The organism is Vibrio anguillarum (assembly GCF_003390515.1).
Taxonomy (GTDB): Bacteria; Pseudomonadota; Gammaproteobacteria; order Enterobacterales; family Vibrionaceae; genus Vibrio; species Vibrio anguillarum.
Genome location: NZ_CP031478.1, coordinates 76,048 through 191,390, shown reverse-complemented (window position 1 = coordinate 191,390; position 115,343 = coordinate 76,048). Strand labels below are relative to the sequence as shown.

The following is a 115,343-nucleotide window of genomic DNA, read 5'->3' as shown; positions in this document are numbered from 1 at the left end:
TTCTGAGAGTGACCGAAATGGTTTAGATATACGAGTACGTCAAGGTCAAAAAGGAATTGGCCGCTTATCATGTGCAGCTCTAGGCTCTCTTACCCTTCTAATTTCGAAGAAAAAAAATGAACCTTTCGTAGCTTGTTTACTCGACTGGCGATTATTTGAAAATCCTTACTTAATGCTACACGATATAAAACTACCAGTAGCAGATTTTACAATCCACTCAGAACTCAACTCTATGCTTCCTGATATGTTTGACGCATTGATGGGTAATATATGGGGCGATGGAGAAGACAAGGCAAGAGACGCCAGAATCAAGGCTGCTTGGGATACATTTGAACTGTTAGAGTTAGAAGATAAGAAAGACTCCACCAAGCTTTTAATAGAAAAAACAGTCATAGGGACTTGTTTTACAGATAAGCATTTTGAAACTTGGGACGTTTGGAATAAACGTTCGGAGCATGGCACGGCAATGTTTATTGGTAACATTCATGATGATCTTATAGCTCAACTATCTTTTGACTCTGGTTCAGAAGCTGACGGTACCGAGGTGAGAGCAAAAGAGCGCTTTGTTCAAACTCTAAATAGCTTTGTTAACCCTTTTGTACGAGATGAGAAAGATCTAATAACGGATTTCTCTACAAGCGTTATTGCTTGGAATGGAAGCTTGCAAAGATTTGTTATTGATAAAGTAAGGAACTTTGATATTTCAAATTTTGACCAGTTGGAACATATCGTTGAAGGAAATATCAACGAAAATGGATTGTTTGAAGGTAGAGTGAAAGCATTTGGAGAATGGCACGAAGATGTCATCATCAGGCCTAAATCAAAATATAAAACTAGAAAAGATAGCCGATTTGGTCCTTTTTCTTTGCGATTAGGTACCTTTGAAGTGATGAAGAAGAATACCTCTCTCTCTGAAGAGTTGTATGAAAAATTTTACACGGCAAGGGAGACCATTGGCGGTGTTATGGTGTTTAGAGACAATCTACGTGTTATGCCATATGGACGCGAAGATAACGACTTCTTTGAAATGGAGAAAAGACGCTCAAATAATGCTGGTAGATATGTTTTTTCTAATAGAGCTTGTTTTGGTGGTGTTCAAATTACAAAGGAAAATAATCCTAATTTGAAGGACAAAGCTGGTCGAGAAGGAATTATAGATAATAAAGCTTCAAAACTATTTCGAGAAATTGTCGAACATATACTCGTTGAAGTCGCATTGAAGTTTATCGGCCGAGAGTCATCTATTCGTACTGAAAAGTTGGAAGAGTTGAATGCTATACATGCTGCTAATAAAGTAGAGGAAGATAGAAAGAAGATTCTGAGAAAAGAACAAAAACGAATAAAAAGTTCAATAACAAAGAATAAACCATTTTTAGATGATCTGCTAGATGAATTAGAATCTACAGCTGAAATTCTAAAAAATGAAGAAGACATAAATGACCAAGAAAGGTTATTGAATTTAAAGAGAAGCATCAATGAACTTGATGGGAAATTAAAAGGATTTTCTCTTTCACCAATACCAAGAACATTAGGAAGTGTTGAAAGCCAATATAGAGAATATCGAGATATTGAGCTAACTTCAAAGCAAATCTTAAAAAACATAAATGACTCAATTAACAGCGCTCTAAATAAGCTCATCATCAAAGAAGATACCGAGATAGCAGAAAAGGAATTACAAAGTAAGGCTGGCATTTTACATTCAAAAATAAAAAACCTTGCAAATGAGGGGCGTAAGTTACTTAAACAAGAGCAAGAGTCTTTCGAGCAAGAAATAGATTACCTAAACAAAAGTTTTCATAACAAGTTAAAAACTCATATTGATCAGTTAGCAGCTAAAAGAACCAGTTTAGATGAAGTTCTTAAGACTATTGATATTGAATACCAACTCCATGATATTGAAATATCTCAAAAGCTCTCACCGCATATAAAAGCGATAGAGAGTTTAAAAGAAAGAATTGATATGGAAGGTCTAACTATCCAATCAATCAATGAAAACTTCGCACTGAAAAAACAAGTCGAACAAGTCAACTCCCTAGCTCAGCTTGGCATAACAGTTGAAATCATAGGTCATGAAATTGAAGGGTTTGATATGACAATCGAAAGAGGACTTAATAACCTTAAGAGCTCAGGCTTAAATCAAACTCAAGAAAAGTATCTCGATAATGCCATTCAAGCACACCAATCACTAAGTGACTCCTGGCGATTCTTAAGCCCATTAAAGCTATCTGGAGAAAAAGTTAGAACTCTTATTTCTGGAGATGATATTTATAACTATGTTTGTAACTTCTTTAAGAACAAACTTGAGATGAATAAAATTTCATTTATCCAATCTGAGTCATTTAAATCCATATCCCTCTATGAGCAGCCATCGAAAATATTTCCTGTTTTTATTAATCTAGTGAACAACTCTAGATATTGGGTAAAGGAGACAGAAGTAGACCGAACAATTAGATTTGATTTTGTTGATGGGCTTGTCTATGTAAGTGATAACGGACCAGGTGTAGATATAGATGATATAGACAGTTTGTTTTCAATATTCTTCACTAAAAAACAACGAGGTGGTAGAGGAGTAGGTTTATACCTATGTAAGCAAAATTTATCTTCTGGCGGACATCAGATTTTCTACGAAAAAGAATCTAATAAAAAGATACTAAGTGGTGCTAACTTTGGAATTATGTTTAAGGGAATAAAACATGTTGGCTGATTTTGATTATACCCCCTTCTTAAAAAAGGCATATATAGATCCAATTCGCACTGTAACAGTGATAGATGATGAGTACCCAACATTAGATGAGCTCGTTATATCAGGAAATGCAGGCTTCCACGATGACGATCTTGTAAGGCTTTCAGATATAATAGATGTTAGTCGAAAGAATGAGTTTAATTGGTTATTAGATGTATATAATGGAAAAGAAGAAAGCATCAATTCTGGTAGTATTACATCTCGATTAAATCATAGCGATCTTCTGATTCTAGATTATCATCTAGATGGTAATGATGATGGCTACTGCAAGAAGTCAATTGATATTGTAAAGAATCTCTCATCTAACAGACACTTCAATCTTGTAGCAGTGCACACAAAGGGTTATGACAATAGTAAAGGAGCTGTAAACGATGTTTTTATCGATATCATTATTTCTTTGCAAGCTAAACCTAAGTTCCTAAATATATCACCAGAAAAGATAGCTTCTATTGAAGAACAGCTAGATGATTGGAATTTTGAGCATGATGATATATCTCAAGAAATTGTAGACTCGATAAGTACAATTCATCTCCTTATGCTCATTAGAGATTATTCTAATAACATATTAAAACCAGATTTCTATCATGATGTTTGGAATCATTTTTCCTCTATTTATGAAGACAAACCTTTAGAAATAGAAATATCAAAACCAGACCTAGTAAAATGGCTCTGTAATAAAAAGTTTGAAATGTATAAAGGTTGTTTTAAAGATAAGCCAACTGAGTTCTTCGACTGGGGAGTAGATGAAGATGTAAACTGGGTAAAAACTGAAGATCTATTTCTAACAGTAATTGGAAAAAAGCAAACGCCAGTATCTGAGATCCCAACCAAAATCTTGCATGCAATCAACCGATGTAATCCCCATCCGCATGAACTAATTTTGTCAAAACTAAGATGTGAAGTTGAATCAAACGGAATATCTGCATCGAGTAAAATTCTTCAAAGAAAGTTTCTTCAGGCTGCTTGGCTGACAGAGCTTCTCAAAGAAGAGACTGATCAGGGCATCATGACAGTCTCATGGTCTGTGATTTCTAAACTATGGGAAGAGCTAGCACAGGAGATTCGCCCACAGATAGGAGAATTCACGGTAGAGCTGGTTAAAGGGTTAAAGACTCTAGATGACCCCCTCGCTTTGTTTGTAGAAGAGCACACCCGTGAGAACAAGAATGAGATAGTTAAGCATGCAAATTGCTTTAGCTGTTCAAGAAAAATTAGCTACCATCATCTAATTACTGGCCATGTGGTTTTCTTTAAAAACAACTATTGGCTTTGTTTGACTCCGATGTGCGATTTGGTTCCTGGGCAGAAATCTGAAAGTTCACTAATGCCTGTTACGCTCGTACAAATGTATGACGCAAAAAGCGCTCATAAAGTCACGCGAAAAAACATGATAAAATCACTAGGGATTGACCTTCAAGATCTTCCTGATCTTAAAGAAGCTGAAATTATCAACCAAATAATAGAATACTCTACAGAGAATAATCTTCTATTTATCGCCCCTAAAGATGATAAACCTGATATAACGATATTGAGCTTTACATATGGTTTAGATGGGAAATCAACCCCTAAGGCCAAAGACTATTTTGTTGAAAATCATGGCGTCTTTGATTATCAAACTAAAGAGTTAAAACTCCAGTACGTTGAGCCATCAAGAGAACACGATAAGAATGACCTACAGAAATTATCAGACAAAGCAGTTGTTGTTGCAGAGCTAAGGTATGAGTATGCGCTGAATTTACTTCGTAGACTCGGTGTAGCCAGATCTAGAGTTGGCCTAGACTTTATTCGCTGATAAATCAATTTGTTAAATGAAATATGGGCTCAGTAGCTAGAGCCCATATTTTCCTTTATCTATTGGTTTTATGGTTAGCAAACCGCACCAATCATCATAAATAGAATACCTAATACTCACGAAATTAATTCCCTCCTCCTAAAAGAGGAGGAACAGCGCCGTGATGATCTTCCACTCTAAAGCATAATAGGGCAGCGTGTTTACGTTGCGTATATAACTTCTGCCAAGTGCTTTGACAGAGGAAAACTGACAAATTTTGTTGTAAATGACCAGGTTTGATTAGAAGCGATCATACTATATTAATTATTTTCCTATACCTGTCGGCCCTTAGTATTCACGGTAAGGTGTTTATTTCTCTCTGATATTCCTCTTTATGGCTACCTCTTTAGGGTAGTTTGAGTTTGTAATTGATTTACATCAGTAATTCATTTTCTTTCATAATTAAAAATCTCGCTCAATGAAACGTTACCATAATTAGGAACCCATATGAGCAGGATAAAGCTGGTTGTCATCGGTAATGGCATGGTTGGCCATCGCTATATCGAAGATTTGGTCGAAAAAATGGAGGCATCAGCTGTTGATGTCACGGTTTTTTGTGAGGAACCGCGTGTTGCCTACGATCGCGTCCATCTTTCTTCCTACTTTTCGCACCATACCGCTGAAGAGCTTTCGCTTGTTAAGCCGGGTTTCTATCAAAAGCATGCGATTAATGTCTTGATGGGCGAGCGGGCGGTTAACATTAATCGCGAAAAGCGCGTGGTCTATTCAAATACTGGCCGTGAAGTGAGCTATGACAAATTAGTCTTGGCGACGGGCTCTTATCCTTTTGTACCGCCGATCAAAGGCAATGAAAGTAAAGACTGCTTTGTCTATCGCACCATTGAAGATCTAAAGGCCATCGAAACGTGCGCGAAAAAGAGCAAAAGTGGTGTAGTGATAGGCGGTGGTTTACTTGGCCTTGAAGCGGCTGGCGCGCTGAAAGCGTTGGGCGTACAAACCCATGTGATTGAGTTTGCTCCGGTATTAATGGCTGAGCAACTTGACTTGCAAGGTGGTTTACAACTGCGTAATAAAATTGAGCGGATGGGGGTGCAAGTTCACACTAGCAAAAATACGCTAGAGATCGTTGCTCAAGGCGAGACCGCTCGTAATACCATGAAGTTTGCCGACGGTTCGGATTTGGAAGTTGATTTCATCGTATTTTCCGCAGGGATACGTCCTCAGGACAAATTAGCTCGTGATATGGGCCTAGACATCGCGCCGCGTGGTGGGGTTGCCATTAACGATCACTGCCAAACATCCGATCCTGATATTTACGCGATTGGCGAATGTGCTTCTTGGAATCAAACTTTCTTCGGTCTGGTCGCTCCTGGTTACAAAATGGCAACGGTTGCGGTTGATCATCTTGTGGGCAATGAGAGCCAATTTAGTGGTGCAGACATGAGCGCCAAGCTCAAACTGCTGGGTGTGAAGGTGGGATCGATTGGCGATGCCAATGGGCGAACTCCGGGTTGTAAAAGCTACGTCTATCAAAATGAAGAAGATGAAGTTTATAAGCGCATTATCGTTTCTGAAGATGGTAAAAAACTGCTTGGTGCAGTTTTAGTCGGCGACACGTCAGATTACGGCGATTTATTGCAACTCAAACTCAATGATATTGAGCTGCCCAAACACCCAGATACCTTGATTCTACCCGCGCATGCTGGCGCTGAAAAACCGGCATTAGGCGCGGATGCACTACCTGATAATGCGGTGATCTGCTCTTGTTTTGATGTGACTAAAGCGAAAATTGCCCAAGCCGTGGCCGATGGTCATCATACGCTCGGCGCGATTAAAGCGGTGACAGGGGCAGGAACAGGTTGTGGTGGTTGCGTGCCTTTAGTGACGTCGGTTCTGAATGCGGAACTGGCTAAATCGGGTGTGGAAGTCAAAAACGATATTTGTGAGCACTTTGCGTATTCACGCCAAGAGCTGTTCCATTTGATCCGCATTAACGGTATCAAACGTTTTGATGAGATGTTGGCAAAACATGGTCGCGGCTATGGGTGCGAAGTCTGTAAGCCAACAATTGGTTCGATTCTGGCCTCGTGTTGGGGGGATCATGTGCTCTCGCCATCGCTGGTCAGTTTGCAAGACACCAATGATAACTTCTTGGGTAACATGCAAAAAGACGGTACTTATTCGGTGATCCCACGCATGGCGGGTGGCGAAGTCACACCACAAGCGCTTGCGGTGCTAGCGAATGTCGCTCAAGAATACAAACTTTACACCAAAGTGACGGGCGCGCAGCGCATTGGTCTGTTTGGTGCTCAAAAAGACGATTTACCTGAGATTTGGCGCAAACTGATTGATGCTGGATACGAGACAGGCCAAGCCTATGCCAAAGCTCTGCGCATGGCAAAAACGTGTGTCGGTAGTACGTGGTGTCGTTTTGGTGTGCAAGACAGCGTCGGTTTGGGTGTGTTGATTGAAAACCGCTACAAAGGTATCCGTACACCACACAAGATGAAGTTTGGTGTCTCAGGTTGCACCCGCGAATGTGCCGAAGCGCAAGGGAAAGATTTAGGCTTGATTGCGACCGATGCGGGTTGGAATATGTATGTCTGCGGTAATGGTGGTATGAAGCCTCGACATGCGGATCTGCTGGCCTCTGATTTAGATGAAGCAACACTACTGAAATACATCGACCGTTTCATGATGTTCTACATTCGCACAGCCGATAAATTACAACGCACCTCAGTGTGGCTAGACAACCTAGAAGGTGGCGTTGATTACCTGCGTGAAGTGATTGTGGACGATAAGTTGGGCATTAACGATCAACTCGAAGCGGATGTGGCGAAGCTTATTGTTGATTATCGCTGTGAATGGACAGAAACGCTTAATCATCCTGAGCAATTAACTCGTTTTACTCACTTCATTAATTCTGATTTACGAGATGAGAACGTCGTGTTCGTCAGCGCTCGTGAGCAGCACCGTCCTGCGACTTATAGCGAAAAACACCCAGAAGCGAAAGGCGATATATTCCACATTGCGCTTGCTGATTCGGCAATCTCTACCCCTGCCTTGGAGAAATAACTATGGCCAATAACACAGTATTTCAAGCCATCTGTGACATTAATGACATTGTTCCCGGAACGGGTGTGTGTGCACTGGTGAATGGTGAGCAAGTGGCTCTCTTCCGTCCGACTGAGGCGCAAGAAGTGATGGCGATAAGCAATATGGATCCCTTTGCTCGAGCCAATGTGTTGTCACGCGGTTTTATTTGCCAACATCAAGAGCAGTTCTGGGTAGCAAGCCCGCTTAAAAAGCAGCGTTTCAATCTCATAACAGGCCAATGTATGGAAGATGAACGCTTTAGCGTGAAAGCTTATGTCGTGCGAGTCACTGACGGTGTGGTCGAAGTCGCGGCTTAACAGCCGCTTTTGAGACAATGAGATTCAATAGCAAAAAGGTTTCTTGTTCATCGAGTTCTCTTGGTGAAGCATCGATGGCTGGGAGCCTTTATCTATTCAATTTCCCTTTTTAATTTTAACTTTGGTGACAATAAGGACCATTATGTCTTATGTAAAACCTGCCGATTTTGTGCAAACAATGATTGACGCTGGCGAAAGCAAAATCTTCATGTCAACGCGCGATACCCTGATTCGCGGCATTATGGCGGGGGCGATTCTTGCTATCGCCGTCGCTGTGGCCATTACTGCGGCTGTGCAAACCGGAGTGCCTATTGTTGGCGCTCTGGTCTTCCCTGTGGGGTTTTGTATTTTGAACCTAATGGGCTTTGATTTATTAACGGGTGTTTTTGCTTTAGCGCCTTTAGCTTTGTTTGAAAAACGCGCCGGAGTAACCAAAGCGGGCGTTCTACGGAATTGGGGCTTGGTTGGGCTAGGTAACTTAATCGGTGCCGTTGCCGTCGCCTTTTTAGTGGCGCTAACCTTCACCATGAATTTCAGTATCGAGCCGAGCGCTGTTGGGCAAGCGTTTATCAAAGCATCTACTGCTCGCACACTTGGCTTTGCCGAACACGGTATTAATGGCTGGATCACCGTGTTTGTGAAAGGCATCTTGTGTAACTGGATGGTGTGCCTAGGTGTTGTCGGCGCCATGACATCAACTACAGTGAGCGGCAAAGTGGTCGCGATGTGGCTACCTATTTTTATTTTCTTCGGTTTGGTTTTTGAACACGCTGTAGTGAACATGTATCTGTTCCCACTTGGCATGATGTTGGGCGCTAAATTCACCATCGTCGATTGGTTAGTATGGAACCAAATTCCGGCCACATTGGGTAACTTAGTGGGCGGCTTGTTATTTACCGGGTTAAGCCTTTACATGACTCACGGTAAAACCTTGCCACAACGCAACCTTGGCTAACCATTGTTAAGTGAGGTTTAACCTCGCTTAATGACGATATCCTTTTGTCGATAAGGTAGAGAGTAATCATGGTAAGCAGTGTAACGAGTCGCGGTTTTGTCTCTTTAGTGGGCGCAGGGCCGGGCGATCCCGATCTACTGACGGTTAAGGGGCTACGCGTGATCAGCCAAGCGCAAGTGGTGGTGTATGATCGTTTAGTTTCGCAAGCGATTTTAGATCTGGCGCCAAGCAGCGCGGAGATGATCTACGTTGGCAAACAGTTGGATTTTCATTGTGTGCCGCAAGATCAGATCAACCAAATTCTGGTCGATAAAGCCAAAGAAGGTAAAAAAGTTGTCCGTTTGAAAGGCGGTGATTCCTTTATTTTTGGCCGAGGTGGTGAAGAGCTCGAAACGCTAGCTGAACATCATATCGCTTATGAAGTGGTTCCGGGGATCACGGCGGCGGCAGGCTGCACGGCTTACGCGGGGATTCCGCTGACGCACCGTGATTACGCGCAAAGTGTGCAGTTCATTACGGGTCACTTACAAAAAGAAGGTAAAGCGATCAATTGGCGATGTTTAGCGCAAGATAATCAAACCTTGGTTTTTTATATGGGGTTAAAGCAGTGCCCGAATATCACACGAAACTTGTTGGATGCTGGCCTGAGCGCAGAAACGCCTTGCGCGATTATCGAACGCGGCACTACAGATAAACAGAGAGTATTGACGGGCTCGCTCGACGATTTACCCCTTTTAGCGCAACAAGCACAAAGCCCAGCCTTGATTGTGGTCGGCAGTGTGACTCGCTTGCACGACAAATTGAAGTGGTTTGGCGTATACTAAGCGCAATTTGCAAAGCAGCGGCGAACAAGCCGCTGTTTTTGTTTCTATTTGAGAAGAGAGCTCATGGAAAAAGTTGCCATTCTTGTCGACGTTCAAAACGTCTATTACACCTGTAAAGAGAAGTACCGCCAGCATTTTGATTACAACCAATTTTGGTATGTAGCCACTCAAGGGCGTGAGGTGATTAAAGCCAATGCCTATGCGATTGCTAGCCAAGATCCTAAGCAGCGCCAGTTCCACCATATTTTGCGCGGTATTGGTTTTGAAGTTCAGCTTAAGCCCTTCATTCAGCGTCGTGATGGTAGTGCAAAAGGGGATTGGGATGTCGGTATTACTCTCGATGCGATTGAGCTGGCAGAGCAAGCGGATGTGATTGTTCTGGTATCAGGAGATGGTGATTTCGAGCTATTGGTCGAACGGATTAAACAGCGTTTTAACAAAAAAGTAGAAGTGTACGGAGTACCAAGGCTGACGGCTCAAAGCCTTATTGATGTCGCCAGCCAGTTTGTTCCAATCGAGCAAGACTTACTGTTGTAGCTCACCTTCAGCAGGCACAATCTCACTATGTTGGGTATCTACCGTGCTGGTTGAAGCGGCTTGCTCTGCGTCTAATTTTTCACGTTCAGCTTTTGAAATATAACGAGGCTTATTGCTGCCGTGCAGCTTGGCATGCTTCTTTTTAAGATGCTTTTGCAGTGTTTGGTTAATTTTCTTTTTGCGGTTCATAGTCGTCTGCTCTTTGACACAAAGTCTTGGGTACATGAGGAACAAGGTGGCGCAGGATACTTGTTTTTATCTGCGATCTCAATGGGAGTTATTGGCAATGGAAAAAATGCATAGCGATCTTTTAACGGGAGAGCTGCTCAGTGAGTTTCGCACCGTAGAGGCGATGGTGAACATTTATTGTCAGCGCCATCATCGCTGTCAATCTGGACTCTGTACGTGTTGCAAAACCTTGTTGGAATATGCGCAAGTACGTTTAGATCGCTGTCCTTATGGCCAACATAAACCCACCTGTAACCGTTGCCCAATTCATTGCTATAAGCCTGAGCCGAAAGAACAAATGAGATTGGTGATGCGTTACGCAGGGCCAAGAATGTTGCTCTCTCACCCTATATTGGCGATCCGCCATCTACTGCATGAAAAACGTGCACTACCAGAAAAACCAAAGGCGCATGCATCAAATCGCCATCAACGATTGAACCGTGCGCCTTGCGATAAAATATGATCCGCTTTGCTGCGACTTATTTCCCCGCCACCCACTGGCGTTTGGTTTTGAGGCTTGAAGCCAACATATAAATACAAGTCGCCAGTAAAGCAATGAAGAGATAGCCCATTAAGCCTTGCGATCTTTGCATAAACCAATCAGCGATCACGGGGCCAACCACAGAGCCGATACTGTAGCTAAACAGCATAACTTGTGTCGCTGAGACAATGTAATTGGCATCGAGCTTATCACAACCTAAGTTGATGGCGATTGGGTAAAGGGCAAACGTCGCCATGCCTAAAAAAAACAAGCTGGCAGCTAATATCATCATCGTTGAATCGAACAAGGTTATGGTAATCGCCGCAGAGCCAATCAAGCAAAACAGCGCCATTAATAGTGTTCGGCCCAAAAACTTTGATAGCCAAGGCACCATAGGTTGCACCGCCATGCCACCCAAAACTACAAGCGCCATTAAGCTGCCAATATCGGTATGGCTGATACCACGTTGTTCTAATTCAACAGGCATTAGACCGTAGATAGCCCCCAAAGTGAGCCCTGAAACTCCGCAACCGAGCAAGGCGGCATGGTTTAGTTTGAGTGCCTGTTTCAGTGATAGGCTGACGGCATGCTGAGTTGACGGTTGGTCAGATTCGCCATAAATCAGCACCATACTGGCGATTAATAGCAAGGTAATGATGGCAATGAAAGGCACGCCGCCTGATACGCCTAAATAACCAATCCCTAATTGGCCCAATGCCGTGCCGCCGTAAAGCGCCGCCATATAAATACCAAGGCGTTTTGCTCGGCCTTTTTCATCACCATGCAATAGCCAAGACTCGACGACTACAAAGACACCAGCCACCGCAATACCAGCAACAAAACGTGCCACTAACCAAGCACTGGCATAGCGCAGAGCAGGTAAGGCAAAAATGGTTAACATGAGTAGCGCTAAGCACCATACAAAAGCGTTTCGGTGGCCAACGCGGTTGACAACAGGTTCAACGACTAATGCGCCGATCAATAAGCCAGCGTAAAAGGCACTGGCAAGCCAGCTTGCCAATGAGCTCTCAAGCCCGTAGTGCGGCAACATCAATGGGATCAGGCTCATTAAATAGCCTGAGGCAATCGCATAAAGCGATAGCGCAATGACCGGAACGGAAATGCGAGGTGAAGACGCGTTCACAGTAATGTTGTCCATTGACTTTGCCTCAAAACCAGAATTGATGGGATATTTTGCGGCGAATATGGAGCTGATATTGAGAAAGGTAAAACGAAAAATTATGTTCTTAACGATTAATTTTATTAATCGAAAATAAAGCAAGAGAAATGAGCAGTAAAGTTGGCATAAATCGATAAAAAATGCCAACTTTATTATTGGTTATAATGATGGATTATTTCAATATGGCTTGGTTTAACCATTGATTAAATTGACTTTTTGGTAAAGCGCCATTGATCATATCGACTCGTTGACCATTTTTAAACACCATAATGGTTGGAATGCTGCGAATTTGAAATTTTGTGGCGAGGCTTTGTTCACTTTCAGTATCAATTTTTATAAAGCGAATGTTTCCTTTTCGTTCCGTCGCAGCATCACTGAATACCGGAGCAAAACCCACACACGGATTACACCAAGGTGCCCAGAAATCGACGACAACGGGTTGGCGACTATTAAGTAGTGCTTCGAAATTGGCTTCCGTTCCTTCAATGGGCGCTCCATCAAATAGGGGAGCTTGGCATTTACCGCAATTTGGGCTTTCTGTCACTCGTTCTATCGGAACTCGGTTCATTGCGTGACACGAAGGGCAACGAGTATTGAATGTTGACATGGTTTCCTCTCTTTATTTTTGTGTTTTGCTCCAGTCGCATTTAACGCACTAGACTTAACGTCGGAGCAAAAGCGCGTATACTGACTGACATCAAAAGGACCTTTTGAGTCTCATTTCTCTTTCATACGATGAGTTTTTAATTTTAGGTCTTTGGATTGCATTAGAAAATACAACAAAAACAGGTTAACAATGACAAAATTCTATGCCGAAATTACAGGTTGGGGTAAATGCCTACCACCTGCAACGCTCTCAAACCATGATCTTAGCACCTTTATTGAAACTTCCGATGAGTGGATTAAAACTCGCACCGGGATTGAACAGCGCCGCATTAGCCATGTGAATACCTCGGATTTAGCTACGGTGGCCGCCCAACACGCCATTGCTTGTGCTGGGATTGATGCAACTGAGATTGATCTCATCATCATCGCAACCTGTTCGCCAGATTCTCTTATCCCAAATATTGCCTCGAAAGTGCAGCAGAATCTTGGGATTAAAAATGCAGCCGCTTTTGACTTAAATGCAGCCTGTACCGGTTTTGTTTATGGATTAGAAACAGCGACGCGTTTAATGCAAGCAAGCCATTACCGCCATGCGTTAGTGGTGGGTGCTGAGCGTCTCTCTTTTTACATTGATTGGACCAAACGTGATACCGCCGTGTTGTTTGGTGACGGTGCTGGCGCTGTTGTCTTGAGTAAAACCGATAAAGTAGTGGGTTTGCAAGATGCACAAATCGGCTGTGATGCAGAAGGGCGTGATATTTTGGCGGTGCCTAGATTTGGCTCATCGATGGATCGTTTTGCCGCTGACAATGGGTATTGGGATTTTGATTTTGTTGGGAAAGAGATTTTTAAACGTGCGGTTCGAGGCATGGGCGCAGCGGCGCAAACTGTGCTGGCGCGTTCCGGTCTTTCAACCGAGCAAGTTGATGTGGTGATCCCGCATCAAGCGAATATTCGTATCATTCAAACCTTGTGTGACTTATCAGGTATTAGCCAAGATAAAGCATTCGTTAACATTCAACACTATGGTAATACGTCTGCCGCGACCGTACCTATTGCATTGTGTGAAGCGGTTGAACAAGGGAAAATCAAACCGAATGATAACCTGCTGGTGGCCGCTTTCGGGGCGGGCTTAACTTGGGGGGCTGGGCACATCAAATGGGGCGAGCGTGTTACCGCGATTAGCCGTAGCCAAGCGCAGTTACCAGAGTGTCAGTCCAGTGCGTTAGAATTATTGGCCAATGCAATTGAGCACTGCCAGCAGCGCCCGCTATCTAAATAACGTTTAGAAAACGAATGTTCACACAGTACAAGCAGTATGAGAACAGGCCACAATGTGGCCTGTTTTACTCTCAATGCTAGGTGTGTAAACTAGGCAATCGCCATGGCGAGCAGGCTAATTGGATGAATGGTTTCTAACGCGGTATTTTCTTCAATTTGCCATTTACAGGTTTCACAATCGGTAATCGCATAGTCAGCTTGCGATGTTTTGATTGCATCAAACAGGTGTGCGCCAATTTTCATTGAAACGTCATAGTTCTCTTCTTTAAAACCGTAGGTTCCCGCTAAGCCGCAGCATTCGCTGTCTAAGACCACTAACTCCAATCCTGGGATCATTTTTAATAATTCAATGGTAAAAATGACATTACCGCTGCGTTCAAGGTGGCAAGGGGTGTGGTAAACCACTTTCAAGTTAACGGGTTTCATTTTAGGCGCATTACCGCTCATGAACTCTTTGAGTAGAAAGCGCGTGACGTACTCGATTTGTTTGACCACCTTACTATTATCAACCCCTAAAACATGAGGATATTCTTGTTGCAAGGTAAACGAACACGTTGATGAAGTGGAGAGGAGCGTCGTTTGACGATCAACTACCGCGGCTTCGATATTTTTCACATTCAATAGCGCATTTTTACGTGCTTTATCGTGAAAACCATTGGCAATCAGCGGTACACCACAGCATTTCTCGTTATCCAGTAACCGTACGCCGATATTCATCGCATTCATCACAGAGACAAAATCTTTACCCAACTGCGGGTGGTTATAGTTAACGTAGCAGCCGTGGAAATAGGTCACTTGCCGGTTATACAGGGGTTGGCGTGTGCAGTTCTGCTTAAACCAACGACGAAACGTGCCGTGTGAGTATTTGGGAAGTGATTTATGATCGTGCACACCAATGGTCTTGTGCATCAGTTTTTTTACCATCGGCATAGCCGTAGCAGCGTTCACTATCGGTGCAAATGGTGTGGCGATCGTGCCAAAAAGATCGGTATGGCTCAGCACGTAATCACGCACCAGCTTTGGACTCAGCGTTTTTTTACCATGTTTGCCACGTGCCACAGCAATGATATCGCCAATTTTCACTCCGGAAGGACAGGCGGTTTCACACCGTTTGCAGTTGGTGCAGAGCTTGAGTAGGTCGTCATAATACTCTGCGCTTTTAATCCTCAAGCGTTCGCCATCCGGTCCGCACTGTTTTGGCCCCGGATAGAGTGGGTTTGCTTTAGCAACCGGGCAATAAACGGTACAAACAGTGCATTTGATGCATTGATCAAAAGAGGTATTTTTGGGTGCGGCTTCAACAAAAGAGGTGCTCATGCTAATACCTCCTGAATGACGGGTCGAGATTGAGTTTGAGCCATAATTTGAGAGGTCGCGTGGTAAGCGCTGGCAATAGCAACGCCTCCACCGCTGCCTTCAAAGACAGGATCATAACCCGCGAGCATCGAACCACAGCAGTATAAATTGGTAATGATATTACCTTGATGAGTTGGGTTCAGTGACGTGTTGGTCAGCACACCAAAGGTCATGAAAGGGTGAGAGTTTGCTGAGAAAAAGGCATGGTTTCGCCATAGAGCGCGATCATGACAGCTCTCCGTCTCTAATTGGAACACGGGTTCGCTAATACCGTGATGAGAAGCCTGTAAACCTTGGCTGAAATAGCTCCCTGTAGCCATCACGAAATGGTCAGCTTGAATCGGCATATCATTGAGATTTTGAGTATGAATGGCGGTCAAACGGTTACCATCAAATTCACCACTGATGACTTTATCGCCTTTTAAATGGGTACCACCCATAGTTAAAAAAGCTCGGCTGAGTGTCTCTTCAATGCGGATGCCCATTAATGATGGCGGCATGGTCGGGACTTCATGCAACTGCAAGTTGGTTTCCAATTTAAGTTTGTTCAGTAAGGTTAACCCATCACCATTGCCCATGATGGCAGGTAGGATCACTAGATCTTGCACAGTGGCATGACGGATCAGTTGATCACAAAAACTGCGCCATGCATGTGGTTGTTTGAGCAAACGAGCAATATCGATGGAGCGCAGTTCGTTGGGGTTATGGCGAAGTGCTTCGAAACCCGGAATCGTGATATTGATGATCTCACTTGGGATAGCCGAAAATGCAGGTAGAGCGCGTAAGTTATCTTGCAGCATGTGTGGTTGAAAATCTCGGTAACCATCGATGGCGAGTAGCACAATACGCTTGAAATCAGCATTCGCTTTATGTTGATAAACATAAGGTTGTGATAACCAAGTGGCTTTCAATGTCCCCATCGGAGTAATGCGATAGTGGTTACTGTTGTCCGCTTGGTGTGTCAGCGGCATGCCGCGCTGCTGCAGCGTTTTTTGAAACCACATTAACCCTTGCGAAATAGTGTCAGTGCCAATTTTACTGTAAGGGTGATTCGGGGCTTGTTGACGTAATGCTTCCATGGCGAGCAAAGGGGATTCAACCGCTTCGCCGCTAGGCAGTTTACCCAGAACATCGATGGAACCGGATGAAAAATGCAGAGCACTTTGGCCTTGACTGATCAGTGCTGTTTTTAGGCCCGCTTGTAAGCAGCGAAGACCTGCACTGTAACCTGCAATTCCACCACCGATAATTGTGACGTCGTATTTCATCATAACGTCTCCTCACTTTCATTTTGCTTGTGTTGCGTTGGAATGTCATTGGCTCCGAACAAGCCTTCGTAAATCCAGTAACTGAATTCAGCCTCGCGCAGTGCATCTCCCCAGAAAATCGGTTTAATGCCTTTCCAGCGCTCTTCTAAAAACTCAACCAACAGTTGGCTCGATTGGTTTCCCGAAACGTGACCATATTCTTGAAATAAGCTGGCGGCGCGATAGCTGCAAAGCTCTCCTTGGCACGGCCCCATACCTAAACGAGTGCGGCGACGTAAATCGACCAAGTTATTTACATCGAGTTGTTTAATTGCGTATTCAATTTCGCCCGCGGTCACCATTTCACATTCACAAATAACCGCTTGGCTCTTTGCATCATCAGATAAGAAATTTTGTGCGCGCTCACCATGGCGATAAATAGCCGATTCATAGACGGGCTTGGCAATGCTGGCGGTTTTTTTCACCTGTTTTGGGGTTTCGTTGGAGCCGGGTAGGGCGCGAGTATGAGTTTCGCAAGGGGTATTGTTGCCCAGTTTTTTAGCGACTAAATCGGTCGCCCATTCTGCCATTAGGCGGTAAGTCATTAATTTACCGCCTGTAATCGTGGTGAGGCCTTTCAATCCATCGCGTTGTTCGTGGTCAAGTAATACGATGCCGCGACTGATGTTTCGGCCGCTGCCATCATCATTAATAGAGACCAATGGACGCACACCCGCATAAGCGCGTAATACACGAGTATTCGCCATGATGGGGGCCAGTTTTGCGCCTTCGGCCAGGAGTATATCAACCTCTTTTTCAGTCACGTGCAGGTTGTCAATTTGGTCGTAGTCAATGTGTTCAGAGGTAGTACCGATCAGTGAAATGGTATCACCAGGGACAAGAATATCGGCATCAGAAGGCTTGCGACAGCGGTTGATCACAAGGTTGTTGATACGATAATCAAGGATCAACAATGAGCCTTTCGCGGGGAACATTTTGATGTTGAGATCGGCGTATTCACAGATGTTTTGTCCCCATATTCCAGCTGCGTTAATCACTTCTTTGGCGAAAATCTCATATTGTTGATGAGTGTTGAGCTGTAAACAGCGCACGCCTAATACTGTGTCACCTTGGCGGATCAGCGACGTCACAATGGTTTTGTTCATGATCCGCGCACCATGCTCTTTGGCGTCTAGCACATTGGAAGCGCATAAACGAAAAGGATCGAGTGTGCCATCGGGTACTTTGATCGCGCCAACAAGGTTTGGATTAACGTGAGGTTCTAAACGCAGTGCTTCTTTGGCAGAAAGCGGCTCGGTTGTAATCCCAGCTTGAGCGCACGCGTCGATAAACGTGCTCTGAAAAGCAAGATCGTCTTCAGGCAGAGTAATGAACAGGCCGTCGGTTTTCTCTACACAATGTCTGGCGATATTTTTTAAAATTTGATTCTCTTGGATGCACTCTTTGGCCGATTCAGGATCGGTAACTGCGTAACGTGCCCCTGAGTGTAATAAACCGTGATTTCGCCCGGTGGTACCAGAAGCAATATCATCCTTTTCTAGCAAAATACACGCAATGCCGCGCAGTGCGCAGTCGCGCATGATCCCAGTACCGGTTGCTCCGCCACCAATGATAACAACATCGGTTTCAAATCGTGTGGTTGTGGTCATGGTGAAACCTTATTCGATGAAAAACTTATATTTAGTGTGGCATTTTCAATAGAAAATGTTCGATATGTTGCTCACAAAAGCGCGAATGAGCGAAATTGTGTTTCATTTTGGCGGTAATTTTATCTTTGTATGTTATTTCATATCAAAATGATGAACGGTTTAACAATTTAGGTTGTGTTAATTTAACAACTGGAGTGGATTTTAGAGAACAAATGCGCTTACGAGCTGATCCGATGACTTCATCATCATGCCTCTCTTAGCAGTATGAAATCATATCTCTATCCGTTATTGCACTTGATTATGTCGTTGTTTATAGAGACACCCTTAGTTTCCTATCATTTGTTAAGCTCTGCGTTAATGAGCAGAAGATCAAAATAATGAGTTAATTAACAAAAAACGATATTGCAAGTAACAAAATTGTGTTCGAACGCTCATAAATGCTGTTTTTTAATTTTCGTGGGAAGAAAAATGTGCAAAATTTGCCACACACAAACATTGTGTACACAAAAAATAAACAAGGACACTTACTATGACTCGAACAAAACAACATACTCTTCTCGGAGAGTGTATCGCGGAGTTTATCGGCACCGGATTGCTGATTTTTTTCGGTGTAGGCTGTGTTGCTGCCTTAGTTCTTACTGGCGCACAATTTGGTCAGTGGGAAATCAGCATCATGTGGGGCTTAGGTGTGGCAATTGCCATCTATTGCACTGCGGGTGTTTCTGGAGCTCACATTAATCCGGCGGTGACCATTGCACTGGCCGCCTTCCACGGCTTCAACAAAGCAAAAGTACTTCCCTATATTGCGGCGCAAATGCTCGGTGCATTCTGCTCTGCTGCTCTGGTTTACGGCTTGTACAGCAACCTTTTTACTGATTATGAAATCGCACACAATTTTGTACGTAGCAGTCAAGAAGCGTTAGCCACAGCGGGTATTTTTTCTACCTACCCTAATGCTTCATTATCATTTGTTGGTGCATTGGCGGTCGAATTTGTAATCACAGCAGTATTAATGTTCGCTATTTTGGCACTAGGTGATGAAAATAACGGCGCACATCGCAATGCAATGAACCCATTGCTGATTGGTATTCTGATTGCGGTTATCGGCGGTTCACTTGGCCCATTGACTGGCTTTGCGATGAACCCTGCGCGTGATTTTGGCCCTAAATTGTTTGCCTACTTAGCTGGCTGGGACTACGCACTAACAGGTGCAAAAGATATCCCATACTTCATCGTACCTATCATTGCTCCTATTGCTGGTGCCTGTTTTGGGGCATGGGCTTACCCTAAATTTATTGGCGCGTACCTACCCACTGTCGGCGTAGGCTGCACCATTCCAAACCAGTGTGATGACGTAGAAGAAAGTGAGCAAGCTCACGTCTAAAATAACGACAACACTTTATAAAACGATTAACGTGAAAGATAAGGAAAAGACCATGACTGAGCAGAAATATATTGTTGCCCTTGACCAAGGAACAACAAGCTCACGTGCTGTAGTGTTAGATCATGATGCTAACATTGTCAGTGTTTCTCAGCGTGAATTTACCCAGATCTACCCTCAAGCTGGCTGGGTTGAACATGATCCACTGGAAATTTATGCGACGCAAAGTTCGACGCTAGTAGAAGCACTTGGCAAAGCTGGTATTCGCAGTGATGAAATTGCGGCGATTGGTATTACCAACCAACGTGAAACTACGGTGGTGTGGAACAAAGAAACGGGTAAACCAGTCTACAATGCGATTGTATGGCAATGTCGACGTACCGCATCCATTTGTGAAGAATTGAAAGCCCGCCCAGGGCTAGAAGAGTACATTCGTGAGAATACAGGCCTAGTGCTTGACCCTTACTTCTCTGGCACCAAAATCAAATGGATTTTGGATAATGTCGAAGGGGCTCGTGAAGACGCCGAGGCTGGAAAACTGCTGTTTGGTACAATTGACTCGTGGCTCGTTTGGAACATGACACAAGGCCGTGTTCACGTTACGGATTATACCAATGCCTCTCGCACTATGCTTTTCAATATCAACAACTTGCATTGGGATGAGAAAATCCTAAAAGAGTTTGATATTCCTTTGTCTATGATGCCTGAAGTGAAGAAATCTTCCGAAGTTTACGGCCAAACCAACATTGGTGGTAAAGGCGGGACACGTATTCCTATTGCTGGAATTGCGGGTGACCAGCAAGCTGCGCTTTATGGGCAGATGTGTGTTGAGGCGGGCCAAGCAAAAAATACTTACGGCACTGGCTGTTTCTTATTGATGAACACAGGTAAAGAGAAAGTCACCTCACATAATGGCTTGCTAACAACTCTAGCTTGTGGCCCTGCTGGTGAACCTCACTACGCGCTTGAAGGTGCAGTCTTTATGGGCGGTGCATCGATTCAATGGTTGCGTGATGAATTGAAACTGATTTCAGATGCGCATGACTCAGAATATTTCGCTACGAAAGTTGATACGGCCAACGGCGTTTATGTTGTGCCAGCGTTTACTGGTTTAGGCGCACCGTATTGGGATGCTTATGCCCGTGGTACGATTGTTGGTTTAACGCGTGGCGTGAATTCGAACCATATTATTCGTGCGACCTTGGAAAGTGTTGCTTACCAAACACGTGATGTACTTGATGCAATGCAAGCTGATTCTGGCATCAAACTGTCAGCATTACGCGTAGACGGTGGCGCGGTAGCCAATAATTTCTTAATGCAATTCCAATCAGATGTGCTTGATACCGAAGTACACCGTCCTAAAGTGACGGAAGTGACCGCGCTAGGAGCAGCCTATTTAGCTGGTCTTGCGGTTGGCTTTTGGGGAAGCTTGGATGAGCTTGCTGATAAAGCCGTGATCGATAAAACATTCGTTCCTCATCAAGATGAAGAGAAGCGCGATCGTCGCTATAAAGGTTGGAAACGTGCGGTGAAATGTGCTCAAGCTTGGGCAACTATGCACGATGACGAAGAGTAATACTTAGCCTTATGGCCTCTATGTATCCCCCTGCTAGAGGCTTTTTGCTTGGCTATTTATGCTTTTGCTCTCTGATTTATCGATAAAAAATGCTCTGTCATCGTGGCAGAGCATTTTTTTACACGTCAATTTTCATTATTTAGGGTTTATCATGCAGCGCTTTTGGCGTCAGCCGTTTTTTTTCTCGTTGCATCTTTGCTAAAAAGTAGATGTTTACGCAGGCGATAAAACCGTTGGTGAGCACTACAGGCCATGAATCAATCATTAGTCCGTAGGCGGTAAACAGTGCACAACCAACAAAATTAAGAATACGCAGTTTAACGATATCTTTCATTGTCAGCGAGATTGCCACCATGATCGAAGCTGCATAGCCCAAAATTTCAACCACATTCATTTCCATAATTTGACCCTCTTAATATATGCCGAACGATGTCGGTACCAATCTTCTCGCCGTGAGATAAGTGAGGAAGCTCCGTGCCTCGAATGGTCATAATTGATTTACTGTGTATAAATATAACAATAGCTAATATGTGATAAAAGACTCAAAACTAGGTTCGGTGAAGGTTAGCGATTACGCAAACGTTTAATGTCTATCACATAAAATTTATCGCACTTTTTGTTGATAGAAATATTGATTTGTTTTGTGAATGTTTTGGCCATAAAAAAACCCGTCTTATTAGACGGGTTTCGAAGATAGTCGGCATCAATTTTACTTTTTGCCTTGAGTCATTTGTTTATCTTTATCGGTCAGTTCGCGGATACGACGGCTAATATCACGGCGCTCTTTTGAAATTTCTGCGCTTTTGATGATGTGATCATCGACGCGATCTTCGTAATCGGCTTTCATGTTATTGATGATCGCCATGACTTCTTCGTGGGTCATATCCGGTTTCATGTAATCGAGTAAGTTTTCAAGCAGTTCAACTCTTTTACGGTTATCACGAACTTTTTTCTCGTTATCTAGCAGTTCACGTTTCAGTTTATTTTTACGGCGAGCTTGGTTAACAATTTCAAATACGATACTCATAGGTTCCTTTTCCCAACTTGAATGTCAATGCCATTGATTAAATCATATCGAGCTGATTCATAACAGCCTTTAGATCAATCCTGACTCACTCTTGATTAAGAAATAATCACTCTAGTCATGAGTGATTGTATTGGTACGGATAGGCGCTATATCATGTACCTTTCAAATCGCTATCTTATGGTATTTAGAGATGCAACTTTCAGAAATTTTAGTACCTAAAAGAAAGGATGTACCTGCAAACGCTGAACTGCATCACAGTGTTAAATTGCGTGAAGCTTATATTAGCGAACGTGAGAAGCTGGAGATGACCGAGTTAGAGTTAAACCGTGCAAAGATTGTGATGATTGATAGCAATGGGAAAATCATCCGAATTTCACTGTTGTTAGAACACTAATGCAACATCGATTGTGGCCTCGATTAGGAAACTCCGCTTAGAAAAAAGGAAATTATAATGAACATTGAGCTCTCTCCCCTAGAAGCACGAATTATTGGCTGCTTAATTGAAAAAGAAGTGACCACGCCTGATTACTACCCATTAACGCTCAACAGCTTGACCACCGCATGTAACCAAAAAAGTAACCGTGAGCCAGTGCTGTCATTAACCGAAGCTGAGGTTCAAGATGCCGCTGAGGGCTTGATCGCTCGTCGCCTGATGAGTGATGAAAGTGGTTTTAATAGCCGAGTGAGCAAATATCAGCACCGTTTCTGCAACACCGAATTTGGCGATTTAAAGCTGTCAAATCAAGAGCTTGGTTTGGTGTGCTGCATGCTGCTGCGTGGGCCACAAACGCCGGGAGAGTTGCGCACTCGCACTAACCGATTATGCAGTTTTACCGATGTAAAAGAAGTCGAAACTATTCTAGACGGTTTAGCCAACCGTGAATCAGGCCCGCTGGTGGTGAAGCTGCCGCGTGAACCGGGCAAGCGAGAGTCGCGTTATCAACATCTCTTTTCTGGAGAGGTTGACGTTGAAGATTTAGAGCAAACCTTTGCTCCGGAAGGTGGGGCGACTGCTCGTATTGATCAGCTTGAACATGAGGTTCACGCACTAAAAAATGAAGTCGCCGAGTTACGCGCTTTGGTGGAAAGCTTACTGTAAGTGAATAAGGTTCCCCACAAAGATAGCCCGGACTGGTGGGTTTATTTGGTTCGAACCCGCCATCAAGCACTGTATTGCGGTATTACAACGGATGTTGAACGACGCTTTGTACAACACCAAACAGGTAAAGGTGCAAAAGCGTTACGAGGTAAAGGACCGTTATTATTGGTTTGGTCTCAACGTGTAGAAGGCGGTAAAAGCCTCGCTTTAAAAACTGAGCTAGCGATTAAAAAACTGACCAAATTGCAAAAAGAACAGTTGGTGGCAGCGCAAGAGAATTTTCATTTCTCTGTTAGTGGCATGGATGATTTTGGTGACGATTAGGTTTGGTCAGCGGCATTATTCGCCAATTTCATGTGCAATGTAAAAAATTGTATTAACCTTGTTTAGGGAATAATAACAACAAGGTTGGTTGCAATATGAACAGTTACAACAAATGGTCAGTGGTCTCGTTGCTCTTGTTGGCTTGTGCTTCTGCGCAAGCGGCGAACACGATAGCTGACGCACGTGGTAATGGAATGGGGAATACTGGCGTAACAACGGCCGATTATCTGCTAGCCCCATTCTATAATCCTGCTTTGGTGGCCGTGTATCGGAATAATGACACGTTTGGCGTGCTTTTCCCTGCGGTAGGTGGTGCGGCTAGAGACCCAGACAAAAGCCTAAAATCCATTGATGACCTGCAAGATAGCATCAAAGCGTTTGAAAATTCCGGTACACCCAATCAAAGTGATATTGATAAACTTAATCAGTATTTAGACCAGCTTGCCGATGACAAACCTCTTGCTGCATCGGCGGGCATTGGTATGGCGATAGCAATTCCTCTCGATCTAGTTTCACTTAATATTTTTGCGCGTGGGCACGCGGAGGTGATTGCGCGTTCTGATATTGCGGCAAATACAGGCAGTAGCGGCACCGACGTTGAGAATCGTTATAAAAATTCAACCGTTGATCTGATTGCATTTGGTTACTCAGAATTTGGCCTAGCACTGGCCAAAATATACAACATTCGTGGCCAACAATTTTCATTTGGCATTACGCCTAAAATTCAACAATTAAGAACCTATAAGCAAAATGTTTCGGTAAAAGAATTCGATCTTGCTGATTATGACAAAAGCGAAACGAACGATAATGCCTTCAATCTTGATTTAGGGGCTGTATGGTTAATTAACGATTTTCGAGTGGGTGTTGCGGTAAAGGATCTTTTTGCTCAAGAATTAAAAACCATTGATGGTTTAAGCTCATATGATTTGGATACGCAAGTCACAATCTCGGGTGGATATGTCACTGAGTTTTTCACTGCTGCAATCGATTTAGATGCAACAAAGCAGAGTCGTTTCCAAGACCAAAAAGATGATACACAATACCTACGCTTTGGCTTAGAAGGTAATGCTTGGGGATGGGCACAGCTTCGTGCGGGTTATGAAATCGATTTAGAAGATACTTTGGACAACGCCGTGACGTTTGGCATTGGCATCAGCCCCGGAGATCTTGTTAGTTTCGATCTTGCAGGAAACTATGCTGGAGATAATCAATTTGGCATTTCTGGAAATTTAGCTTTCACCTTTTAAGTATAGGAAAGCATTCTGATGCTTTTGTTTAGTAAATGAGCGGTTATGAGTGCAAGTCAGCTTTTTTAGTGGTTTGCACTATCATTTATGAGGAACATACTTAATAATCAAGATGATATACGGGCTACTTGTTTGATCCTTCATTGGGTAGTCCGAGAATATGATGAGTGCGAAATCAGCCATTGTGTGTCATTAAATCCAGAAGTTAGTGTAACGAGAATGCCATGAGAAAAATCCTGCTCCTTTCATTTGTATTCAGTGTCAGTTTGGCAGCCTCCACTCAGGCTGCAGCGCAAGTTTTAAATGGCTATTGGCGATATCAAGAGTTTTTAGATCTTAATCCTGCGCAACAGGCTCTTACCGACCAGATGATACAGGCAGTGCGTCAACCTCCCGCTGTACTCTCAATAGAGCAAGATAAACCTATTCATATTTCTGTTGTTTATCCAGGTCAACAAGTTTCCGATTATTGGGCGCGCAATATCAAAGCCTTTGAGATGCGTTTAGACGAACTTGGGATTAGATACCAAATTAACCAAGTCTTCACTCGTCCGAATGTCGATATTCGCCAACAAAGTTTATCGTTGATGGAAGCGATCAGAAACAAATCCGATTACTTGGTGTTTACGCTTGATACCATCCGCCACCGTAAATTTATCGAGCAGTTGTTAAGTTCAAATCAAACCAAAATTATTCTGCAAAATATCACTACGCCGGTAAAAAGTTGGGGAGATCGCCAGCCTTTTATGTACGTGGGGTTTGATCATGAAATTGGCACAATGAAACTGGTGGATTACTACAAAAAGTCGGCGCCAAAGAATAGTGCTTATTCCGTACTCTATTATTCTGAAGGCTATGTTAGCGATGCTCGCGGTGATAGTTTTATCCAAGAAATGAGTCGAGACAGCAAATATCACTTGGCCTCTTCGTTTTATACAAAAGCGACACGAGATAGTGCATTTGATGCAACTTTGCGTATTCTTAAACAAACACCAGATATTAATTTTATTTACGCATGCTCTACTGATGTTGCACTCGGTGCCATGGATGCGTTGCAGCAGCAAAATAGAGAAGATATTACGTTAAACGGCTGGGGCGGTGGTGAGGCTGAATTGGACGCGCTGCAAAATAGCACACTTGATGTGACTATCATGCGTGTCAATGATGATGCCGGTGTTGCTATGGCGGAAGCCATTAAGTGGGATCTTGAAGGAAAGCCGGTACCTACGGTTTACTCTGGTGATTTTGAGTTGGTAACCAAAGAGGTCTCTTCAGCGTATATTGAAAAGCTCAAAAAACGAGCATTTCGTTACTCTGACCATTGATATATCGAGTCATTAATGAGTTTAAGGTCAAGCACCGTCAAGAAAAAACAAAAGATAGCTACCGTGATCACCAAATCAATGATTGCGGTGATTGGCGCATTGACGCTCAGCGTTTTATTTCAAAGTTATCAGATCAGTAGCAAAATCATTGCTCAAGAAGTGCAACGTACGGCTTCTCAAACCTCTAGTCTCATCCAGAACCTCTTTAACTTCCGCCTTTCATTACTGCAGATAAACCAAGATAGCAGCGCAAAAAATGCAGGTTTAGTTAAAGCAATTCGTAAGGGCGATAATGACAGTATTGATCAGTTCTTTTTTGGAGTTGACCAGCTAGAAGTAGCCAACACGCCTGACATTCGTTTCATTTCTGATTCTGACAGCCTGATGTGGGAAGATGGCAATGCTCAGTTTTATGGTATTGAACAAAACGAGCTGGTAAACATGTCTCGTAAAGTCGCGTTAAGTAATAACTGGCATATGATCAAATCGCCCTCTCAATTGGGCTATGCCTACCTAATGGTCAGACGTACTCCCGTTATTGACTCGCAGTCCGGAGAGGTGATTGGTTTTTTGCATCTTGCTACCGTACTTAACAACAATTACGTGCTGGCAGAAACATTACGTGAAGGGAGTAACTCAGAAAATCTCGTGATGACGACGGGTGAAAAGGTCTTAGCCTCAACAATTAATGGTGATGAGACCTACACGGAACGTGATGTTTTAGAAGATAATTTTGACGCCTATAGTTTTGCCGATTACATGGTAAGCCGTACCGCGTTAACCATAGAAGGCGTACCAATTTATATTAACGTCCTCAGTGTGCAGAGCAATGAGAACGTATTGCAATTACGTGAAAATTATTTTTTTTGGATGATTTTTGCCCTTTTTGCGATGGTGATAGTCTCTATTTTGACACGTTGGTGGTTACAGCAGCGTGTCAAAAATGAAATCAGTAGCTTGATGAATTACACCCACAAAGCTGCAGAAGCTGGGAGTTATGAGCTTTTTTCTGGTTCTAAAATCTATGAATTTGATCACTTCGGCAGAACGCTAGAACACACATTTCAACGTTTATCTGAGCAAGAAAAACAATTTGAAGATCTGTTCAATTTTTCACTTTCGCCCATCATAGTATGGAGTATCGACGGTGATATCATCAAAATGAACCCATCAGCAAAGAAATATTTCATGCGTCGCAATGATCAACAGCAATGCATTCTTGATGCATTAAAGCAAGAACTGCAGCCAAAGATACGCCTTGCGGTTGAACAAGAAACGTTCCGAGAGATAAACGTTGAAGTTGGCAACAAGGTTTTTCGCTGGAATTTATCGCCCATTATTTTTGAGCAGAGAATTGAGTCAATCATCACTCAAGGACAAGATATTACGACAATCGCTGAGGCGGCCAAACAGAGCCGACTCGCAAGACAAGAAGCGGAAGAGTCGGCGCGTATTCGTGCTGAATTTCTTGCAAAAATGAGCCATGAGCTGAGAACACCATTGAATGGAATTTTAGGGGTTTCTCAATTACTTAAGCGTGAAATCAGTGACCATGAGCAACTTGAACAAGTGAATGTGTTATGCAGTAGTGGTGAACATTTATTGGCGGTGCTGAATGATATCCTTGATTTTTCAAAGATAGAGCAGGGACAGTTTAGAATTCAAGAGTCTGACTTTAAGCTGGTTGAGGTCATCTCTGCCGTGGAAAGTATCTATCGGCCATTATGTGCGGAAAAAGAGATTGAGTTCAGCCTAAAGAGCAATATTCCGCCTGATATGATGATCCATAGCGATCAAGTCCGCCTGAACCAAATTCTGTTTAATTTATTAAATAATGCGACTAAGTTTACCCATAATGGGTTGATTAGCATTGAGTTCCAGCAAAAGAATAACCACCAATTGTTTATTTCGATTAGTGATACAGGTATCGGCATCAGAGAGCAAGATCTCGCGCTTATTTTTGAGCCTTTTACTCAAGTAGAATCAAACACCACACGAGAATACGGCGGTAGTGGTTTGGGGCTTGCGATTGTCAAAAGCTTAATTGAGATGCTTGGTGGTGCCGTAAACGTGAAAAGCCAATTTGGAGTAGGTACTACATTTTCTGTTGAACTCCCGCTGGTTGTCGTGAGTGACTGCGGGAAGGATATATCATCTTATGAGCGTGCGCCGCCACATGAAATGTTTGAAAAACCAATCAAAGTGTTGCTAGTCGAAGATAATCATACCAACGCTTTTATTGCTCAAGCATTTTGCAAAAAATACGGTATGGAAGTGACAAGAGTAGAGGATGGTCTACAGGCGATTGATTATGTGAAAGATCATCCAGTGGATCTTATCTTAATGGATAACCAACTGCCTTACTTAGGTGGGGTTGAAACAACACATTTGATCAAACATGAGTTGATGATGGATGTACCTATTTATGCGTGTACAGCTGATGGTATGCAATCGACTAACGAAGCATTTATGGCCGCAGGTGCAGAGTATGTGATAGTTAAACCTATCAAAGAGAAAGCATTGCATGAGGCTTTTTGTCACTTCCAAAAACGGCAGAAATAAAGCACCGCGCAACATTCTTATACACTACCAGCCATAAAAGCGCGTTCTAATATTTCTTTTTTCAATGCAGCTGTCATTGCAATTGATTCAAGAAATTTAACGCCTACTAACATACCTTTACCTTGTTGACGCACACTGACGATTTGGCAAGCGAGATCTTGTGGTAGAAGTGGGGAGAGTGTGGACTTTATCTCAATAAACATATCTTTTTCTAAATGGTGCAAGCCAGGAATAAATAGCGCGCAGCCAGAAATAGAAAAGTCGATCAATTTCCCTTTAAATTGATGCTCTCCTTCATGCATAACGGCTGGCAAAGAGAGTTTATAGCGCTCGTGCTCACGGATTGGTTTGGTCACAAAGTGCTTAGGAAACTTGATAAACAGTAATCCGAACGGTTTAGAAATACTACGAATAATCGAGGTTTTGAACGCGAGTATATGACCTAATTCAGTGTCACAAATCCCACGCAAAATGATTTGGATATTAACTATTTTTCGCATCACCAAGTCTTCACGAGCTTTAACGGGCATATCGATCAGTACGTATCTTTCACGTTTGCATCCGACAATTGTCGTTGAAAAGCTGTAAGAATCCTCAGGTCCGAATTCAATAGTGACGAGGATTTTCATGCATGGCTTAAGGAGTTTGATGAGATCGTCGCTGTTAGTATTCGGAATTGGCATTGAGTGGCATCGTCGTTACGGAAATATAGCTTTACTATACCCCGTGATTTTTACGTCACCTACTAAGAAAAAGTAAAAAACTCTCAGAAGATCATGTTTCTAAGAGCTTTTCTCAAGTTTAATTCTAGTGGCTACATCTTGTGTTAAGCACTGATGCGTTGACATTCGCAAGTTGATGATTGGTCGATATAATCATTTAACTGATCAATTTGTTCAGTGTTAAATGTTAAGCCGAGTTTACTTCTGCGCCATAGTATATCTTCACATGAAGAAGCAAATTCATAATGTAAGAGATAATCGACTTCGCATTGATAGAGCCCAAACGCAAAATGTTTACCCAGATCAGCACTACTTTGAACATTATCGAGCATCACCGAAACTCGGCTACCATAATTAGTGATCCAGCGGTTAATGGTCGCTTTATCAAGATCTGGGAAGCGCTGCTCAAGCTGCTGTTTGAGCTGTGCTGGATAAAAGGCTTCTCCACCAGGCAGTGGTTTGTTTGCAGTCCAACTGTCAGACATTTGATTAAAAAATGGTTTTAATTGACCCATAGCAGATTCAGCTAACTTGCGATAAGTGGTTAACTTTCCACCAAAAATAGAAAGTAGTGGCGCATTATCAGCTTGTTGATCCAATGAGAGTGTATAGTCCCGAGTAATGGCTTGTGGTGAGTCAGACTCGTCATCACAAAGCGGGCGTACACCGCTGAAGTCAGCCACAATATCATCTAATGTGAGCTGATGGATAAAGTGCTTATTCACCACATCCAATAAGTACTGTTTTTCTTCGACGCTAATTTTCACTTGACGAGGATCACCTCGGTATTCGACATCGGTGGTGCCTATCATTGAATAGTGATCAAGATAGGGGATCACAAAGACGATCCGTTTATCTTCGTTTTGTAAAATATACGCCTGCTCTTCATCGTGAATTTTCGGCACGATAATATGTGATCCTTTGATAAGCCGGATACCGTAGGGAGAAGTAATTTCAATCTGCTCATCAATGAACTGTTTAACCCAGGGACCTGTTGCGTTGACAAGCGCGTGACTGCGGCGAGTAAAACGAGTTTGTGTTTTTTCATCAAACAAAGTCACATGCCATAACTCGTCAACACGACGAGCTGATTCAACGCGGCAATAGTTTTTTACTTCGGAACCGAGTTCACGTGCTTGCATCGCATTCAGTATCACTAAACGAGCATCATCGACCCAGCAGTCTGAGTATTCGAAACCCATTTTCATCTCATTTTTAGTCACCACACCCGCGTTAAGGGCTATTTTTTTGCTGGCAGGTAGTGAGGTGCGTTTGCCTAAATGGTCATAAAGAAAAAGTCCGGCACGAATCATCCAAGCAGGTCTTAGAAAAGGGCGGTGTGGTAGACGAAATCGCATTGGTTTTGCAATGTGAGGCGCTTTGCGCAACAGTACTTCGCGTTCAGCCAATGACTCACCGACTAAACGAAATTCATAATGTTCTAGGTATCTCAACCCACCATGAATTAATTTTGAGCTCGCAGAAGAGGTAGCGCTAGCAAAGTCTTTTGCTTCATACAGGCCAACTTTCAGCCCTCGGCCAGCAGCATCTACGGCGATGCCTGCCCCATTGATACCGCCACCGACAACAATAATGTCGAGCACATTGTTTTCGGCTTCAATCGAGTTGCAAACAGAATGGTTGTTCATTGAGCGTACCTATTTCGTTTTTGTTCTGTAATGTTCGTATGAAACCATTTTTTAGTCGAAATAGTTAGTTTTTTGTTTTTTTATTTTGATCTCGATCATTATTTTCTAATGCATATGCTCACTTAACCAATAAAAAAGGCGTTACGTGAATACGTAGCGCCTTTTTTATTGTGAGAGGCAATACCTTAACGAGCGAGTTTGCGATGGGCGCGTGAAAAATGGCCAGCGCAGAACGCACCGACAATAGAAAGTTCACCAGCCAGACAGAGTGATGCTGCCACTTCGGCTAACGCTTGCGAATGACCAGTACCGTGCAGACCGAGAATATCCAAACATGCTTTTTGACTCGGTAACCCTGTACCGCCACCAACGGTCCCTAACATTAAATTGGGTAAGGTTACACTGGCGTACAAACCACCATTTTTGTCCACTTCCATGCGTGTCATACCAATTGCCGATTCAGCAACGCAAGCGGCGTCTTGCCCACAGGCAATATACAAAGCAGCGAGTGCATTAGCGTAATGCGCGTTAATGCCTATCGCGCCGCTTAATGCTCCACCAACAGTCGTCATTTGGCCAAATTGCATCATAGACTGTGGCGTCGTATGCAGATGTTTATGGATGAGTTCGGCAGATAAATGCACCTCGGCAGTCACTTTTTTTCCTCTCACACTACGCAGTGTTTGGCTAGTGGCTTTTTTATCACCCGATAGGTTGCCATCAAGGAATGCGTATTCAGGCTGCACAGGAGTATTCGCCAGAATGGTTTGGAACACGGCATTGGTGGCAATAGTGACCATGTTTTGCCCTGATGCATCGCCGGTTAAAAACTCAAACACGAGGTAGACATGGTTCCCTTCAATATTGACATTAATGTCTGACAGTTTTCCGTGTGCTGTCGTGTTTTCTGCAACTTGTTTAAAGTGGTCATATTGAGTCACTATCCACGCCACAAACTGCCCAGCTTCGATTAAGTTATAAAATGCAAAGCCTGGCGTGCGAGTAACGCCTTCATTTAACAACATGGCGCTTGCACCTCCTGCCGCAGTAAGCAGTTTTGCACCACGATGATAAGAGGCAACCAAAGCGGCTTCGGTTGTAGCTAGCGGGACGAGATAATCACCTTTGGCAAACAGTCCGTTGACTCGTAATGGCCCTGCGATCCCAACTGGAACTTTGACTGTGCCAATAAAATGCTCAATATTTTTGTGGTAGCTGAGCATATCTTGCTCTGTTGAGTCATCTAAAAGCGCACTTTTGTTCGTTCGCGTGTTAAGTACTTGCCAACGGCGTTCTACATTTTTTGCGGTTAAATACGGACTTGGTGTTAATTTGAGCGTTGGAGAAGTGAGTTTGGGTTGAAGTATTTGCTCTAGCTGCTGGGCTGATATATCACCACCCAAAATAGAAACATAATCTCTTCGATGCAGGTTTAGCTTAGGCATAGCGAATCATGGTAAAGAATTTGCGGGCATTGTACTAACCATGCACATAAACACAATATTTGCTTGTGTTGCAAGTTGTGTGAAGAGTTAGGCTTGGATATCCAATATTGAACCCAGCATGTCTTGATCTCGTTGGATAATATTGGTGCCAATGCGGTTATATTGTGTAGCTTGGTTCAATTTTAGTAGGCTATCAATTTCTTCAGGTTTTTCTTCAGCTTTGGCAACAACTTTATCAAACTCAACTTTATTAAAAGCAAGCGCTTTGTCCGCCTTATCAACAGGAGAGATGTCTTTTTCCATATTGAGCTCACGAGCCGCATCCTCAGCCATTTTATTTGACTGATTGATCAGTTGATAGCCAGAATGAACACCAGATATAGACATAAGCTTACCCTCGTCGATGTCTAAAGTTTAGGCTCCGTTTACTTTTTGCACAAGAAGAAATTCGTGACTAGGAAAAGAGGCTCGAAAGCACATTCAGCTCATCATCAGTGAGCAAATTATTCGATTCATTTTCCAAAGAGTGCTTTATCTCGCCTTGTAATAAACGCAGTTGTTGGGGTGTTAAATGCTGTAATTGTGATTTTAAAGACTCAAATTGATTATGCGTCATCGACTCATGCCTCAGTAAAAAATGCGCTGCCTTCTCACCACGGTAAGTTTGATGTCCTTTCATGGCCTTACACCTGTAAGAAAATACTTAATCTGAGATTATTCTCGACGTGGCGATTTTTTGTCCGAAAAATGTCAAGTTATAACAAGAGAAAGGTGAGAGCAGCCCGAAATTGAGCCGCTCTCATTATTACGACAATTGCTAGTTTACACGGACGGCAAACTTACTGGCGAGAGAGTGAAGCTCAGGTAGCATGCGATAAATAAGGTGCAGCTGTTGTAAGACCATTCTTACCGAGCTTTCATCTTCTTCACGCCATTCGGCTAAGCGTTTCTCTAAGCCTGCATCGTCAATGTCGCTGGTATCGCATTCATCACAATGTTCATAAAGTTGTTTGTGCAACACATCTAGGTGTTGGTGGATCACTCGGTGAGTTTCAAGTACCAGCTGGTGCGTTGCTTCATCTTCGATGCGTGTCCGATGGGCCCCAAGAGCGGAGATATAGCTGAGCAGTGCATGGTTCAGTGTCAGAAAACGGAAACTTTCATCGATTGCCGCGCGATATTTACCCGGTTCTGCCAGCATATTACTGATCGCTGCGGTTAAATTTGCGTCTTGGTTGTGGGCATTGCGCCGTGAGATGCGATAGCTCAAGTTGTCTTTTTTACCGATGCGGTACTGACCAATAATCTGTCCCAAATAGGCTTTGTTGGCATCGATCGCATCCGCCATGACTTTATGTAATCGTTTTGATTGCCAGTCAGGGAGGATCAGCACTACCGCTGCGACGGCCAATGCGCAGCCAATCAGAGTATCGGCAAGCCGAGGTAGTACCACGGCGTAACCTTCACCCAATTGATTAAAGCAAAACAGCACTAAAAGAGTAATAAAGCCAGTCGCATAGCCGTAGTTGTTTAATCTAAAGGCGAAAAACATCACACCTGATAGTACGATAAAGACCAATTGGCTTTCTGGCGATGGGAACAAGGTTAATAGTAGTACGCCTAAAAATAGCCCCGATAACGTGCCAATGATTCGGGCCGTCAGTTTTTGCCGAGTGGCTGAGTAGTTTGGCTGACAAACAAACAGTGTCGTGAGTAAAATCCAATAGCCTCGTTCAATACCAAAACCTTGGATGATTCCGTAACCGATAGTGAGTGCGATAGACATACGCAGCGCATGACGAAATAGCATGGAATCTTTATGCAGATTTGCCTTCACCCGTAACCACATGGCTTTAAGAGTGTGGGCTTCTGTATCATACAACATACCCTCTTCGAGCTTGTTAGCATCAGGGTTGTTAACGTTATTGAGTTGCTTTTCTACTGTTGCTAAGTTATTGAAAAGATAACCTAATTGCGCTAATGACACCCGCCAGTCAGGGCGTTGTTGTTCTTGTAGGTAGTTTAATGAGCTTTGCAATTCATCCAGAGCCATGATTGACTCTGAATGGTGCTGATAGCTTCGCCCTAACTGAATCGATTGGGCTATTTCACGGCAGGCTTTAGCCTGTGTTTCTAATAAATGTTTAAAGCGAAACAGCACATCTGAGCGGCCAAAGTGTTCGGCAAGCTCTTGATAGCGATAATGACTTGAATTGACACGTTCATGGATATCTTGTGCCATAAAATAGATGTTGAGAAATCGGTCGCTGGCACCATCAATATGGCCTCTTTTTGAACGACTCAACAAAGTGGCTTTACATTGATTGAGTGCGGTAACCGTTGCCGCGTTTAAATTGGCTTCAGCAATTCGATATGGCTGAGGGACTAAGTTCGATACGGGATGGAAGAGATGGCTTTTGGACTCAAGATAATTGGCCAATTGCAAAAAAACATTCGCTAAGCTTTGCTGTACTGGTTGCATTGGCCAAAACATATGCCAAATCATCGACATGAAGTAATACCAAGCGGCACCCGTCAGGAGCAAAACGGGTTGAAACCACAAATTCACGCTTTGGTGTGCACCCAACATGGTGTAGATGGCGATAAGTAAGGAGCCAAAGGCGATGCTGGCATAACGTGGGCCAATTGCGCCAAGAATGATAAAACCAAACGAGGAGATAAATAACCCAATCGCAAACAGTGGCGGGGTATGGAAAAGCAGCTCGATGGAAAATGCAGCGATAGCAAAGCAGATAAATGTCAGAGTGAGGGATTTTAACCGTCCACTGAAACTGTCATCACTTTCAGCCAGTGCTGCGGCAATCACGCCAAGGATCAGTGGCGTAATCCAAGTATTGAGGTTGTAGTGCCACGCAGGAATGACCACGCCTAATAGAGTGATCAAAATGAGAATGCTGTAATTGACAGTTTTATTCGCCCAATAAAGGCGAATTTTGCTAGAGAGCGGCACGATACTTCAACATCCAAAAAGAAAACCATAGTGTAGCAGAAGCGTTGATTAACACTCTGATCAAGATAAAGAAAAACGTCTACTTGATTACAAAATCAACAACAGTAATCTTGACATTAATTTTTCAATGCCCACTGTGATTGGTATATCATATTCACATTCTTATAAAAGAGCATAAAACCATGCAGCTGAGCGCAAATAAGCCTGCACAATTTCTCATTCAAGACGAATATAACCAAGTTGAACTTGACCAACAGCGTTTGATTATCTCCTCGGCTGTCAGCGAAGAGCGGATCCCGTTCACGGTTTGGAACGGTAAAGTCCGTGTTAAGCGTGGTTTGTTTTGGGGAGCATTGCAGTTTTTTGCGCATGAAGATGAAGGCGTTCAGCAATCATGGTTGGTGCAAGGTTTGCCTTGGCCCGAGTGCCGACAGTTTGCCCATACGGCGGTAGCGGCTTATCAACAATGGCACAATCGTCAATGTGTGCAGTTAAGTCAGTATCTGCCTCGCTGGGAGCAAGAGCTCAATCGCTTGAAGCGTTTACCCTCTTTTTTGCCACACTCCTTATTAGATGTTTGGGCTTTGCAAGTGGAAGCTGATTTTTCGATGATGGACATGAAATTAGCCGAAGCACGTCAACGGCTACCTGATGCTATTGCTCAGCTCTCGCCTTGGCTTACGGATCGCTCGGCGTCCCTTGCCCAGCGAAATCAACACTGGCTTGAATTGGAACGTCAAAACTGGGAAGTCTTATTCTCTCAAGTTGAAAGTTCTCCACTTAATTTGTCGCAGCAACACGCAGTGCTACTCAATGATGATCACAACCTCATCCTAGCGGGTGCAGGTTCGGGCAAAACCAGCGTTTTGACGGCGCGTGTTGCGTATCTACTCCAAAGTCACCTTGCACAGGCCCACGAAATTCTACTGGTGGCTTTTGGTCGCGATGCGTCGAAAGAGATGGAACAGCGATTAGATAGCAAAATCGGCATGGCGGCGGAACACGTTCGCGTTAATACCTTCCATCAGTTAGGGCTGAAAATTTTAAACGAGGTCGAAGGGCGAGAAGCGATCATTTCGCCAGTGGCTCTAGACAGTAACTTAAAGTTGGCATGGTGCATTGATTGGTTGAAGAAACATTGGATGACGCCGACCAATTTTAAGCGTTGGCAGAAGCATTTATCTAAATGGCCAATTGCTTATTTAGCTGGTGATGATGAACTGGGCAGCCATGTTGAAAACCCAAAGCTGATTGCATGGTTGGAAAAGCAGCTTGAGCAACTGGCTATGCTTGGTCTTGGGAAAAAGGAGTTGCAACAACGTTTGATTGACCATCCAGACTATTCAAGGCTGAACAGTGAGCTCTCTTTGTGCTGGCCATGTTACCAAGCTTGGTTACAAATGCTCAAAGAGCAAAATCAAATCGATTTTAATATGATGATCAGCCGCGCAACGGAATACGTTGAAAAGGGCAAATTTAAATCGAATTGGAAATTCATCATGATCGATGAATACCAAGATATTTCACCACAGCGATTGGCGTTGATCCAATCTTTGTGTGAGCAGCAGCCAGGAGCGTGTAACTTATTTGCAGTGGGTGATGATTGGCAGTCAATCTATCAATTTGCTGGTTCTGACGTTGATCTTACGACTGGGTTTAGTGAACGCTTCCCACACTCGACGGTTCATTATCTGGATACGACTTATCGTTTTAATGATCAGTTGGGTGCGGTGGCTAACCAGTTTATTCAAGCTAATCCGAATCAGTTACCAAAAACACTTAACAGCTTCAAGCAGCAAAAACAAAAATCAGTTTTTATTGCACCAAGCAACAACATTGAAAAGATCTTGGATCAACTCAATCGCCAAGCGAATAGTACACAATCTGTGCTATTGCTTGGACGAAACCATTATCATAAACCAGAGCGGCTTAACGACTGGAAAAAGCATTACCGCTCACTCAATATAGAATTTATGACTTGTCACGCCAGTAAAGGTAAAGAAGCCGATTTTGTTATTGTGCTCGGTGTTGATGAGGGGCAGTTTCCGGCTCGAGTGAAAGCGCTGCATATCGATAGTGCATTGAGCCAATCGAATGATGATTTCCCCTACGCCGAAGAGCGCCGTTTATTCTACGTTGCAATGACCCGCGCTAAAGAGAAAGTGTGGATCACGCACTCGGGCAGTGGCTCGGTTTTTGTTCGCGAATTGCTATCAGGGGATTACCCAGTGGTGAAGCAGAAATAACGCATCCTTTGAAAGGGGATGCGTTCACGCAGGCGATCATGGTGATTTGGATTTTGACTGTGTGTCTCTGTGCGTATGTGAAGGTTATAGGTTACATGCGTTCAGCTAGATAAGCTTGGTAATCAGGGATCTCGATATCGACCTCTTGCTCTATCAACTGTGAAGAGAACAAAAATTTAGCACTGGCGCGGTTTGTGGCAACTGGAATGTTCCAAACGCTGGCAATACGTAGCAGAGCTTTTACATCGGGATCATGCGGTACGGCATTGAGTGGGTCCCAGAAGAAGATCAATACATCAATTTTGCCTTCAGAAATCAACGCGCCAATTTGTTGATCGCCACCCATCGGACCGCTGATCATGCTTTTTATAGCAAGGCCAGTCTCTTTGCTGAGCATGCTGCCAGTGGTTCCTGTCGCGTATAAAAAATGGCGCTGTAGTTTTTCTTTATTTTCTTTTACCCAGCGAAGTAGTTCCGGTTTGCAGTTGTCGTGAGCGACGAGAGCGACATGCTTATGCGCAGGCATAGTCCGAGTCGTTGTTTGCATTGAAGAGTCCCTATGATTCAAATCAGTATGTTAAATAGCGAAATCGCCACTTTTATTCAATCTCTTTTACGCTAAAAGTCGGCCTATATTCAGATGGAGATAACGAATCTGCAATTATCTGCGGATTGAGTGACATAGGCGTTAAGGATTCGATAATCGGTGCGGCTTTTTTTTCATAAGGTTGCTGATTGAAAAAAGCCGCAGCTTGTTGAATGGAAAGCCTGCCTTGCTCGACCATTTTATCCGTTGGCGCAAATTCGACTCGGCCACGCAGCAGCCCGCGGTAGACGCCATGACTTAAATAGGTTGCCACCAAACCGATGTGGTTTGTCATCCCTGAGGTTCTCAATTCGCTGATCGCCGCTTCAATCGCGACGGCGCTGCCCACAATATAGCGAAGGTCAGCTCGCTCCAGCGCTTGTTGTACTAAATTACGCTGCAGTTCTTTATCATTATCTGCCCATAGGCTTTCCACTACGTTGATATCGCTGTCTTGTATTGCGCGATAAAAACCTTGGCTAACGGGTTGAGTACCACCACTGGTTTTCGGGCCAAGTAGCAAGGCTATATTGGTTTTCCCACTGCCTTGTGGGTGCTTATCAGCAAGATATTTTCCCGCGTAGTATCCCATCCAATACCAATCGACACCCACTTGACCTTGTAGCCGTGCAGCCTGCTGCTGATTGAGAATGAGCTGATTAACCGTTGCAAACACAGGCGTAGAAGCGACGTATGTGCTTAAGTCCGTTGTGTAAAGATCCGGCGCAACAGTACCGAGAATGATCGCATCAGCGCCCCAACGAACGCACAATGAAAGCTGTTCTTTTTGTCGTTCATGATTAGGATAACCACCCGATTCTAACACGCGTAAATTCAACTTCTGTTTTCTCGCCTCGTCAACCATTCCATAGTTGACTGATAACCAATAGGAATCTTTGAGGTGAGGGTATAAAGCGCAGACTTTCTTATGGGGTTCGGCGAATGTTGTGCTGCTAACCAAGCTTAAAATCAGCAGTAAAAGCGTTGGGGAAATAAGGTTTAAGATCAATTGCATTCGCTATTCGTTGGCATAACGTGAGTAAACACTGCAAAATATAGCCCATTCCGTGTTGCTTAAGAAGTAATGTTTGAGGTTGGGTGCCATGTTGTTAGCCAAAGCCAGTATTGGCCGAAAATTAATGTTGTCCTTTTCGGCAATGGCCCTGCTCGTTTTGTTATCGGCGTTGATCGGTGTGTTTGGTTTTTCGCTGGTGGCTAAAACCGAACGTAATGTGGTGAATTCTGCCATTCCTTCGATGCTGGAAGCGCGTCAAGTGTCGGAGTTAAGTACACGAATCATTACGTCTGGGCAAATGTTAACCAACTCTAAAACAGAGCAAGAGCGCCAGCAGTATGGCAAAGCGCTTTTCGATCAGCTTCAATCTTTGCTTAATCACATCAAGCAGTTGGGTGCCGATTCCTTTGATTCAGAACTGCTGACGCGCCTAGAAAATGATGTTCAAAGCGTTATCGATACATTGGCTCAGCTTGGTATTACGGTTGAGCGTAAGTTGTATCTGGCACATGATTTAAGTGTTCGAGTGGAAGAGATGCGACAACTGGCGCTGCAATTGGAAGAGCTGACGCGCACTCAAGTGCTCAATACCAGTACCATCGCAGTGGCGAATGTGACGCACATTTATGATTTGTTACAAGCCGATAAAACATCACAAGCGTACAAAGCGTTAGACGCTTTAGTGGAAGTGGACCTCGATCTTTCAGAGCGCTTGCATGAGCTTCATTTGCTGGCGTTCAAAATGCTCAGCCACATCGAAGAGACACGCACGGTTACCGATGTTGAGCGAATCCAACAAATCCAAACAGAGTTTTTGCATAACCTCACCATCATGCAGCGCAGAGTACGCGCGGTAGAAGACCCGACGCGTTCGAAGCAAATGACAGAGCTGCTTAATGAGTTAGAAAAGCGCAAAGTGGTTTTTAGTGTTTTGCAGCAACGTTATGATAACGAACAGGTCTCGAAATCGCTCACACAAAACACCTTAGTACAGTTTTCAGATCTCAATACTACCGTCAGCCGCTTAGTAGATGACTCCAATCGTACAACGACTCACGCTGTTGCGCAGCTCTCTACAACCTTGAATATGGCACAGTATACATTGACCTTATTAACCTTGGTTGGCCTTCTCATTGCAGCTTTCATTATGTGGAAGGTCGTCTATCTGTCGGTGGTAAAACGTTTAGCCGAATATTCATCGGCACTGTTATCCATCGCAAAAGGGCAACTGCAGGTGGAAGTGGCAGTCCAAGGAGAGGATGAACTGGCGCAAATGGGGCAGGCGATCATCACGGCTCGCAATACCGCGCAGTCTCTTAAAGTGGTGGCGGAAAGTGAAGCGCAGGCGAGAGAGGCGTTACAAGAACACAAAGAGCACTTAGAGGAAGTGGTTACCGAGCGAACAGAACAATTACAACACACCAATGAGAAACTCAATATGGAAGTGTTGAATCATGCCAAAGCTCGCAACTTAGCCGAGCAAGCCAACCGTGCTAAATCGGCATTTTTGGCCACCATGAGCCATGAAATCCGCACACCAATGAATGGCGTATTAGGCACGGCTCGTTTATTACAAGAGATGCCATTAACCGTTCAACAGCGCCAGTATGTGGACGTGATTAACCGCAGCGGCCACACCTTGTTGTCCATTTTGAATGATGTGCTGGATTATTCAAAAATTGAGGCCGGACACTTAGAAATTCGCAATGCCAACTTTAATTTGCATCAAATGGTGGACGATGTTTACCAACTGATGAAAGGACGTGCTGAAGAAAAGTCGCTTGAATTTACCAAGCAGATTGAACTGGATGTTGCTTCTTTTTGGGTGGGTGATATGACTCGCTTGGGTCAAGTGCTGACGAACCTTGTGGGTAATGCCATCAAATTTACCGATCAAGGTTATGTGGATATTTATGTCAGTCTTGATGCTGAAATGCCTAATCAAGTGACATTTGAAGTGTCGGATTCCGGTGTTGGAGTCAGTGAACAGGATCAAATCAGGCTGTTTGATGCGTTTACTCAAGCTTCCAGTGAGCAAAGTTACAAAGGCGGTACTGGGCTTGGTTTGGCTATCAGCAAACGGCTTGTTGAAGCCATGGGCGGCGAGCTTAAGCTTGAATCAGATTTAGGCAAAGGAAGCCGTTTTGAGTTTACTGTTCCTTTACAGCGAGGAGAGGCAGTGAATGAAGTGGTTAAAAGGCCGATAGCCGCGACGCGAGAGGCCAACATCTTGCTGGTGGAGGATAACCCTGTTAATTGCATGGTTGCTGAAGGGTTTTTGACCAGTCTCGGCCATAATGTGCTCACCGCGAAAACAGGCGCTGAAGCTCGGGTTCTGTTTAGTGAACACAGGTTTGATATCGCACTGCTCGATATTAATCTACCTGACATTAATGGTGTTGAGCTGTTGGCGCAGCTCAAACTTATCGAACGTGAACAGTATTCGCATCTACGCCCCACACCGATGATTGCTATTTCGGCGCATGTGTTTAATGAAGAGGTGGAAAGCTATTTAGCGGCTGGTTTTGATGGCTATTTGCCCAAACCTTTAGTCAAAGAAGATCTTGCACAACTTGTCCAGCAACGTATTGAACACAATACCTTACCCGTTGAGTTGATTGTGCCTACGCACGTAACCTCTGATAGCCAAAAATCCGCTCGTCCGATTATGGACGAGCGGATCCTACTCGCGGATATTGAAGTGCTAGGGCGTGACAAGATGAATGAAATCATTGAGTTGTTCGCCGATTGCACGCATGAATACCTACACGAGTTTCGTCAATCCAGAGAACAGGCTCAGGTCGTTAAGTCGTTAGCACACAAATTGAAAGGTTCAGCTGGCAGCTTAGGTTTGCATGCCTTGTTTGATCTGTGTTTAGTCATTGAGAAAAGTGCTGACTCTGCGCAAACTTATCAAGAACTACAAGCGGAATTAGAAGCCTTAGCCGATCAATCCATTCATTCACTCAGGTTACTGTTTATATAAATAATTGGCTGTTGGCATCATTAAAAAGGGCCTGCGACAAGCGCAGGCCAAGTTCCCTGTGGAGCAAGGTTTTTTAGGGGGAGGTGTTGAGATCACTGAATAATTTTAATGATCTCATGATTAGCGGCGCAGAACCCTACATTCTACGCGGCTAATTCTTTTATTACTGGCAACGTCAGTAAACGACAGACGTTAATATTACCCACGCCTTCGATCGATTCTAATTGTGTCATCAAAATGGATGAAATATGGCGGTTAGCGGCGTCTTGTGCCAGAGCGTTAAGCACTTGCTGAGACAGTAAATCTGCTTGTGTCGCTAATGATGGAATATAGGTTGGTGTAACGCCGCGCAAAATGGTTAATTTACGCAGCAGTTCAGGCCTGTCGGAGAGTGCCCAAATGGTAGCTTGGCTTTGACAGCGAGACATCAACAGGGGTGTTTCTCCCTGTTGAGTTAAAATGGCGACCCCAAGATCTTTATGAACCTTAGTCGCCGATATCATGGAGGAAAGCGCGAAGCTTTTGCCCGCATCGCTGCACAAATGATGCAGTTTATCCCATGAATTTTGCGCACAGCCTAACTCTTGTTCTGCACCATGAGCGATACGCACCATCGCTTCCACTGCTTCAATGGGATAGCTTCCCGCCGCTGATTCTGCTGACAGCATAATAGCGTCAGTGCCATCAATAATCACGTTCGCTACATCAAGCACTTCTGCGCGTGTTGGCAGCGGGTTGTCAATCATCGACTCCAGCATTTGTGTTGCGGTGATAACGGGTTTGCCTAAATAGTTTGAGCGCGCAATCAACGCTTTTTGTACGCCGGGTAGGCGAGCATCACCGATTTCAACGCCTAAATCACCACGAGCAACCATCACTACGTCGGACGCATTGATGACCGCGTCCATATTTTTTTGATCGCTCACCACTTCGGCTCGCTCTACTTTGGCGACAATGTGTGCATGACATCCGGCTTGTACCGCTAACCGGCGCGCTTCATGTAAATCCTGGGCATTACGTGGAAATGAGACGGCTAGAAAATCGGCTTGGAGTTTCGCGGCAGTGATGATGTCTCGTTTGTCTTTGTCCGTCAGTGCCGGCGCGGAGAGGCCACCACCGAGCAAATTAATGCCTTTGCGATTAGACAGCTTACCGTTGTTTATGACGCGAGTTTTTACCCACTGCTGTGGTTTGTTGAGTTCTTCGACCCGGAGTTGTACTCGGCCATCATCAAGCAGTAAAGTATCACCCAACTTCAAGTCTTGAATCAGCTGCGGGTAATCTAAGCCCACACGTTCTTGGTTACCAGCCATTGTGGGGTGAAGCCCATCGAGAATAAATGAGTCACCCGCTTTTAGAGTGATCGCACCGTCTTCAAAACAGGAAATACGGATCTTAGGTCCTTGTAAATCGACTAATATGCCGACACTGACACCAAGCTTTTGTGAAATGTCACGTACTAACATCGCGCGTTCAATATGCTCGTCAGCGGTGCCGTGAGAAAAGTTTAAACGTACAACGTTAACACCAGCATTAATGAGCTTGGTGATCATCTCACGGCTTTGGCTTGCAGGGCCAAGCGTTGCAACGATTTTTGTTTTACACATAGTGGTATCCTATAACGACACTCGCTATAGCCATTTTACTTGAAGTTATGGTGGTGCTAATTGCACTTGTCCATTGCTCTCGGCCGACATTTAGTCGATTTTTCAAGTGATTTGGATATAGAAAATAAGAATGAAAATAAGAAAATAACAGGGGGGATTATCCCCCTGTATCAAGGGTGTTATAGATTAGAGACTTGGTTTCGTTTCCAGTATCTGGCCCGTAGGAGCATCAATATCCGTTACTTTCTTGGCATTCCATACCGTAGTCGCAAGCAGTAAAGAAACCACGCCAGCGGCCAACCAGAAATATTGTGCTTGAGTAAAGTCATATTTGGTTACGCCATCCACTTCCGTCATTTTAATCAATGATGAAGACACCAGTTCTTGAGCCGAAGCGGCTAAGTAAGAGAACAAACCAATAAAGCCCTTTACGGCACCGACGGCATTTTTAGGCATTAAGTCACAAGCCGTTAGGCCAGCAAGAAATACGACAAGCCCACCAATCGCAAAACCAATTAAGCCTAGAGCAACAGCATCTACCATACGGTTATCGGGGCCGAAGAACATCAAGCACATACCTGCAATGTTGGCAAATCCGTAAAGTAGCGTTGGGATATGACGGTTAGCGTTGAATACTTTATCTGAAATGATACCAGACAAAATAGCGCCCGCGAGGCCTGCAATAGGGTAAGTGGACATTGCAAAACCAGCATCAATCAGTGAATAGCCTTTGGTTTCTTGTAGGTATAACACCGCCCAAGAAGACATCGCATAGCGAGAGATATACATCGCGGCACAAGCAGCGGCAATCAGCCAGACAGTCGGCTGCTTCAAAATGAACAGTTGAGCGCGACGTGTTTCCTTTGGATCGTTGGCTTTTTTGAACTCGGGCTCTTCACCAAATGCTGTTGCAACATCAGGTAAACCATAGGTTTGGGGACGATCTTTCAGTACAAAGAACATAATCAATGCAGCGATGATGGCGGCAATGCCCGCACCGATGAAACCCGCTTGCCAGCCTAAATAACTCACTAGCGTTGCTGTTAGAATCCAAGTGATGCCTTCGCCGATATTTCGAGATCCTCCCCAAATTGAATAACGGCTTCCGCGTTGTTTAGGTGAGAACCATTGGAAAAGCGAGACGCAAGAAGGCGCAGAACCCACCGATTGGAACCAACCATTGACGGCCCAAAGTAACACAAAGAAGAATGCCGTGGTATTCAACCCCATGAATATGGCAGTGGCACCAGAAAGCAGTAGTGAGAACGACATAAATCGGCCGATGTTGGCGTAGTCAGAAAGGAAACCGTTCGAAAACTTACCAAATGCGTAGGTGAAGAAGAAGGCTGATCCCATGATCCCGAGTTCTTCTATCGATACGATGCCCGCATCAAGCATCGGTTTTTTAACGACGCCTAAACTCATACGAACCACATAGAACATGGCGTATCCAAAGACTAAGCCTAAGAATACTTGCCATTGAAAACTTTTGAAACGCGATTGCATTGCGCCCTCAGAGCTATCCGATAGCGGTAGATCTGGGCGAGTTTTAAAAAAGTTAAGCATGGAGCTCTCCATTCATCAAATACTAAATAGGGTTATTACTAAATAGGGTTGTTTCGTTGTCGGAATGCATCTTCAAACAAATGGGTATGGGGCTCAAAAGTGCCAATTTGAGGCAGAAATGACTCAAATTGAGAGTGTGAATGGGTCAAAAATGGGAATTCAGCGAAGGGTAAATTATGTTTTGCTGATAAAATTGAAATTGTAATACGCTGTTTTGCGTCATAACTGACACAAATGTTTAATAATTTATTTTTAGCTAAACGGTAGAGTTTTGAGTGAACGCACAATTTTTAGGGTTTTGTGATTTAAAAGCGGTTTTCCGTTCTTGTACCTTATTACGCTGGTGCAAATGGATGGTGCTACTAGGATCGATAGCGGCGGCTATCAATACCGCTTATGCAAAAGAGAATGAGTTAGTCATACTGACTACATTTTCACGTGAACCCTTGCTATCTCTTATTGAAGAGTTCAGCAAACAGTATCAAGGGGTTGATGTGCAAGTTGTCCACCGTAGAGCACAATCGAGTATTCAACTGCTTAATAAAAGCTATATCCAGAATATTGATGTAGTGCTGAGCTCATCGCCTTTTTTAATGCAGCATTTAGCAAATAGCAATAAGCTCGCAACCTTACCTGCCCATTTGCAACCACCAGAATGGTTAAAACCCTACATGTTACCGCCAACTGATAAAGTCGTGACGATAGGCTATTCTGGCGCTGGTTTGGTATGGAATCGTGACTATCTCAGCTTACATCATTTACCGACGCCTACGTCGTTCACCGATCTGGCTAATTTTATCTATTTTGACCACATCACGATGAGTACCCCAACACGTTCGGGTACTACTCAGTTAATGGTCGAGAGCATTCTTGCTAAATATGGTTGGCAACAAGGGTGGCGGATTTTACTGAACGTGGGGGCAAATTTAGGGACAATTTCCTCACGCAGTTTTGGTGTGAGTGATTATGTAGCCAAAGGGCAATTTGGGATAGGCCCAACGATTGATAGCTATGCCAGCATATTAGAACGAAAATTTGAGCACGCTCAATTTCGCTATGATGAAAGTTTTACCCTAATGCCCACATACGTCGCCCAAGTGAGCCTGCGTGAAAATGATCAATATGCGAAGGCATTCATCGATTTATTGATGTCAAAAGCGGTACAAACGAATATGGATAGCAATGATTTTTCTAAACATGCGATAAACGATAAATCCCTGTTTAATGAGGCATATACACAGTTGTCCATGGCATCCATTACACATCGTGAGGAGTTAGTTAACTTATTGTTTGAAATTGCGATTACCAAACGCTTACCTCAGTTAAAAGACACTTGGCTCGCAATCAATCATGCTAAAACCAAGTACGCACACAATGAACCCGCTCTGAAGCTCATTGAAAATATTGAAACTCGAGTGTTCTCTTTACCTGTGACCGAAACAGAGTTAGCCGTGGTATATCAGTCATGGCAACAAATCAGTGTTGATGATGTGCAGTATGAGACACACTCCGCCGCCATTTCTATGCAAGTAGCGGAACTGACGCATCGTTGGAAGATGCAGTTGGCATTAACCTTAGAAGAAGCTTTGTCCGATCTAAAAAACTTGGACCGGGTCGATACGCCATGATTTTTCCGAAATACAACACGATTGGCGCGAGACTGGTTTTAGCCTTTGCTTGTAGTACCTTGCTGTTGACGATTGTCAGCATCGTCGCATGGGGAACATGGAATAGTTTAGATAATCAAGTGAGCGAGCTGCTTGATAAAAGTGTTCCTAAATATAATGCCAGTTATCTGCTCGAAAGCAGTAGCTCGGAAATTAAAAGACGGATCGAAATCATCTCAAATACGCGTAACAAAGTTGAGTTGGATGAGCAACGGCAACGTTTGGATAACGATTTAACGACGATCAGCAAAATATTAAACGAGATTGAATTGAACAGCGAGCAGCAACGGCTGCTTACTGGGTATCAACGGCTACGTAATCTTAGTGAGCAATTTGGTCTTCTGGTCGGGCAACGGATTGATCAAAGTCGTCAAATTGAGTTACTTCAAGAGCAGATCCAATGGCTACATCAAGATATTGGTTCTGAGTTGACTCCGCTGCGCCAAGAAATACAGTGGCAGCTAGAGCGTAAAATGAAAGGTAATGAAAGCGACATGCTGTTTGCGAGTTTAGGGGCTGTCCAGTCTATCCTAGATGGTGAGGCTCAAACGTTTATGTTCGCAAAAGAGCTCATCCAATCTAAGCATATTAGCCAAGTGAATAATGGCATGAAAGTACTACAGTTCCGCCTTGAAGAACTGTACGCACAGAGTGCGCCGATTTTTTCACAACCTGCAACCATCGCCTATCAACAATTACTCAGTGAGCTAATGGATGTATTGAGTTTGAATGGCTCTTTCCATCAAAACTTACGTTCTATGGTGCGTTTAAATGCCCAGCTTGATGATATGCGAGCTGAAGTTCAGCAGCAGCTTCTCCACCAACATACTGATATTGCGATGTTGGTCGCCAACGCCGATGAGTCGTTTGTTCAAGCGAAAAAAGAGACCACGGAACTGGTTTCTCATGGTAACCGTATTCTGTTTGTCTGCTTTAGCTTATCGATCATTATCAGTTTGTTTTTGACTTACTATTTCATCAATCGTCGGATTGTGGGCCGACTTAACCGCCTTAGCGACAGTTTAGATGCCATCATTCATAATGATCTTTCACACCCTATTGTGGTAGACGGCAGAGATGAAATTGGCCGGATCAGTGAAAAATTGGTTCAGTATGGTAAAAAAGTGGAGGAAATGGACCGAACCAACGCACTGAGTTTGATTAACAATACGCAAGCGAGTTTAATCACTTGTGATTTGGATGGTTATATTGAATCGGCTAACTTAAGCGCTCGTGTTCGCTTGAATATAGACCAGAATGAGGACCCGAAAGCCTTTTGGCTCTGTTTTTCAACGTCAACTCAATCGCAGTTGCAAGCACTGTTTAACCCAGAGGCTAAGTTGATCGAAAATGGTGCAGATGTCATTACGCTATCGTTAGGCGATGTGGATAAACCTTATTACTTGCGCTTGTATTTACGTAAGTATACCCACGGTTTAAGCGATAAAGTTATCATCACGATTACGGATGTTACCGATCAAGAGCACGCTAATCGATTATTAGAAGAGCGAGTTCGAGCAAAAACTCATTCATTACGTGAAAAAAATCATCAGTTACTCGCTGAAATCGAGCAGCACCACCGGACCGAAAACCATCTTAAAAAAACACAAAGTGAGTTAGTACAAGCCGCTAAAATGGCGGTGGTCGGGCAAACGATGACCAGTTTAGCGCACGAATTGAATCAACCATTAAGCGCGATGTCGACTTATCTCTATAGCGTAAACCTTGCTTTAGAGCAGAAGAAAACAGAGCAAATCAGACATTCCATCGATCATATTGAACATTTAACAGAGCGAATGGGCAAAATCATCAATGGGTTACGTCATTTTTCTCGTAAAAGTAGCAGTGATGAAACCCTTACCCCTGTCTTGATTACTGACGTTATCGGTCAGGCTATGTTGTTGGTTGAAACGAAAGCGAAACGTCAACAGATAGTATTGCAAAGCCATATTCATCAACCAATTCAAGTCATTGCAGATCAAATCGGCTTGGAACAGGTATTGATTAATTTGTTGGTAAATGGCTGTGAAGCGGTTGTGGGATGTGAGCACAAAAAAGTTGACGTGATATTGCTGTCGAGTACGCCAACGCATCACGTTGTTGCAGTATGCGATTCAGGGGCTGGATTTGCTCATGATGTCGTTGAAAAACTCTTTACGCCCTTTACCACGACCAAAGAAGTAGGGTTGGGCTTAGGGCTGAATATTTGCCGCTCGCTCATAGGAAAAATAAAGGGTCAAATTTATCTTGCCTCGACAGTCAGTCGAGGTGCAATGGTCGTGCTGGAGTTGCCTTATGAATCATAATTATTCTGTTTTATTGATTGATGATGACCAAGATGTCCTTGACTCATATTCGCATCTTATGTCGATAGCTAATTTGCCGTCAAAAGCACTTCTTAACCCCACCAAAGCGTGTGAGTTTATCCATTCTGATTGGACTGGAGTGATATTGCTTGATGTCTATATGCCACAAATGAACGGCATTGAATTGCTTAAAGCGATTAAATCGATTGATGAGCATATTCCTGTGATTGTCATTACTGGCCACGGAGACATTCCTATGGCGGTAGAGGCGGTCAAAATAGGGGCATGCGATTTTCTTGAAAAGCCAATCAATCCTGCGGAGTTATTGAGCTTAGTGAAGAAAAATCTCGATATTCGTCGTCATTTTGTACAACAAAAAACGGCTATGGCCAACTCAATCAAATGCGAACTCATCGGAAAATCCGCTCAAATGGGGCAAATTCGCCACCATGTTGCTCAGTATTCAATGCTCAACAGTCATGTTGTTATTTGTGGAGAATCGGGTGTTGGGCGGCATACTATTGCATATCTCATCCACCAACTGACACAGGGTAATCATGCTTCATCGCTGGTGGAATTAACCGTTTCATCAGCGACCACGCTCGCACAGATTGAACAAAAATTAGATGCAAGTGAAAACGGTACATTGCTAATAGACCACATCGAATTACTTTCTGAAGAATTGCAGCGTTATTTGACTCAGAGGATGCTTAACCAAGAACGCCTAAGCAAAGCTCGAACGCGCGTGATTGCTATTTTAGGTACGGAACCTGAGGCCTTGATTACGGCTAATCGGTTGCAGCCAGAACTCTATTATTTGCTAAACCAAGGCGTGATAGAGGTGCCTGTACTTCGACATCGTCCCGATGATATCGCTACTTTGTTCCATTATTTTCTCAAGCAGAGCTGTAATAAATTGGCGAAACCTTTGCCAGCGGTAGAACTGAGTTATTTGTCGCTACTGCGTGCACATCAATGGCCGGGAAATGTACGAGAGCTGAGAAATGTAGCTGAATTATATGCGATAGGTATTGTAAAACTGACGGGAAAAGAGCGTTTGTACAATCAGTCTGATCTTTTATCACCGCTTGATGAATTGGTGGATGATTACGAAAAGCAAATTATTGAAGATGCATTATTTCTCCATTCTGGTCGCGTCGCTGATGCCGCAAATTATCTGCAAGTACCGCGTAAAAAGCTCTACTTACGAATGAAAAAACATGGTTTAGAAAAGGATGACTTTAAAAGTCGTTATTAGTTTTTCAATTTTAGGTGGTGGATCAGTTTGATAATGCTGGCATGGTAATGAAAGGCCGCTACATAAAGTATCCAATACAAAAAAAGTACAAAAAAAGCAGCGCTCAATTGCGCTGCTTGATGTAGCTGAATCTATGCTATTGGAATGTGGAAATCACTATTCACTCGTCTAAAAAATGAGGCTAAATGATAGCTTGTTCCAAAATTTCCCGTGATTTTTCAAGCGTGATGGCTTGCTGTTCACCCAAAACAAGCATTCCATGTGCGTTCAGTTGAGCGATAACTGCGTCTATGGCCGCTTGCTTACTGCTATTATGATCCGCAAACTGGGTTGGAACATTCAAGCTGTGGTAGAAGGCTTCAATCGCATCGATTGTGCGTAAGGCAAGATCGCTAGTTTGATTGAGTCCAAAGACATTTTTGCCCATTTGCTCAAGTTTAGCGCGTTTGTTCTCAAGTTGATTGCGCAGTAGGGAAGGCTGCACAATCGCTAGCGAACGGGCGTGATCAACATGCCATAATGCGGTGAACTCGTGACCAATCATATGAGTCGCCCAATCTTGTGGAACGCCAGTACCGATCAGGCCATTTAGTGCTTGGTTCGCTGTCCACATCAGGTTTGCTCGCCATCCATCATTATCACGTTGGTCATATTGCTGACCTAATACCAGCAAGTTTTTAAGTAAAGTTTCGGCATAGCCGTCTTGAACCATCGCATTGGTTGGCAAGGTTAAATATTGCTCACAGACGTGTACCCAAGCATCAACAATACCGTTGATCAACTGGCGCTCAGGCAGTGATTTCATTACATCTGGATCAAGCACTGCGAACTTAGGCTGTACCGCTGGAGCCATAAAGGCCAGTTTGTCTTGTGTTTGTGCTTTGGTAATGACCGCGCCCATGTTGGATTCAGAACCGGTTGCTGGCAGAGTCAGAATTGCACCGATAGGCGTAGCTTCAGTAACTTGATGTTTACCCACCATGATGTCCCAGCCATCCCCATCATACTTAGCCGCCGCGGCAACGTATTTTGAACCATCGATAACCGAACCACCACCCACGGCAAGAATAAAGTCGATGTCCTGTTCTTTGACGATAGCAACCGCTTTATCTAAGGTTTCTTTGGTTGGGTTTGCTTCTACACCTGAAAACTCGACCCATTGGTGGTCAGTGAGTGCACTCACGACTTGGTCATAAACACCATTTTTTTTGATCGAACCGCCACCGTAGATCACCAGTACTTTTTGGTCAGTTGGAATCGCCTGACTGATCGCCGAGATTTGGCCTTGGCCGAAGTGAATTAGAGTAGGGTTAACATAAGTAAATTTCATTATTCTCACCTTTGCTTATAGAAAAGGAGGCGGCGCCTCCAAGGCAGTGTTTTACGATGTGCATATTAGTATTAATTATCCAGTCAATATAGACCAATTTCTCGAAATTAATTGCCTAATTCTCTAATTGTCGTATTCTTCCTTCAGTTTTGATAAGGGGGCATTATGAGTAAACTGGCGCAACTGATGCAGCAATACATTGAAAAACAATCTTTAGATCATTTGGAAGGTATTCACCAAACGGCAGTGCCGGGCGTATTGTTTTATCGCAGCAGCCGCGGTAATGGTAGACAGCCCCTTGTGTATCAATCCGGTATCATATTGTTGGGGCAAGGACATAAACGCATTCATATTGGTAGCCAACCCGTAAATTATGGCCCCAATGATTACTTGGTTGTTGGGGTACCTTTACCACTTGAGTGCGAAGCTTTTGCGTCAGAAAGTGAACCGTTATTGGGCTTGACTATTAATATCGATCACTCACTTCTCCTTAAACAGGTTGATCGACTTGAGGCTTCTGGTTTTTTATCTGATTGCATAGACAAATCAAAATGCGGGCTGAAATCAGTAGAAATGGGCGCAAAGATGCAAGCAAGTGCGATTCGTTTGATGTCTGCATTGGTTGATGATCTTGAAGCTAAAGTGCTTGGCGAAAGCTTAGTCGAGGAGATTGTGTTTCGGGCATTAACCAGCGAGCACGGTTATGTGCTTTTTGATCTCGCTCATCAAGAAGGACACTACGCCCGGATAGCCAAAGCGTTGAGTAAAGTACATCAAGAATATGATCAGTCCATTACCGTTCAGTTACTCGCCGAAGAAGCCAATATGAGTGTTTCGGCGTTTCACCACGCCTTTAGGCTGGTGACGTTAGAATCTCCTTTACAATATTTAAAAAAAGTCAGGCTTAACAGAGCGAAAGAGCTGATTCGTGTGGAAGGCAAGCGTGTGAACGATGCCGCTCGTTTAGTTGGTTATGCCAGCGCATCTCAGTTTAGTCGAGAATATAAGCGACATTTTAATGAAACCCCAAGAGGAGTACAGCGTTAGAAATAGCGCATAAAGTTAAACTCTACATTTTTGTAACAATTAGTGTTGTTGCATATTTTTTGCTCTTTTTGATAGTGTGTAAGTTAAATAACCGGCAGGCAGTCCGTACATTGTTCTGATTTCGGCGCTTTTTTTAGAATCGAAAAATTAACCAATAATTAGTTGTTGATGCAAAATAACGATGCCTCTTTTGCAGAAATAGTGCAACTTGTTGCGAGTGATTTTTGATATTTGAACAAATTGAGGTGCTTATTTATCGCTCTGTCCTACAGTTGTTTCACGTGAGAATTAAAGTCTGGTTTCTTCTTGATACGAGGCTTTTTATAGTGAAACAATAACTTAAGGAATGAGCAGCTATGCATTTAAACAACAGGACAGTGGCAAAGGGTGTTTTTACACTGAGCACTTTAACGGCCTCTTGCTTGATGGCTTTTAACAGCTATGCAGCCGTTGATTGCACGACACTAAGCCCTTGGGAATCGTCAAAAGTTTATACTGGCGGTAACAAGGTTCAGCACAGTGGTACCGCCTACCAAGCTAACTATTGGACTCAAGGTAACGATCCAGCCAACTTTTCTGGTGATTATGCCCAGTGGAAAGTGTTGGATGTTTGCGCCACTTCCGGTGGTGAGAACCAGCTACCGACCGCGAATCTCTCTTCACCTTCCGCAGCAGATGTGATTGCTGTCGGTGATACCGTAATATTAAGTGCGAACGCAACCGATAGTGACGGCAGCGTTGCTCGAGTCGAGTTTTCTGTCGATGGTGCAATTGTGGGTATAGTCACCACGGCACCTTATAAAGCCACGTGGGTCGCAACCGCTGGTCAGCATGAATTCAGTGTTGTAGCCATCGATGATAAAGGTGACGCCAGCGTGAAAAGTGCAACGACCTTAACGGTGAAAGAGGCACAACAACCAGGCAACAAGGCTCCAACCGTTGATATTACGCTTTCTGCGGCTTCCGTTGATGTGGGGGCTTTAGTCACCTTAACCGCAAACGCTGCTGATACTGATGGAAGCGTCGATAAAGTTGATTTCTTCGTTGCGGGAACGCTGGTTGGAACGGCTGTTAGTGCTCCGTATACCTTAGAATACACCGCGACAAAAGCGGGTAACTTGGCGGTGTTTGCACGCGCCACTGATAACCTTGGTGCGACGACAGATTCCACGTTAGCGACTTTAACAGTCAATGGCGCGCCAATAGCTAATAATTGTCGTCCTGATGGTTTATATCAAACCGAAGGTGTGAATGTACCTTATTGCACCGTTTATGATGCGGAAGGTCGTGAGATCATGGGGGCGGATCATCCACGTCGTGTGATCGGTTATTTCACCAGTTGGCGTGCGGGTGATGATCCGCAATCGGCTTACCTTGTAAAAGACATCCCGTGGGAGCAGCTCACGCACATTAACTATGCCTTCGTCAGCATAGGTTCCGATGGCAAAGTGAATGTGGGCGATGTGAACGATCCCAATAATGCGGCAGTGGGCAAAGAGTGGCCAGGGGTTGAGATTGATCCTGCATTAGGCTTTAAAGGTCATTTTGGTGCGTTGGCAACAGCGAAGAAAAAATTTGATGTTAAGACCTTAATTTCTATCGGAGGCTGGGCTGAAACTGGCGGGCACTTTGATACGGCAGGCAACCGTGTCGCCGATGGTGGTTTTTATACGATGACAACCAACGCTGATGGCTCTATTAACCACGTTGGTATTGAAAAATTTGCAACATCGGCTGTTGAAATGATTCGTAAATATCAATTCGATGGTGTCGATATCGACTATGAATATCCAACCTCAATGGCGGGCGCAGGTAATCCAGATGATAAAGCGATTATGGAACCTCGCCGTGCTTATTTATGGGCGTCGTACCAAGAGTTAATGAAGGTACTACGTCAGAAGCTTGATCAAGCATCGGCACAAGATGGTCACCATTACATGCTGACGATTGCAGCACCGTCTTCTGGTTATCTATTGCGTGGTATGGAGACGTTTGATGTCACTCAGTATCTTGATTATGTGAACATCATGTCTTATGACTTACACGGCGCATGGAATGATCACGTGGGTCACAACGCGGCTTTGTATGACACTGGTAAAGATTCAGAGTTAGCACAGTGGAACGTATATGGTACGGCTCAATACGGTGGTATTGGTTATCTCAACACTGACTGGGCTTATCATTATTTCCGCGGTTCTATGCCCGCAGGGCGCATCAACATCGGCGTTCCTTACTACACGCGCGGCTGGCAAGGTGTCACGGGTGGAGAGAATGGTTTATGGGGGCGAGCGGCATTACCTAACCAAGCTGAATGTGCTCCGGGCACTGGTGAGGGTGAGAAAAACAACTGTGGCCACGGCGCGGTGGGTATTGACAACATGTGGCACGACACCGATCCGAAAGGAAACGAGATGGGCGCAGGTTCAAACCCAATGTGGCATGCCAAAAACCTAGAGAAGGGGATTTGGGGCTCTTACGCCCAAGCTTATAACCTTGATCCAGTGAATGAGCCTGCCGATCAACTTGTCGGTCTTTACCAACGTCACTACGACAGCGTTGCCGTCGCGCCTTGGCTGTGGAATGCCGATAAAGGGGTGTTCTTATCAACTGAAGATAAAGAGTCTATCAACACCAAAGCCGATTATGTCATCGATAAAGAGATCGGCGGCATCATGTTTTGGGAGTTAGCAGGCGATTATAACTGTTATGTATTGGATGCTAATGGCCAACGCACTCAAGTGGATTCAACAGAGCAAGCTTGTGCAAGCGGAAATGGCGAATACCACATGGGTAATACCATGACGAAAGCAATTTATGACAAGTTTAAGTCGGCAACGCCTTATGGTAACACGCTTGCAACAGGAACGATTGCCAGTGAAACTGTAGACATCGCGGTCTCCGTTGGTGGATTTAAGGTGGGTGATCAAAACTACCCAATCAATCCGAAAATCAGCTTTACTAACAACACAGGTCAAGAGATCCCAGGTGGTACTGAGTTCCAGTTTGATATCCCCGTATCTGCACCTGATAATGCTAAAGACCAATCTGGTGGTGGTTTGAAGGTGATTGCTTCTGGCCATACTCGCGCCAACAACGTCGGTGGCTTAGACGGTGTCATGCACCGCGTAGCGTTTAGTTTGCCGAACTGGAAAGCTCTGCCCGCAGGCGGCGTGTATGAGTTGGATATGGTTTACTACCTCCCTATTTCTGGGCCTGCAAATTACAGCGTAAACATTAATGGTGTCGATTACGCCTTCAAGTTTGAACAACCGGATCTTCCACTTGCTGACCTATCTTCTGGTGGCAGTGACGGTGGAGATACTGGCGGTGGCGATACCGGTGGTACCACGAATCCTAGCAATGTCATTACTTGGGTTCCCGGATCCACACAGGTGAAAACTGGCGATGTTGTGATTTACAACGGGAAATGTTTTATTGCCAAAAACAACCCCGGCGTTTGGGAGTCACCGACTCAGTCAAATTGGTTTTGGGATGCAACAACGTGCCCATAACCGAGCGTGATTAATCGGTATGTTTTGAACTCAGTGTAAAGTAAGAAGCCTTAGCGTGTGCTAAGGCTTCATTTTAATGAGGGATAAATTGAGTGGGCAAAAAAATCTAGGTTTAGAATTGATAACTTTCGGGTACCACAACAATGCCATTTTCTGAAATACGGAAACGCTGGGCATCTTCAACTGGGTTTAAGCCAATTTGAGTATGTGGAGGGATTTTTACATGTTTATCAATAATACATCTCATGAGCTGACACCCTGCGCCGACTTCAACATCATCAAATAAAATGCTATCGACCACTGTTGCACCATCATCAATTCTGACGTTTGAAGAAATAATGGAGTGTTGTACAGAACCTCCAGAATTAATCACACCGTTTGAAATGATCGAATTAATGAATATACCTTCGTTACCTGTTGCAGAAGAAACCGTGCGCGCAGGTGGGTATTGCGCTTCGTATGTTCGAATGGCCCAGTTTTTTTGGTATAAGTTCATTGGTGGAACGGGTTCGAGTAAATCCATGTTAGCGTTATAAAAAGAATCAAGTGTTCCGACATCTCGCCAGTAACAATCTTTAGCGACTCGCCCCCGGTCACCGCAAAACTCATACGCATAAACAGCATGGCTTTCAATCAATTTGGGAATGATGTCATTGCCAAAATCGTGACTCGAGTTTTCCAGTTCAGCATCATTAATCAAAGCACTTTTTAATACTTCCATATCAAAAATGTAGATCCCCATAGAAACTAAGCTGCGATGCGGATTATTAGGCATGGAGGGTGGGTCACTTGGTTTTTCGATGAATGAGGTGATCTTGAAGTCATTATCCACATTCATCACGCCAAAGGCAGAAGCTTGTTCTCTTGGGACATCCATGCAGGCGATAGTCAGTGCAGCATTTTTTTGCTTATGAGCTTCGAGCATAGAGGCATAGTCCATCCGGTAGATATGATCACCAGATAAAACAACGACGTGTTTGGCATCACTGCGTGAAAGTAGCCACATATTGTGATAGATAGCGTCCGCCGTTCCTTCGTACCATTTTCCGCCTTTTCTCATCTGCGGGGGGATCACAGAAATGAATTCGCCGAGTTCTGGATTGAAAATAGACCAGCCATCACGTAAATGTTTTTGTAATGAATGAGATTTATATTGAGTCAGGACCAAAATCTTTCGCAGCCCTGAGTGTAGGCAGTTGGTGAGTGTAAAATCAATGATTCGATATTTTCCACCAAAGGGTACAGCCGGTTTTGCTCTGTCATCGGTTAGCGGAGATAGCCGCGAACCGACGCCACCGGCTAACACAACGGTTAGTGTTTCTTGCATCTTATTTCTCCCTAAATATGTGCAATCTATTTACCATATTAGAGAGTAGTACAAGTTTTAAGCCAAAAGTAAAAATGATAGCGAACAATACGTTACAAACTAAGTTTGCGATAATTGCACGAAAATAAACCCATTTTATTTCTCGATGCACTTAAATGGTGCTAATTGTTAAGCAAATTCTTCCATCTCGACACTGGTCAATACCGAGACAAGATTACGCCCCGAAGCTTTTGACTCATACAATGCAATATCGGCCCGTTTATACACTTCTTCGGGTTTTTCTGTAATGTCAGTGATGCCACCGCTGATCGACACTTCTAAACGATGATTTAAGTGAACGGCTACTCGTAAACGGTGCATGACCAACTCAGCTTCTGCCAGTGGTGTATGAGGCATAATGATGGCAAACTCTTCGCCTCCGATGCGAGCTAAAAAGTCCGTTTCTCTTAGGTGCTCACTTAATTGTGTTGCGACAGAACGAATGATTTTATCGCCTTCTGCATGGCCTAATTTATCATTAATGCGTTTAAAATGGTCGATATCAATAATCGCTAAGCACGACTGCACTTGAGCTTGGTAACGTTTTACGCGTAAGCATTCTGAACGCATTTCTTGATCAAATTTCCTGCGGTTCCAAATGTTGGTGAGCGCATCTTTCTCGCTGAGCTCACGCAGGCGATTTTCTAGCTCTTTGCGATGACTAATATCAACAAAGGAGGCCACATAAAACTGAATAATTCCGTCTGAATCACGGATGGTTTGAATACGTAAGATCTCGGTTTGCATTGAGCCATCTTTACGCTTATTAATGACTTCACCTTCCCATAACCCTTCGTCTTGCAGCACTTTCCACATATTCATGTAAAAAGCTTGATTGTGCTTACCGGAGGAAAAAACGGAAGGTTGTTTACCTCTTACCTCGGCTAAGGTGTAGCCGCTGATCCGGGTAAACTCATTGTTTACTTTGATAATGCGGTTATTACGATCGGTAATCACCATAGCGGACATACCATTCATCGCCGCCCTAGCCAGTTTGCTCTCAATACTGTTTTTATCGTGGTTTGCGTTCCAACGAATAAAACCGGCCGCAATCGTCATTACTAATAGCGCGATGCCAACCGCTTGAAAGCTAATTTTTAGCTCTGTGGCAGAAAGCAATTTATTGAGGGCATCACCATTTAATGACTGAATTAGGTAAATTGGCTCCATTTCTGGGAATATGGATTGCAAAGGAACTTGAGTAAAACTATACCAGCAGTTGTTATCCCATACCGTGCCAGAAGCTTGCTCTTGCATACTTTTCCATAGTATAGGGGCGACACTGTTAATATTCAGCATGTGGTATTTCGACGGGTTTTCTTGCTGAGATAAGATCTCATTTTCATGATGAATATACTGCCCCTTGAAACTGATGATGTCTGGGCGACTCAGTGAATTTAACCTCTGGTTAAATTTTTTGTACAACTGGGTTAAATTAAGATTTGCTACAAAATAGCCTTGCCTTTTTCCATCAAAATCTATTGGTGCAATAATCCTAAATACTGCGGTTATCTGGGAAGCAGTACCATAATTTTCTTCTTCTCTTTCACTATCAACACCGAAGATCCCAATTTGGTTTGGGGAAAGGTTTTGCGCATACTGAAAATAGTCTCGGTGCAATTTGTTTTTTAGTTGTGATCTTGGCACTGCTTCTGTTGATCCATTACTCTGATTCACGCGAATTAATTCGTTACCCGCTATATCAAAAAGCCTGAGCCGAGAATAAAGGATTTGAATACGAGCTGCTAATAACCAAAACGCCTGTACCGCTTCGATATTTTCGGTGGAGGGAAGACGTAACGCGCTGTACAACATGGTGTTGTTTGACAATATTTGAGTGGAATTGTAAACGTCATTAAACGCAGTAAGCAGTTCGTGCTTATTGTATTCTAGTTGAGAATGGCTTTTTTGTTCGATCATTTGCACAGTTTGTTCGTGAGCTTTGTCGAATTCTTTGACGAAATAAAGAAAGGGCACAACCCCAAGCACGACACTAACAAATAGCCATTGAGCTAAGTATTTATAGAAAGAGCGAAACATAGCGGCACACATAAGTTATTGAGTGCATAGTATATCGCTGATATATGAGAAGTCGCTTCCAAATATCTGATATCGTGGAGTACATCAAATTTGTGGGGTAATTCTGTTGATACAAAGAGTCAAAAGAAGCGCATAAGTAGCGAAGAAGCATCATGCGCTTAAGCCTGAAGGCCGTTTTACGTTTTAGAACTGAAAACGAACATTCATGACGATCTGTGGGCCGTAAACGCCGTTGTTTTTGGTTTCAGCTCCTAACGATAATTGTTCGGTAGAGTGAAAACGTAATCCAGCGCAAAAGACCGAGTGTTCATCGTTCTTACCCAGTTTAATATTGGCTTCAATTTGGCTCGATAACCAGATCCGGCTGCCAATATTAAACTCCAACTGGGTTTCGCTTTTGCCACCCTGTTCATCGGTAGGTCTAATGTGGTGAACAAGCATTTGTCCGTAGACATCAGCAAATTGGTTTATTGGACCGTTAAAGCCAATTCCGCCAGCGGCATCCCAATCTCCGTCAAATCTCGAATCGTAACGAGCGACCAGGTGTGTGTTATCGGTTAAATAAGTACTAAATTCTGCACCTGAGGATTCAGGGCTGATAGCGGTTCTGACTTCAAAGAAGTTATAATTAAAATTGTTAGCTTGCGCAGAGAAAGAAAGAACGCATGACAAACCGACTAGGCCTAGTGAGTACGCTTTTTTATACATGTACGCTTCGTCCTGAAAAGATGAAAATTAAGCTGAATAAGATACAGCAATGGCCTGCAAATTACAGGCCATTTTCACAAAAAAATCCATCTTATTTTTTGTGTTTTACCATCAAGAGAGCAATAAACAGTAATGATTATAGAACTTGGATCTGATCCACTTCGATTTCAGGTGTCAGTCCTCCTTCATATTCGCCATAAAGGCGAACCTTAGTCTCGGCATTGAGTGGTGCTGTGAAGTGGATATCATCATCCAGTTCTACTTGAATCTCACCGTTGCCATCACTGAATACGAATGTGTCTTTTCTGATTTGACGAATCAACTTTCCTTCAACCACAACATGCTTTTCTGTAAACATATTGGTGTCTTTTAGCAACGATTCCACAGACGTAAGTTCGATAGGACCATTGTAATTGATGGTATTACTGTTTTGGTTTTGGTTATGGTTACCTGCAAAAGCGAAAACAGGAGCAATAATCATCGAAGCTGCTAGGGCTAGTGTTGTACGTTTCATTTTTAATTCCTCTATGGGTTTGTTGTTTTGATGAAGCGATTTAAACACTAAGATGTTGAACACACTCTGAGCGGAACATTAATATTCCATTCATTTTATTGAGTGAGTAGTAGCTGTGACGGTATGATTGCCAGCAAACGCCTATCGTAGAGTTAATATGGAATCAACATTAAGGTCATTGATGGTGCAGGGCACCACTTCCGACGCTGGAAAAAGTGTGCTAGTTGCAGGCTTATGCCGAGTGTTAGCACGTCGAGGAATAAAAGTAGCCCCTTTTAAGCCGCAAAACATGGCGCTTAATAGTGCGGTGACGGTCGATGGTGGCGAAATCGGGAGAGCGCAAGCTGTTCAGGCTCAAGCGTGTGGCGTTGAGCCATCGGTACACATGAACCCTGTATTACTCAAGCCAAATTCAGACACGGGTGCGCAGGTTATCCTGCAAGGCAGAGCGCTCTCTAATATGGAAGCAACGGGTTATCACGATTATAAGAAAGTCGCGATGAATACTGTGCTTGATTCCTACGCTCGGTTACAAGCCGAGTATCAAAGTGTCATGATTGAAGGGGCGGGAAGCCCGGCTGAAATCAACCTACGCGAAAATGACATTGCTAACATGGGGTTTGCTGAAGCGGCCGATGTACCTGTGATTATCATTGCCGATATTGATAGAGGCGGTGTATTTGCTCATCTGTATGGCACGTTAGCACTGCTTTCTGAATCGGAACAGCTGCGTGTAAAAGGGTTTGTGATTAACCGCTTTCGAGGTGATATTGCGTTACTGCAATCTGGCCTTGATTGGTTAGAAGCAAAAACGGGTAAACCCGTCATTGGTGTGCTGCCTTATTTACATGGCTTTGATTTAGAAGCTGAAGATGCGATCACTCAAGCGCAAACCCTCAGCAGCAACAGTAAATTGAATATTGTGGTGCCAGTGTTGACTCGCATTAGTAACCATACTGATTTTGATGCGTTGCGTTTAAATCCTGATGTTGACTTACGTTATGTGGGAAAGGGTGAACGGATCGAAAATGCGGATCTGATTCTGCTTCCGGGCAGTAAATCTGTAAGGGACGATCTTGCGTATCTTCGCTCGCAAGGTTGGGATCAGGATATCAAACGTCACTTGCGTTTCGGAGGCAAAGTGATGGGCATTTGTGGTGGTTACCAAATGTTAGGTCGGGTAATTCGCGATCCACTCGGTGTTGAAGGTGAAACGGGCGAAAGTGAAGGACTGGGGTTGTTGAACGTCAGTACAGAACTCACCGCTGAAAAAACGCTCAGGAATGTTCAAGGCGAGCTTATTTTACCGCAAGGTAAAGCGAAGGTCTCAGGCTACGAGATCCACGTTGGACGCACAACGCTCGATGATGCATCATCCTCAGCAATCATCACGTTAGACAATGGCAACCGTGACGGTTTATTAAGTGATTGCCAGCAAGTGTTGGGGACTTACATGCACGGAATTTTTGATAGTTTTCCTGCAACTGAGCTTATCTGTCGCTGGGCTGGTGCCGCTGATATAAGTTATTACGATCATGTGGCGCAAAAAGAACAAGCCATTAACCGCATTGCGGATGCGATTGAAGAGCATTTGAACTTGGCCTTATTATGGCCAGAATTAACGGAGCGTTAACATGAGAAAAATACTGCTCTCTATCGTCGCCATGCTGTGCTGTACGGCGGTTTATGCACAAGAGAAAATCACTGTTTATGCAGCGTCATCCATGACGAATGCGGTTAATGAATTGATTGCGGCTTACCAGCCGAAACAACCGTTAGATATTGTGCCCGTTTATGCGGGTTCATCCGCGCTTGCTCGTCAAATTGAGCAAGGTGCACCAGCGGATATTTTTATTTCAGCCAATGATAACTGGGTTACTCACTTGCTTAACAAGAACATTGTGACGAGCGATAAGGTCACATTGTTGGCTGGAAATCAGCTGGTGCTTATCGCCCCTCAATCGTCGAAGCTCAATTCGCTGGTGGTAAATGATGTTGCGGCATGGCTTGACGCCTTGAACGGTTCACGTTTAGCGATAGGTAACACAATGGCAGTGCCTGTGGGAATGTATGCCAAAGAGGCACTAGAAAAGTTAAAAGTGTGGTCGTCGCTCGCCCCTATGCTGGCTCAAACCAATAACGTACGTTTAGCGCTTGCGCTAGTGGAACGTCAAGAAGCCGCACTTGGTATTGTATATAAGACGGATGCATTGATGAGCCATAAGGTCAAAGTGGTACACGAATTTGATTCAAGCCTACACAGCGCCATCCATTATCCTTTAGTGCAGCTAACTGAGCGTGATACGGTGAATCAATTCATGCTTTTTTTACGCAGCGATCAAGCAAAAAGTATCTTACAGAACTACGGTTTTAGCGTGATGATAGGAACGGATTCCTTTGCTTTCTGAGTACGAATGGGTTGCACTGCAACTGAGCTTAAAAGTCGCGATTTATACCGTGCTTTGGCTCTTCCCGCTGGGAATGTTTTTTGCGTGGCTACTCGCCAGAAAGCAGTTTTGGGGTAAAAGTATACTGGATAGTCTAGTGCATTTGCCGCTCGTATTACCGCCAGTGGTTGTGGGGTATCTTCTGCTGATCACCATGGGTAAACAAGGCGTAATTGGACAGTGGCTTGATAATATGTTTGGCTTGCGTTTCAGCTTCAGTTGGCGTGGAGCCGTGTTGGCGTGTGTCATCATTGCACTGCCCTTGATGGTTCGTGCGATTCGTTTAAGCCTTGAAAGCGTCGATCCTAAGTTAGAGCAAGCGGCTCGAACCTTAGGCGCTTCACCACTCAAAGTTTTTTTAACCATTACATTACCCTTAACGATACCCGGGCTGATCACTGGCGCGATGCTCTCTTTTGCTCGCAGCCTAGGTGAGTTTGGAGCCACCATTAGCTTTGTGTCCAATATTCCCGGTGAAACACAAACGCTTCCTCTTGCGATGTATAACTTTTTAGAAACGCCAGGAGCCGAAATGGAAGCGATGCGTTTGTGTATTATCTCCATCGCGATTGCCTTGGCTTCGTTATTCATTTCTGAAGTGATTAGCCGCCGAATGACGCGGCGCTTAGGGACTCAATGATGAGTGGGTTAAAGATTCAATTTGAAAAACAGTTAGGTGATATCAAGCTTAATGCGGATTTGGTTTTACCAAGCCGTGGTATTTGTGCGGTTTTCGGGCGTTCAGGGGCGGGGAAAACCTCCTTCATCAATATTATCAGTGGATTGGTGAAGCCTGAACTTGGTGAAATCGAGATCAATGGCCGCATCCTATTTAGTCAACAAAAAAAGATTAACTTGCCTGTTGAAAAGCGCAACGTTGGTTACGTTTTTCAAGATGCTCGATTGTTTCCACATTACACCGTTCATGGCAATTTAAACTACGGTGTCAAAAAAAAGGATGCCGACCACTTCGCCGCTATCGTAAAATTATTGGCTTTAGCGCCATTACTTACACGTTATCCGCATGATTTATCGGGTGGGGAGAAACAGCGAGTAGCGATTGGCCGAGCCTTACTATCCAAGCCAGATATTTTATTGATGGATGAGCCGTTGGCATCGCTCGATATGCCGCGCAAACGTGAAGTGATGCCTTTTTTGGAAGAGCTGGCTCATAGCGTACATATTCCCATTCTCTATGTGACGCACAGCATGAATGAAATTTTGCGTCTGGCTAATCATTTAGTTGTGTTAGAGCAGGGCGCTGTGCTGATAAGCGGTGAGCTAGAGCAAGTGTGGTCTTCAAATTATATGCGACCTTGGCAATCATTTGCCGACCAAAGCAGTCTGTTTTCTGCCCACATCTGCCAGCACAACAAAGATTATGCGCTCACACAGGTCTCGCTTGCAGATGATGTCAAACTTTGGGTGCAATATGTGGAAGGCGAGGTAGGCTCTGCACTGCGATTACAGATCCGTGCAAATGATGTTTCGGTGGCGCTTGATAAGCCAAACCGGACGTCAATTCGTAATATTCTGCCTGCGCAGATTTGTCAGATTGAAAAGCAGCCTCAAGGTACTGATAAACAGAGTGTGGGGATAAAACTTAAGTTAGGCGAAGGGTGTTACCTGTGGGCTACGGTAACCAAATGGGCGGCCGATGAGCTACAACTGGATGTTGGTGATTCTCTGTATGTGCAAATTAAAGGCGTGAGCGTGTCGCAGCGTGATATCGTCTTAACGCATTAATATTTTTCATTATTAATGTATTGATTCAATAACCTAAGCCTCTCTTATCCCGAGTTCAGGTTCAATAGAAAAAGCCGTCATATAAAATTGACGGCTTTATGCTCAATGATGTGCGTTTTATTTTGCAAACACGTCTTTAAAATCGCGTTTTAGAATCGGGTCGCGGCGTGCTTTTTTGATCTGTTTAACCATATCTTTCACACAGTTATGCAGCACTTGATCAAGAAGCTCTGCTCGGTACTCTTCTTTATCTTGGTCTGTCATCTCTTTCGGTAAATTCAATGTTGGGAACTCCTCCATGACATTGACACCAGCAAAAGCTTGGCTGACAGAGATCAACGCATGAAACTGTTCAAAATTATCCAACACATTTTGCGCACTGGCTGGTAGAGAGTTCCAAGACTCGCGTACCGCTTCTTCAGAGACTTCATGTATAGACACGACCATGTAGTACATCTCTTGTGGCACTTGATCAAATTCAATTACTTGGCGCAATTCTGGCGAGATGGCGTCTAAGTCCACTACAGGTTGTTCGGTTTGCTTTACTTCAGACATGAAGATATCTCTTTAGGGGAAAAGCTACATGCTAAAAATTTATAGCGAAAAGTCAATATTGTGCGCAAAATTAAACAAAGAAAGTGAATAAATCTATGTTATACGTAAGCATATGATTGAAATTTAAAGGGGTTACAGATGGTAAGTTCGGGCTCTTCTATGAGGATCTTACTGGTCGATGACGTACAACTGGATCGAATGCAACTCACCATTCGTCTTAAGCAGCTCGGTCATCACGTGGAGGCAGTTGCCAGTGGACAAGCGGCATTGGATAGCTATTGCCAATTTGATCCAGAACTGATTCTGATGGATATTTCGATGCCCGGCATGAATGGTTTTGAATTGTCGAAAAAAATACGTCAGCAATACCATGAATGGGTACCTATTATCTTTTTAAGTGGGCATGATGAACCGTCGATGATCGCGCAAGCGATAGAGGCTGGCGGTGATGATTACTTAACCAAGCCAGTCGATAAACTGGTACTCAACTCCAAATTATTAGCCATGCAGCGTATTGCAAGTATGCGTCGAGAGCTTAAACGCGCAACGGTTAAACTTGAAGAGCTAAATCGTGTTTTGCAGCAGCAAGCAAATGAAGATGGCTTAACGCAAGTCTTTAATCGTCGATTTATAGATGACAAGCTTAAAGAGATGATCAGTTGGCATGGGCGGCACAAATTTCCAATGAGCCTCATTTTAATCGATGTGGACTATTTCAAACGGTTTAACGATAACTACGGCCATATAGAAGGAGATAACTGCTTGATTACCATTGCGCAAACAGTGAGTCAGTTATTTGTGCGCACTGGTGAGTATGTAGGGCGATATGGCGGTGAAGAGTTTTTAGTGCTGCTGGGCAATGCTAATTATGAACAGGCACTGATTGCCGCTGAGCGAATCCAACAATCAATGATCAAAGCACACTATCCTCATCAATACAGCGAAATTGCTGATCATGTCACCTTATCTCAAGGTGTGATCTCGTTAACGCCGAATGGCACTGAGTCTATCGCTAATATTTACAATCTGGCCGACGAAGCCTTGTACCAAGCAAAGCATCAAGGTAGAAATTGCTTTATTTCTTACGATGTTACCAATGCAGCATTAAGCTAATACACACACTTCACTCGCTCTTTTTTGTTAGCACATAAGCAATATGGTCTACACTAGTACTAACGCTTTGGATTAGAAGTCAGGATGCATATATCAACTTTTTTGGCTTATGGGTGCACTTTATGGACGGATTGCAGTATTTTTCACCAGATAGGGTGGCGGACATGGTGGGTGAAGAGAATGTGAATGAGATGCTGTGCGGCTATCGAACAAGCCTATTGGAAGCTTTGAATAAACTTAGTAATGCGTTTTGTGGCAACCAAGTTGAGGTGATTCATCACATTTCACACACGATGAAATCGTCATCTCGGTTTGTCGGAGCGGATGTATTAGCATTTGAATTCCAGAAACTTGAAGCCGCAACTGATAATCTAACCAATGTTACTCAAGACACCGAGTTTTCAATCAGTTCGATCAATGATCAAAGTAAGTTGTTGTTGGACGAAATCAACCAATATATGAATAAATAAAACAATGAAGCTAAGTGAGAATCAAATGGAAAAAGTACATTTGAAGGTCATGTGCATAGATGATGATGTTTTTATGCTTAAAGCCATTGCTCGTTTGATCAGGCGTATTCGTCCAGAATGGGAAATTATACTCGTTTCAGAGCCACTAGATTGGTTGTCAGAATGGAATAAGTATAATTGCCAACCGCCAGCCATTATCATTTCAGATTTACTCATGCCGCATAAATGTGGCGATGAGCTGTTAGAAGAGGTAAAGCAGACTTACCCGCAAGTAGTGAGAGCTCTTTTAACTGGGAATACGCAGGAGAATTTGCCTCAAAAAGCGCATGCGTATTCCCACTTCGTTCTGCCTAAGCCATTCACACAAGAGGATTTTGAACGCTTATTTGAATGTACCGAACGTCTTTATCAAATGCCGTTTAACAATGAGTGCCGAACTAAACTCGGAAGTTTGAAAGATCTTCCGGTATTACCCAATTCGATACACCGTTTACAACAAACTATTGCCTCTCCTACTTGTGATCTTCAATCAATCGCAGACACCATTAGCCATGAGCCTGTATTAGTCGCACGAGTGTTTCAAATTGCCAATTCTTCTTACTTGGGTTTTCGTCGAACCACAGATTCATTATCGGAAGCTGTTGGACGTTTAGGTGCGACTTTAGTGGAGAGCATCGCCATATCGTTATTGAGCCATCACGCTAACAGCTTAGTTTCAAAAAAGGCCCACCAAGATATTTCAGAACAGGCGCTGAGGGTGAGCTATATATCCCGTTTACTGGCTAAAAACTTGGGGTACTCCCTACAAGATAAAGATCGGGTGTTTGTCTCAAGCTTGCTTACCGCAATCGGAAAATTGATTTTGATGGAGGAAGGCGCTGATATCCATAATGTTGATTCTTTCTTAGAGCTTCAACAAGAATATGCTGATTACTACATAGTAACGGCATACATGCTGATGATATGGGGATACGGTTCAGAGATTGGAGAGATCGTTCTTAATCAAAGTAAGAGTGATTTTTTTTCAGATGACAAATCTGTTGTACTTGGAAGTATTGTGGGGCTTGCAAATCGCATAGAAGCATGTAGGGAAAATGAGAGCTACCAAACACTGATTGACGGTGTACCGAGTTCCATTGCAAGCGTATTAGTTGAGCTAAAACCCATATTTATTGAGTAATTATATAATTACTTTTTTTGATTAGAGGGAGCGAGCATGGCAATTAAAATTACAATAGCAGACGATTCAAAGATGTCGAGAAAAGCGGTAATGAGGGCGATTCCTGAAGAGTGGGATGTAGAAATCAGCGAAGCCCAAAATGGCAAAGAAGCCCTAGTCAATTACCAAAATGGGTGCGCTGAAGTGATGTTTTTAGATTTGACCATGCCAGAAATGGATGGCTTCCAAGTCCTAGAATATCTGCACAGCGTTGATGCTAAAAGCATTGTCATTGTCATTAGTGCCGATATTCAACCTTTTGCTCAGCAGCGCGTAAGAGAACTCGGTGCAGTCACCTTTTTGCAAAAACCACTTGACCCAGCACAGCTAAAACAAACATTGCACGAGGTAGGACTATTATGACAATGGCACTTTCAGAAGACCATAAAGACGCCCTGCAAGAATTTATGAATATCTCAATGGGCAGAGCAGCAAATAAACTGGCTACCTTACTTAATTTGCACGTCACTATATCTGTACCCAGTATTGGAGTGGCAACGGATGAAGATTTAGCGCAACTGCAATCTTATGAAACCGATTATTACTACACTCGGCAGTCTTTTTTTGGTGGCATGGATGGTGAGTTAGTGACCTTAATGAGCAGAAAAGGCTGTGAACAGATAGTGAGCGATCTAAAACAATCAACAGGTGATGCTCAAGATGTCGTGAGCCTAGAGGAGAGCATTTTAGATATCTCGAATATTTTATCTGGTGCAAGTCTAAAGGGTCTATGTCAGCAAATAGACATAAAAACTAAAATTCAGTCTCCAGTGCTGTTTTATCCGTCAACACAGCCGCTTCCCATTTCTCAGTGGAAGCTATCTTTAATTATGGAAATCTCTTTTTTAGTCGAAAAAGCGTCATTCTCTGCTAAAACCATCATCTGTTTTGCAGACAACGAATTGGACAAGGTACTCATTCACCTCGATGAGTTGATGTAGGAGTTTGGAATGGGAAAAAGCCGCTTACTGCTTTCTGATCTGCTGGATCAACTCTCTTTTGCGTTGTGCATAGTACGACAGGATTACATTATCGTGAAAGCTAATGACTATTTCCAATCCCGAGTCATTTTTGATGGTGATGTGATGCAAGGAAAGAACATACTTGAACTATTTCCTCATTCCGCAGACTACCTTAAACGAAAAATTGATACGGCATTGGTGATTGAAACTTCAAGCTTTAGTAGCTGGGAGCAGAAACCTCACCTATTGCCCTTTAAAAGTTCCCGCCCTGTATCGGGTGAAGAAGAACAGATGTATCAAGATTTGGAGATCATCCCTATTCATAGTGAAGATGGGACTATCGAGCATGTCTGTATATGTGTCTATGACGTAACAATTCAAGCTAGTCAGCAGCAGGAACTTAAGCGCATTTCGCATCAATTAGAGCAAGAACATCAAGCGCAAAAAGTATTGATTAAAAAACTCGAAGATGCACAAGGACAACTACTGCAATCAGAGAAAATGGCCTCTATTGGGCAGCTTTCAGCAGGCATCGCCCATGAGATCAATAATCCAGTGGGGTTTATCACATCCAATATTCAAACACTGAGTGACTATTTTCAAACGCTAGCCGCCGTTTTAGAAGGGATAAAACAGCAGGTTTCACAAGCAAATGATACCGCTCTAGCGGCAAAGTGTGAGTCATTACTACAAGAGAAACAGATTGATTTTATTTTAGAAGATACGGCAGATTTGATTTCAGAATCACTAGAAGGTTCATCTCGAGTAATGGCCATTGTGAAAAATTTGAAAGAGTTTTCACACGTTGATGGTTCTGAATGGAGCTATGCAAATTTGGAAAACTGTATCGAATCAACGCTGAAAATCATCAATAACGAAATCAAATACAACATTACTTTAGAGAAGATATATCAAGAAAACGTACCTGACGTGTATTGCCAGCCAATGCAGATTAACCAAGTTCTTCTTAATATTCTTGTCAATGCAAGTCAGGCGATTGTCGGAGAAGGCACCATCACCATCTCATTAGCTAAGCTAAATGAGAAACAGGTTGAAATTCGCATTAAAGATACGGGAAGCGGTATTCCTGATGCGATTAAAGATCGCATCTTTGAACCCTTCTTTACCACCAAAGCGGTTGGGTCCGGCACAGGATTAGGTTTATCAGTTTCGTACGGGATCATCAATGGTCATAAAGGCACCATTGCAGTTCATAGCGAAGTGAATAAAGGTACTGAATTCATCATTACGTTGCCGATAGACGCAATCGAATTGGCTACACTAGCAATAGAGTGAAAATTATCGTTATTTGATTAGGGAGTATGCATGTGAGTAAAACCCAGCAACAGGAAGAGAATAGACGCTTTCAAGAAGAACACAGCTTGGACTCAACATTTCACTACGTCGTACTTTCTTTGCTAGGAGTTATGTTTTCAAATCAATCACAAGAAGACAAGTTAGATCAGTTTATTACTCATGTTCAGCCTTTATTCCCTAATACACATATCGTGCTATTTTCTTACAATTCTGAGCAGAGGCTCAAGATACTGCGTTCTAGTTTCCCAATCACCGATGCAATGAAGTTAGGCACATACCCGGCCTTAGCCGATACGGAGTTTAGTTACTTCCCTGATTTAGCCAATGATGCGGGGAAATTCTCAGACTATCACAATGACTTTCCTGTTTGGAAAAGTGGCGTTACCTTTTCCGTCTCCTCACTGACGCGGCGCTATAGCCTGTTTCTTGCGCGAACAACGCTGAATGCTTTTGACTTAAGTGAATTAGAGAAAATCCAAGAAGGCATGTTACTGGTTGAGATGGCCTTAAAATTACTGTCGTCTATGCGGGAGAGTAGTAGTGATCTTCAACGAAATGAGCAAGATGCAAAAAGGGTTTCTTTAGGTAAATTGGCCGCCGGTGTTGCGCATGAAATCAATAATCCACTCGGCTTTGTGATGAGTAATTTCAACACGTTAAGTTCCTATCTTGCCCAAGTGAAGGCACACCCAGAGATCCAGCAGATCAACGACCGTCAGTTGGCAGAAATACTTGATGATAGCGAGTCTATCATTGTGGAAAGTTTAGAGGGGCTTTCGCGTATTAAAAACATTGTAGCGAGCTTGAATGTTTATTATCACGAGTCCAAATTATCAGTTGGAATGGTCGATTTAAGAGACGTGGTTAGCTCTGCAACTAATATGGTGTTGGGTGAGATGAAGCTGAAAGCACGCTTAAATTATGAACCTCCTCAAATACCATTTTATGTTCTAGGGCAAACCCATAAGCTCCAACAAGTACTGATTAATTTGTTAGTCAATGCGTTACAGTCATTCTCTCATACTGATGGTGAAGTCACTGTCGCCTTGTATATGGAAAACAGCTTATTAATCGAGAATAAATCGAGTGTCTGTCTATCGGTATGCGATAACGGTAAAGGCATTTGTCCGGAAGATTTAGTGTACGTTTTTGATCCTTTTTTTACCACCAAGCGTATCGGTGATGGCGCAGGACTTGGATTATCTGTTGCGAAAGAAATCATAGAAGAGCACCTCGGGAAAATTGAAATTCAGTCGACGATAGGTCAAGGAACCTGCGTCTATATTCGTTTACCGCTTTATGTTGCACCTCATCATTCGATGAAAGGATTGGGGTAATTGTATGTTTCGATATAAAGAAATTCTGCTTGTAGATGATGAGCCAGCGGTACTTAAAGCTTTAACTCGTGAATTCAAACCGCATTTTTCTGTGGTTCATTGTGCGAGTAGCGGCCTTGAGGCTCTGACTATTTTAGAGCGGCACCCTATCGAAATTGTGATTTCTGATTATCGAATGCCTAATATGGATGGGACAGAGCTGGTCGTCAATATTCGCAATAAGTATCCTCATGTTGTAACCATTATTCTCTCTGGTCAAGCTGACATCAAAGGTTTGTCTCGTGCTTTGAACGAAGGGAAATTGCATCGTTTTCTCCAAAAACCATGGGATAGAGAGGAGCTGATTGAAACCATACGTTTGAGTTTATTGGAGCGTGAAGCATTGCTAGGTAGTGATGTGCTGACGAACTTAAAAAACCGGCGTACGTTAGATGAACAGATTATCGAATTGAAAAAACATGGTGACTCCTCATACGCTTTGGTCATGGTGAATATTGCTAATCTAGACGAAATTAACCATCAATACGGCGGAGCGCTTGGTAATCAATTTATTAAAACGCTGGCGTGGCATCTGAGTGATGGTAATACAGAGCCGGAAACCATATATCGCTACAAAGATAAGCTGTTTATGTGCATTCCATACAGCCCCAAAGGTTATCAAGTTGTGATGCGCCTATGTTCGCGACTCTCTCAGCCTGTTGAAGTCGACACACATCTTATTAAAACCAGATACACGGTTTTGCTCTGTGATGTTAAATCGTTGCATCAAGTCGATGATATATCTATTGCTGACCTTAATGAACGCTCGCGAGTGCGTTTGCACCATCAACTGCCGATTTACTGGCTCGATAGTGATCCTCAATCCCGAGAGTTATTGGCGCTATTTTCCGTATTAAACGATATCGATAGACGCTATTTCTGCGCGTTTTATCAGCCGCAACTGTCGACGGTAACTGGTGATGTTTGTGGATTTGAAGCATTAGCTAGGCGCAAAACAGTTGAGAATGAGTGGCAATATCCAGCCAGCTTCTTACCCATAATTGAGCAGTATGGTTTAACTAAAGTGTTGACCGAAAAAATATTGGAAGACGTACTGATGTTCATCAAACAACATCAGAAACTAATTAAAGATCGAAATATCAGTGTTAATGTGCCTGGGAACATGTTGATAAATGGGCAATTTTACGAATTATTGACTAAGCTAACAACAAAGCTCAGTTGCGGTTTGAATAACTTGTCAATAGAGATAACGGAGCATGACTTTATTGAGGATTTTATTCAGGCGAAACAAGAGCTCAGTAAACTGAAAGGGTTGGGATTGAGCTGTGCACTGGATGATTTTGGAACTGGATATGCGGGCTATGAATATCTGTGCGAAATGCCTTTCGATGTACTTAAAATTGATGGACGATTTGTTCAAGCAATTGGCAAATCAGCGTCCAATGAAGTTATTCTGAGGGCAATGATAGACAGTGCTGAATCACTTGAAATGGGAGTGATCGCCGAATGGGTTGATACTCAGGAGCAAGCGGATAAATTGAAAACCTTGGGCTGTTCCATTATCCAGGGGCATTTGGTGAGTCAGGCATTATCATCAGACGACGTGGTCAGTTATTTGTCTAGAATGGAGGAGGAACGATGGAAAATGTCGCACAAAAAATAGCGATTGGTGGTGATAGACTTAGCCTTCTGCTGCTAGATGATGAGAGCGAAATTCTAAAATCACTAACGAGGGTTTTGCGTACAGATTATGACATAGTTTCTTTTAATAGCGGAAAGGAAGCCTTGGAATATTTAGAGCAACATGAGGTTTCTATTATTATCTCTGATATGCGGATGCCAGAGATGGATGGTGCCGATTTTCTCGCAAAATCAAAAGAATTATATCCTGAGACGATTCGTATCCTGCTTACTGGATATAGTGATATTCAGTCAACCGTCAGGGCAGTAAATTCCGGCGGAATTCATACCTATATTGGCAAACCATGGGATAACGAAAACCTAAAATTGATCGTTTCAAAAGCAGCGGAGTTTTATCGTCTGACAAAAGAGCGAGAACATTTGGCTATCGAGTTAGAAAAACGCAATAGCGAGCTCGAAGTGGTGAATCTAGCCTTGGAAGACAATAATCGTAAGCTGGCTGAATTTAATCAAGATTTAGAGCAGAAGGTAAAAGAGAGAACGTTAGAGCTGCAATCATCTAATAAAAAGTTAGAACATTTATTGATAAGTCGTAACAAGACGTTTAAAGATATACTAGGTATGGTTACTGCGATCATTCAATATCGAACGGGACACCCAGCCGATCACGCAGAGCGTATTGCTAACCAAGCGAAGGTAGTAGCGCAGCGGTTAAAACTACCTGAAAGCCAAGTAAGTCATGTCTACTTGTGTGGTTTGATGCACCAAATAGGATTAATCGGTGCGAAAGATAAAGAACTTGAAAAGTTGATTGTTGATCCAGAAACCTCAATTCCTCAGAGTCCTAACGCCAATTCTGTATTAGGTGCCGAGATTTTAGGCCGAATTAAGCGCTTTGAACCACTAGTTGAGATCATTCGCCACCAAGATGAGTTGTATGACGGTACTGGTAAGCCAGGCCATTTACATGGTGAAGAAATACCTTTGTGTTCACGTATTATTAAAGTGGTTAAAGATTATGACTACTATATTGCATCACCAAATAATCCACGTCGTATGCATACCAAAAGTGCGCAGAGTTATATAAAAGAGCAGGCTGGAACCTTGTATGACCCCACTGTCGTGGATGCTTTTTTAATGGTAGTAACTTCGTTAAAACACTTGGAGGATGGCCTAGAGTTGTGCATTGGTTTGAGTGAAGTGAAACCGGGGATGAAAATTAAGCGTGATTTGTACTTACCCAATGGAAACTTAATGTTGACCGCTGGCAATCAAATTAACTCAGCTTTGTTGGCGAAATTAAAAGAGCTTGAAGAACAGACTAATATGCCAATCGCGGTTTACATCGGTTAATTTAAAAAGAGTGCCGCATCAGCAGCACTCAATTGAATCTTTTATTGTTTTGCAAACAGATAAGTACGGAACCCACCAATCAAGTTACGTGCTTTAAAGCCATTATTGGCCAGTTGGCGGTAGGCTACATTACCGCGTAACCCGACTTGGCAATAAATGATGATCTCTTTGTCTTTGGGCAGTTCATCCATACGTTGACGAAGTTGGTCAACCGGAATATTGATGTCGCCTTTGAGATGATTACCATTTTCACGTTCACTTGGATTACGTACATCCAAAATAATATGCGTGTCACTTAGCGAATCGATTTGATCAAAATGGATGGCTTTTGCATCGCCTTTCATTATATTTGTCGCGACAAAAGCTGCTTGGTTAATCACATCTTTCGCGCTGCCGTATGGTGGCGCGTAAGTCAGCTCTAAGTGTTGTAGTTGTTCTACTGTCATACCTGCACGTTGAGCGACAGCCATCACGTCGATACGCTTGTCGATGCCATCTTTACCAACCGCTTGTGCCCCGAAGATTTTGCCTGATTTTGGATCGAACAGCATTTTGAACGACACCACTTCAGCGCCCGGATAGTAGCTCGCATGGCTGGCTGTGTGAACGTACACTTTTTCGTAATCAACGCCGTCACGTTTTAGTTGCTTCTCATTTTTGCCTGTGGATGCCACGGCTAAGTCGAATATTTTACAGATTGCGGTTCCTTGTGTTCCTTGATAGGTTTCGTTACGACCAAGCATGTTATCAGCTGCCATGCGACCTTGGCGATTGGCAGGACCTGCGAGTGGAACCAGCGTTTGTTTGCCTGTAACAAAATCCTTTTCTTCGATCGCATCGCCGACGGCGTAAATCGCTGGATCGCTGGTCTGCATCTGTTCGTTCACCCAAATGCCACCAAGTTCACCGAGTTGTAAGCCCGCTTCAGCAGCCAGTTTGGTTTCTGGACGCACACCAATCGCCATAATCAGGATGTCAGTGGTGAGTATTTCACCATTGCTGAGCACAAGATCCAGTTCACCTTCGATGTGTTTGTGCTCCAGAGTTTCACCCGATTCTGTGCTAGGTAACGTCGCCGCTGGTTTATATTCGACCGATTTTAAGGCAACACCTAAACGTAAATCGATGCCTTTAGCGCGAATCTCCGCATGAGCAAAGCCCGCCATTTCACTATCGACAGGTGTCATTACCTGATCAGCCATTTCGATCAGCGTGGTTTTGATACCGAGGTGATGGAACGCTTCCATCATTTCCAAACCGATAAAACCACCGCCGACGACAGTTGCATGCTCAGGTTTATTCATTTGCAGCGTCTGGATGATTTTATCCATATCTGGAATGTTGCGCAGCGAATGGGTCAGTGGGTTTTGAATCCCAGGAATCGACGGGACAATAGGACCCGCTCCAGGGGAAAGCAGCAAAAAATCATAGCTTTCTTGGTACTCTGACTGATCGAGCAGATTGCGTACAGTGATGGTTTTCGCTGCACGATTAATGCGCAGCACTTCATTCATAGTGCGCACATCTACATTAAAACGCGCTAAAAAGCTTTCCGGTGTTTGTAGCAGCAAATTGCTGCGCTCTTTGATGTCACCGCCAATGTGATATGGCAAGCCACAGTTAGCAAATGAAACGAAGGGGCCCCGCTCAAACATAATGATTTCAGCTTCTTCGCTGAGTCGACGAGCACGAGCCGCTGCGGATGCACCACCCGCGACACCACCAATAATCACAATCTTAGTCATAAATTACTCCAGTAAAATTAAACAAAAGCGGCATGGTAAGGTAAGTAAATCCTCAGTGCAGGCCAAGCTTTTTCAAGAAAAAGGCCGCTGGACAAATCCCTGTGAAAGCGCTTTGAATTAAGTTCACTCCAACAAATACCGTTAGCCAAATAAAGTTTGAATGGACAAACACAGTTAAAACGATCGACAGCAGTACCATGCTGCCCGCCAATATTCTTACCCCATTTTCAATCGTCATGTTGTTACCCTCCGTTGTAAATTAAAGTCACTATAAATTTATTGATTAGCAATGTCTAATGTTAATTTATCTAATTTTGGATAAGCTAAATAAGCGTTGACTAAATCTCATTCATTAGTATTATCTAATTAAATGCAATGCGAAGGGGGAATGATGGAGATCACATCAGTCAATGTGGAGCAAATGAAAACAAATGCGATAGAGGTTTCAGAGTTGCTTAAAACGATGGCCCACCCTGAGCGTTTGATGGTGCTTTGCCAGTTAATTAATGGTGAGGTGGGCGTTGGAGAATTGCAGCAAAGCTCGATGTTAAGTCAATCAGCCTTTTCGCAACATTTAACCGTGCTTCGTAAGCAAAATATGATCAAAGCAAGAAAGGAGTCACAGCAAGTCTTCTATTCGCTATCGGATCCGCGGGTTGTACAGCTTATTCAAAGTTTGCAGACTGTTTTTTGTAATTAGTTCATTTGTCATAGGTTAAAAGGATAAATAATGTTGTTTTCTATTCCTTGGGAATCGTTGTTAGGTGGTGTTTTACTAGGGATATCAACTTCACTCATGTTGCTGTTTAACGGCAAAATTGCTGGGATAAGTGGGGTATTAACGGGATTGATGACGCCTAAAACGCGTGATTTTGCATGGCGTTTGTTATTTGCACTTGGCATGGTAACTGGTGGTGCTATTGCCGTTTGGTTTTTAAATGCACAAGTGCCGCAAACTTTTAACTTTAATAACGGTGTTTTGGCGCTTGCTGGCCTATTAGTTGGGGTAGGCACTCGATTAGGAAATGGTTGCACCAGTGGCCATGGCATCTGTGGTGTTGGTCGACTATCCACTCGCTCTATTGCGGCGACAGGTACCTTCATGGGCGTTGCTGCCATTACTGTGTTTGTACGCCTTCATCTTCTATAAGTGAGTCAAAATGAATCAGATGTTGTTTAGATTAACCTCGTTAGTGGCAGGTATTTTGTTTGGTGCGGGTATGGTTATCTCAGGAATGGCCAATCCAGCCAAAGTCGTAGGTTTTTTGGATGTGGCTGGTGCTTGGGATCCAAGCTTAATGTTTGTGATGGGAGGCGCATTAGCCGTTTTTATGCCGACCTATTTCATCGTTATTAAAGCAAGACAGCAGCCTATAAACGCAGAAAAATTCTGTTTAGCGACGACTCGCAGTGTTGATACCCGGCTTATCTCTGGTGCTGCGATTTTTGGGTTAGGTTGGGGATTAGTGGGCATCTGTCCAGGGCCAGCACTATCAAGCCTTGCACTGGGTAATATTGAGGTATGGCTATTCTTTGTCTCAATGATGGTTGGGCTTGGTGCAACTAATTTGTTGATCTGCATTAAGAATAATAAACAACAGCAAACGCAAACGGTTTAATCTAACTAGAATTCAATAAGCAAGTGGAATCGTAACGATCAACATGAGGGATGGGTATGAAAAGGCGAATTTGGATTGCGTGTATTGCCTTAATCACGAGCGGTTATTGGGCCGTTGGCTATGCTGATGATCGTTATATCGTGACCTATGAGCAGATACCACATCAGATTGCATTTGAAGGTGTTGTCCAGCCAGTTAACAAAGGGACAGTTGCGGCTCAAACCTCTGGTCGAGTCGTTGGTGTGTATGTCGACGTTAACGATTTTGTTAAAAAGGGCGACGTGCTATTAGAAATCAGCGCTATTCAGCAATCGGCTTCTTTAGACGCATCTCAAGCTCAGTTAACCAGTGCAGAGGCTCGAAATCGTGAAGCTCAAGCTCAACTAAAGCGTTATCGACTGCTGTTTCCTAAAGGTGCGATTTCACAAGACCAAATGGATGGCGCTGAAGCTCAAGCTCGAAGTGCTGCTGCGGCCGTCAAGGCGGCAAAAGCCGCGGTCGTGCAGGCGAAGGAGTCACTTGGATACACCAATATTACCGCCCCTTATGATGGTGTCGTGACGGAGCGACATGTAGAGCTGGGTGAAACGGTGGCTCCGGGTACTGCGCTGCTCAGTGGTTTCTCATTCAATGAGTTGCGTGTTGAAACGGCCATTCCGCAGCGCTATCAGCCTGCAGTCACCAATGTTGCTCAATTCCAAGTCATTATGCCTACGGGCGATAAAATAACCCCAATCGATTACAGCTTATTCAGTTATGCCGACCCTCAATCACATACATTCAAAATCCGTCTTGAACTGCCTCGTGTAGATCAAACTAACAAGCTCGGGCAAGTGATGCCAGGAATGTGGGTCAAGACAGAGTTTAATTATGGTCAACGTGAGGTGATGCTCATTCCTGTTGCCGCTGTGATTCGCCGAGCAGAACTGAGTGCCGTATATCGCATCGTTGATGATAAACGACTGCTAAATCCAGTGCGATTAGGGCAAACCTATGGTGAATATGTGGAAGTATTATCTGGCTTGGAACAAGGCGATACGGTTGCAAGCCGTGTATTTACACAAGTAGGTGAGTGATATGGATAATCGTTTAGGCGTCTCAGGACGTATTGCCAAAGCTTTTCAGACTTCAGCGATGACGCCGTTGCTCGCGATTGTTGGGTTACTGATGGGCGTTTTTGCGGTAATGGTTACTCCTAAAGAAGAAGAGCCGCAAATCGATGTGACCTTTGCCGATGTGTATATTCCTTTTCCCGGAGCTTCTCCGGCGGAAGTGGAAAGTTTAGTGACGAACCCAGCAGAGCAGATCATCTCTGAAATTGAGGGAATTGATAAAATTTACTCTTTTTCACAACCCGATGGTGCGATGATTGTGGCTATTTTTGATGTCGGCGTTCCTAGAAACGACGCCGTGGTTCGTATTTATAATAAACTCTATTCCAATAAAGATTGGATGCCAAAAGGCGTTGGGGTGGGCGAGCCGATCATTAAACCTAAAGGCATTGAAGATGTGCCTATCGTCAGCATTACGTTATCCGATAAAACGGGTACTTTGGACAACCAGCAGTTAACGCAAGTGGCCCATGGTTTAGAAACAGAGCTCAAACGCATTGATGGTACACGAGATATTTATACGATAGGTCGCCACCCTACTATTGTTGATGTACGTTTAGACCCCGTTAAAATGAACAGCTTTGGCATCACGTTAGATCAACTGAATCAGCATCTTCCTGCGGCGAACCACAGCTCTCCAATGTTGAAACTGACGCATGAAAATCAGCAGTTTCCCGTCCAAATTGGTCAGTTTTTAACAAAAGTTGAAGAAGTAAAGCAATTGGTGATTGGGCTGCATAACCAGACACCGATATATTTAGCGGATGTCGCTACGGTTCAATTGGGTGTTGATACATCAACCCAACAAGTTTGGACCAGTGATAAGCAAGGTATTTATCCAGCAGTTACCTTAGCCATCGCTAAAAAAGGAGGCGAAAACGCCGTTCGTGTGGCTGAGATGGTTGAAGCTCGAGTTGCAGAACTTGAAAATCAGTTAATTCCACACGGAATCAGTGTTGAAATCACGCGTGACTACGGGAAAACCGCCGCCGATAAAAGCAATACATTGATCGGTAAATTGATTTTTGCAACCACTGCAGTCGTTATTTTGGTGGTTATTGCGATGGGATGGCGCGAGGCTATCGTGGTCGGTATGGCTATTGTTGTCACCTTGATGATGACACTGTTTGCATCATGGGCATGGGGTTTTACACTCAACCGGGTCTCGCTTTTTGCGTTAATTTTCTCTATTGGCATTTTAGTGGACGATGCCATTGTTGTTGTGGAAAATATTCACCGTCATATGGCGTTAGGTAAGCGCAAACTGGCGGATCTCATTCCTACGGCGGTTGATGAAGTGGGTGGACCCACAATCCTTGCTACCTTAACCGTGATTGCCGCACTGTTGCCAATGGCCTTTGTCTCTGGGCTTATGGGCCCGTATATGAGCCCAATTCCCATCAATGCTTCGATGGGAATGCTGATTTCATTGGCGGTTGCATTTGTCTTTTCACCTTGGTTAGCGGCCAAGTTTCTTAAGCCTTCATCGCATCAAGCACAATCTCAATCAACTCAGGGTATTTTTCACCGAATCATGAATCCTTTCGTGGTCTCGGCTGCACAAAGACGTAACCGCTTTTTCTTGATGCTTGCGGTATTTGCGCTTATTGCTGGCTCCCTATTATTGCCAATCACGAAGGCCGTGGTTTTAAAAATGCTGCCTTTCGATAATAAATCAGAGTTTCAAGTGGTATTGGATATGCCTGAAGGGGCGTCGCTTGAGAAAACGCAACGCGTTTTATTTGAACTTGGCGCGGTGTTAAATAGCGTGCCTGAAGTCAGTGGGTATCAGATTTACGCAGGTACAGCCGCACCGATCAACTTCAATGGCCTTGTGCGTCATTATTTTATGCGCAATCAAGCCAACCAAGGTGATATTCAGGTGAACCTGTTAGGGCGAAAAGAGCGCGATAAAGATAGTCATACGATTGCAAGTGAAGTACGCCCAAAGCTTAATGAGGTTGCCAGCCGATTTGGCGGTAAAGTCAAAGTCGTTGAAGTTCCACCGGGGCCACCCGTTTGGTCACCTATTTTAGCGGAAGTTTATGGTCCGACACATGACATTCGGGCACAAGCGGCAAGGATGCTACGCGGGATCTTCCACGAAACAGCGGATATTGTCGATATCGATATGTATCTACCGGAAGTGCATCAAAAATGGCAAGTAGTGATTGATCGCAGCAAAGCGTCACACTATCAAGTACCTTATGCTTCGATAGTCGATGCTTTGGCGACGGCCGTCGGTGGAAAGCCGATCACCTATTTGCACAGTGAGCACAGCAAGTACCCAATCCCCATTCAAGTGCAAGCTAGTGAAAACGCCAAAGTCCGATTAGATCAAGTGTTGAACATGAAAGTAGCGAGCACTGCGGGCAGTGCATATCCATTGTCTGATTTAGTCACTATTCGCCAAACTCAAATGGATGACTACATTGTGCATAAAAACCTGTTACCAATGGTGATGGTGGTGGCGGATATGACGGGTGAAACAGACAGCCCCTTATACGGAATGTTTGACATGGCGTTCAACATCAATGCACTTGGTCTACCTGTGGAACAGTATTATATCCACCAACCTACAGGGTTAAATGGTGTCGAAATATTCTGGGATGGTGAATGGACGATCACTTATGAAACATTCCGCGACATGGGCATTGCCTACGCGGTTGGGATGATCCTTATTTACTTACTGGTTGTCGCGCAGTTTAAGTCCTACCTTGTTCCGTTGATCATTATGGCTCCAATTCCACTGACGATTATTGGCGTCATGCCCGGCCATGCGTTACTTGGTGCTCAGTTCACCGCCACGTCGATGATTGGGATGATAGCACTCGCGGGGATTATTGTACGTAACTCCATCTTACTGGTTGATTTCATTAATCAGCAGGTTGAAGAAGGTGTGGCATTTTCCGAAGCGGTTATTCAGTCTGCGGCTGTTCGTGCTAAACCCATCATGCTTACCGCTTTAGCGGCCATGATCGGGGCGGTATTTATTTTAGATGATCCCATTTTTAATGGCCTAGCCATTAGCCTGATTTTCGGCATCTTTGTTTCTACCGTCTTAACTTTATTGGTTATTCCTGTTTTGTATTATACGGTTATGCGTCATTGATCTTTCTGTTCTAACTATTCCCTTGTTCTAACTATAAAAAGGGCGCTGAGTAGTCAGCGCCCTTTTTGTCAGCTTTAAAATGTCAGCAGGCAATGGATATTAAAAATGCAGTTTTAAATAGGTAGATTACGGATAAATTCGCTATGATTATAACTAAAGGTGTTTCATAACAAGAAAAGCGGTGCAAGCTTAATCGTGTTTGAGTCAACTAAACTCCCCAGTTAGGAAAACATGAAACTGAAATCTGCGTTATTGATGATATTTTCTCGAGTGATGGCTGTATTGGCGCTGCAGCTTCCAGTCATCGCTTCTACGGCAGAAGTCGGTGAACCGCTCTCCAGCGAGCATGATCTTTCTCAACCTCTGCTTATTACAAGCTCAGCCAAGTGGAAACCGTATTCGTATATTAATAAGCAAGGAGAGCCTGCCGGAATCTTAGTCGATTATTGGAAAGTCGTTGCTGAGCAAAGTGGGTTCGATGTTGAATTTAAACTAGTAAGCTGGAACGAATCACTAGAGCTGGTTAAACATGGGCAAGCCGACGTTCATGCTGGTCTAATTCAATCACCTGAGCGAGATCTGTTCCTCGATTTTGGACCTGAAATTATGGCGATCGAGACGCACGTATTCTTAGATCAACACTTACTCGGTACGGATTTTGACAAAATATTTTCAGGTGAAATCGATATTAAGGTTGGCGTTGTATTGGGTGGCTATGAGGCGTATTACGCAGCTCAATATTTACCTAAATTAAACTTGGTCTACTTTGCCACGAATGAAGATATGTTGTATGCCGCTTCCAGTGCAAAATTAGAAGGGTTTATTAGCGATTATCAAGTCGCTAATCTCTTTATGTTTACAGAAAATAGCCCGAAAAAATATGTGCCAGTTAAGTTTCTCTATTCTGAGCCGTTGCGCTTTGGGGTGAAAGAGGGCAATGACGTTCTTTGGCAGAAGCTCGCAAATGCGACAGATAAGGTATCTGATGCCTCTAAAATGCAGTTATTTAGTCGCTGGATCTACATGGAAACGGTTTACCCAAAATATTTTATCCCGATCATCATTAGCGTAGCTCTGATGGTTCTCTGTATTTACATCTTGATGTTAAGACGCGCAGTCATACATAAAACCATCGATTTAGAGAGAGCAAATCACTTGCTAGAGAAATTGGCGCAAACTGATGAACTAACAAAAATCAGTAATCGCCGACACTTCCAATCAAAGATAGCAGAATTGCAAGGAACTCCCGTCTCCTTCACCTTATTGGTGTTTGACATTGATAACTTTAAGCTAATCAATGATCAGTTTGGTCATGAAGTGGGTGATCAAGCCATTATTCATGTGGTTAGACATGTACAGAGAAAGTTATCCAATAATGACTTTATTGTTCGTTTAGGTGGAGAAGAGTTCGCCATTATTCTTACTCTCTATACCTTTGAAGAGGTCAAATTGAAAGCTCAATATATCTGTCAATCTGTCTATGAAAATCCAATGCGAGTAGCCAATGATACCATCACGCTCAGTATCAGTTTGGGTGGCGCCTATTACGATCTTGTTCCTGATAAAGTCTCACTTACTGTTGCGGACAGTTTAATGTACCAAGCCAAGTCGGCGGGTAAAAATCGTGCTGTAGTTGTTAAAGTTGATCAATGTGCGGATTGATCATTCCAATTAACTTCATTTCGGCCATGTATTATCACTTGGCTCGCCCGAGGGCAGTATTTCAAGAAAAGCCATTCCAAGAAAAGTATGGATGATGTTTTTTGGCAACGAAATGACCTCGATTAATCATGAAATAGTGTGCTGGAATTCGACATTCCATGTCGCTAATGTGAGACTTTGTGCCCTAGTCGCGAAAGAGGGAATAAAGAGTATTGCTGCCGCTAATCGACATACACATTTTGATTTTAACATCGCAATACCTCACTGATCGAATCCGAAGGCTTAGCCTATCAGGTTCGGTGAAATTTCAAGAGGGAAAATCAAAAATTTGCAATTTTCATCGTTTCTTTTCTAAGTGAGATCTACTACTCCAAGATCGCATTGATCTTGTTCAATGCTCTGTTTTTATTGATCCAAATCAATACCCTGAGTTGGGAGTTTTCGTTAAATGCACCACAATATATTGTGTCAGTCGGATAATAAACTGCTCTATATAGTGTATTTGTGGATAACTCTGTGAGTATGCTAGGGGTAAGGAGAAATGGTGAAACCTATCGTAATCAAACGTGACGGATCGAGAGCCCCGTTCAACCGTGATCGCATTCAATCTGCCGTGGAAAGTGCAGCTGAACATATTGATAAAGAGATCGCTATTTACGCACTCAATGTGGCGTTGGCGGTAGAACTGAAGCTCAAAGATTACGATGAAGTCCATATCGCCGAGATTCAAACCTTAGTAGAGAACGAGCTAATGCAAGGGCCCTATAAAGCATTAGCTCGTTCATACATCGAGTACCGACACGATCGTGATATCGCGCGTGAAAAGCAAAGTGCCTTGACGCAAGAGATTGAAGGCCTTATCGAAGAAAGTAATGCCGATCTGCTCAATGAAAATGCGAATAAAGACGGCAAAGTTATCCCAACGCAGCGTGACTTACTGGCTGGTATTGTGGCGAAACACTACGCTAAAACCCGAATTTTACCGCGTGATATTGTGCAAGCGCATGAAGAGGGTGATATCCACTATCATGACTTGGATTACGCTCCCTTTTTCCCAATGTTTAACTGCATGCTGATTGATTTAAAAGGCATGCTCACTCATGGCTTTAAAATGGGTAATGCGGAAATTGATACGCCAAAATCAATTTCAACCGCCACCGCAGTGACCGCGCAAATTATCGCTCAGGTTGCGAGCCATATTTACGGCGGCACCACCATCAACCGTATCGATGAAGTGCTTGAACCTTATGTGACAGCCAGTTACGACAAACATTTAGAAATAGCAAAAGAGTGGGATATTCATCATCCCGAAGCCTTTGCTATGTCTCGTACAGAAAAAGAGTGCTACGACGCATTCCAGTCACTTGAATATGAAGTCAACACTTTGCATACCGCGAATGGGCAAACTCCGTTTGTCACTTTCGGCTTTGGTCTAGGGACCAGTTGGGCCTCTAAATTGATTCAACAGTCAATTTTGAAAAATCGCATTGCTGGCTTAGGCAAAAATCGTAAAACGGCTGTATTCCCTAAATTGGTATTTGCCATCAAAGATGGCTTAAATCATAAAGCGGAAGATCCAAATTATGACATTAAACAACTCGCATTAGAGTGTGCGACCAAACGCATGTACCCGGATATTCTCAACTACGACAAAGTAGTTGAAGTGACGGGTTCATTCAAAACCCCAATGGGTTGCCGCAGCTTCTTAAATACATATGAAGAAGGTGGTGAGCTGATTCACGAAGGGCGGAATAATTTGGGGGTAGTCAGTCTCAATTTACCTCGTATCGCGCTGAAAGCGGGCCGAAATATTGAACAGTTCTACACATTACTCGATAAAAAATTAAAACTGGCTCGCCGTGCTTTAGAAACTCGCATCAGCCGTCTTGAAAAAGTCAAAGCACGCGTCGCACCTATTTTGTATATGGAAGGGGCATGTGGTGTTCGTTTAAAAGCCGATGATTCTATTGCCGATATATTCAAAAATGGCCGAGCATCTATCTCTTTGGGCTACATCGGTGTGCACGAAACCATTACTGCACTCTATGGCAGTGATACACATGTTTATGATGATAGTGAACTGCGAGATCGCGCGTTAGATATCATTAAATACCTGAAAGGGGCCGTTAACCAATGGGCGGAAGAAACCGGTTACGCATTCAGTTTGTACGGTACGCCAAGTGAGAACCTCTGCAGCCGTTTCTGCCGTATTGACACCAAAGAATTTGGTGTGATTGAAGGTGTAACGGATAAAGGTTATTACACCAATAGCTTCCATTTGGATGTGCAAAAGAAAGTTAATCCATACGATAAAATTGATTTTGAGATGCCATATCCAGAGGTTTCAAGTGGTGGCTTTATCTGTTATGGAGAGTTTCCGAATATGCAGAAAAACATAGAAGCTCTTGAAAACGTTTGGGATTACAGTTACAGCCGTGTTCCTTATTATGGGACCAATACGCCAATTGATGAGTGCTATGAATGCGGTTTTACTGGCGAATTTGAGTGTACGAGTAAAGGGTTTACCTGTCCTAAATGTGGTAATCACGACTCATCCAAAGTCTCCGTAACCCGCCGCGTGTGTGGCTACCTTGGTAGCCCAGATGCTCGTCCGTTTAACTTCGGTAAACAAGAAGAAGTTAAACGTCGAGTTAAACACTTGTAAGTGATAGTGAGTAACCTGTTGGCATGAATTATCACCAATATCATCCGATTGATGTTGTGAATGGCCCGGGGACGCGTTGTACGCTGTTCGTCTCCGGCTGTGAACATCAGTGCAAAGGATGTTACAACAAAGGGACTTGGTCGCTGCATTCTGGCCACACTTACAATGAGCAACTAGAGCAGCAGATCATCACCGATTTGAACGACACGCGCATCAAGCGCCGAGGATTATCCTTGTCGGGTGGCGATCCCTTACACCCGCAAAACCTTACTTCTATTTTGCAATTGGTTAAACGAGTAAAGACTGAATGTGTGGGGAAAGATATCTGGTTATGGACGGGATATACCCTAAACGAACTCAGTGATGCTCAAAGACAAGTCATTGAATATGTTGATGTCTTGATTGATGGAAAATTTGAACAGGATAAAGCCGATCCAAGCTTAGAATGGCGAGGCAGTGCCAATCAAATAATCCATCAATTTAAACTGTAAAAATTATGTATCTAGTGCTAACTTGAAGGTCATTACTTGAATTTCAAAGGGTTGTGACCTTCATGTTTTCACATTTACCAACACCAACACTCGATCCAATACTTTCATTATCGGTTGCATACCGCAACGATCCTCGCAGCGAAAAAGTTGACCTAGGCATTGGCGTTTATCGTAATAGCCAAGGAGAGACGCCGATTATGCGCGCCATTGCCAAAGCGCAAGAGCACGTGATTGCCACGCAAACCACTAAATCGTATGTTGGACTTGCTGGGTGTGAAGAGTTTAACCAAAGCATGGTGAACTTATTATTGTCTGGCACTTCAGTGCTTGATCGTGTGGCTGCGATTCAAACGCCCGGAGCAAGCGGTGCGCTGCGTATGCTCGGTGACTTAATGCACGTAGCACAACCAGAAACGACGGTGTGGATTACTGACCCAAGTTACGTCAATCATAAACCTGTGATGGAAGCGGCGGGTTTAAAAGTGAAATATTATTCTTACTTCTGTCGCGAGACTAAGCAAGTCGATACTGCACGGATGCTTGATGATTTATCGCAAGCAGGGCCAAAAGATGTGGTGCTTATCCATGGTTGCTGCCATAACCCAACTGGCGCGGATATTGATTTCGCCGCATGGCAAGCGATCACCAGTCTTGCGCAGAAAAATGGCTTCATCCCTTTTGTTGATGTTGCCTACCAAGGGTTTGGTGAAGGTCTTGAAGAGGATGTGAAAGGGCTGCGTTTTATGGCAAACAACGTCGAAGAGATGTTGATCACCACCTCTTGTTCAAAGAACTTTGGTCTCTACCGAGAACGAACTGGCGCCGCGATTGTTGTCGGTAAAAACGCACAAGATGTAGCGAATGCAAAAGGTAAATTACTAACGTTAGCCCGTTCGACCTACACTATGCCGCCCGATCATGGTGCTGCACTGGTGAAAACTATTTTACAAAATCAAGCATTAACCGCGATTTGGAAGCAAGAGTTAAGTGAAATGCAACAGCGTTTGTTAAACCTGCGTCAAACCTTGTGTAATCATTTGAGAAATCAGCACAATACTTCACAATTCGATTTTATCGAAAGTCACAAAGGGATGTTTACTGTGCTAGGCTTTACTCCAGAACAGATGGCTCAGCTACGTGATCAATATGGAATCTATGGGGTAGGTGATGGCCGAATTAACATTGCAGGCTTATCAGAACAACATATTCCGTATGTTGCTCAAGCCATAGTGAATGTCTCTTAAATATTTATCAGTTTGATTAGGTGGGTCAATGAAACAACACTTGAAACTTATTGCTCTTTTAATGTTGAGTACTGGTTTGATGGCATGCAGTACGCTAAACCAAACCTCAACACAACCAGAGCAAAAGCCAAAAGTTGAAGAGCCAAAACAACAAAATACTGAGGCACAAAAACCGGTTGAAAAACCCTCGAAAGAGCCAGTGGTTGTGGTGAAGGCCAAAAAAACCTCTGATGGTAAGCTTATTTTGGGCGAAAAAGAGTGGGTTTATGTGCCGAGTTTGAACGAAAGCTTCAAAGCGCGTATCGATACCGGGGCGGCCACCTCTTCAATTAGTGCCGTGGATGTTGTTGCTTTTGAACGCGATGGAAATGATTGGGTCAAGTTCAGGATTGAACACGATGACATCAAAAGTGATGAGATAAGTTTACCTGTTGAACGCTGGGTCAGAATTCGGCAATCCAGTGCAGAGGGTACACAAAGACGTGCGGTCGTTGTCGCTTGGATTGAAATTGGTGATCTCAAAGAGAGAACCGAATTTACGCTTGCCGATCGTACACATCTGACTTACCCACTGTTACTTGGTCGTAGTTTCTTTAAAGATGTAGCGCTTGTTGATGTGAGCCGAAAGTACGTGCAGGATAAACGTAAATAGATATACCTTACTTCTTAGCTCAACCTAGCAGCCAGCACTTGTTGCTGGCTTTTTCTTACCTCCAATTCCCTAGTTGTAACAGCAGTCTTCATTCCTCATTACTTTATTCGATATTTGCTCAATAAAATGATGCGCTGTGTTGAATAATGTTTGAAAACCATTATGTTAAGTTTGTTAAAAAGACGATGGCGTCTAAAATGAAAACATACCACCTGCATTGGTAAACCTAAAAGGTGTTAACTCAGGATCTGATATACAAAACACTGCTTAAACCCACGCCGAGCAGTGATATGACTGCTAATAAGGAAATTGTCTATGTCTGAGCATCAACAAGCTGAAAGTAAATTTAGATTAGTGACACGCAGCGATTTTGATGGGCTGGTTTGTGCCGTGTTGCTCAAAAAACTCAACCTAATTGACGAGATCGTGTTTGTTCACCCAAAGGATATGCAAGATGGGAAGGTGACGACAACTGAGCGTGACATTGTCACTAACCTGCCTTACGTCGCTAATGCTCACTTAATTTTTGATCATCACTTATCGGAAACTATTCGCAATCAAGGTGAAAGGCCGAATCATATTATTGATCCAAACGCGCCATCTGCCGCGCATGTAGTATGGCAATATTATGGCGGACTAGATACGTTTCCCACTCAGTGGCAAGAGATGCTGATTGCTGTCGACAAAGGTGACTCCGCGCAGTTTACTCGGGATGAAGTGCTTGATTCTGCGGGATGGAATTTACTGAATTTCCTGATGGATGCAAGAACAGGTTTAGGGCGCTTCCATGAATTTCGTATCTCCAATTATCAGTTAATGATGGATCTTATCGACTACTGTGCGAACCACTCCATTGCCGAGATTCTTGCTCTGCCGGACGTTCAAGAGCGCGTTACTTTGTACCGTGAGCATGAAATTCTATCTAAACAGCAGATTCAACGTTGTGCCAAAGTCTATAAAAACCTTGTCATTCTTGATTTGACGGGCGAAGAAATTATTTACGCGGGGAATCGGTTTATCATTTATGCCTTATTTCCCCAGTGTAATATCTCGATTCACAAAATGTGGGGCTTTCAGAAGCAAAATATCGTGTTTGCTACGGGGAAATCTATTTTTGATCGTGGCTCGAAAACCAATGTGGGCGGATTAATGCTCAAATATGGTGGTGGAGGCCATCAAGCGGCTGGAACGTGCCAAATTGCTCTTGAAATGGCCGAGCAGGTAGAAAAAGAGCTGATCAGCCAAATTACCACAGATGGTTAAAGTCGATGAAGCCCTGCATGGCAGGGCTTTTTATCTCATCGCGGCGTTTTCTATACGTTTCGTTCCTAAAACCACAAAGTTACCAATTCTTATTGCGACGCACCACTTACCAGCAATGCCAAGTTGTTTCGTTATAATTGCAGCTTGGGGTTTCGTAAATCTTATTTTTCTCTATACTTACCCAAGTGACTGAATTATTAATAGTTTACACCGATGGAATGTCGCGAAGTTATCAATAGAAGGATTCTAGTATGAGAAAAATTAAGCCTACGCTGTTAGGTGTGACTGTGCTGCTGATGAGTGCTTTGGCGACTGCGGATGTTGTAGAAACCACAACATTATCCGGCGTTGGGCAAGCCAAATATCCCACCAATTTTTCTCATTTCGATTATGTTAATCCAAGCGCGCCTAAGTACGGAAAAGTAACTTATGGCGAGGTGGGTACTTACGACAATTTTAACCGCTTTGCTTCCCGAGGCGCTCCGGCGGCAGGCAGTGGTGAGCTTTATGATTCACTGATGTTTGCGCCCAGCGACGAAATTGATACCTATTATCCATTGATTGCTTCTAAAGTTCGTTATTCTGATGACTATTCGTGGCTAGAACTAGATATCAACCCGAACGCACGTTTTCAAGACGGTAAACCGATCACCGCGCAAGATGTTGAGTTTACGTTCAACAAGTTCATGACAGAAGGAGTGCCTCAATATCGACTGTTTTACAAAGCGGTTAAATCGGTAACGGCGATCCATCCTTTAACGGTTCGTATTGAGATGTCAGAACCTAATAGAGAAAAGCTTTTTAGTTTGGCTCAATCAACTCAAGTGTTGCCTAAGCACTATTGGCAGGATAAAAACTTAGCAGAACCATTAAATGAACCGCCAGTCGGCAGCGGTCCTTACAAAGTCGTACGTTATCAAACTGGGCAGAGTGTCACTTATGAGTTGCAGAAAGATTATTGGGCTGCCAACTTACCAGTCAACATTGGGCGGCATAATTTCAAGCAGATCCAATACGACTATTACCGCGACGATACCGTAATGCTTGAGGCATTTAAAGCTGGGGAATTTGATATTCGCCAAGAGAGTTCGGCGAAGTTTTGGGCCAGCTCATACACTGGATTGAACTTTGATAAAGGATTCATCAAGAAAGAAGCGATCGCGCATAATAGCCCAGCTTCAACCCAAGGTTTTGTATTTAATATTCAACGAGAAGTGTTTAGTGATCCGAAAGTGCGCGAGGCTTTGACCTATGCGATGGATTTTGAATGGATGAACAAAAATATGTTCTACGATCAATATTCACGAACGCGTAGCTATTTTCAAAACACAGAGTATGAAGCGAAAGGTCTTCCCTCTACTGATGAACTTACTATTCTTACACCACTAAAAGATAAGATCCCAGAACGTGTTTTTACCCAAGAATACCAACCACCAGTGACGGATGGGTCTGGTCGTATTCGTCAACAACTACGAGTCGCTTTTCAATTGCTCAAAGAGGCGGGGTGGGAGCTGAAAGATAAAGTGATGACCCATAAAGAAACGGGTAAAGCGTTTGAGTTTGAGTTATTGATCTACAGTCCGACCACGGAACGCATTGCTATTCCTTTGCAAAAAAATCTAAAACAGCTTGGTATCGAGATGAAGATTCGCTCAGTGGATACCACACAATATCTTAAGCGTTTGCGCGATAGAGATTTTGACATGCTTTCGTCGGCCTATGCGGCGAATCCTTACCCAAGTCCTAACTTGTTGATTATCTGGAATTCAAACTACATCGATTCAACGTACAATCGCGCCGGAGTGGCAGACCCAGTTGTCGACTTCCTCACTGAACAAATTGCCGCCAATCAAGAGCATCCAGAAAAATTATTGCCTTTAGGCCGAGCATTAGATCGCGTTCTACAATGGAATTTTTATCTGATCCCACAGTGGTATCTGAGCCAATATCGTATCGCAACTTGGGACAAATTCGAGCGCCCTAGCGTGATGCCAAAATATGATATTGGTCTTGATACTTGGTGGGTTTCGGAGCAGAAAGCGCAATTGCTACCAGAAAAACGCCGTTAAGAGGATGCAATGACTGCTTATATTTTCCGCAGATTGCTGCTCGTTGTGCCCACGCTGTGGGCGATTATTACCATTAATTTTTTTATCATCCAAATTGCCCCCGGAGGCCCAGTTGAGCAAGCGATTGCACAAATGGAAGGGCATGGTGACGGAATTATGGAGCGATTTACTGGAGGCGGCCAAGAAGTGGATATGTCGCTGTCGGCTAACACTGGAGGATATAAAGGTTCTCGAGGTTTAGACCCCGAGGTAGTCGAAGCGATAAAAAAACAGTTTGGTTTCGATAAGCCACTTCATGTCCGTTATTTTGAAATGCTAAAAAATTACGCAACCTTTAATTTTGGTGACAGCTTATTCAAAGGGGGCAATGTTATTGATTTGATCACTGAGCGTTTACCCGTTTCGATCTCTTTAGGGCTGTGGAGTACGCTGATCATCTACCTTATCTCCATTCCTCTCGGTATTTTAAAAGCCATTCACCACGGTTCAAGGTTTGATGTATGGTCAAGCGCGGTGGTCATTATAGGTTACGCCATTCCTGGCTTCTTATTTGCGATCATTTTGATCATTATTTTTGCCAGTGGAAATTATTTCAGTTGGTTCCCACTGCGTGGTTTAGTATCAAATAATTTTGCTGATCTGACTTGGTATCAACAAATTGGCGACTATTTTTGGCATTTGGCTTTGCCCATCTTTGCAATGGTGATCGGCGGGTTTGCCACTTTGAGTATGCTAACGAAAAACTCATTTCTTGATGAGATCAACAAACAGTATGTGGTGACGGCTCGAGCAAAAGGACTGGATGAAGGACGTATTCTTTATCAGCACGTTTTTCGTAATGCGATGCTGATTATTATTGCCGGTTTTCCGAGTGCTTTTATCAGCATATTTTTCACCGGTTCGATGCTGATTGAAGTGATGTTTTCACTGGAAGGTATAGGGCTACTTGGTTTTGAATCGACCATTCAACGGGATTATCCTGTAGTGTTTAGTTCTTTATACATCATGACGTTACTTGGATTAGTCCTCAGCATCATTTCCGATTTGACCTATATTTGGGTTGATCCTCGAATCGACTTTGAGGCTCGTTCATGATGGTAAAAAAAAGGCTGTCCAACCCATTAAACGTATTGCGCTGGCACGGTTTTAAGTCCAATCGGCGCGGTTTTTATTCACTATGGTTGTTTACGCTTTTATTTGTGGTGAGCCTATTTGCTGAGCTGATTGCAAATGATAAACCCCTTTTGGTTGAGTACGATCAGCAGTGGTTTTTCCCGACCTTTCAACAATATGCAGAAACTCGTTTTGGTGGTGAGTTTGAAACCGAAGCGGATTATACCGATCCTTACGTCATCGATCTGATTGAAAAAAAAGGCTTTATTGTTTGGCCATTGATCCCATTTAGTTACGACACCATCAACTTTAATATCAATAGTGCAGTGCCGTCAGCGCCAGATTCAGTGAACTGGCTTGGTACTGATGATAAAGGGCGCGATGTGTTGGCTCGTATTATTTACGGGTTTCGCATTTCGGTTTTGTTTGGCTTTGTATTAACACTCGTCTCGTCAGTAATAGGCGTTATCGTTGGTGCCACTCAAGGTTATTATGGCGGTTGGCTTGATTTACTTGGGCAACGTTTTATTGAAGTTTGGTCAGGGATGCCAACGCTTTTTCTGCTGATCATTTTATCGAGTTTCGTCGAACCGAATTTTTGGTGGTTGCTCGGTATTATGGTTCTTTTTAGTTGGATGAGTTTAGTGGGCGTGGTGAGAGCGGAGTTTTTACGCTGTCGTAATTTTGATTATGTGCGGGCTGCGCAAGCGATGGGTGTGAGTGATCGCCGCATTATGCTTCGCCACATGCTACCTAACGCGATGGTGGCTTCTTTAACCATGATGCCCTTTATTCTTTCAGGCTCAGTTACGACTTTAACATCCTTAGATTTTCTCGGTTTTGGCTTGCCAGTCGGATCGCCCTCTTTGGGCGAATTATTGGCGCAAGGGAAAGCCAATTTACAAGCTCCATGGTTAGGTATTTCAGCATTTGTGGTGCTCTCGTTAATGCTGACATTATTGGTCTTTATCGGCGAAGCTGTACGCGATGCCTTTGACCCGCATTCGACAGGGAGAAGATGATGAGTAAAACCGTACTCTCTATCCAAAATCTTTCGGTCGGGTTTGGTCAAAAAGACAATATTGAACCTGTGATTAAAGCGGTGTCACTTTCTCTCTCCGCAGGGGAAACTTTAGCGCTGGTGGGGGAAAGTGGTTCTGGTAAATCAGTGACGGCGAATGCCATTTTGAAGTTGTTACCGAAAAGTGCTGCCCACTATTTGCAAGGGGAGATCTTTTTTGATGGTATCAACACGTTGAACTGTAGCGAGAGGCAATTAAGAGGTATACGAGGCGGGCGGATTGGTATGATTTTCCAAGAGCCAATGGTCTCACTCAACCCTCTGCACAAAGTTGGTAAACAGTTGATCGAAGTTGTTGAGATTCATCGAGGACTAAGAGGCAGCAAAGCACGTCAGTTGGCCATTGCATGGTTAGAAAAAGTGGGTATTCGATCGCCAGAAATTAAGATCAATGCTTATCCACATGAACTTTCTGGGGGAGAACGCCAGCGAGTCATGATTGCGATGGCTTTGATCAATGAGCCTGAATTACTGATTGCTGATGAGCCAACCACTGCGCTTGATGTTTCTGTGCAGGCGCAAATATTAGATCTACTTAAAAACCTGCAACAAGAACTGGGTATGGCCATGTTGTTCATTACTCATGATCTCAGTATTGTTAAGCGTATCGCTGATCGCGTTGCCGTAATGCAAAATGGGCAAGTGATCGAGGTGAATGATGCCAAAACGCTGTTCTCATCACCCTCTCACTCTTATACCAAAAAATTGATTGAATCCGATCCTCGAGGTTTGCCCGTTGACGTAAACCCTGACAACCCAATTCTAGTGCAGCTTCAGCATCTCAAAGTATGGTTTCCCATCACTGGCGGCTTATTCAAGCGCACGGTCTCGCATATTAAAGCTGTCACCGACATGCAGTTTAAGCTTAAAAGAGGACATTCATTAGGAATTGTTGGCGAGAGCGGTTCGGGTAAATCGACCACTGGCATGGCGATACTAAAATTAGTCCATTCGGAAGGCTCGATTTGTTACGACAATAATGAGCTGCAAGGGTTAGATAGGAAAGCTATGTTACCTTATCGCAGCAAGATGCAAGTCGTTTTTCAAGATCCATTTTCAGCACTGAATCCGAGAATGTCGGTGGCGCAGATTATTGGTGAAGGGTTAGAGGTTCATAGCCGTTATGATCGACAAACTGTTGAACGAATGATTTGTGATGTGATGCGAGAAGTTGAGCTCGACCCAGCCACTCGCTACCGTTATCCCAATGAGTTTTCAGGTGGGCAACGACAACGTATCGCGATTGCTCGGGCATTGGTGCTTAAACCTGAGTTCATTTTACTTGATGAACCAACTTCTTCTTTAGATCGTACGATTCAAGCGCAAGTGTTGGATCTGCTTAAATCGCTGCAACAAAAATATGGGTTAACGTACTTGTTCATTAGCCATGATTTACATGTGGTGAAATCATTATGCCATTACACTATGGTGATGAAACAAGGTGAAGTCGTTGAGCAAGGGGAAACGCAACAGCTGTTTCTCAATCCTCAGCACCCTTATACCCAAGAGCTTATTTCCTTTTCTTATTAAACATCACGCTATGTCAGACAGTTAAATAACGTGATGTTGTCGCTAGGAAAACAGTGAGTGAACCTTGAAAGTAGCAGTAAAGTTGGGGCGCTACGCGCATATAAAGAATATCGCGATTAAATGGCCATCTTAATGGCTGGTACTATCGCTTCCGGCATGGCTAAAAAATAGCCTTGAAACATATCAATATCGAGTTTTTGCATTGCTTCGAGTTGCGCTTGGGTTTCGATGCCTTCTACAACGGTATTGGAACCATTCTGTTTCGCAAGGGTAATGCCATCCATAAGTGGGTCACAATCACCTTGCATATATTTGAGTAATAAGCTTCGATCAAATTTGATGATATCAGGCGTCACCAAATTAACCCGTTGTGGTGTTGAGGCTTGAGTACCAAAATCATCAATGGCAATTTTAAAACCATTTGCAGCCAGACTTTGCGTTGCGCATTGCAGCTTGCTTTCATTTTCTGAATCGATTTCAATCAATTCCATGACCAGTTGATTATGTTCTATATGCAGTTCTTTGAGGCGATCGCATAGCAATGCTTTGTTGATGTCGCTGATGGCAAACAATTCACCTGCGACAGGCAGTAAGTTTAGAAATAATTGGCATTGACGATATTCGGAAAGGGCATAGTTTCGGATGTGGATAACTCGGCTGAGTCTTTCTACGTTAAGTTTGTCGATGGGATTAATAGTGTCGGAATGGAAAAAACAATCGGGGCGAATGGTCGTGCTGCCATTGGCGGTTATTCTCACTAGGGCTTCAACGCCCACAATACGGTTATCCCGCGAGAATATCGGCTGGAAAACGCTTCGCAGCACAAGATGTTGGTAATGAGCAATAAACTGGCCATCGGAATCCAGAGACATGCATTTTGAAAACTGAGTTTTGTTAGTTAAAAGCATACAATTTTCGACATCCTAATCATTAATTTTTGCTTGAAGCATCCGAGCGCCAATATGCCATGCCATATTATTGACTCACCTTGACCTTTGTCAATTGTACCTTTGGCTAAGATGAAAATTTGTGGGTTGTCAAAACAGCGTCACAAATATTGAATTATTTAGTGAATGTGATGCGGCAGGCTCAATTGATTGAGTGTGTGCTAAATCAGAAGACAGCACAATGACGAGGGTAATAAGGTAAAATCTAGAACTTGGAAGGAAATGAGGGCGGTTTGTTTACGTTACGCCCATTGTAATACGGCATATAATTGAACGTATTTTCGGACTAGTTGCTGGTTTTTAGAGCGTTTTAAAGGATGGCTAAATTTAATATAACAAGGGCTAATTTGAAAACGGTTCTCTAAAGATTGAGTTAGCAATGAGTCACTTTCATACAGCGTGATACCTTGTGCGAGGTATTGATCTATTTCATCGGGTAATTGCCCTGTCCACCAATGAAGTAACTCGCGACTTTTTTGGCTACGACTGATCCAGTGATCGGTCAGTAATAACAGTAAATCATTCGGTTGAATCGCGTAAGCGTACTCATATTTCCACTGCGCAATGTCTTGCATCAACTTTTCTCGACAGGTTTTACCTGCACTGACCATATGGTGAGTCAGGATCCATACCGTTCCGGCATCACTGCTCACTCGGTAATGGTGTGGCATGTCTCGCTGAGGGATTGATTCAATAACAGAATAGTGGCATGGGTGCCCAAATTCACTGAGTGTACGAGCCAACCTGCGAGCAAAAGCCAGTCCTAAGTGATGTTCACTCATTCCTTGGTTGTGTATGGTGGGGTAGTGCTTTTCACAAAGTTTTAGACAGTCAGCTTGAAATTCGTTGACGCTTTGCGTGAGTATGTCCAGTAGCAACTCGTTGTTCTCCTTTAATAAAGCCAAGCAAGATTACCACAGTTATCAACAAGCACGAGCAGCAAATGGCGAGTTCTTGATCTTTCACACTATTCTTCTAATACGAGCATTCTACAGGTGTTAAACCCTTATGATTTGAAGCTACCGTTGTTTCAAGTTGTTTGAGCCTAAGTCGTGGTTATCTATATCCACAATAAGTTCCTTCAGTTTTTTCGAATAACTCAATCAGTACTAAAGTATGTCCACAATGTAAAGTATGGTAAATACTGTGTTAATAATTTAGGCTAGAATATAGATTCAATTCACTTTGTTGCTGTTTCACTTGCTGGTTTAGAAAATTTATGACAACTGAAGTTAAAAATTACAACTTAGTCACGCGTCTTATCCATTGGTTATCCGCACTCGTTATCATCGGTATGTTTGGTGCTGGGATCTGGATGGTTGAGTTAACCTATTACAGTCAATGGTATAACACCGCGCCACATTGGCATAAATCTGTCGGTTTGTTGCTGCTCGCGGTCACCCTGTTCCGCATACTATGGAAGTTGGTGAGTGTCTCTCCTGCCATTGGTGGCGGCCACTATGAGCGCATTGCGGCTAAAGCGGCGCACGGATTAATGTATTTATTATTGATGACGCTGTTTGTATCAGGCTATTTGATCTCGACAGAAGATGGCCGAGGGATTGATGTTTTCAATTGGTTTACTGTACCAAGTATGGGCTTGTTGTTTGAAGGACAAGCCGATCTCTCTGGTACGGTTCACTTTTACGCAGCTTGGACGCTGATTATTTTAGCAGGCGTGCACGCTGTTGCTGCACTCAAGCACCATTTTATTGATAAAGACGATACGCTACGAAAAATGATAGGAGCTTCTAAATGAAGAAAACGTTACTTGCTACTGGATTGGCTTTCGCAACACTCATGCCGCTAGGTGCAAACGCTGCTGACTATGTTATAGATACCAAAGGTGCACATGCTTCAATTAACTTTAAAGTCAGCCATCTTGGTTATAGTTTTACCAAGGGCCGCTTTAACAAGTTTGATGGTGAGTTTTCCTACGATCCTAACGACCTTGCAAGCTCAAAAGTGAAAGTTAATGTGGATACTCGCAGCCTGGACAGTAACCATGCTGAACGTGATAAACATATTCGTAGTGCTGATTTCATTGATGCATCAAAATATTCACAAGCCACGTTTACCAGTACTCAAGTGGTTGATAAAGGGAATGGTAAACTAGAAGTGCTCGGTGATCTTACTCTGCATGGTCAAACCAAACCCATTACTATTGATGCAGAATTTATTGGTGCAGGTAAAGACCCATGGGGTGGCCAACGCGCTGGTTTTTCGGGGACAACACGTATCGAACTCGCGGATTTCAATATTGCAGTAATGGGCGCTTCAAGCTATGTCGATATGGAACTCTATGTTGAAGGAATACAAAAGTAATCCACATCTTGTTATGCTTTAAGCAAACATGAATAAAAGGGTCTAACTCTAGACCCTTTTCACTAACTCTCGCTATATTTTATCTCTATACATTGGCTAACTGACGGATTTCTGAGTCTGGAATTCGGCGACCGCGTTGTCCATGTCGTTTGCTTGCTTGGAAACGATATCGACTTCAATCAAACACTGTTTAGCTGAGTGCATATTATTATCAGAGATAGAGTTAAGTTCGGTGATCGATTCACTGACTTGGTTCATCACAATGCCTTGTTCTTCAATTGCAGAGGCGATTCGTTCAGAGTTACTTTGTATCATTTCCATGTCAGAGAGAATCTGACGTAAACTATTATCCAGTTCTCCTGAAGCCGTTAGCGTCGCATGGCCTTGAGTGTTGCATTGTGCAATATCAGTGACAACGGTGCTCATTTGGCTTTGAATTGCAGAAACGACATTGGTGATCTCTTCCGTTGACTGATGCGTGCGGCTGGCAAGTGCGCGGACTTCATCGGCGACCACAGCAAAGCCTCTTCCTTGTTCTCCGGCGCGAGCGGCTTCAATCGCGGCATTTAATGCCAGTAAATTGGTCTGCTCTGCGATACCTTGAATGATGTTAACAGCACCGCCAATTTGTTCGACATGCTTGTTCAATGAGGCGATGGAGATTTGACTTTTTTCCAATGTTCGTGAGAGTTCATCGACATTTTTTACCGTTGATTCCACCACTAAACGCCCTTGCTGAGCATTGTGCGCGGCTTTGTGTACACCTTCTACTGCTACACTAGTACTTTCTGAAATTTCGCTGATGGTGGACACCATTTCTTGAACGGCCGTTGCCATTGTCGTGGTGTGGTCAGCCTGAACGTGAAACTGTTCAATCACATCTTCTAATTCGTTATGCATACTTGATGTACTGTTCGATAGCTGGTGAGACTTTGTTTGAGAGCCAGCGATAAGAGTTTCGAACTTATCGAGTAAGGTATTAAAATAAGTTGCGATCGATACCAACTCGTTGCGGCCAGTCAGCTCAACACGCAAACTGATGTTGTTGCTGTTTGAAATCATTTGCATTACTGACAACAACTTACTCACTTGCACGTTAATGGAGCGCGCTATTTGGAGAATAAATCCAAGGATTAGCACGATCACTAACGCACTGAGCCCTTGTTTCACATAGTTAAGTTCTTGCTCAATACTTGTAATCTCTTTATTTAACACTTCAGAAAAGGTAACAAACTGTTGTTCAACATTATGAGAAAGATTACGTACTTCACCAAGTAGCCCTTGATTATATTTCAAACCAATCACTTTTTTCTGATCGACAAGCTGTTGGGAGGCCTGTGCTAATGCCGGAAAACGGTTGGTCACTGTGCTGTTTTGCAGCTCTCCAACCTGCACGCTTTGATCAAACGCCATTAGCTCTAAAAGTAATGCATCATCAGCATTAGGTTTTATGGTTTCCAATGCTTGTAAATAAGTGGCTAAAAGGCCGGATTTTTCATTTAATCCGTATAGGCTATAAGCCTGTACCAATTTTTCAAAACCTTGTTTATAAGCCAAAAGGTCTTGTCGGAGTTGGCTACTAGAGGGGAGATCTCGATCTAACAGGATGAGGGAAAGTTGCTGTTCCAGATCTAAAAAAAGAGTGCTGTTTTTTTTAAAGGTTTCAAGGTATTTCACGTCGCTTCGCAGAAGAAAATCTTTCTCATTGCGCCGCAAATTGAGCAGTCTAATTTCAAGTTTATCGACTAAGTTAATGGCTTGATTGAGCGTTTCGGTGGTTTGGGAAAAATGTGTGGTAGTGGCTAACATTACCAGAACCCCGATAACCGCAATAGCACCCAGTGAATATAATTTTTGTTTGATACTCATGAGATTATACACCTAAGTAAAATGACAATAATTGATGAAAATGTAATTATTAGTATGTTTAATTAGAATGTTAGGATTAAATGAAGCGTATATCAATGAACGCAAAAATATAAATTACATTCATTATCGTGACACAATATTGGAACTTTTATTTTGTTGATTCCCATAGAATTTGTTAGAGGCGCTCTGTAAACATGATTGAATTAGAAAATTACCAAGGACTTATTTTTGATATGGATGGTACGTTGCTTGACACCATGCCAGCGCATTTAGAGGCTTGGTCAAAAACAGCGCAACATTTTCGCTTCCCATTCTCAGAACAGTGGTTGCACAGTTTAGGTGGCATGCCTAGCGCTAAAATCGTTTCACAAATCAATAAGCTGCACGATCTCAAATTGGTGCCAGAGCTGGTCGCTCAATTTAAAATGGCGGCATTTTCTTCTATCGAAAATAGTGGCGAGGTAATTTCTTGTACTCATGAAGTTGTTGAGCAGTTTTATGGTAAAAAGAAGCTTGCGATTGGGACTGGAAGCCAAAGGCAAAGTGCACTCGCATTGCTTAAAAAGTCTGGGCTATTAAATCGCTTTGATGCTGTAGTAACGGCGTCTGATGTTGAAAACCATAAACCGAATCCAGATACATTTTTGCGTGCAGCCTTTTTATTAGATCTCGAACCTAAGCATTGTGTGGTGTTTGAAGATACTCATTTGGGTAAACAAGCCGCTCACGCTGGAGGAATGGATTGTGTGATGGTAGAGGAAGGAAAACTGGTGTTTTATCCAGTCCCTTCTCAAGAATAGAGCCGCGTAATGCGGCTCAACACCGCTTTACTGGATTTCAATTAATTCCACATCAAAAATTAGTACGGATGCCGGTGGGATAGGGCCGCTGCCACTTTTGCCATAACCTAAATTACTGGGTATGAACAGGCGCATTTTTTGTCCTTCCACCATCAGTTGTAGGCCTTCCTGCCAGCCTTGAATCACCTGCTTCAAACCAAACACAATCGGGTCGTTACGTTCAACCGAGCTATCAAACACCGAACCGTCAAGTAAAGTACCGTGATAATGCACTTTTACACGACTGTTGGCTTTCGGATGAACGGTGCCAGTACCTTGTTGGAGTACGAGATATTGTAGGCCACTTTCGGTTGTTATCACGCCATCTTGCTGAGTATTTTCAGCCAAAAACGCTTGGCCTTTAGCAAAATTTTCATCGGCAATTTTGTGGTTATTCCACGTACGATAGATAAAAAAGCCAGCCAGTAAAAAAATAATAATTGGAAATACAAATTTAGACATATTTTTAAAGCCTTGTGGATTAGGGGTGAGTCAATAAATATGAGATGGTATTCGCGATATCTGCTACATCTTTATGACCGGAGGTGATGACTAAATATTTGCCTTTCACAATAAAGGTTGGAACGGCATTGATTTGGCCTTTTACTGAAATATCATCAGCGAGCTGAATCTCTTGGAATAACTGTTTTTGCTGCTCATCATCTAACGAATACGGGCTGATTAGCCCTAGCTGGCTGAAGGCCAAATCAATCGCTTCTTTACGCTCACTTAACGTTACTTCTTGATCCATTTGCACGACCGAAAATAGCTGTTCCATCATGGCATGCTCGGGAATTGCTCCCAGTTGCATCACGGCTGAATAGTAAATCATGGCTCCAATCTGTGCGCCTTCGTTAAAGGTGACATGCAGTTTACCAAATGTTTCGCCTGTTATTTTCTCTAGCTCTGGGATGACCTTTTCCATTGAACGACAGTGTCCGCAAGTCAGCGAAAACACTTCCGTGACGGCTGGCAGGCGGTATGTTGCAAGACTTACGGGAAGCTCATCATATTGTTTCCCTTTTTGTGGCGTAGTGTTGTCACCGCAGCCTGCTAGAATCAGTAGTGTTGTGATGAGAGCCAACCAATAGCGTGTGTTTTTTTTCATAACGAGTATTGAGTTAAAAAAGAATACTTGAATTCTAACGGCTTACCGTGACAAGGAAAACAGAAACAACGACGAAATTGCTACCAAATATATATAAAGTTTTACAGTCTTGGCCGATACAGTTTAGGTAGTAAGAGAATGGAGTGATGCTTGAATGAAGTATTTAGCCTTACCGTTATTGATGTTGTTAACGGGGTGTGGAACATTAGCCACCGCAGATCGGATGTTTAGCGACAATCTATTGGATGCAGCGCCAAAAGGTGATTTTGACGTGCTCTACCCTGAATGGGGCTATGCGCCGAAGATTGCTTCAACAGGTGTTCAAGGCCCGATGGGACAGCAGCGCGTGAGTAGTTATGATTCTTTGCAAAGTTTTTTATTGAAGAATGGCGTTGATTACGAGGTTCTCCCGGGTAACCACATTATGGTTAAATTGAAAGATACGGTGAAATTTGAAACGGGCTCGTCCACCGTCTCCTCTGGTTCTGGTGACTGGCTTACTATGATGGGACGTTATTTAGCCTCAGAACCCGGTATTGATATTGTGATTGATGGCCATACGGACAGTAGTGGAGCGCCAACTTTTAATGATGGTTTGTCTGAACGTCGAGCGAAAGCGGTAAAGAACACTTTAGTGAAAAGTAATGTGGCGATGGACTCTATTTTTACCCGTGGATATGGTGAATACGTTCCGGCTTGTACGAATAAAACCAATGCAGGTAAAGCATGTAACCGTCGTGTGGAAGTGTTATTTATTGTTTCCAATAATTAAGTTATGCCTTTTGGTGGCATGCCTTTTAAGTGATGTATCTCTTTTCACACGCGACAAGCTCAAAAAAGCCCAGCGAATGACTCGCTGGGCTTTTGCATTAAAAATAAGAAGACTTAAGCAAGCAGTTCTTGTGCTTGTTTCACCACGTTTTCAGTCGTAAAGCCGAACATTTTGAACAGTTGATCCGCCGGTGCTGACTCACCAAAGGTAGTCATACCGATGATCTTGCCGCCAAAACCAACGTACTTGTACCAGAAATCCGCGATACCTGCTTCAATAGCGATACGCTTAGTCACGGCTGCTGGTAGTACGGCTTCGCGGTAGGCTGCGTCTTGTTTATCAAACGCATCGGTCGATGGCATCGAAACTACGCGCACTTTCTTACCTTCAGCTGTAAGTTGCTCTGCAGCTTTTACCGCCAGTTCAACTTCAGAGCCAGTGGCAATCAGGATAAGCTCAGGCTGACCCGCGCACTCTTTTAGGATGTAACCACCTTTCGCGATATCCGCAACTTGCGTTTCACTGCGTGGTTGCTGCGCTAGGTTTTGACGAGAGAAAATCAGCGCTGATGGGCCATCTTTACGCTCAATCGCCAACTTCCATGCGACGGCTGATTCCACTTGGTCACACGGACGCCATGTGCTCATGTTTGGTGTCAAACGCAGTGAAGCCACTTGCTCAACCGGTTGATGGGTTGGGCCATCTTCACCCAACCCGATAGAGTCGTGCGTGTACACTTGAATGTTCTGAATCTTCATCAGCGCGGCCATTCGCATTGCATTACGGGCGTATTCCATAAACATCAGGAAGGTTGCGCCGTAAGGAACGAAGCCACCGTGCAGCGCGATACCATTCATGATGGCAGTCATACCGAATTCACGCACACCATAGTGAATGTAGTTACCCGAGAAATCTTCCGCCGTGAGCGATTGAGAGCCCGACCACATGGTGAGGTTGGACGGTGCCAAGTCTGCCGAGCCGCCCATAAATTCTGGCAGCATTTTACCAAACGCTTCCAGCGCATTTTGTGACGCTTTACGTGACGCAATATTGGCTGGGTTAGCTTGAAGGTCAGCGATAATTTGACTCGCTTTCGCTTCCCATTCTGCTGGCAACTCGCCATTTACGCGGCGTTTGAACTCAGCAGCTTCGGCTGGGTAAGCGGCGGCGTAGGCTTCAAACTTGGCGTTCCAATCGGTTTCTTTCGCTTGGCCAGCTTCTTTGGCATCCCACTGCGCGTAAATGTCGGCAGGGATGTGGAAAGGTGCATGCGGCCAACCCAGGAATTCACGCGCTGCTTTGATTTCTTCAGCGCCTAAAGGGGCACCATGACAGTCGTGTGAGCCCGCTTTGTTTGGCGAGCCAAAACCGATGATGGTTTTGGTGCAAATCAAGGTTGGACGAGGGTCTGCTTTCGCAGCCTCAATCGCGGCATTAATCGCTTCAGCGTTATGGCCATCAACCGCAGCAATAACATGCCAGCCGTACGCTTCAAAACGTTTTGGCGTGTCATCAGAGAACCAGCCTTCCACATGACCATCGATAGAGATGCCGTTGTCATCCCAAAACGCAATCAGTTTGCCAAGGCCCAGTGTGCCGGCCAGAGAACACGCCTCGTGCGAGATGCCTTCCATCAAACAACCATCACCCATGAACACATAAGTGAAGTGGTCAACGATGTCGTGACCCGGTTTGTTGAACTGCGCCGCCAGTGCTTTTTCAGCCATCGCCATGCCGACCGCATTGGTAATACCTTGGCCTAGCGGGCCCGTGGTGGTTTCAATGCCCGGCGCGTAACCGTATTCTGGGTGACCCGGTGTTTTTGAGTGCAATTGACGGAAGTTTTTCAAATCATCAATCGACAGCGCGTAACCGCTCAGGTGCAATAAAGAGTAAATCAGCATTGAGCCGTGGCCGTTTGACAGCACAAAACGGTCGCGGTCAGCCCATTGTGGGTTTTGTGGGTTATGGTTTAAGTGGCTACGCCAAAGCACTTCAGCGATATCCGCCATACCCATCGGTGCACCAGGGTGACCAGAGTTAGCTTGTTGAACACCGTCCATACTAAGAGCACGGATGGCATTGGCTAATTGTTTACGTTCCATAATAATTACCGACAAATAATAGAGTTAGAAAGGAAAGGGGAACGTTAATCGTTCCCCAAATTTTAATTCGTAAGTGGATTACAACTTGGCTGCAATCATGACTTCAAGTTTGCCTTGGTCAATGGCAAAGTTACGGATGCCTTCCGCTAATTTTTCTACGGCCATTGGGTCTTGGTTATGTTCCCATAGGAACTCTGCATGGGTCATTGCTGCAGGGCGTTCTTTGTTACCTTGAGAGTCAACCAGTTTTTCAACCACTTCACCTTCAGCTGCTTCGAGTTCTGCCAGTAAAGAAGGGGCAATAGTCAAACGATCACAGCCTGCTAACTCTAAAATTTCACCGATATTACGGAAGCTTGCGCCCATCACGACTGTCTTGTAGCCATGTTCTTTGTAGTAATTGTAAATAGCAGTCACGGACAATACACCAGGATCTTCTTGCGGTGCAAAATCACGGCCTTCTTTGGCTTTATACCAATCCATAATACGGCCGACGAATGGAGAAATAAGGAATACGCCTGCTTCTGCACACGCGCGTGCTTGAGCAAAGGAGAATAATAGAGTCAGGTTACAGTTGATGCCTTCTTTTTCAAGGATCTCTGCTGCGCGAATACCTTCCCAGGTTGAAGCCAGCTTGATCAAAATACGGTCGTTAGTAATGCCAGCATCGTTGTACATTTTGATCAGTTGGCGCGCTTTTGTCACGCTACCTTCCATATCATAAGAGAGGCGAGCATCGACCTCGGTAGAAATACGGCCCGGAATCGTTTTTAGGATCTCTTTACCGATATTGACAGCAAGCATGTCACAAGTATCTTGAACTTGTTGAGCCTTGTCTGAGCTCTGTGTTTTTGCGTATGCGATAGAAGCATCAATCAGTGGCGCGTATTCTGCAATTTGAGCCGCTTTAAGAATGAGAGATGGGTTAGTGGTCGCATCTTCTGGTTGGTATTTTTTGATTGCGTCAATTTCACCAGTGTCAGCAACAACAGTCGTCATTTTACGAAGTTGCTCTAATTTATTGCTCATATCGATCATCCTATTTCTTTGGGCCAAGCCAGATTTTGAGTTTGCTGGGCATTTGCAAGCGGGTTAGCAATCACATAGTCATGTCTTACACATGCCAGAAAAGCTAACTCAATTATTTCCAGCGACCGAACATTTGCGTTGAACATTTGCTCGATCGTTGAGTAAATGATGTAGCCATATTTATCTTATCCACTGGGAAAGTCAATCGCTGTTCTGAGGTTATAGTGATATCAATCAACTATTTTTTTGTGAATTAATCTAAGTGCTGATAAATAAACGTTTGCTTAGATTTATCAAGGGTTGAAAGCGAACGTTACTGTGCATTGAACAGAGTGAGAAAATGTAATTTCCGTGAGCAAATGTTGCAAAGTAAATGAGGCTTAACCTATGCTAGGTCAATGAGCAAATGCTCAATTGTCGTTATTCTGCGCACAATATTGACCATGAGATCCCGTATGACCACTCCCAATCAAGACATTTCTATCGAAAATACTGACTTATTAACTGAAATTTCAGTGGCTTATTACCAAGATGGTGCAACTCAAGAAGAGATTTCGAAAAAGTTTTCTCTTTCACGAGCCAAAGTGGGGCGAATGCTTAAACAGGCACGCGATGAAGGGATTGTCGAAATTACGGTGAAATATCATCCTGTTTTTAGCGCCAAAATTGAGCAGCGACTGATTGAACGCTTTGGTATAAAACGTGCGCTGGTTGCACTTGACCAACCTAGCGAAGAGTTGCAGCGCCAACAAGTGGCGGGGTTGGTTTCCAATTACCTGACCAGTACGCTAAAAAACGGCATGGTTGTGACCGTTGGTCAAGGCCGAAATGTATCGGCCGTGGCGCATCATATTGGCGTTATCACACCGCGAGAGTGTAAGTTTGTCTGTAGTATTGGTGGCATTCACCCAAGAGGTGGGATGTTTAATGCGGATCATATCTGTCGACAACTGGCCAAAAAATACGGTGGAAGCTCTGAAACGCTTTATGCGCCTGCCTATGCTGAAAATCGCGAACAAAAATTGGCGTTTATGCAAAATGCAACCGTCAAACAAACCTTAGATTTAGCACGTAAGGCAGACATTGCGTTAGTGGGTATTGGGGATATGAGTGAAAACAGCTACATGGTCGATCTCGGTTGGTTTACCGCCGATGAAGTGGTGCAGTCGCGTTTACAGCAAGGTGTAGTGGGGGATTTCGCTGGTTATGATTTTTTTGATATCCACGGTAAAGCTGCCAATACGGTGATGAGCGATCGTGTGATTGGGTTAGGGATTGACGAATTTCGACCGATCGCTGAGGTAATCGCTATCGCGGCTGAAAACAGCAAACCTTTAGCGCTGCTTGGGGCGCTACGCACCGGTGCAATTGATGTGATTGCCACCAGCGTAAGCAACGCGTTAACGGTATTGAATTTAGATGAGCAGATACAAACCGTCATTGGTTAGTGGATTCAGGTTAGTGAATTTAGGCTCATAAATTAATCTGCAATAACTGTAACGTGATTTTAAGATCTGAGTTTGGCTCGCATTGGCTGATTATTTTTAAACTTAAAAGATATTTCTCTGCTGTATTGACGCAAACCCAAGGAGAAACTTATGAACAAGTTGATGATCACCCTTCTCGTTGTTGCGTCATTTAACGCCACCGCAGAGACAACCAAACCCGTCGTGGCGGGCTACTTTGCTGATTGGCAATATGAAAATGAGCAAAACCCCTACACAGTTAAAGATATTCCAGCAGAGAACTTGACTCATGTTATTTACGCCTTTTTGAGTATGTGTGGCCCCCATTCTGGAGCCAGTGAAACCGTACAAAAGCAAATCGCTAAGCAATGTGAAGGAAAAGCACCATTTAGTGCGATTGTTGTTGATACTAAATCCGCACTAGAAAAAGAGTTTGGCGCAGTCGATGTACCAGTTCCTTACAAAGGTCACTTCGCTCAACTTGCACAAATGAAGAAAGACTATCCGACGCTTAAGATTCTGCCTTCATTTGGCGGCTGGACAATGTCTGAACCGTTCCACGCAATGATAAAAGATCCTGCTACGATCAAGCATTTTTCCAAAACAGCGGTTGAACTTATAGAGCAGTACGCCTTCTTTGACGGCATCGATATCGATTGGGAATATCCGGGTGGTGGCGGTTTAACTACTTCGCCTTGGAATCCGGATACGAAATTAACCGACGAACAAAAAGAAGCAGAAAAACAGGCCTATACCGAGCTGATGAAAACATTACGTGCTGATTTGGATGCGTTGAGTAAAAAGACGGCTCGCCACTATGAACTTTCTACTGCTGTTGGTGTTGGAGCGAAAGCGGCTCAGATAGATTGGCCAGCCGTATCCCCTTATTTAACCAATATGTTTGCGATGACTTATGATTTTCTGGGTGGTTGGGGAACGCAAACGGGCCATTTAACCAATTTACATGCGACGGATCGCAGTTGGTGGGGAATGGGAGCCGATGTGTTTATCAATCAAATGATCGAATTGGGTATACCAAGCGAGAAATTGGTTATCGGCGCGGCGTTTTATGGACGTGGTTGGCAAGGCACTCAAGATTATGAGGGTGGTTTGCCTACGGCTGATCTTGTGTCTGAGCAGGGAGCGCCGTTTGGGACCGGTGAAAATGGCTATTTCATGTTCTGGGATTTGATGAAAAATTATCGCGCGGCACAAGGGTATCAATATGGTTACGATCAAGAATCGCAAGCACCATATTTATGGAATGCAGAAAAGAAAGTATTTATCTCGTATGAAGATGAACGTTCAGTGCGCGCCAAAGCCAAATGGGCAAAAAACGCAAAACTAGGGGGGATTTTTACATGGGAACTTTCAGGTGATCCTTCAGGTGAATTGATCAAAGCAATGGCTGATGAGTTGAAATAGCACGCTTTGTAAAACATGATCAAATCCCCACAATGATGGGGATTTGATTCAGAGACTAAAGCTCAATAGGCAGCTCAGTGCACTGCCCCCATTCTGTCCACGAACCATCGTAAACGCACAGTTTTTCGTAGCCGCAAATTTGCGCAGCCAGCAGCACAATACCGGCGGTTACGCCTGAGCCACAACTGAAAATGTATTGCTCTTTTCCAGCAGTCAGCGTCGCTTTCATAATAGGTTGTAGATCTTGCGGTGATTTAAGCTTATGCCCGTTCATCAACTCTGTAAAAGGTAAGCAAATAGAGTGAGGAATATGGCCACTGCGCACGCCTTCTCTTGGTTCTTTCATTTGACCCAAAAAACGGGCTTGTGAACGTGCATCAACAGTTAAGCTCTCTGGGTTCTCTATTTGTGCAAGCACATAGTCTGCGTTCACAAAATAGCGAGGATCGAGCGTGCCATGGAAGTTTCCGTGTTTAAAGGCATGTGTGTACTCTTTTACAACGGGTAAACCTTGGCGTTTCCATTCGGTTAATCCACCATCAAGAACGTATACCGACGCATGTCCCATCGCTTTGAGCATCCACCATGCCCTCGGTGATGCAAACGTCCCGCTATTGTCATAGACAACGACGATCGAATCGTGGTTTAAACCGATCGATTGTGCTAATTGGTTAAAGCGATCTTCACTAGGCATCATATGAGGTAGTGGCGATTGTAGGTCACAAAATTCACCATCATAATCAAAGCGGCGAGCGCCGGGAATGTTATGCAGAGTATCTTTCTCAGTTTCACTGGGAATTTGGAATTCAATACTGCAATCAAGAATAACGGTGCGCGGGTCGCCTAACTTTTGTGCTAGCCATTGGGGGGAGACGAGTGGTGACATGAGTTTAACTCTCCTATTGTGTGGGCTGATGCGGTGGACGAACGAGAAAGACATTATTGAGTCTTTGTCGTTCATTTACTGGCAAGTCTGGCAGTGAGCGAGTTTGATTAAGTTCATTTCTCTCCACGTCATTGAAAGAGCGTCCAACATCAAAATTTTGCCTTGTTTTACCTGCCCATATTGAGCGATCACTTTGATCGCTTCCATCGCTTGTACCGCGCCAATAATCCCGACGACAGGGGCCATTACGCCCGCTTCGACGCAAGTGAGTACGTTACTACCAAAAAGAGCGCTTAAACATTGGTAACAGGGCTCGTCTGGGTGCTGATACATAAACACGCTGACTTGCCCTTCCATACGAATCGCGGCACCAGATACCAGTGGTGTTTTAGTTTGAAAGCAGATTTTATTCAATTGGTTACGAGTATCAAGGTTATCTGATGCATCCAGCACCAAAGAATGCTGTTCAATTAATGCTTTCAATTGTGCATCTTCAAGGCGTTGATCAACGGTATTTACCGTTAAATACGGGTTAAGCATACGCAGTGACTCTGCCGCTGAGTCCACTTTTTTACGTCCAATATCGGCATCGCTATGCAGCACTTGGCGCTGTAAATTAGAGAGCTCAACCACATCATCATCGATGAGCGTGAGTGAACCAACACCTGCCGTGGCAAGGTATTGGCTTGCAGCGCAGCCCAATCCTCCTGCGCCAAGAATTAAAATAGAGCTTTGTTTAAGTGCTTCTTGTCCTTCAAAATCAAACTGTTTGAGAATGATTTGTCGGTTGTAACGAAGTAGCTCCTGATCAGATAGGATCTCCATAGTGATCCTTAGTACAAGCTGGGATTAAAAAGTTGGATATTGACGGTTTCGCCCACTTCCACTCGGCCACGATCTTGCTCTAACACCACAAAACAGTTGGCGAGGCTCATCGAACGAAATGCTCCCGAACTTTGATTTCCGGTAGTTTCAACAACAAACTGGCCATTTTCAATTGTGTAAATACCGCGTTGGTAGTCAGTACGGCCCGGTGATTTTTTAAAGGCATTTTTAGTGATGGCTGGAATGGACTCCGGTGCTTTCCACTGAGTGTGTCCAGCCAATTTAGCCAGCATAGGTTGCACCAAGACGTATAGGGTTAATACGGCTGAGACGGGGTTGCCAGGTAAGCCACAGAACCAAGCATGATCTAATGTTCCAAATGCAAACGGTTTGCCCGGTTTTATTGCCAGTTTCCAAAAACCGATTTCTCCGAGTTCTTGCAAAATATCTTTGGTATAGTCAGCTTCGCCTACACTTACGCCGCCAGAAGTAATAACCACATCGGCCAAATGTTGAGCTTTATCAAAGGTAGCTTTTAAAGTGGCAGGGCAATCAGCAATGATCCCAAGATCAATCGCTTCACAACCAAAATTCTCAATTAATGGTTTAATGCCATAACGATTGCTGTCATAGATTTGCCCCTCAGCAAGAGGTTCACCGAGTGGTTTTAGCTCATCTCCAGTTGAGAAAAAGGCCACTTTGGGTTTACGAAAAACGGTCACATGGCTGATGCCGAGTGTGGCAATCATTGGGATATCACGCGAAGTCAAGCGAGCCCCTTTATGTAGCACTACATCGCCTTGTTTGATGTCATCACCAGTGGGGCGAATATTTTGCTGAGGCTTCGCATTCGGCTGTAGAAAGCAGATACCATTTTCGTTTTCGGTCGTTTGCTCTTGCATGATCACCGCGTCGCAACCAGCTGGAATTTTCGCGCCAGTCATAATTCGCACGCAACTGTTGGCTGGCCACGGCCCTTCAAATGGAAGACCGGCAAAAGATTTGCCAGCCAGCGGCAGGGTGGTTGACTGTTGCAGGTCAGCTAATCGAATAGCGTATCCATCCATCGCTGAGTTATCGAAAGGCGGCACAAAAATGGGTGAGAGTAACTCTTCGGCCAACACATAGCCTAATGCGTCGGCTAGCGGTAGTTTCAGCGTCGTTTGGATGGGTTTGATATTCGCTAACATTGTCTCTAACGCTTGTTCGATAGGCATTAAGCCCGGTGAATCACAACAGCCCATGGTCGGTTCCTATAGCTTTTTTCTTTGCGAGGACTTTATCATACATTGCTTACGGGCAATAATGACCATCCTTAAAATATGGATGTAATTATTCAAAATTCCGAGTATCCTTGTCTGCCATCCGAAAGGGGTAAAAAGTAAGAGGAATCGGAATGCTAGGTCTTAGCGAATCAGCAAAGTTGGTCAAAGATGCGCTAGAGAGCCGAGGTTTGGAAACGCCTATGCGTCCAAATGAGGTTACTCGTGAAGAAAAGAAAGAAAAAATCGAACACCATATGCGTGAGATCCTCACACTACTCGGTCTTGACCTGACCGACGACAGTTTAGAAGAGACGCCCCATCGAATTGCGAAAATGTATGTGGATGAAGTGTTTTCTGGCCTCGATTATCAAAACTTCCCCAAAATTACTGTGATCGAAAACAAGATGAACGTCAGTGAAATGGTGCGCGTAAAAGAGATTACCGTGACCAGCACCTGTGAGCATCATCTAGTGACTATCGATGGTAAAGCCGCGGTGGCGTATATCCCAAGAGGCAAGATAATTGGTCTTTCTAAGATTAACCGTATTGTACGTTTTTTTGCTCAGCGCCCCCAAGTTCAAGAGCGAATGACACAGCAGATTCTGGTGGCTTTGCAAACCTTACTCGGTTCAGACGATGTCGCGGTCACCATTGATGCCACTCATTACTGCGTTAAGTCACGTGGTGTTATGGATGCGACCAGTGAAACGACCACCACAGCATTAGGCGGTATTTTTAAATCTAACCCTGCCACCCGCGCCGAATTTTTCCATGGTTTACATTAATCGAATCTCAGTTGAGTCCATCGATTAATGTTGATCAACTAAAAAGCCCTCGCAAGTGAAGTCGAGGGCTTTTTAGTTTTACCACGCACGCCTTATTTAAACAGAACCAAGTACTCGCCATAGCCCTCAGCTTGCATCGCCTCTTTTGGTACAAATCGCATCGCGGCAGAGTTCATGCAGTAGCGTAAGCCGGTTGGTGCTGGTCCATCCTCAAAGACATGGCCTAGGTGAGAATCTGCAAAACGGCTGCGCACTTCGGTTCTGGTATAAAAAAGCCGAGAATCGCTTTTGGTCGCAATATACGCTTCATTAATTGGCCGAGTAAAACTGGGCCAGCCCGTACCAGAACGGTATTTGTCGGTAGAAGAGAATAATGGCTCTCCGCTGACCACATCGACATAAATACCATCGGCTTTGTTATCCCAATACTCATTCTTAAATGCGCGTTCAGTACCTTCTTCTTGCGTCACGTAATATTGCAAATCAGTCAATTTGGCGCGTATTTCTTCATTCGAAGGTTTGGTGTATGCCTTAACGTTGTTTTGCATTTTTTGCGCTTCGATCAATTGACGTAAGGTTTTTGGATGCTCATTACGATCTTTACCGAAGATGGTATCAAGATATTGGTCACGTCCGGAAGCATGACGATAGTAGGTGTAACGTACTTTGCTCTTTTTATAAAAGTCTTGGTGGTACTCTTCAGCAGGCCAAAATTGGCTATATTGAATCAGCTCTGTTTTGAGCGGCTTTTTGAAGATCCCTAGCGCATCGATTTCTTGCATAA

General features: G+C 43.7%; 96 protein-coding genes (2 of these 96 only partly in view). 59 read left to right on the top strand and 37 right to left on the bottom strand.

Annotation, left to right across the window (positions count from 1 at the left end; all coding sequences use genetic code 11):
• The 7 genes from DD616_RS00780 to DD616_RS00750 form a co-directional block, all read left to right on the top strand.
• On the top strand, positions 1–2,704 hold the 3' portion of the coding sequence (locus DD616_RS00780) for a sensor histidine kinase (protein WP_208871553.1). Its footprint begins 266 nt before the window's first position; the window shows 2,704 of its 2,970 coding nt (coding positions 267–2,970); its start codon lies off the left edge, out of view; its stop codon occupies positions 2,702–2,704.
• Positions 2,694–4,535 (top strand): response regulator receiver domain, encoded by a 1,842-nt coding sequence (locus tag DD616_RS00775; RefSeq protein WP_208871552.1) that lies wholly within the window; start codon positions 2,694–2,696, stop codon positions 4,533–4,535. Before DD616_RS00780 ends, DD616_RS00775 begins: the two co-directional genes overlap by 11 nt.
• 486 nt (positions 4,536–5,021) lie before the next feature.
• A complete protein-coding gene (gene nirB, locus DD616_RS00770) occupies positions 5,022–7,610 on the top strand; it encodes a nitrite reductase large subunit NirB (protein WP_208871551.1) in 2,589 nt (862 codons plus the stop codon).
• A gap of 2 nt (positions 7,611–7,612) precedes the next feature.
• A complete protein-coding gene (gene nirD, locus DD616_RS00765; RefSeq protein WP_094150142.1) occupies positions 7,613–7,948 on the top strand; it encodes a nitrite reductase small subunit NirD in 336 nt (111 codons plus the stop codon).
• Between the two features lie 142 nt (positions 7,949–8,090).
• Positions 8,091–8,903, top strand: a complete 813-nt coding sequence (locus tag DD616_RS00760) for a formate/nitrite transporter family protein (protein ID WP_029189754.1) — start codon at positions 8,091–8,093, stop codon at positions 8,901–8,903.
• 68 nt (positions 8,904–8,971) lie between these two features.
• Positions 8,972–9,727 (top strand): uroporphyrinogen-III C-methyltransferase, encoded by a 756-nt coding sequence (gene cobA / locus DD616_RS00755; RefSeq protein WP_208871550.1) that lies wholly within the window; start codon positions 8,972–8,974, stop codon positions 9,725–9,727.
• Positions 9,728–9,790: 63 nt separating this feature from the next.
• Positions 9,791–10,264, top strand: coding sequence for a LabA-like NYN domain-containing protein (locus DD616_RS00750; protein ID WP_010319683.1), 474 nt, complete (start codon positions 9,791–9,793; stop codon positions 10,262–10,264).
• Here DD616_RS00750 and DD616_RS00745 read toward each other — a convergent pair.
• On the bottom strand, positions 10,253–10,453 hold the full coding sequence (locus DD616_RS00745; RefSeq protein WP_010319684.1) for a DUF2986 domain-containing protein: 201 nt from the start codon (positions 10,451–10,453) through the stop codon (positions 10,253–10,255). The genes DD616_RS00750 and DD616_RS00745 overlap by 12 nt on opposite strands.
• 97 nt (positions 10,454–10,550) lie before the next feature.
• Here DD616_RS00745 and DD616_RS00740 point away from each other — a divergent pair, with 97 nt between their 5' ends.
• Positions 10,551–10,955, top strand: a complete 405-nt coding sequence (locus tag DD616_RS00740; protein WP_202599014.1) for a nitrous oxide-stimulated promoter family protein — start codon at positions 10,551–10,553, stop codon at positions 10,953–10,955.
• Between the two features lie 16 nt (positions 10,956–10,971).
• Here DD616_RS00740 and DD616_RS00735 read toward each other — a convergent pair whose 3' ends face one another.
• Positions 10,972–12,132: an MFS transporter gene (locus DD616_RS00735; protein ID WP_237293058.1), complete on the bottom strand. Its 1,161-nt coding sequence runs from the start codon at positions 12,130–12,132 to the stop codon at positions 10,972–10,974.
• A gap of 193 nt (positions 12,133–12,325) precedes the next feature.
• Positions 12,326–12,760 (bottom strand): thioredoxin TrxC, encoded by a 435-nt coding sequence (gene trxC / locus DD616_RS00730; protein ID WP_094150157.1) that lies wholly within the window; start codon positions 12,758–12,760, stop codon positions 12,326–12,328.
• A gap of 189 nt (positions 12,761–12,949) precedes the next feature.
• Between trxC and DD616_RS00725 the strand changes: the two genes are divergently transcribed.
• Positions 12,950–14,041: a ketoacyl-ACP synthase III gene (locus DD616_RS00725; RefSeq protein ID WP_047689650.1), complete on the top strand. Its 1,092-nt coding sequence runs from the start codon at positions 12,950–12,952 to the stop codon at positions 14,039–14,041.
• A gap of 89 nt (positions 14,042–14,130) precedes the next feature.
• On the opposite strand, the gene glpC is transcribed toward DD616_RS00725, so the two are convergent.
• Genes glpC through glpA form a run of 3 tightly spaced genes read right to left on the bottom strand, consistent with a single transcriptional unit; the run spans position 14,131 to position 18,313 of the window.
• Positions 14,131–15,357 carry an anaerobic glycerol-3-phosphate dehydrogenase subunit GlpC gene (gene glpC / locus DD616_RS00720; RefSeq protein WP_013867920.1) on the bottom strand — a complete coding sequence of 409 codons (1,227 nt, stop codon included), beginning with the start codon at positions 15,355–15,357 and terminating at the stop codon, positions 14,131–14,133.
• On the bottom strand, positions 15,354–16,667 hold the full coding sequence (glpB, locus tag DD616_RS00715) for a glycerol-3-phosphate dehydrogenase subunit GlpB (protein ID WP_199871006.1): 1,314 nt from the start codon (positions 16,665–16,667) through the stop codon (positions 15,354–15,356). Before glpB ends, glpC begins: the two co-directional genes overlap by 4 nt.
• Positions 16,664–18,313 (bottom strand): anaerobic glycerol-3-phosphate dehydrogenase subunit A, encoded by a 1,650-nt coding sequence (glpA, locus tag DD616_RS00710; protein WP_013867918.1) that lies wholly within the window; start codon positions 18,311–18,313, stop codon positions 16,664–16,666. The genes glpB and glpA overlap by 4 nt, the downstream gene beginning before the upstream one ends.
• 529 nt (positions 18,314–18,842) lie before the next feature.
• On the opposite strand from glpA, the gene DD616_RS00705 reads away from it, so the two are divergent.
• Positions 18,843–19,697, top strand: coding sequence for an MIP/aquaporin family protein (locus DD616_RS00705; RefSeq protein WP_010319894.1), 855 nt, complete (start codon positions 18,843–18,845; stop codon positions 19,695–19,697).
• A 52-nt stretch (positions 19,698–19,749) separates the two neighbouring features.
• The gene (gene glpK, locus DD616_RS00700) at positions 19,750–21,270 is read left to right on the top strand and encodes a glycerol kinase GlpK (RefSeq protein ID WP_026029114.1); all 1,521 of its coding nucleotides are present in this window, start codon (positions 19,750–19,752) and stop codon (positions 21,268–21,270) included.
• Between the two features lie 139 nt (positions 21,271–21,409).
• Here glpK and DD616_RS00695 read toward each other — a convergent pair whose 3' ends face one another.
• Positions 21,410–21,670, bottom strand: a complete 261-nt coding sequence (locus tag DD616_RS00695; RefSeq protein ID WP_208871549.1) for a YgjV family protein — start codon at positions 21,668–21,670, stop codon at positions 21,410–21,412.
• A 309-nt stretch (positions 21,671–21,979) separates the two neighbouring features.
• Positions 21,980–22,297 (bottom strand): DUF496 family protein, encoded by a 318-nt coding sequence (locus DD616_RS00690; protein WP_010319897.1) that lies wholly within the window; start codon positions 22,295–22,297, stop codon positions 21,980–21,982.
• A gap of 190 nt (positions 22,298–22,487) precedes the next feature.
• On the opposite strand from DD616_RS00690, the gene DD616_RS00685 reads away from it, so the two are divergent.
• The 6 genes from DD616_RS00685 to luxQ all read left to right on the top strand — a co-directional run bounded on the left by DD616_RS00685 (position 22,488) and on the right by luxQ (position 28,854).
• Positions 22,488–22,691: a hypothetical protein gene (locus tag DD616_RS00685; RefSeq protein WP_026028336.1), complete on the top strand. Its 204-nt coding sequence runs from the start codon at positions 22,488–22,490 to the stop codon at positions 22,689–22,691.
• A gap of 57 nt (positions 22,692–22,748) precedes the next feature.
• Entirely contained in the window at positions 22,749–23,396 is a 648-nt protein-coding gene (locus tag DD616_RS00680; RefSeq protein WP_208871548.1) for a YceH family protein, read from the top strand.
• Positions 23,397–23,720 (top strand): GIY-YIG nuclease family protein, encoded by a 324-nt coding sequence (locus DD616_RS00675; RefSeq protein ID WP_094164912.1) that lies wholly within the window; start codon positions 23,397–23,399, stop codon positions 23,718–23,720. It abuts the gene before it with no gap.
• A gap of 95 nt (positions 23,721–23,815) precedes the next feature.
• A complete protein-coding gene (locus tag DD616_RS00670) occupies positions 23,816–24,967 on the top strand; it encodes a conjugal transfer protein TraF (protein WP_017046397.1) in 1,152 nt (383 codons plus the stop codon).
• Between the two features lie 224 nt (positions 24,968–25,191).
• On the top strand, positions 25,192–26,292 hold the full coding sequence (locus DD616_RS00665; RefSeq protein ID WP_013867911.1) for an autoinducer 2-binding periplasmic protein LuxP: 1,101 nt from the start codon (positions 25,192–25,194) through the stop codon (positions 26,290–26,292).
• A gap of 15 nt (positions 26,293–26,307) precedes the next feature.
• On the top strand, positions 26,308–28,854 hold the full coding sequence (luxQ, locus tag DD616_RS00660; protein ID WP_208871547.1) for a quorum-sensing autoinducer 2 sensor kinase/phosphatase LuxQ: 2,547 nt from the start codon (positions 26,308–26,310) through the stop codon (positions 28,852–28,854).
• Between the two features lie 17 nt (positions 28,855–28,871).
• Here the strand turns inward: luxQ and DD616_RS00655 are convergent, their stop codons facing one another.
• The 6 genes from DD616_RS00655 to yccS all read right to left on the bottom strand — a co-directional run bounded on the left by DD616_RS00655 (position 28,872) and on the right by yccS (position 35,641).
• Complete coding sequence (locus DD616_RS00655) at positions 28,872–29,537, bottom strand: PilZ domain-containing protein (protein ID WP_019282225.1); 666 nt, start codon at positions 29,535–29,537, stop codon at positions 28,872–28,874.
• Positions 29,538–29,680: 143 nt separating this feature from the next.
• Positions 29,681–31,225, bottom strand: coding sequence for a glycerol-3-phosphate dehydrogenase (gene glpD / locus DD616_RS00650; RefSeq protein WP_019282224.1), 1,545 nt, complete (start codon positions 31,223–31,225; stop codon positions 29,681–29,683).
• A gap of 185 nt (positions 31,226–31,410) precedes the next feature.
• Positions 31,411–32,670 (bottom strand): hydroxymethylglutaryl-CoA reductase, encoded by a 1,260-nt coding sequence (locus tag DD616_RS00645; RefSeq protein ID WP_081245083.1) that lies wholly within the window; start codon positions 32,668–32,670, stop codon positions 31,411–31,413.
• A gap of 87 nt (positions 32,671–32,757) precedes the next feature.
• The gene (locus tag DD616_RS00640) at positions 32,758–33,057 is read right to left on the bottom strand and encodes a hypothetical protein (RefSeq protein WP_013867906.1); all 300 of its coding nucleotides are present in this window, start codon (positions 33,055–33,057) and stop codon (positions 32,758–32,760) included.
• 67 nt (positions 33,058–33,124) lie between these two features.
• Positions 33,125–33,349 carry a hypothetical protein gene (locus DD616_RS00635; RefSeq protein WP_013867905.1) on the bottom strand — a complete coding sequence of 75 codons (225 nt, stop codon included), beginning with the start codon at positions 33,347–33,349 and terminating at the stop codon, positions 33,125–33,127.
• A 138-nt stretch (positions 33,350–33,487) separates the two neighbouring features.
• Positions 33,488–35,641 (bottom strand): YccS family putative transporter, encoded by a 2,154-nt coding sequence (gene yccS / locus DD616_RS00630; protein ID WP_017048776.1) that lies wholly within the window; start codon positions 35,639–35,641, stop codon positions 33,488–33,490.
• A gap of 182 nt (positions 35,642–35,823) precedes the next feature.
• Here yccS and helD point away from each other — a divergent pair, with 182 nt between their 5' ends.
• Positions 35,824–37,887: a DNA helicase IV gene (helD, locus tag DD616_RS00625; RefSeq protein WP_208871546.1), complete on the top strand. Its 2,064-nt coding sequence runs from the start codon at positions 35,824–35,826 to the stop codon at positions 37,885–37,887.
• A gap of 91 nt (positions 37,888–37,978) precedes the next feature.
• On the opposite strand, the gene DD616_RS00620 is transcribed toward helD, so the two are convergent.
• Both DD616_RS00620 and torT read right to left on the bottom strand, forming a co-directional pair.
• Entirely contained in the window at positions 37,979–38,434 is a 456-nt protein-coding gene (locus DD616_RS00620; protein ID WP_029189757.1) for a methylglyoxal synthase, read from the bottom strand.
• A 52-nt stretch (positions 38,435–38,486) separates the two neighbouring features.
• Positions 38,487–39,488 carry a TMAO reductase system periplasmic protein TorT gene (torT, locus tag DD616_RS00615; protein WP_017047230.1) on the bottom strand — a complete coding sequence of 334 codons (1,002 nt, stop codon included), beginning with the start codon at positions 39,486–39,488 and terminating at the stop codon, positions 38,487–38,489.
• Between the two features lie 88 nt (positions 39,489–39,576).
• On the opposite strand from torT, the gene torS reads away from it, so the two are divergent.
• Positions 39,577–42,474: a TMAO reductase system sensor histidine kinase/response regulator TorS gene (gene torS / locus DD616_RS00610; protein WP_231140449.1), complete on the top strand. Its 2,898-nt coding sequence runs from the start codon at positions 39,577–39,579 to the stop codon at positions 42,472–42,474.
• A 143-nt stretch (positions 42,475–42,617) separates the two neighbouring features.
• Here torS and pyk read toward each other — a convergent pair whose 3' ends face one another.
• Complete coding sequence (pyk, locus tag DD616_RS00605; protein ID WP_208871544.1) at positions 42,618–44,081, bottom strand: pyruvate kinase; 1,464 nt, start codon at positions 44,079–44,081, stop codon at positions 42,618–42,620.
• A gap of 186 nt (positions 44,082–44,267) precedes the next feature.
• A complete protein-coding gene (locus tag DD616_RS00600; protein ID WP_208871543.1) occupies positions 44,268–45,647 on the bottom strand; it encodes an MFS transporter in 1,380 nt (459 codons plus the stop codon).
• 275 nt (positions 45,648–45,922) lie between these two features.
• On the opposite strand from DD616_RS00600, the gene DD616_RS00595 reads away from it, so the two are divergent.
• The 3 genes from DD616_RS00595 to DD616_RS00585 are packed head-to-tail and all read left to right on the top strand — an operon-like array spanning position 45,923 to position 50,878.
• Positions 45,923–47,275 carry an ABC transporter substrate-binding protein gene (locus DD616_RS00595; protein WP_208871542.1) on the top strand — a complete coding sequence of 451 codons (1,353 nt, stop codon included), beginning with the start codon at positions 45,923–45,925 and terminating at the stop codon, positions 47,273–47,275.
• Positions 47,272–49,620, top strand: coding sequence for a sensor histidine kinase (locus tag DD616_RS00590; RefSeq protein ID WP_208871541.1), 2,349 nt, complete (start codon positions 47,272–47,274; stop codon positions 49,618–49,620). Before DD616_RS00595 ends, DD616_RS00590 begins: the two co-directional genes overlap by 4 nt.
• Positions 49,610–50,878, top strand: coding sequence for a sigma-54-dependent transcriptional regulator (locus DD616_RS00585; RefSeq protein ID WP_208871540.1), 1,269 nt, complete (start codon positions 49,610–49,612; stop codon positions 50,876–50,878). The genes DD616_RS00590 and DD616_RS00585 overlap by 11 nt, the downstream gene beginning before the upstream one ends.
• A 181-nt stretch (positions 50,879–51,059) precedes the next feature.
• Here DD616_RS00585 and DD616_RS00580 read toward each other — a convergent pair whose 3' ends face one another.
• Positions 51,060–52,208, bottom strand: a complete 1,149-nt coding sequence (locus tag DD616_RS00580; protein WP_026029117.1) for an iron-containing alcohol dehydrogenase — start codon at positions 52,206–52,208, stop codon at positions 51,060–51,062.
• A gap of 165 nt (positions 52,209–52,373) precedes the next feature.
• On the opposite strand from DD616_RS00580, the gene DD616_RS00575 reads away from it, so the two are divergent.
• Positions 52,374–53,255 carry an AraC family transcriptional regulator gene (locus tag DD616_RS00575; RefSeq protein WP_017047225.1) on the top strand — a complete coding sequence of 294 codons (882 nt, stop codon included), beginning with the start codon at positions 52,374–52,376 and terminating at the stop codon, positions 53,253–53,255.
• A gap of 356 nt (positions 53,256–53,611) precedes the next feature.
• Entirely contained in the window at positions 53,612–56,767 is a 3,156-nt protein-coding gene (locus DD616_RS00570; RefSeq protein WP_208871539.1) for a chitinase C-terminal domain-containing protein, read from the top strand.
• Positions 56,768–56,879: 112 nt separating this feature from the next.
• On the opposite strand, the gene glgC is transcribed toward DD616_RS00570, so the two are convergent.
• From glgC to DD616_RS00550, 4 genes are all read right to left on the bottom strand, one after another.
• Complete coding sequence (gene glgC / locus DD616_RS00565; RefSeq protein ID WP_013867890.1) at positions 56,880–58,094, bottom strand: glucose-1-phosphate adenylyltransferase; 1,215 nt, start codon at positions 58,092–58,094, stop codon at positions 56,880–56,882.
• A gap of 168 nt (positions 58,095–58,262) precedes the next feature.
• Positions 58,263–60,173 carry a sensor domain-containing diguanylate cyclase gene (locus DD616_RS00560; RefSeq protein WP_208871538.1) on the bottom strand — a complete coding sequence of 637 codons (1,911 nt, stop codon included), beginning with the start codon at positions 60,171–60,173 and terminating at the stop codon, positions 58,263–58,265.
• A 183-nt stretch (positions 60,174–60,356) separates the two neighbouring features.
• A complete protein-coding gene (locus DD616_RS00555) occupies positions 60,357–60,881 on the bottom strand; it encodes a hypothetical protein (RefSeq protein ID WP_017046411.1) in 525 nt (174 codons plus the stop codon).
• 136 nt (positions 60,882–61,017) lie between these two features.
• Entirely contained in the window at positions 61,018–61,395 is a 378-nt protein-coding gene (locus DD616_RS00550; RefSeq protein ID WP_208871537.1) for a YgiW/YdeI family stress tolerance OB fold protein, read from the bottom strand.
• 157 nt (positions 61,396–61,552) lie between these two features.
• On the opposite strand from DD616_RS00550, the gene DD616_RS00545 reads away from it, so the two are divergent.
• Genes DD616_RS00545 through modC form a run of 4 tightly spaced genes read left to right on the top strand, consistent with a single transcriptional unit; the run spans position 61,553 to position 65,588 of the window.
• On the top strand, positions 61,553–63,028 hold the full coding sequence (locus tag DD616_RS00545; protein ID WP_208871536.1) for a cobyric acid synthase: 1,476 nt from the start codon (positions 61,553–61,555) through the stop codon (positions 63,026–63,028).
• A 1-nt stretch (position 63,029) separates the two neighbouring features.
• Complete coding sequence (modA, locus tag DD616_RS00540) at positions 63,030–63,803, top strand: molybdate ABC transporter substrate-binding protein (protein WP_047689698.1); 774 nt, start codon at positions 63,030–63,032, stop codon at positions 63,801–63,803.
• The gene (modB, locus tag DD616_RS00535; RefSeq protein ID WP_208871535.1) at positions 63,793–64,482 is read left to right on the top strand and encodes a molybdate ABC transporter permease subunit; all 690 of its coding nucleotides are present in this window, start codon (positions 63,793–63,795) and stop codon (positions 64,480–64,482) included. Before modA ends, modB begins: the two co-directional genes overlap by 11 nt.
• On the top strand, positions 64,482–65,588 hold the full coding sequence (gene modC / locus DD616_RS00530; protein ID WP_176429075.1) for a molybdenum ABC transporter ATP-binding protein ModC: 1,107 nt from the start codon (positions 64,482–64,484) through the stop codon (positions 65,586–65,588). Before modB ends, modC begins: the two co-directional genes overlap by 1 nt.
• A gap of 117 nt (positions 65,589–65,705) precedes the next feature.
• Here the strand turns inward: modC and DD616_RS00525 are convergent, their stop codons facing one another.
• On the bottom strand, positions 65,706–66,143 hold the full coding sequence (locus tag DD616_RS00525) for a DUF3069 domain-containing protein (protein WP_017046416.1): 438 nt from the start codon (positions 66,141–66,143) through the stop codon (positions 65,706–65,708).
• Positions 66,144–66,281: 138 nt separating this feature from the next.
• On the opposite strand from DD616_RS00525, the gene DD616_RS00520 reads away from it, so the two are divergent.
• The 9 genes from DD616_RS00520 (at position 66,282) to nosR (ending at position 75,555) form a co-directional block, all read left to right on the top strand.
• The gene (locus DD616_RS00520) at positions 66,282–67,256 is read left to right on the top strand and encodes a diguanylate cyclase domain-containing protein (protein ID WP_208871534.1); all 975 of its coding nucleotides are present in this window, start codon (positions 66,282–66,284) and stop codon (positions 67,254–67,256) included.
• A gap of 164 nt (positions 67,257–67,420) precedes the next feature.
• Entirely contained in the window at positions 67,421–67,726 is a 306-nt protein-coding gene (locus tag DD616_RS00515; RefSeq protein WP_017048759.1) for an Hpt domain-containing protein, read from the top strand.
• A gap of 4 nt (positions 67,727–67,730) precedes the next feature.
• Complete coding sequence (locus tag DD616_RS00510; protein ID WP_017047215.1) at positions 67,731–68,906, top strand: HDOD domain-containing protein; 1,176 nt, start codon at positions 67,731–67,733, stop codon at positions 68,904–68,906.
• 36 nt (positions 68,907–68,942) lie between these two features.
• Positions 68,943–69,308, top strand: a complete 366-nt coding sequence (locus DD616_RS00505) for a response regulator (protein ID WP_013867878.1) — start codon at positions 68,943–68,945, stop codon at positions 69,306–69,308.
• On the top strand, positions 69,305–69,886 hold the full coding sequence (locus DD616_RS00500) for a chemotaxis protein CheC (RefSeq protein WP_013867877.1): 582 nt from the start codon (positions 69,305–69,307) through the stop codon (positions 69,884–69,886). Before DD616_RS00505 ends, DD616_RS00500 begins: the two co-directional genes overlap by 4 nt.
• A 9-nt stretch (positions 69,887–69,895) precedes the next feature.
• Positions 69,896–71,203, top strand: coding sequence for a sensor histidine kinase (locus DD616_RS00495; RefSeq protein WP_017047214.1), 1,308 nt, complete (start codon positions 69,896–69,898; stop codon positions 71,201–71,203).
• Between the two features lie 26 nt (positions 71,204–71,229).
• A complete protein-coding gene (locus DD616_RS00490) occupies positions 71,230–72,561 on the top strand; it encodes a sensor histidine kinase (RefSeq protein ID WP_105976311.1) in 1,332 nt (443 codons plus the stop codon).
• A 4-nt stretch (positions 72,562–72,565) separates the two neighbouring features.
• Positions 72,566–74,224: an EAL domain-containing protein gene (locus tag DD616_RS00485; protein WP_208871533.1), complete on the top strand. Its 1,659-nt coding sequence runs from the start codon at positions 72,566–72,568 to the stop codon at positions 74,222–74,224.
• The gene (nosR, locus tag DD616_RS00480) at positions 74,200–75,555 is read left to right on the top strand and encodes a response regulator c-di-GMP phosphodiesterase, NosR family (protein WP_013867873.1); all 1,356 of its coding nucleotides are present in this window, start codon (positions 74,200–74,202) and stop codon (positions 75,553–75,555) included. The genes DD616_RS00485 and nosR overlap by 25 nt, the downstream gene beginning before the upstream one ends.
• 41 nt (positions 75,556–75,596) lie before the next feature.
• Here the strand turns inward: nosR and DD616_RS00475 are convergent, their stop codons facing one another.
• Both DD616_RS00475 and DD616_RS00470 read right to left on the bottom strand, forming a co-directional pair.
• Positions 75,597–77,300 (bottom strand): FAD-dependent oxidoreductase, encoded by a 1,704-nt coding sequence (locus DD616_RS00475; RefSeq protein ID WP_019280889.1) that lies wholly within the window; start codon positions 77,298–77,300, stop codon positions 75,597–75,599.
• Positions 77,301–77,352: 52 nt separating this feature from the next.
• Positions 77,353–77,538 carry a YgaP family membrane protein gene (locus tag DD616_RS00470; RefSeq protein WP_017042380.1) on the bottom strand — a complete coding sequence of 62 codons (186 nt, stop codon included), beginning with the start codon at positions 77,536–77,538 and terminating at the stop codon, positions 77,353–77,355.
• 132 nt (positions 77,539–77,670) lie between these two features.
• On the opposite strand from DD616_RS00470, the gene DD616_RS00465 reads away from it, so the two are divergent.
• From DD616_RS00465 to DD616_RS00395, 15 genes are all read left to right on the top strand, one after another.
• Positions 77,671–78,000, top strand: coding sequence for an ArsR/SmtB family transcription factor (locus DD616_RS00465; RefSeq protein ID WP_013867870.1), 330 nt, complete (start codon positions 77,671–77,673; stop codon positions 77,998–78,000).
• A 30-nt stretch (positions 78,001–78,030) separates the two neighbouring features.
• A complete protein-coding gene (locus DD616_RS00460; protein WP_013867869.1) occupies positions 78,031–78,450 on the top strand; it encodes a YeeE/YedE family protein in 420 nt (139 codons plus the stop codon).
• Positions 78,451–78,460: 10 nt separating this feature from the next.
• Positions 78,461–78,919 (top strand): YeeE/YedE family protein, encoded by a 459-nt coding sequence (locus tag DD616_RS00455; protein ID WP_013867868.1) that lies wholly within the window; start codon positions 78,461–78,463, stop codon positions 78,917–78,919.
• A gap of 56 nt (positions 78,920–78,975) precedes the next feature.
• Positions 78,976–79,995 carry an efflux RND transporter periplasmic adaptor subunit gene (locus DD616_RS00450; RefSeq protein ID WP_026027865.1) on the top strand — a complete coding sequence of 340 codons (1,020 nt, stop codon included), beginning with the start codon at positions 78,976–78,978 and terminating at the stop codon, positions 79,993–79,995.
• 1 nt (position 79,996) lies between these two features.
• On the top strand, positions 79,997–83,143 hold the full coding sequence (locus tag DD616_RS00445) for an efflux RND transporter permease subunit (protein WP_208871532.1): 3,147 nt from the start codon (positions 79,997–79,999) through the stop codon (positions 83,141–83,143).
• Between the two features lie 231 nt (positions 83,144–83,374).
• Positions 83,375–84,805, top strand: a complete 1,431-nt coding sequence (locus tag DD616_RS00440; protein ID WP_208871531.1) for a transporter substrate-binding domain-containing diguanylate cyclase — start codon at positions 83,375–83,377, stop codon at positions 84,803–84,805.
• A 544-nt stretch (positions 84,806–85,349) separates the two neighbouring features.
• Positions 85,350–87,470 (top strand): anaerobic ribonucleoside-triphosphate reductase, encoded by a 2,121-nt coding sequence (nrdD, locus tag DD616_RS00435; protein ID WP_026028505.1) that lies wholly within the window; start codon positions 85,350–85,352, stop codon positions 87,468–87,470.
• A 23-nt stretch (positions 87,471–87,493) separates the two neighbouring features.
• Entirely contained in the window at positions 87,494–87,961 is a 468-nt protein-coding gene (gene nrdG, locus DD616_RS00430) for an anaerobic ribonucleoside-triphosphate reductase-activating protein (protein ID WP_013867863.1), read from the top strand.
• A gap of 62 nt (positions 87,962–88,023) precedes the next feature.
• The gene (locus DD616_RS00425) at positions 88,024–89,205 is read left to right on the top strand and encodes an amino acid aminotransferase (protein ID WP_013867862.1); all 1,182 of its coding nucleotides are present in this window, start codon (positions 88,024–88,026) and stop codon (positions 89,203–89,205) included.
• 28 nt (positions 89,206–89,233) lie between these two features.
• The gene (locus DD616_RS00420) at positions 89,234–89,857 is read left to right on the top strand and encodes an ATP-dependent zinc protease family protein (RefSeq protein WP_094130137.1); all 624 of its coding nucleotides are present in this window, start codon (positions 89,234–89,236) and stop codon (positions 89,855–89,857) included.
• Positions 89,858–90,172: 315 nt separating this feature from the next.
• Positions 90,173–91,120, top strand: a complete 948-nt coding sequence (locus DD616_RS00415) for a DHH family phosphoesterase (RefSeq protein WP_038169737.1) — start codon at positions 90,173–90,175, stop codon at positions 91,118–91,120.
• Positions 91,121–91,371: 251 nt separating this feature from the next.
• Entirely contained in the window at positions 91,372–93,189 is a 1,818-nt protein-coding gene (locus DD616_RS00410) for an extracellular solute-binding protein (RefSeq protein ID WP_026027862.1), read from the top strand.
• A 9-nt stretch (positions 93,190–93,198) separates the two neighbouring features.
• Complete coding sequence (locus tag DD616_RS00405; protein WP_013867858.1) at positions 93,199–94,284, top strand: microcin C ABC transporter permease YejB; 1,086 nt, start codon at positions 93,199–93,201, stop codon at positions 94,282–94,284.
• Positions 94,281–95,324: an ABC transporter permease gene (locus tag DD616_RS00400; RefSeq protein WP_017047205.1), complete on the top strand. Its 1,044-nt coding sequence runs from the start codon at positions 94,281–94,283 to the stop codon at positions 95,322–95,324. The genes DD616_RS00405 and DD616_RS00400 overlap by 4 nt, the downstream gene beginning before the upstream one ends.
• Complete coding sequence (locus tag DD616_RS00395; protein ID WP_017046434.1) at positions 95,321–96,913, top strand: ABC transporter ATP-binding protein; 1,593 nt, start codon at positions 95,321–95,323, stop codon at positions 96,911–96,913. Before DD616_RS00400 ends, DD616_RS00395 begins: the two co-directional genes overlap by 4 nt.
• 116 nt (positions 96,914–97,029) lie before the next feature.
• Here the strand turns inward: DD616_RS00395 and DD616_RS00390 are convergent, their stop codons facing one another.
• Positions 97,030–97,821, bottom strand: a complete 792-nt coding sequence (locus tag DD616_RS00390; RefSeq protein WP_013867855.1) for an EAL domain-containing protein — start codon at positions 97,819–97,821, stop codon at positions 97,030–97,032.
• A 281-nt stretch (positions 97,822–98,102) separates the two neighbouring features.
• The gene (locus DD616_RS00385) at positions 98,103–98,738 is read right to left on the bottom strand and encodes a hypothetical protein (RefSeq protein WP_026027861.1); all 636 of its coding nucleotides are present in this window, start codon (positions 98,736–98,738) and stop codon (positions 98,103–98,105) included.
• Positions 98,739–99,079: 341 nt separating this feature from the next.
• Between DD616_RS00385 and DD616_RS00380 the strand changes: the two genes are divergently transcribed.
• Together DD616_RS00380 and DD616_RS00375 are read left to right on the top strand one after the other, a co-directional pair.
• Entirely contained in the window at positions 99,080–99,619 is a 540-nt protein-coding gene (locus DD616_RS00380) for a cytochrome b (RefSeq protein ID WP_017047204.1), read from the top strand.
• On the top strand, positions 99,616–100,185 hold the full coding sequence (locus DD616_RS00375) for a YceI family protein (RefSeq protein ID WP_013867851.1): 570 nt from the start codon (positions 99,616–99,618) through the stop codon (positions 100,183–100,185). The genes DD616_RS00380 and DD616_RS00375 overlap by 4 nt, the downstream gene beginning before the upstream one ends.
• A gap of 96 nt (positions 100,186–100,281) precedes the next feature.
• On the opposite strand, the gene DD616_RS00370 is transcribed toward DD616_RS00375, so the two are convergent.
• Positions 100,282–102,054 carry a methyl-accepting chemotaxis protein gene (locus tag DD616_RS00370; protein WP_026027860.1) on the bottom strand — a complete coding sequence of 591 codons (1,773 nt, stop codon included), beginning with the start codon at positions 102,052–102,054 and terminating at the stop codon, positions 100,282–100,284.
• Between the two features lie 194 nt (positions 102,055–102,248).
• On the opposite strand from DD616_RS00370, the gene DD616_RS00365 reads away from it, so the two are divergent.
• Positions 102,249–102,854: a beta-phosphoglucomutase family hydrolase gene (locus tag DD616_RS00365; RefSeq protein WP_017046438.1), complete on the top strand. Its 606-nt coding sequence runs from the start codon at positions 102,249–102,251 to the stop codon at positions 102,852–102,854.
• Positions 102,855–102,881: 27 nt separating this feature from the next.
• Here DD616_RS00365 and bamJ read toward each other — a convergent pair whose 3' ends face one another.
• Complete coding sequence (gene bamJ, locus DD616_RS00360) at positions 102,882–103,355, bottom strand: BamJ family beta-barrel-assembly machinery protein (RefSeq protein WP_017046439.1); 474 nt, start codon at positions 103,353–103,355, stop codon at positions 102,882–102,884.
• 19 nt (positions 103,356–103,374) lie between these two features.
• A complete protein-coding gene (locus DD616_RS00355) occupies positions 103,375–104,001 on the bottom strand; it encodes a thiol:disulfide interchange protein DsbA/DsbL (RefSeq protein WP_208871530.1) in 627 nt (208 codons plus the stop codon).
• 154 nt (positions 104,002–104,155) lie between these two features.
• On the opposite strand from DD616_RS00355, the gene DD616_RS00350 reads away from it, so the two are divergent.
• The gene (locus DD616_RS00350; protein ID WP_013867846.1) at positions 104,156–104,773 is read left to right on the top strand and encodes an OmpA family protein; all 618 of its coding nucleotides are present in this window, start codon (positions 104,156–104,158) and stop codon (positions 104,771–104,773) included.
• Positions 104,774–104,886: 113 nt separating this feature from the next.
• On the opposite strand, the gene tkt is transcribed toward DD616_RS00350, so the two are convergent.
• Both tkt and tal read right to left on the bottom strand, forming a co-directional pair.
• A complete protein-coding gene (gene tkt / locus DD616_RS00345; RefSeq protein WP_171817116.1) occupies positions 104,887–106,881 on the bottom strand; it encodes a transketolase in 1,995 nt (664 codons plus the stop codon).
• 75 nt (positions 106,882–106,956) lie between these two features.
• Positions 106,957–107,907: a transaldolase gene (gene tal, locus DD616_RS00340; protein ID WP_026027792.1), complete on the bottom strand. Its 951-nt coding sequence runs from the start codon at positions 107,905–107,907 to the stop codon at positions 106,957–106,959.
• Between the two features lie 455 nt (positions 107,908–108,362).
• Here tal and DD616_RS00335 point away from each other — a divergent pair, with 455 nt between their 5' ends.
• Together DD616_RS00335 and DD616_RS00330 are read left to right on the top strand one after the other, a co-directional pair.
• Positions 108,363–109,355 (top strand): sugar-binding transcriptional regulator, encoded by a 993-nt coding sequence (locus tag DD616_RS00335; protein ID WP_017046938.1) that lies wholly within the window; start codon positions 108,363–108,365, stop codon positions 109,353–109,355.
• Positions 109,356–109,505: 150 nt separating this feature from the next.
• A complete protein-coding gene (locus DD616_RS00330) occupies positions 109,506–110,798 on the top strand; it encodes a glycoside hydrolase family 18 protein (protein WP_096037095.1) in 1,293 nt (430 codons plus the stop codon).
• Positions 110,799–110,853: 55 nt separating this feature from the next.
• Here the strand turns inward: DD616_RS00330 and DD616_RS00325 are convergent, their stop codons facing one another.
• From DD616_RS00325 to moeA, 3 genes are read right to left on the bottom strand one after another with little or no spacing between them, the layout of a single operon-like run.
• Complete coding sequence (locus DD616_RS00325; RefSeq protein WP_208871529.1) at positions 110,854–111,738, bottom strand: sulfurtransferase; 885 nt, start codon at positions 111,736–111,738, stop codon at positions 110,854–110,856.
• Between the two features lie 21 nt (positions 111,739–111,759).
• Positions 111,760–112,509 (bottom strand): molybdopterin-synthase adenylyltransferase MoeB, encoded by a 750-nt coding sequence (gene moeB / locus DD616_RS00320; RefSeq protein WP_017045530.1) that lies wholly within the window; start codon positions 112,507–112,509, stop codon positions 111,760–111,762.
• 8 nt (positions 112,510–112,517) lie between these two features.
• Positions 112,518–113,753: a molybdopterin molybdotransferase MoeA gene (gene moeA, locus DD616_RS00315; RefSeq protein ID WP_017046934.1), complete on the bottom strand. Its 1,236-nt coding sequence runs from the start codon at positions 113,751–113,753 to the stop codon at positions 112,518–112,520.
• A gap of 152 nt (positions 113,754–113,905) precedes the next feature.
• Between moeA and folE the strand changes: the two genes are divergently transcribed.
• Complete coding sequence (gene folE, locus DD616_RS00310; protein WP_013867838.1) at positions 113,906–114,559, top strand: GTP cyclohydrolase I FolE; 654 nt, start codon at positions 113,906–113,908, stop codon at positions 114,557–114,559.
• 92 nt (positions 114,560–114,651) lie between these two features.
• On the opposite strand, the gene msrB is transcribed toward folE, so the two are convergent.
• On the bottom strand, positions 114,652–115,343 hold the 3' portion of the coding sequence (gene msrB, locus DD616_RS00305) for a peptide-methionine (R)-S-oxide reductase MsrB (RefSeq protein ID WP_208871528.1). 442 nt of this gene lie beyond the right edge of the window; only the last 692 of its 1,134 coding nucleotides appear in the window; its start codon lies beyond the right edge, outside the window; the stop codon is at positions 114,652–114,654.

Excerpts from the sequence above, each read along its gene's own strand:
- DD616_RS00655 (WP_019282225.1), bottom strand. The coding sequence starts at position 29,537 with ATGCCAATTCCGAATACTAACAGCGACGATCTCATCAAACTCCTTAAG.
- DD616_RS00350 (WP_013867846.1), top strand. The coding sequence starts at position 104,156 with ATGAAGTATTTAGCCTTACCGTTATTGATGTTGTTAACGGGGTGTGGA.
- DD616_RS00620 (WP_029189757.1), bottom strand. The coding sequence starts at position 38,434 with ATGCAAACAACGACTCGGACTATGCCTGCGCATAAGCATGTCGCTCTC.
- DD616_RS00580 (WP_026029117.1), bottom strand. The coding sequence starts at position 52,208 with ATGAAATTTACTTATGTTAACCCTACTCTAATTCACTTCGGCCAAGGC.
- moeA (WP_017046934.1), bottom strand. The coding sequence starts at position 113,753 with ATGGGCTGTTGTGATTCACCGGGCTTAATGCCTATCGAACAAGCGTTA.
- nosR (WP_013867873.1), top strand. The coding sequence starts at position 74,200 with ATGGAAAATGTCGCACAAAAAATAGCGATTGGTGGTGATAGACTTAGC.
- DD616_RS00415 (WP_038169737.1), top strand. The coding sequence starts at position 90,173 with ATGTCTGAGCATCAACAAGCTGAAAGTAAATTTAGATTAGTGACACGC.
- glpC (WP_013867920.1), bottom strand. The coding sequence starts at position 15,357 with ATGAGCACCTCTTTTGTTGAAGCCGCACCCAAAAATACCTCTTTTGAT.
- DD616_RS00590 (WP_208871541.1), top strand. The coding sequence starts at position 47,272 with ATGATTTTTCCGAAATACAACACGATTGGCGCGAGACTGGTTTTAGCC.
- nirB (WP_208871551.1), top strand. The coding sequence starts at position 5,022 with ATGAGCAGGATAAAGCTGGTTGTCATCGGTAATGGCATGGTTGGCCAT.
- modA (WP_047689698.1), top strand. The coding sequence starts at position 63,030 with ATGAGAAAAATACTGCTCTCTATCGTCGCCATGCTGTGCTGTACGGCG.
- DD616_RS00495 (WP_017047214.1), top strand. The coding sequence starts at position 69,896 with ATGGGAAAAAGCCGCTTACTGCTTTCTGATCTGCTGGATCAACTCTCT.
- torS (WP_231140449.1), top strand. The coding sequence starts at position 39,577 with ATGTTGTTAGCCAAAGCCAGTATTGGCCGAAAATTAATGTTGTCCTTT.
- DD616_RS00545 (WP_208871536.1), top strand. The coding sequence starts at position 61,553 with ATGGAATCAACATTAAGGTCATTGATGGTGCAGGGCACCACTTCCGAC.
- DD616_RS00380 (WP_017047204.1), top strand. The coding sequence starts at position 99,080 with ATGACAACTGAAGTTAAAAATTACAACTTAGTCACGCGTCTTATCCAT.
- glpK (WP_026029114.1), top strand. The coding sequence starts at position 19,750 with ATGACTGAGCAGAAATATATTGTTGCCCTTGACCAAGGAACAACAAGC.
- moeB (WP_017045530.1), bottom strand. The coding sequence starts at position 112,509 with ATGGAGATCCTATCTGATCAGGAGCTACTTCGTTACAACCGACAAATC.
- bamJ (WP_017046439.1), bottom strand. The coding sequence starts at position 103,355 with ATGTCTAAATTTGTATTTCCAATTATTATTTTTTTACTGGCTGGCTTT.
- DD616_RS00475 (WP_019280889.1), bottom strand. The coding sequence starts at position 77,300 with ATGACTAAGATTGTGATTATTGGTGGTGTCGCGGGTGGTGCATCCGCA.
- DD616_RS00450 (WP_026027865.1), top strand. The coding sequence starts at position 78,976 with ATGAAAAGGCGAATTTGGATTGCGTGTATTGCCTTAATCACGAGCGGT.
- pyk (WP_208871544.1), bottom strand. The coding sequence starts at position 44,081 with ATGTGTAAAACAAAAATCGTTGCAACGCTTGGCCCTGCAAGCCAAAGC.
- folE (WP_013867838.1), top strand. The coding sequence starts at position 113,906 with ATGCTAGGTCTTAGCGAATCAGCAAAGTTGGTCAAAGATGCGCTAGAG.
- nirD (WP_094150142.1), top strand. The coding sequence starts at position 7,613 with ATGGCCAATAACACAGTATTTCAAGCCATCTGTGACATTAATGACATT.
- DD616_RS00405 (WP_013867858.1), top strand. The coding sequence starts at position 93,199 with ATGACTGCTTATATTTTCCGCAGATTGCTGCTCGTTGTGCCCACGCTG.
- helD (WP_208871546.1), top strand. The coding sequence starts at position 35,824 with ATGCAGCTGAGCGCAAATAAGCCTGCACAATTTCTCATTCAAGACGAA.
- DD616_RS00570 (WP_208871539.1), top strand. The coding sequence starts at position 53,612 with ATGCATTTAAACAACAGGACAGTGGCAAAGGGTGTTTTTACACTGAGC.
- DD616_RS00725 (WP_047689650.1), top strand. The coding sequence starts at position 12,950 with ATGACAAAATTCTATGCCGAAATTACAGGTTGGGGTAAATGCCTACCA.
- DD616_RS00735 (WP_237293058.1), bottom strand. The coding sequence starts at position 12,132 with ATGGACAACATTACTGTGAACGCGTCTTCACCTCGCATTTCCGTTCCG.
- DD616_RS00520 (WP_208871534.1), top strand. The coding sequence starts at position 66,282 with ATGGTAAGTTCGGGCTCTTCTATGAGGATCTTACTGGTCGATGACGTA.
- DD616_RS00515 (WP_017048759.1), top strand. The coding sequence starts at position 67,421 with ATGGTGGGTGAAGAGAATGTGAATGAGATGCTGTGCGGCTATCGAACA.
- tal (WP_026027792.1), bottom strand. The coding sequence starts at position 107,907 with ATGAGCAATAAATTAGAGCAACTTCGTAAAATGACGACTGTTGTTGCT.
- DD616_RS00695 (WP_208871549.1), bottom strand. The coding sequence starts at position 21,670 with ATGGAAATGAATGTGGTTGAAATTTTGGGCTATGCAGCTTCGATCATG.
- DD616_RS00670 (WP_017046397.1), top strand. The coding sequence starts at position 23,816 with ATGAACAGTTACAACAAATGGTCAGTGGTCTCGTTGCTCTTGTTGGCT.
- DD616_RS00585 (WP_208871540.1), top strand. The coding sequence starts at position 49,610 with ATGAATCATAATTATTCTGTTTTATTGATTGATGATGACCAAGATGTC.
- DD616_RS00645 (WP_081245083.1), bottom strand. The coding sequence starts at position 32,670 with ATGCCTAAGCTAAACCTGCATCGAAGAGATTATGTTTCTATTTTGGGT.
- trxC (WP_094150157.1), bottom strand. The coding sequence starts at position 12,760 with ATGTCAACATTCAATACTCGTTGCCCTTCGTGTCACGCAATGAACCGA.
- DD616_RS00390 (WP_013867855.1), bottom strand. The coding sequence starts at position 97,821 with ATGCTTTTAACTAACAAAACTCAGTTTTCAAAATGCATGTCTCTGGAT.
- DD616_RS00690 (WP_010319897.1), bottom strand. The coding sequence starts at position 22,297 with ATGAGTATCGTATTTGAAATTGTTAACCAAGCTCGCCGTAAAAATAAA.
- DD616_RS00400 (WP_017047205.1), top strand. The coding sequence starts at position 94,281 with ATGATGGTAAAAAAAAGGCTGTCCAACCCATTAAACGTATTGCGCTGG.
- DD616_RS00775 (WP_208871552.1), top strand. The coding sequence starts at position 2,694 with ATGTTGGCTGATTTTGATTATACCCCCTTCTTAAAAAAGGCATATATA.
- DD616_RS00525 (WP_017046416.1), bottom strand. The coding sequence starts at position 66,143 with ATGTCTGAAGTAAAGCAAACCGAACAACCTGTAGTGGACTTAGACGCC.
- DD616_RS00640 (WP_013867906.1), bottom strand. The coding sequence starts at position 33,057 with ATGTCTATATCTGGTGTTCATTCTGGCTATCAACTGATCAATCAGTCA.
- DD616_RS00560 (WP_208871538.1), bottom strand. The coding sequence starts at position 60,173 with ATGTTTCGCTCTTTCTATAAATACTTAGCTCAATGGCTATTTGTTAGT.
- DD616_RS00465 (WP_013867870.1), top strand. The coding sequence starts at position 77,671 with ATGCAATGCGAAGGGGGAATGATGGAGATCACATCAGTCAATGTGGAG.
- DD616_RS00420 (WP_094130137.1), top strand. The coding sequence starts at position 89,234 with ATGAAACAACACTTGAAACTTATTGCTCTTTTAATGTTGAGTACTGGT.
- DD616_RS00510 (WP_017047215.1), top strand. The coding sequence starts at position 67,731 with ATGAAGCTAAGTGAGAATCAAATGGAAAAAGTACATTTGAAGGTCATG.
- DD616_RS00425 (WP_013867862.1), top strand. The coding sequence starts at position 88,024 with ATGTTTTCACATTTACCAACACCAACACTCGATCCAATACTTTCATTA.
- DD616_RS00440 (WP_208871531.1), top strand. The coding sequence starts at position 83,375 with ATGAAACTGAAATCTGCGTTATTGATGATATTTTCTCGAGTGATGGCT.
- DD616_RS00665 (WP_013867911.1), top strand. The coding sequence starts at position 25,192 with ATGAGAAAAATCCTGCTCCTTTCATTTGTATTCAGTGTCAGTTTGGCA.
- DD616_RS00760 (WP_029189754.1), top strand. The coding sequence starts at position 8,091 with ATGTCTTATGTAAAACCTGCCGATTTTGTGCAAACAATGATTGACGCT.
- DD616_RS00355 (WP_208871530.1), bottom strand. The coding sequence starts at position 104,001 with ATGAAAAAAAACACACGCTATTGGTTGGCTCTCATCACAACACTACTG.
- torT (WP_017047230.1), bottom strand. The coding sequence starts at position 39,488 with ATGCAATTGATCTTAAACCTTATTTCCCCAACGCTTTTACTGCTGATT.
- glpD (WP_019282224.1), bottom strand. The coding sequence starts at position 31,225 with ATGAACAACCATTCTGTTTGCAACTCGATTGAAGCCGAAAACAATGTG.
- cobA (WP_208871550.1), top strand. The coding sequence starts at position 8,972 with ATGGTAAGCAGTGTAACGAGTCGCGGTTTTGTCTCTTTAGTGGGCGCA.
- modC (WP_176429075.1), top strand. The coding sequence starts at position 64,482 with ATGAGTGGGTTAAAGATTCAATTTGAAAAACAGTTAGGTGATATCAAG.
- DD616_RS00575 (WP_017047225.1), top strand. The coding sequence starts at position 52,374 with ATGAGTAAACTGGCGCAACTGATGCAGCAATACATTGAAAAACAATCT.
- DD616_RS00685 (WP_026028336.1), top strand. The coding sequence starts at position 22,488 with ATGCAACTTTCAGAAATTTTAGTACCTAAAAGAAAGGATGTACCTGCA.
- luxQ (WP_208871547.1), top strand. The coding sequence starts at position 26,308 with ATGAGTTTAAGGTCAAGCACCGTCAAGAAAAAACAAAAGATAGCTACC.
- DD616_RS00460 (WP_013867869.1), top strand. The coding sequence starts at position 78,031 with ATGTTGTTTTCTATTCCTTGGGAATCGTTGTTAGGTGGTGTTTTACTA.
- DD616_RS00635 (WP_013867905.1), bottom strand. The coding sequence starts at position 33,349 with ATGAAAGGACATCAAACTTACCGTGGTGAGAAGGCAGCGCATTTTTTA.
- DD616_RS00370 (WP_026027860.1), bottom strand. The coding sequence starts at position 102,054 with ATGAGTATCAAACAAAAATTATATTCACTGGGTGCTATTGCGGTTATC.
- DD616_RS00395 (WP_017046434.1), top strand. The coding sequence starts at position 95,321 with ATGATGAGTAAAACCGTACTCTCTATCCAAAATCTTTCGGTCGGGTTT.
- DD616_RS00445 (WP_208871532.1), top strand. The coding sequence starts at position 79,997 with ATGGATAATCGTTTAGGCGTCTCAGGACGTATTGCCAAAGCTTTTCAG.
- glpB (WP_199871006.1), bottom strand. The coding sequence starts at position 16,667 with ATGATGAAATACGACGTCACAATTATCGGTGGTGGAATTGCAGGTTAC.
- DD616_RS00555 (WP_017046411.1), bottom strand. The coding sequence starts at position 60,881 with ATGTATAAAAAAGCGTACTCACTAGGCCTAGTCGGTTTGTCATGCGTT.
- DD616_RS00750 (WP_010319683.1), top strand. The coding sequence starts at position 9,791 with ATGGAAAAAGTTGCCATTCTTGTCGACGTTCAAAACGTCTATTACACC.
- DD616_RS00365 (WP_017046438.1), top strand. The coding sequence starts at position 102,249 with ATGATTGAATTAGAAAATTACCAAGGACTTATTTTTGATATGGATGGT.
- DD616_RS00455 (WP_013867868.1), top strand. The coding sequence starts at position 78,461 with ATGAATCAGATGTTGTTTAGATTAACCTCGTTAGTGGCAGGTATTTTG.
- glgC (WP_013867890.1), bottom strand. The coding sequence starts at position 58,094 with ATGCAAGAAACACTAACCGTTGTGTTAGCCGGTGGCGTCGGTTCGCGG.
- DD616_RS00470 (WP_017042380.1), bottom strand. The coding sequence starts at position 77,538 with ATGACGATTGAAAATGGGGTAAGAATATTGGCGGGCAGCATGGTACTG.
- DD616_RS00705 (WP_010319894.1), top strand. The coding sequence starts at position 18,843 with ATGACTCGAACAAAACAACATACTCTTCTCGGAGAGTGTATCGCGGAG.
- DD616_RS00325 (WP_208871529.1), bottom strand. The coding sequence starts at position 111,738 with ATGTCTTTCTCGTTCGTCCACCGCATCAGCCCACACAATAGGAGAGTT.
- DD616_RS00375 (WP_013867851.1), top strand. The coding sequence starts at position 99,616 with ATGAAGAAAACGTTACTTGCTACTGGATTGGCTTTCGCAACACTCATG.
- DD616_RS00680 (WP_208871548.1), top strand. The coding sequence starts at position 22,749 with ATGAACATTGAGCTCTCTCCCCTAGAAGCACGAATTATTGGCTGCTTA.
- glpA (WP_013867918.1), bottom strand. The coding sequence starts at position 18,313 with ATGACCACAACCACACGATTTGAAACCGATGTTGTTATCATTGGTGGC.
- DD616_RS00550 (WP_208871537.1), bottom strand. The coding sequence starts at position 61,395 with ATGAAACGTACAACACTAGCCCTAGCAGCTTCGATGATTATTGCTCCT.
- DD616_RS00410 (WP_026027862.1), top strand. The coding sequence starts at position 91,372 with ATGAGAAAAATTAAGCCTACGCTGTTAGGTGTGACTGTGCTGCTGATG.
- DD616_RS00490 (WP_105976311.1), top strand. The coding sequence starts at position 71,230 with ATGCATGTGAGTAAAACCCAGCAACAGGAAGAGAATAGACGCTTTCAA.
- DD616_RS00505 (WP_013867878.1), top strand. The coding sequence starts at position 68,943 with ATGGCAATTAAAATTACAATAGCAGACGATTCAAAGATGTCGAGAAAA.
- DD616_RS00745 (WP_010319684.1), bottom strand. The coding sequence starts at position 10,453 with ATGAACCGCAAAAAGAAAATTAACCAAACACTGCAAAAGCATCTTAAA.
- DD616_RS00740 (WP_202599014.1), top strand. The coding sequence starts at position 10,551 with ATGGAAAAAATGCATAGCGATCTTTTAACGGGAGAGCTGCTCAGTGAG.
- DD616_RS00600 (WP_208871543.1), bottom strand. The coding sequence starts at position 45,647 with ATGCTTAACTTTTTTAAAACTCGCCCAGATCTACCGCTATCGGATAGC.
- DD616_RS00335 (WP_017046938.1), top strand. The coding sequence starts at position 108,363 with ATGACCACTCCCAATCAAGACATTTCTATCGAAAATACTGACTTATTA.
- DD616_RS00330 (WP_096037095.1), top strand. The coding sequence starts at position 109,506 with ATGAACAAGTTGATGATCACCCTTCTCGTTGTTGCGTCATTTAACGCC.
- DD616_RS00500 (WP_013867877.1), top strand. The coding sequence starts at position 69,305 with ATGACAATGGCACTTTCAGAAGACCATAAAGACGCCCTGCAAGAATTT.
- DD616_RS00485 (WP_208871533.1), top strand. The coding sequence starts at position 72,566 with ATGTTTCGATATAAAGAAATTCTGCTTGTAGATGATGAGCCAGCGGTA.
- nrdG (WP_013867863.1), top strand. The coding sequence starts at position 87,494 with ATGAATTATCACCAATATCATCCGATTGATGTTGTGAATGGCCCGGGG.